General features: G+C 72.5%; 98 protein-coding genes and 2 tRNA genes (1 of these 100 cut by a window edge). 34 read left to right on the top strand and 66 right to left on the bottom strand.

The window, feature by feature from the left end; translation table 11 throughout:
• Positions 1-115 carry the 5' portion of an FAD-dependent monooxygenase gene (locus BKA18_RS31950; protein ID WP_366044556.1) on the bottom strand. 1,040 nt of this gene lie to the left of the window's left edge, so only the first 115 of its 1,155 coding nucleotides appear in the window; it begins with the start codon at positions 113-115; the stop codon falls past the left edge of the window.
• A gap of 130 nt (positions 116-245) precedes the next feature.
• Complete coding sequence (locus tag BKA18_RS31945) at positions 246-3,434, bottom strand: cytochrome P450 (protein ID WP_366044557.1); 3,189 nt, start codon at positions 3,432-3,434, stop codon at positions 246-248.
• A 105-nt stretch (positions 3,435-3,539) separates the two neighbouring features.
• On the opposite strand from BKA18_RS31945, the gene BKA18_RS31940 reads away from it, so the two are divergent.
• The 4 genes from BKA18_RS31940 to BKA18_RS31925 all read left to right on the top strand — a co-directional run bounded on the left by BKA18_RS31940 (position 3,540) and on the right by BKA18_RS31925 (position 6,696).
• Positions 3,540-4,241 (top strand): PAS domain-containing protein, encoded by a 702-nt coding sequence (locus BKA18_RS31940; protein WP_366044558.1) that lies wholly within the window; start codon positions 3,540-3,542, stop codon positions 4,239-4,241.
• An 81-nt stretch (positions 4,242-4,322) separates the two neighbouring features.
• Entirely contained in the window at positions 4,323-4,784 is a 462-nt protein-coding gene (locus tag BKA18_RS31935) for a universal stress protein (protein ID WP_366044559.1), read from the top strand.
• A gap of 109 nt (positions 4,785-4,893) precedes the next feature.
• Positions 4,894-5,109, top strand: coding sequence for a dodecin (locus tag BKA18_RS31930; RefSeq protein WP_358914710.1), 216 nt, complete (start codon positions 4,894-4,896; stop codon positions 5,107-5,109).
• A 135-nt stretch (positions 5,110-5,244) separates the two neighbouring features.
• Positions 5,245-6,696, top strand: a complete 1,452-nt coding sequence (locus tag BKA18_RS31925; RefSeq protein ID WP_366044560.1) for an amino acid permease — start codon at positions 5,245-5,247, stop codon at positions 6,694-6,696.
• 75 nt (positions 6,697-6,771) lie between these two features.
• On the opposite strand, the gene BKA18_RS31920 is transcribed toward BKA18_RS31925, so the two are convergent.
• Positions 6,772-7,248 carry a hypothetical protein gene (locus tag BKA18_RS31920; RefSeq protein ID WP_211823546.1) on the bottom strand — a complete coding sequence of 159 codons (477 nt, stop codon included), beginning with the start codon at positions 7,246-7,248 and terminating at the stop codon, positions 6,772-6,774.
• A gap of 460 nt (positions 7,249-7,708) precedes the next feature.
• Between BKA18_RS31920 and BKA18_RS31915 the strand changes: the two genes are divergently transcribed.
• A complete protein-coding gene (locus tag BKA18_RS31915; protein WP_366044561.1) occupies positions 7,709-10,093 on the top strand; it encodes a GH92 family glycosyl hydrolase in 2,385 nt (794 codons plus the stop codon).
• On the opposite strand, the gene BKA18_RS31910 is transcribed toward BKA18_RS31915, so the two are convergent.
• The gene (locus BKA18_RS31910; RefSeq protein WP_366044562.1) at positions 10,058-10,696 is read right to left on the bottom strand and encodes a LysE family transporter; all 639 of its coding nucleotides are present in this window, start codon (positions 10,694-10,696) and stop codon (positions 10,058-10,060) included. The genes BKA18_RS31915 and BKA18_RS31910 overlap by 36 nt on opposite strands.
• A gap of 99 nt (positions 10,697-10,795) precedes the next feature.
• Here BKA18_RS31910 and BKA18_RS31905 point away from each other — a divergent pair, with 99 nt between their 5' ends.
• Positions 10,796-11,719, top strand: coding sequence for a LysR family transcriptional regulator (locus tag BKA18_RS31905; RefSeq protein WP_366044563.1), 924 nt, complete (start codon positions 10,796-10,798; stop codon positions 11,717-11,719).
• Between the two features lie 18 nt (positions 11,720-11,737).
• Here BKA18_RS31905 and BKA18_RS31900 read toward each other — a convergent pair whose 3' ends face one another.
• The 10 genes from BKA18_RS31900 to BKA18_RS31855 form a co-directional block, all read right to left on the bottom strand.
• A complete protein-coding gene (locus BKA18_RS31900; protein ID WP_006601947.1) occupies positions 11,738-11,950 on the bottom strand; it encodes an EF-hand domain-containing protein in 213 nt (70 codons plus the stop codon).
• Between the two features lie 83 nt (positions 11,951-12,033).
• Positions 12,034-14,502 (bottom strand): excinuclease ABC subunit UvrA, encoded by a 2,469-nt coding sequence (gene uvrA / locus BKA18_RS31895; protein ID WP_366044564.1) that lies wholly within the window; start codon positions 14,500-14,502, stop codon positions 12,034-12,036.
• 20 nt (positions 14,503-14,522) lie between these two features.
• The gene (locus tag BKA18_RS31890) at positions 14,523-15,911 is read right to left on the bottom strand and encodes an NAD(P)/FAD-dependent oxidoreductase (protein WP_366044565.1); all 1,389 of its coding nucleotides are present in this window, start codon (positions 15,909-15,911) and stop codon (positions 14,523-14,525) included.
• Positions 15,908-16,099: a ferredoxin gene (locus BKA18_RS31885; protein WP_366044566.1), complete on the bottom strand. Its 192-nt coding sequence runs from the start codon at positions 16,097-16,099 to the stop codon at positions 15,908-15,910. Before BKA18_RS31885 ends, BKA18_RS31890 begins: the two co-directional genes overlap by 4 nt.
• 146 nt (positions 16,100-16,245) lie before the next feature.
• Positions 16,246-17,409: a CapA family protein gene (locus BKA18_RS31880; RefSeq protein ID WP_366044567.1), complete on the bottom strand. Its 1,164-nt coding sequence runs from the start codon at positions 17,407-17,409 to the stop codon at positions 16,246-16,248.
• Between the two features lie 479 nt (positions 17,410-17,888).
• The gene (locus BKA18_RS31875; RefSeq protein WP_429638724.1) at positions 17,889-19,973 is read right to left on the bottom strand and encodes a restriction endonuclease; all 2,085 of its coding nucleotides are present in this window, start codon (positions 19,971-19,973) and stop codon (positions 17,889-17,891) included.
• Between the two features lie 179 nt (positions 19,974-20,152).
• Positions 20,153-20,497, bottom strand: coding sequence for a DUF1330 domain-containing protein (locus BKA18_RS31870; protein WP_366044569.1), 345 nt, complete (start codon positions 20,495-20,497; stop codon positions 20,153-20,155).
• A gap of 242 nt (positions 20,498-20,739) precedes the next feature.
• Positions 20,740-22,455: a DUF6895 family protein gene (locus BKA18_RS31865; protein WP_366044570.1), complete on the bottom strand. Its 1,716-nt coding sequence runs from the start codon at positions 22,453-22,455 to the stop codon at positions 20,740-20,742.
• A 34-nt stretch (positions 22,456-22,489) separates the two neighbouring features.
• The gene (locus BKA18_RS31860; protein WP_006601955.1) at positions 22,490-22,699 is read right to left on the bottom strand and encodes a hypothetical protein; all 210 of its coding nucleotides are present in this window, start codon (positions 22,697-22,699) and stop codon (positions 22,490-22,492) included.
• A gap of 494 nt (positions 22,700-23,193) precedes the next feature.
• The gene (locus tag BKA18_RS31855) at positions 23,194-24,756 is read right to left on the bottom strand and encodes an AMP-binding protein (protein ID WP_366044571.1); all 1,563 of its coding nucleotides are present in this window, start codon (positions 24,754-24,756) and stop codon (positions 23,194-23,196) included.
• Between the two features lie 332 nt (positions 24,757-25,088).
• Here BKA18_RS31855 and BKA18_RS31850 point away from each other — a divergent pair, with 332 nt between their 5' ends.
• Positions 25,089-26,918 carry an alpha-L-fucosidase gene (locus BKA18_RS31850; protein WP_366044572.1) on the top strand — a complete coding sequence of 610 codons (1,830 nt, stop codon included), beginning with the start codon at positions 25,089-25,091 and terminating at the stop codon, positions 26,916-26,918.
• Between the two features lie 257 nt (positions 26,919-27,175).
• Here the strand turns inward: BKA18_RS31850 and BKA18_RS31845 are convergent, their stop codons facing one another.
• A complete protein-coding gene (locus BKA18_RS31845) occupies positions 27,176-27,346 on the bottom strand; it encodes a hypothetical protein (RefSeq protein ID WP_167551408.1) in 171 nt (56 codons plus the stop codon).
• A 412-nt stretch (positions 27,347-27,758) separates the two neighbouring features.
• Between BKA18_RS31845 and BKA18_RS31840 the strand changes: the two genes are divergently transcribed.
• A complete protein-coding gene (locus BKA18_RS31840; protein WP_366044573.1) occupies positions 27,759-29,183 on the top strand; it encodes a lipase maturation factor family protein in 1,425 nt (474 codons plus the stop codon).
• On the opposite strand, the gene BKA18_RS31835 is transcribed toward BKA18_RS31840, so the two are convergent.
• Positions 29,077-30,165 (bottom strand): tetratricopeptide repeat protein, encoded by a 1,089-nt coding sequence (locus BKA18_RS31835; RefSeq protein WP_366044574.1) that lies wholly within the window; start codon positions 30,163-30,165, stop codon positions 29,077-29,079. The two genes, BKA18_RS31840 and BKA18_RS31835, sit on opposite strands and share 107 nt — an antisense overlap.
• 291 nt (positions 30,166-30,456) lie before the next feature.
• On the opposite strand from BKA18_RS31835, the gene BKA18_RS31830 reads away from it, so the two are divergent.
• Entirely contained in the window at positions 30,457-31,665 is a 1,209-nt protein-coding gene (locus tag BKA18_RS31830) for a lactonase family protein (protein WP_366044575.1), read from the top strand.
• Between the two features lie 8 nt (positions 31,666-31,673).
• Here the strand turns inward: BKA18_RS31830 and BKA18_RS31825 are convergent, their stop codons facing one another.
• Genes BKA18_RS31825 through BKA18_RS31810 form a run of 4 tightly spaced genes read right to left on the bottom strand, consistent with a single transcriptional unit; the run spans position 31,674 to position 35,226 of the window.
• On the bottom strand, positions 31,674-32,615 hold the full coding sequence (locus BKA18_RS31825) for an ornithine cyclodeaminase family protein (protein WP_366044576.1): 942 nt from the start codon (positions 32,613-32,615) through the stop codon (positions 31,674-31,676).
• Positions 32,612-33,745 carry an aminotransferase class I/II-fold pyridoxal phosphate-dependent enzyme gene (locus tag BKA18_RS31820; protein WP_366044577.1) on the bottom strand — a complete coding sequence of 378 codons (1,134 nt, stop codon included), beginning with the start codon at positions 33,743-33,745 and terminating at the stop codon, positions 32,612-32,614. Before BKA18_RS31820 ends, BKA18_RS31825 begins: the two co-directional genes overlap by 4 nt.
• Complete coding sequence (locus BKA18_RS31815) at positions 33,742-34,395, bottom strand: helix-turn-helix transcriptional regulator (RefSeq protein WP_366044578.1); 654 nt, start codon at positions 34,393-34,395, stop codon at positions 33,742-33,744. Before BKA18_RS31815 ends, BKA18_RS31820 begins: the two co-directional genes overlap by 4 nt.
• 57 nt (positions 34,396-34,452) lie before the next feature.
• Positions 34,453-35,226 (bottom strand): PaaX family transcriptional regulator C-terminal domain-containing protein, encoded by a 774-nt coding sequence (locus BKA18_RS31810; RefSeq protein ID WP_366044579.1) that lies wholly within the window; start codon positions 35,224-35,226, stop codon positions 34,453-34,455.
• 74 nt (positions 35,227-35,300) lie between these two features.
• Between BKA18_RS31810 and BKA18_RS31805 the strand changes: the two genes are divergently transcribed.
• The 5 genes from BKA18_RS31805 to BKA18_RS31785 all read left to right on the top strand — a co-directional run bounded on the left by BKA18_RS31805 (position 35,301) and on the right by BKA18_RS31785 (position 42,192).
• Positions 35,301-36,953 (top strand): acyl-CoA dehydrogenase family protein, encoded by a 1,653-nt coding sequence (locus tag BKA18_RS31805; protein ID WP_366044580.1) that lies wholly within the window; start codon positions 35,301-35,303, stop codon positions 36,951-36,953.
• Positions 36,953-37,720 carry a crotonase/enoyl-CoA hydratase family protein gene (locus BKA18_RS31800; RefSeq protein ID WP_366044581.1) on the top strand — a complete coding sequence of 256 codons (768 nt, stop codon included), beginning with the start codon at positions 36,953-36,955 and terminating at the stop codon, positions 37,718-37,720. The genes BKA18_RS31805 and BKA18_RS31800 overlap by 1 nt, the downstream gene beginning before the upstream one ends.
• A gap of 152 nt (positions 37,721-37,872) precedes the next feature.
• The gene (locus BKA18_RS31795; RefSeq protein ID WP_366044582.1) at positions 37,873-38,382 is read left to right on the top strand and encodes a DUF1990 domain-containing protein; all 510 of its coding nucleotides are present in this window, start codon (positions 37,873-37,875) and stop codon (positions 38,380-38,382) included.
• A 177-nt stretch (positions 38,383-38,559) separates the two neighbouring features.
• A complete protein-coding gene (locus BKA18_RS31790) occupies positions 38,560-39,783 on the top strand; it encodes a metallophosphoesterase (RefSeq protein WP_366044583.1) in 1,224 nt (407 codons plus the stop codon).
• A gap of 273 nt (positions 39,784-40,056) precedes the next feature.
• Entirely contained in the window at positions 40,057-42,192 is a 2,136-nt protein-coding gene (locus BKA18_RS31785) for a SpoIIE family protein phosphatase (protein ID WP_366044584.1), read from the top strand.
• 240 nt (positions 42,193-42,432) lie between these two features.
• On the opposite strand, the gene BKA18_RS31780 is transcribed toward BKA18_RS31785, so the two are convergent.
• Positions 42,433-43,830 carry an NADP-dependent succinic semialdehyde dehydrogenase gene (locus BKA18_RS31780; RefSeq protein ID WP_366044585.1) on the bottom strand — a complete coding sequence of 466 codons (1,398 nt, stop codon included), beginning with the start codon at positions 43,828-43,830 and terminating at the stop codon, positions 42,433-42,435.
• Positions 43,831-44,313: 483 nt separating this feature from the next.
• Here BKA18_RS31780 and BKA18_RS31775 point away from each other — a divergent pair, with 483 nt between their 5' ends.
• Positions 44,314-45,120 (top strand): L,D-transpeptidase family protein, encoded by an 807-nt coding sequence (locus tag BKA18_RS31775; RefSeq protein ID WP_429638785.1) that lies wholly within the window; start codon positions 44,314-44,316, stop codon positions 45,118-45,120.
• Between the two features lie 146 nt (positions 45,121-45,266).
• On the opposite strand, the gene BKA18_RS31770 is transcribed toward BKA18_RS31775, so the two are convergent.
• The 4 genes from BKA18_RS31770 to BKA18_RS31755 form a co-directional block, all read right to left on the bottom strand.
• Positions 45,267-46,541, bottom strand: a complete 1,275-nt coding sequence (locus BKA18_RS31770; protein WP_366044587.1) for an MFS transporter — start codon at positions 46,539-46,541, stop codon at positions 45,267-45,269.
• A gap of 125 nt (positions 46,542-46,666) precedes the next feature.
• On the bottom strand, positions 46,667-46,918 hold the full coding sequence (locus BKA18_RS31765; RefSeq protein ID WP_366044588.1) for a hypothetical protein: 252 nt from the start codon (positions 46,916-46,918) through the stop codon (positions 46,667-46,669).
• A complete protein-coding gene (locus BKA18_RS31760) occupies positions 46,912-48,309 on the bottom strand; it encodes a glutamine synthetase family protein (RefSeq protein WP_366044589.1) in 1,398 nt (465 codons plus the stop codon). The genes BKA18_RS31765 and BKA18_RS31760 overlap by 7 nt, the downstream gene beginning before the upstream one ends.
• An 85-nt stretch (positions 48,310-48,394) precedes the next feature.
• Positions 48,395-50,458 carry a SpoIIE family protein phosphatase gene (locus BKA18_RS31755; protein ID WP_366044590.1) on the bottom strand — a complete coding sequence of 688 codons (2,064 nt, stop codon included), beginning with the start codon at positions 50,456-50,458 and terminating at the stop codon, positions 48,395-48,397.
• 207 nt (positions 50,459-50,665) lie between these two features.
• On the opposite strand from BKA18_RS31755, the gene BKA18_RS31750 reads away from it, so the two are divergent.
• The 6 genes from BKA18_RS31750 (at position 50,666) to BKA18_RS31725 (ending at position 55,258) form a co-directional block, all read left to right on the top strand.
• Positions 50,666-51,529: a TetR/AcrR family transcriptional regulator gene (locus BKA18_RS31750; protein ID WP_366044591.1), complete on the top strand. Its 864-nt coding sequence runs from the start codon at positions 50,666-50,668 to the stop codon at positions 51,527-51,529.
• Between the two features lie 49 nt (positions 51,530-51,578).
• Positions 51,579-52,466 carry a beta-keto acid cleavage family enzyme gene (locus BKA18_RS31745; RefSeq protein WP_366044592.1) on the top strand — a complete coding sequence of 296 codons (888 nt, stop codon included), beginning with the start codon at positions 51,579-51,581 and terminating at the stop codon, positions 52,464-52,466.
• A 46-nt stretch (positions 52,467-52,512) separates the two neighbouring features.
• Positions 52,513-53,484: a 3-hydroxyacyl-CoA dehydrogenase NAD-binding domain-containing protein gene (locus BKA18_RS31740; RefSeq protein ID WP_366044593.1), complete on the top strand. Its 972-nt coding sequence runs from the start codon at positions 52,513-52,515 to the stop codon at positions 53,482-53,484.
• Positions 53,481-53,951 (top strand): thioesterase family protein, encoded by a 471-nt coding sequence (locus BKA18_RS31735; protein ID WP_366044594.1) that lies wholly within the window; start codon positions 53,481-53,483, stop codon positions 53,949-53,951. The genes BKA18_RS31740 and BKA18_RS31735 overlap by 4 nt, the downstream gene beginning before the upstream one ends.
• Positions 53,952-54,092: 141 nt before the next feature.
• Complete coding sequence (locus BKA18_RS31730; protein ID WP_366044595.1) at positions 54,093-54,425, top strand: DUF427 domain-containing protein; 333 nt, start codon at positions 54,093-54,095, stop codon at positions 54,423-54,425.
• 32 nt (positions 54,426-54,457) lie between these two features.
• The gene (locus BKA18_RS31725) at positions 54,458-55,258 is read left to right on the top strand and encodes a DUF309 domain-containing protein (RefSeq protein WP_366044596.1); all 801 of its coding nucleotides are present in this window, start codon (positions 54,458-54,460) and stop codon (positions 55,256-55,258) included.
• Positions 55,259-55,392: 134 nt separating this feature from the next.
• Here BKA18_RS31725 and BKA18_RS31720 read toward each other — a convergent pair whose 3' ends face one another.
• The 6 genes from BKA18_RS31720 to BKA18_RS31695 all read right to left on the bottom strand — a co-directional run bounded on the left by BKA18_RS31720 (position 55,393) and on the right by BKA18_RS31695 (position 61,051).
• A complete protein-coding gene (locus tag BKA18_RS31720; RefSeq protein WP_366044597.1) occupies positions 55,393-56,562 on the bottom strand; it encodes a D-alanyl-D-alanine carboxypeptidase family protein in 1,170 nt (389 codons plus the stop codon).
• Positions 56,563-56,739: 177 nt separating this feature from the next.
• Positions 56,740-57,993, bottom strand: coding sequence for a cytochrome P450 family protein (locus tag BKA18_RS31715; protein ID WP_366044598.1), 1,254 nt, complete (start codon positions 57,991-57,993; stop codon positions 56,740-56,742).
• A 174-nt stretch (positions 57,994-58,167) separates the two neighbouring features.
• Complete coding sequence (locus BKA18_RS31710) at positions 58,168-59,388, bottom strand: MAB_1171c family putative transporter (protein ID WP_366044599.1); 1,221 nt, start codon at positions 59,386-59,388, stop codon at positions 58,168-58,170.
• Positions 59,381-59,986 carry a hypothetical protein gene (locus BKA18_RS31705; RefSeq protein ID WP_366044858.1) on the bottom strand — a complete coding sequence of 202 codons (606 nt, stop codon included), beginning with the start codon at positions 59,984-59,986 and terminating at the stop codon, positions 59,381-59,383. Before BKA18_RS31705 ends, BKA18_RS31710 begins: the two co-directional genes overlap by 8 nt.
• Before the next feature lie 79 nt (positions 59,987-60,065).
• Positions 60,066-60,554 carry a helix-turn-helix domain-containing protein gene (locus BKA18_RS31700; RefSeq protein ID WP_366044600.1) on the bottom strand — a complete coding sequence of 163 codons (489 nt, stop codon included), beginning with the start codon at positions 60,552-60,554 and terminating at the stop codon, positions 60,066-60,068.
• Between the two features lie 423 nt (positions 60,555-60,977).
• A tRNA-Pro gene (locus BKA18_RS31695) sits at positions 60,978-61,051 on the bottom strand.
• Between the two features lie 164 nt (positions 61,052-61,215).
• Here BKA18_RS31695 and BKA18_RS31690 point away from each other — a divergent pair.
• On the top strand, positions 61,216-61,509 hold the full coding sequence (locus tag BKA18_RS31690) for a YiaA/YiaB family inner membrane protein (RefSeq protein WP_208859140.1): 294 nt from the start codon (positions 61,216-61,218) through the stop codon (positions 61,507-61,509).
• 72 nt (positions 61,510-61,581) lie between these two features.
• Here the strand turns inward: BKA18_RS31690 and BKA18_RS31685 are convergent, their stop codons facing one another.
• Positions 61,582-62,505 carry an alpha/beta fold hydrolase gene (locus BKA18_RS31685; RefSeq protein ID WP_366044601.1) on the bottom strand — a complete coding sequence of 308 codons (924 nt, stop codon included), beginning with the start codon at positions 62,503-62,505 and terminating at the stop codon, positions 61,582-61,584.
• A gap of 182 nt (positions 62,506-62,687) precedes the next feature.
• Here BKA18_RS31685 and BKA18_RS31680 point away from each other — a divergent pair, with 182 nt between their 5' ends.
• Together BKA18_RS31680 and BKA18_RS31675 are read left to right on the top strand one after the other, a co-directional pair.
• Positions 62,688-65,891: an amidohydrolase family protein gene (locus tag BKA18_RS31680; protein ID WP_366044602.1), complete on the top strand. Its 3,204-nt coding sequence runs from the start codon at positions 62,688-62,690 to the stop codon at positions 65,889-65,891.
• 300 nt (positions 65,892-66,191) lie between these two features.
• Positions 66,192-67,511 carry an acyl-CoA dehydrogenase family protein gene (locus tag BKA18_RS31675; protein WP_006601988.1) on the top strand — a complete coding sequence of 440 codons (1,320 nt, stop codon included), beginning with the start codon at positions 66,192-66,194 and terminating at the stop codon, positions 67,509-67,511.
• 95 nt (positions 67,512-67,606) lie between these two features.
• On the opposite strand, the gene BKA18_RS31670 is transcribed toward BKA18_RS31675, so the two are convergent.
• The 5 genes from BKA18_RS31670 to BKA18_RS31650 are packed head-to-tail and all read right to left on the bottom strand — an operon-like array spanning position 67,607 to position 71,698.
• Positions 67,607-68,212 (bottom strand): GAF domain-containing protein, encoded by a 606-nt coding sequence (locus tag BKA18_RS31670; RefSeq protein ID WP_173909716.1) that lies wholly within the window; start codon positions 68,210-68,212, stop codon positions 67,607-67,609.
• Positions 68,209-68,829 carry a GTP-binding protein gene (locus BKA18_RS31665; RefSeq protein WP_006601990.1) on the bottom strand — a complete coding sequence of 207 codons (621 nt, stop codon included), beginning with the start codon at positions 68,827-68,829 and terminating at the stop codon, positions 68,209-68,211. The genes BKA18_RS31670 and BKA18_RS31665 overlap by 4 nt, the downstream gene beginning before the upstream one ends.
• On the bottom strand, positions 68,807-69,205 hold the full coding sequence (locus BKA18_RS31660) for a DUF742 domain-containing protein (protein ID WP_366044604.1): 399 nt from the start codon (positions 69,203-69,205) through the stop codon (positions 68,807-68,809). The genes BKA18_RS31665 and BKA18_RS31660 overlap by 23 nt, the downstream gene beginning before the upstream one ends.
• Positions 69,206-69,207: 2 nt before the next feature.
• A complete protein-coding gene (locus BKA18_RS31655) occupies positions 69,208-69,657 on the bottom strand; it encodes a roadblock/LC7 domain-containing protein (RefSeq protein ID WP_006601992.1) in 450 nt (149 codons plus the stop codon).
• Positions 69,647-71,698, bottom strand: a complete 2,052-nt coding sequence (locus BKA18_RS31650; RefSeq protein WP_429638784.1) for a sensor histidine kinase — start codon at positions 71,696-71,698, stop codon at positions 69,647-69,649. Before BKA18_RS31650 ends, BKA18_RS31655 begins: the two co-directional genes overlap by 11 nt.
• Positions 71,699-72,075: 377 nt before the next feature.
• Here BKA18_RS31650 and BKA18_RS31645 point away from each other — a divergent pair, with 377 nt between their 5' ends.
• Complete coding sequence (locus tag BKA18_RS31645; protein WP_366044606.1) at positions 72,076-72,720, top strand: LysE family translocator; 645 nt, start codon at positions 72,076-72,078, stop codon at positions 72,718-72,720.
• Positions 72,721-72,793: 73 nt separating this feature from the next.
• Here BKA18_RS31645 and BKA18_RS31640 read toward each other — a convergent pair whose 3' ends face one another.
• Positions 72,794-73,990 carry an FAD-dependent oxidoreductase gene (locus BKA18_RS31640; protein ID WP_366044607.1) on the bottom strand — a complete coding sequence of 399 codons (1,197 nt, stop codon included), beginning with the start codon at positions 73,988-73,990 and terminating at the stop codon, positions 72,794-72,796.
• Positions 73,991-74,162: 172 nt separating this feature from the next.
• Here BKA18_RS31640 and BKA18_RS31635 point away from each other — a divergent pair, with 172 nt between their 5' ends.
• A complete protein-coding gene (locus tag BKA18_RS31635) occupies positions 74,163-74,747 on the top strand; it encodes a TetR/AcrR family transcriptional regulator (RefSeq protein WP_366044859.1) in 585 nt (194 codons plus the stop codon).
• Between the two features lie 68 nt (positions 74,748-74,815).
• Here BKA18_RS31635 and BKA18_RS31630 read toward each other — a convergent pair whose 3' ends face one another.
• From BKA18_RS31630 to BKA18_RS31620, 3 genes are all read right to left on the bottom strand, one after another.
• On the bottom strand, positions 74,816-76,033 hold the full coding sequence (locus BKA18_RS31630; protein ID WP_366044608.1) for an MBL fold metallo-hydrolase: 1,218 nt from the start codon (positions 76,031-76,033) through the stop codon (positions 74,816-74,818).
• Between the two features lie 310 nt (positions 76,034-76,343).
• Positions 76,344-77,198: a GNAT family N-acetyltransferase gene (locus BKA18_RS31625; RefSeq protein ID WP_366044609.1), complete on the bottom strand. Its 855-nt coding sequence runs from the start codon at positions 77,196-77,198 to the stop codon at positions 76,344-76,346.
• A 3-nt stretch (positions 77,199-77,201) separates the two neighbouring features.
• Positions 77,202-78,644 (bottom strand): NAD(P)/FAD-dependent oxidoreductase, encoded by a 1,443-nt coding sequence (locus tag BKA18_RS31620; RefSeq protein WP_366044610.1) that lies wholly within the window; start codon positions 78,642-78,644, stop codon positions 77,202-77,204.
• A 407-nt stretch (positions 78,645-79,051) separates the two neighbouring features.
• Between BKA18_RS31620 and BKA18_RS31615 the strand changes: the two genes are divergently transcribed.
• Complete coding sequence (locus BKA18_RS31615; RefSeq protein WP_366044611.1) at positions 79,052-80,053, top strand: carbohydrate kinase family protein; 1,002 nt, start codon at positions 79,052-79,054, stop codon at positions 80,051-80,053.
• Here BKA18_RS31615 and BKA18_RS31610 read toward each other — a convergent pair.
• From BKA18_RS31610 to BKA18_RS31600, 3 genes are read right to left on the bottom strand one after another with little or no spacing between them, the layout of a single operon-like run.
• Positions 80,026-80,931 (bottom strand): SAM-dependent methyltransferase, encoded by a 906-nt coding sequence (locus tag BKA18_RS31610; protein ID WP_366044612.1) that lies wholly within the window; start codon positions 80,929-80,931, stop codon positions 80,026-80,028. The genes BKA18_RS31615 and BKA18_RS31610 overlap by 28 nt on opposite strands.
• Positions 80,928-81,206, bottom strand: coding sequence for a DUF397 domain-containing protein (locus BKA18_RS31605; RefSeq protein ID WP_006602002.1), 279 nt, complete (start codon positions 81,204-81,206; stop codon positions 80,928-80,930). Before BKA18_RS31605 ends, BKA18_RS31610 begins: the two co-directional genes overlap by 4 nt.
• Positions 81,207-81,209: 3 nt before the next feature.
• Positions 81,210-82,076 carry a helix-turn-helix domain-containing protein gene (locus BKA18_RS31600; protein ID WP_006602003.1) on the bottom strand — a complete coding sequence of 289 codons (867 nt, stop codon included), beginning with the start codon at positions 82,074-82,076 and terminating at the stop codon, positions 81,210-81,212.
• Between the two features lie 215 nt (positions 82,077-82,291).
• Between BKA18_RS31600 and BKA18_RS31595 the strand changes: the two genes are divergently transcribed.
• On the top strand, positions 82,292-82,678 hold the full coding sequence (locus BKA18_RS31595) for an ATP-binding protein (RefSeq protein ID WP_366044613.1): 387 nt from the start codon (positions 82,292-82,294) through the stop codon (positions 82,676-82,678).
• A 73-nt stretch (positions 82,679-82,751) separates the two neighbouring features.
• Here the strand turns inward: BKA18_RS31595 and BKA18_RS31590 are convergent, their stop codons facing one another.
• Positions 82,752-83,552, bottom strand: coding sequence for an SGNH/GDSL hydrolase family protein (locus tag BKA18_RS31590; protein ID WP_006602005.1), 801 nt, complete (start codon positions 83,550-83,552; stop codon positions 82,752-82,754).
• 254 nt (positions 83,553-83,806) lie between these two features.
• Here BKA18_RS31590 and BKA18_RS31585 point away from each other — a divergent pair, with 254 nt between their 5' ends.
• Both BKA18_RS31585 and BKA18_RS31580 read left to right on the top strand, forming a co-directional pair.
• Positions 83,807-84,613: a tyrosine-protein phosphatase gene (locus BKA18_RS31585; protein WP_006602006.1), complete on the top strand. Its 807-nt coding sequence runs from the start codon at positions 83,807-83,809 to the stop codon at positions 84,611-84,613.
• A gap of 35 nt (positions 84,614-84,648) precedes the next feature.
• Positions 84,649-85,068, top strand: coding sequence for a GNAT family N-acetyltransferase (locus BKA18_RS31580; protein ID WP_366044614.1), 420 nt, complete (start codon positions 84,649-84,651; stop codon positions 85,066-85,068).
• Positions 85,069-85,128: 60 nt separating this feature from the next.
• Here the strand turns inward: BKA18_RS31580 and BKA18_RS31575 are convergent, their stop codons facing one another.
• The 16 genes from BKA18_RS31575 to BKA18_RS31500 all read right to left on the bottom strand — a co-directional run bounded on the left by BKA18_RS31575 (position 85,129) and on the right by BKA18_RS31500 (position 104,446).
• The gene (locus BKA18_RS31575; protein WP_366044615.1) at positions 85,129-86,517 is read right to left on the bottom strand and encodes an aspartate aminotransferase family protein; all 1,389 of its coding nucleotides are present in this window, start codon (positions 86,515-86,517) and stop codon (positions 85,129-85,131) included.
• On the bottom strand, positions 86,514-88,409 hold the full coding sequence (dxs, locus tag BKA18_RS31570; RefSeq protein WP_366044617.1) for a 1-deoxy-D-xylulose-5-phosphate synthase: 1,896 nt from the start codon (positions 88,407-88,409) through the stop codon (positions 86,514-86,516). Before dxs ends, BKA18_RS31575 begins: the two co-directional genes overlap by 4 nt.
• Positions 88,410-88,532: 123 nt before the next feature.
• Entirely contained in the window at positions 88,533-89,558 is a 1,026-nt protein-coding gene (gene hpnH / locus BKA18_RS31565) for an adenosyl-hopene transferase HpnH (protein WP_366044618.1), read from the bottom strand.
• 5 nt (positions 89,559-89,563) lie between these two features.
• Entirely contained in the window at positions 89,564-90,232 is a 669-nt protein-coding gene (locus tag BKA18_RS31560; RefSeq protein ID WP_093486766.1) for a phosphorylase family protein, read from the bottom strand.
• Positions 90,232-92,250 carry a squalene--hopene cyclase gene (gene shc / locus BKA18_RS31555; RefSeq protein ID WP_366044619.1) on the bottom strand — a complete coding sequence of 673 codons (2,019 nt, stop codon included), beginning with the start codon at positions 92,248-92,250 and terminating at the stop codon, positions 90,232-90,234. The genes BKA18_RS31560 and shc overlap by 1 nt, the downstream gene beginning before the upstream one ends.
• Before the next feature lie 169 nt (positions 92,251-92,419).
• Positions 92,420-93,484: a polyprenyl synthetase family protein gene (locus tag BKA18_RS31550; protein ID WP_235447653.1), complete on the bottom strand. Its 1,065-nt coding sequence runs from the start codon at positions 93,482-93,484 to the stop codon at positions 92,420-92,422.
• A 53-nt stretch (positions 93,485-93,537) separates the two neighbouring features.
• On the bottom strand, positions 93,538-95,013 hold the full coding sequence (hpnE, locus tag BKA18_RS31545) for a hydroxysqualene dehydroxylase HpnE (RefSeq protein ID WP_366044620.1): 1,476 nt from the start codon (positions 95,011-95,013) through the stop codon (positions 93,538-93,540).
• Positions 95,014-95,110: 97 nt separating this feature from the next.
• Complete coding sequence (hpnD, locus tag BKA18_RS31540) at positions 95,111-96,064, bottom strand: presqualene diphosphate synthase HpnD (protein ID WP_366044621.1); 954 nt, start codon at positions 96,062-96,064, stop codon at positions 95,111-95,113.
• A complete protein-coding gene (gene hpnC, locus BKA18_RS31535) occupies positions 96,061-96,963 on the bottom strand; it encodes a squalene synthase HpnC (protein WP_366044860.1) in 903 nt (300 codons plus the stop codon). Before hpnC ends, hpnD begins: the two co-directional genes overlap by 4 nt.
• Positions 96,964-97,415: 452 nt before the next feature.
• Positions 97,416-98,219 carry an ABC transporter ATP-binding protein gene (locus BKA18_RS31530; RefSeq protein WP_211823543.1) on the bottom strand — a complete coding sequence of 268 codons (804 nt, stop codon included), beginning with the start codon at positions 98,217-98,219 and terminating at the stop codon, positions 97,416-97,418.
• Complete coding sequence (locus tag BKA18_RS31525) at positions 98,212-99,141, bottom strand: ABC transporter permease (RefSeq protein WP_093486756.1); 930 nt, start codon at positions 99,139-99,141, stop codon at positions 98,212-98,214. Before BKA18_RS31525 ends, BKA18_RS31530 begins: the two co-directional genes overlap by 8 nt.
• A gap of 78 nt (positions 99,142-99,219) precedes the next feature.
• Positions 99,220-100,104, bottom strand: coding sequence for a glycosyltransferase family 2 protein (locus BKA18_RS31520; RefSeq protein WP_366044622.1), 885 nt, complete (start codon positions 100,102-100,104; stop codon positions 99,220-99,222).
• Positions 100,101-100,880, bottom strand: a complete 780-nt coding sequence (locus BKA18_RS31515) for a CDP-alcohol phosphatidyltransferase family protein (RefSeq protein ID WP_366044623.1) — start codon at positions 100,878-100,880, stop codon at positions 100,101-100,103. The genes BKA18_RS31520 and BKA18_RS31515 overlap by 4 nt, the downstream gene beginning before the upstream one ends.
• The gene (locus BKA18_RS31510) at positions 100,858-101,919 is read right to left on the bottom strand and encodes an iron-containing alcohol dehydrogenase family protein (RefSeq protein WP_093486752.1); all 1,062 of its coding nucleotides are present in this window, start codon (positions 101,917-101,919) and stop codon (positions 100,858-100,860) included. Before BKA18_RS31510 ends, BKA18_RS31515 begins: the two co-directional genes overlap by 23 nt.
• A complete protein-coding gene (locus BKA18_RS31505) occupies positions 101,907-102,644 on the bottom strand; it encodes a phosphocholine cytidylyltransferase family protein (RefSeq protein ID WP_366044624.1) in 738 nt (245 codons plus the stop codon). Before BKA18_RS31505 ends, BKA18_RS31510 begins: the two co-directional genes overlap by 13 nt.
• On the bottom strand, positions 102,641-104,446 hold the full coding sequence (locus tag BKA18_RS31500) for a DUF5941 domain-containing protein (protein ID WP_366044861.1): 1,806 nt from the start codon (positions 104,444-104,446) through the stop codon (positions 102,641-102,643). The genes BKA18_RS31505 and BKA18_RS31500 overlap by 4 nt, the downstream gene beginning before the upstream one ends.
• Before the next feature lie 557 nt (positions 104,447-105,003).
• Here BKA18_RS31500 and idi point away from each other — a divergent pair.
• Positions 105,004-105,615 (top strand): isopentenyl-diphosphate Delta-isomerase, encoded by a 612-nt coding sequence (gene idi, locus BKA18_RS31495; protein WP_006602025.1) that lies wholly within the window; start codon positions 105,004-105,006, stop codon positions 105,613-105,615.
• Here idi and BKA18_RS31490 read toward each other — a convergent pair.
• The 3 genes from BKA18_RS31490 to BKA18_RS31480 all read right to left on the bottom strand — a co-directional run bounded on the left by BKA18_RS31490 (position 105,590) and on the right by BKA18_RS31480 (position 108,145).
• The gene (locus tag BKA18_RS31490; RefSeq protein WP_093486748.1) at positions 105,590-106,081 is read right to left on the bottom strand and encodes an ATP-binding protein; all 492 of its coding nucleotides are present in this window, start codon (positions 106,079-106,081) and stop codon (positions 105,590-105,592) included. The genes idi and BKA18_RS31490 overlap by 26 nt on opposite strands.
• A 247-nt stretch (positions 106,082-106,328) precedes the next feature.
• A tRNA-Met gene (locus BKA18_RS31485) sits at positions 106,329-106,402 on the bottom strand.
• A gap of 84 nt (positions 106,403-106,486) precedes the next feature.
• On the bottom strand, positions 106,487-108,145 hold the full coding sequence (locus BKA18_RS31480; protein ID WP_366044625.1) for an ABC-F family ATP-binding cassette domain-containing protein: 1,659 nt from the start codon (positions 108,143-108,145) through the stop codon (positions 106,487-106,489).
• 55 nt (positions 108,146-108,200) lie between these two features.
• On the opposite strand from BKA18_RS31480, the gene BKA18_RS31475 reads away from it, so the two are divergent.
• The gene (locus BKA18_RS31475; RefSeq protein WP_006602028.1) at positions 108,201-108,971 is read left to right on the top strand and encodes an enoyl-CoA hydratase/isomerase family protein; all 771 of its coding nucleotides are present in this window, start codon (positions 108,201-108,203) and stop codon (positions 108,969-108,971) included.
• 27 nt (positions 108,972-108,998) lie between these two features.
• Here BKA18_RS31475 and BKA18_RS31470 read toward each other — a convergent pair whose 3' ends face one another.
• Both BKA18_RS31470 and BKA18_RS31465 read right to left on the bottom strand, forming a co-directional pair.
• Entirely contained in the window at positions 108,999-109,643 is a 645-nt protein-coding gene (locus tag BKA18_RS31470; RefSeq protein WP_366044626.1) for a DJ-1/PfpI family protein, read from the bottom strand.
• Between the two features lie 58 nt (positions 109,644-109,701).
• Positions 109,702-110,673: a GlxA family transcriptional regulator gene (locus BKA18_RS31465; RefSeq protein WP_366044627.1), complete on the bottom strand. Its 972-nt coding sequence runs from the start codon at positions 110,671-110,673 to the stop codon at positions 109,702-109,704.
• Between the two features lie 160 nt (positions 110,674-110,833).
• Here BKA18_RS31465 and BKA18_RS31460 point away from each other — a divergent pair, with 160 nt between their 5' ends.
• Together BKA18_RS31460 and BKA18_RS31455 are read left to right on the top strand one after the other, a co-directional pair.
• On the top strand, positions 110,834-111,703 hold the full coding sequence (locus tag BKA18_RS31460; RefSeq protein WP_366044628.1) for an SCO6745 family protein: 870 nt from the start codon (positions 110,834-110,836) through the stop codon (positions 111,701-111,703).
• Between the two features lie 254 nt (positions 111,704-111,957).
• Positions 111,958-114,393: a Tex family protein gene (locus BKA18_RS31455; protein ID WP_366044630.1), complete on the top strand. Its 2,436-nt coding sequence runs from the start codon at positions 111,958-111,960 to the stop codon at positions 114,391-114,393.
• Positions 114,394-114,432: the final 39 nt, after the last annotated feature.

Here is a 114,432-nt window from a genome sequence, read left to right as displayed (position 1 = left end):
CGTCGGCGCCGGTCGGATAGGCCTCGAAGATCTCCGCGTCGATGCCTGCCTTCTGCAGTGCCATCGCGGTCACCGCCCCCGCGATGCCACCACCGATGATCAGGGCTTTGGTCATGTCGTCGTCATCCCCCCGTCGGGTCGCCGCCCCGGTCGCGGGCGGCGAGCGGTGCGGCCCGGGTTGGCCGCACCCACCCACCTTGGCCCCGGCGGGCCCGGAGATCCAGCCCGCCGGGCGGGACGCTGCGTCAGCCCGCCGCGTACACGTCCTCGATGTAGCGGCCGGAGGCGGTCAGTTCCCGCAGCCAGGCCTCGGATTCCCCTGCGGAGGCGCCCGTTTGCGCACCGTGCAGTTCCCGGAAGGCCGCCCGGACACCGGGCGCCATCCGGCTGCCGTCGCCGCAGACGTACACCCGCGCGCCGGCCTGCAGCAGTTCCCACACCTCGGCGGCCTCGGCGGCGATCCGGTGCTGGACGAACCGGTGGCCGTGCTCCGGGCGGGCGCTGAAGACGGGCCGTACGGAGATCACCCCGGCGGCTTCGGCGGCGGCGAACTCCGCGGCGTGCAGGAAGTCGCCGTCCGGGTCGTCACAGCCGAAGTAGAGCCGGGCGGGCCCGGTTTGACCGGCGGCGAGCCGGTCGGCGACGGCGCCGCGGAAGGGCGCGAGGCCGGTCCCCGCCGCCACCAGGATCACCGGGGTGTCCCCGGCCGGATCGAGGCGGAAAGCCTCGCGGCAGGGCTGGACGCGGGCCAGGACGGTGTCGCCGGGCCGCAGGGAGTGCAGGTGGGTCGAGCCGGTGCCGCCGGGCAGCAGCGACACCATCAGGTCGGCGTGCCGGGCGTCGGTGGCGGGCGAGGACGACAGCGAGTAGTGGCGGATGCGCAGCGGCGGCAGCAGCTCCAGAACCGTCGGCCAGGGCAGGGCACCACGCAGCGCGGGGTGCGCCTCGATCAGCTCGATCAGGGTGCGCGGGTCGTCCTCGGCGAGGTTCTCCAGGGCGAGCCGCTCGGGCGGGCACGGGTTGTGCGCGGCCAGCACGGCAACCTGCTCGGGGGTGGGCCGCAGACCCAGCTCCAGGTGGTGCGTGAGGAGTTGACGTACCGTCACGGGGCGGTCGACGGGCAGGGTGTCCCGGGCAGCGCGGCCCGCCGTGTGCAGTGCGAGAACGGTCTCCGGGTCGGCGCCGAGAGCCCGGGCGGCGCGCTCGACGGCGGCCGGGGCGTTGGCCGGCAGCACGGCGAGGTGGTCCGCGGTGCGATAGCCGACGCCGTCCGGCAGCGCGATCCGCAGAAAGCGCTTGGGCCGGGGCCAGTCCTCGGCGGTCAGGTCGTAGGCCTCGGTGACGGTCATCGGGACGAGGTCGTGGCGGGCGGCGAGCGCGTCCAGCGGGCCGCCGGTGAGCTCGGTGACGGTGTAGCCGGTGTCCTTCGCCGCCGGCCGGGCGGCGCCGACGGTGGCCGGGTCGCCGTAGCGGGCCAGCAGCTGGGTGCGCAGCGCCGCGGTGAACTCCTTGACGGTGCCGCCCAGGTCGCCGGAGGCGTCGGCCTCGGCGCGCGGCAGCAGCCGGTGTGCGCCGAGGGCGTCCAGCCGGTCGTCGATGAGGGTCGGTATGTGCTGGTAGGTGGCGGCCCAGTTGCGGTCGCCGACGCCGAGGACGGCGAACGGGACGGCGGCCGCGGCGCCATCCCGCGCGGTGTTCAGCCACCGCACGAAGGCCGCCGCGTCATCGGTGGGCCGGCCGTTGTAGGAGGCGGCCACGATGACGACGGGCCGGTCGGCGGGCAGCGCACCGGCGGCGGCGTCCAGCGGCGCCACGTCGGGGGCGAAGCCGAGTCCGGTGGCCTCGTCGGCGAGCCGCTCGGCGAATTCGCGGCAGGTGCCGTAGTTGCTGCCGTGCAGCACCAGCAGGCCGGTGCCCTGGGGGACGCGGGTCGGCAGCCCCTCGTCGGTCGCGGCGCCGTCCTCGCTGCCCGTGCCGCCGCCCGGGAGGACGGCCAGCGCGGTGCGGACCGCGGCCCGGTCGGCGGGCGTACGGGCGGCGAGGGTCAGCGTGAACCCGTCCGGCTTGAGGGTGAGCGTCTCCTTGATGCGCAGCTGGTAGCCGGCGTGGTCGAGCAGCCGGTAGCGGTGCGCGAGCAGGGCGAGCAGCATGGTCGCCTCGTGCAGCGCGAACTGCCGCCCGATGCAGGCGCGTTCGCCGGTGCCGAAGGGCTTGTACGCGTGTGGGGAGCGGGCCGCCTCGGCCTCCGGGCTGAAGCGGGAGGGGTCGAACAGCTCGGGGTTGTCGCCCCAGGCCGGGTCGCGGTGCAGCATCGGGGTGAGCACGGTGACCAGCTCCCCCGCCCGCACCGGGTAGCGGCCGCCGAGCAGGGTGTCCTCGCGCGCCTGGCGGGTGAAGGCGGCGGCGGTGGGCCACAGCCGCAGCGCCTCGTTGAGCACCTGCCGGGTGAACGGCAGCCGGCCGATGTCCTCGAACGACGGGTCGGGGTCGGCCTGGTCGCCCCACAGCTCATCGGCCTCGCGCTGGACCATGCGCAGCGCCAGCGGGTCCTTGAGCAGGTGGTAGAGGGCGAAGGAGAGCGCGCCCGAGGTGGTCTCGTGGCCCGCGATCAGGAAGGTGATGACCTGGTTGCGGATATTGGCGAGGTCGAGGGTGGGGCCGTCCGCCGCTGGGGCGTCCCCCTGGTCCCGGGCGCCGAGCATCAGGCCGAGCAGATCGTCGTCGCCGGACTCGCCGCCCGCCGTCCGGGCGGCGATGACCTCGTCGACCACGGACGCGAGGTAGTCCGCGTCGGCCCGGAACGCCGCATCCGCCGCACCGTGGTCGGCAGCGGGATCCCGGGAGAACTTCGACATGCTCCATTCCAGACAGCGCACCATCGCCTCGACGAACGGATGCGGAGTGTCGCCGCGGGAGAACGACTCGAAGTCGAAGCCGAAGCCGGCCAGCCCGATGGTGTCCAGCGTCATCCGGGTCATGTCCTCGGCGACCTGGACGGGCGTGCCGTCGGCCACCCGGCGGTCCCAGGACGCCATGACCCGGCGGGCCACCTTGAGCATCGCCGGGTGGTAGGTACGCATCGAGCCGAGCGCGAACGCCGGCATCAGGACCTCGTGCGCCTTGGCCCAGTTCGGCTCGTCGTTGTACGCGGTGAACAGACCGTCACCCGCGAACTCCCGGACGTTCTCCAGCACGGCCGACACCCCCTTGCGGAAGCGGGATTCGTCGGCGACCTCGGTGACCAGGTCGAGCGAGGAGACGATCAGCGTCCGGTGCTCGCCGAACTTGCGCGCGTAGGCCGCGCCGTGGATCCGGGCGAGGTCCATGGACCGCTGGATGGGCGTATGCGTGAGCCCGGCCTCGGTGAGGTCGGCCACCGGAATGCCGTCATCGGCGGCGCGTTCGGCACTGTGGAGCGCGAGGGTGTCGGTCATGACTCCAGCGTGCAGGCCCCCTCGCTCAGGACGAAGCCGGACCACTGCATGATTGTGCAGTGGTTTTTCCCCACCCGCTCTTGCGCACGGACCGGAAACGAGGCCATGGACGACGAGACCGCCGACGGGACGCCGGACGCCGGGGACACCGGCAATCCGCTCTGTGCGCGCGGCTATCCCGATCCGGCCGGTCCCTACGCGGGCGGCCCCTGGCGCAACTACTTCCTGATCCTGCTGGACCGCATCCCCACGCCGATCGCGGTGTGCAAGGCCGACGGTCAGGTGCTGATCGCCAATCCGGCCATGGCCACCGAGTGGGGCGCGGCCCCGGGACAGCTGCGCGGCCGCAATCTGCTGGACCTCTTCGAGCCCCGCGCGAAGGCACAGCTCGACCGGCTCACCGAGGCCCTGCGGCTGGGGCGCCGGTCACGCTATCCGATCGAGGTGCGCTGGTCCGTCGGCGCGGAGGGCACCGAGCGGGAAGGGGAGCTGACGATCGTTCCGGTCGGCGATCCCTCGGTGAAACCGCCCGCGCTGCTGGCGCTGCTGCGGGTGCGCGAGACCGCCCCGCCGCCCGCGCCGCGCGGCTCGGCCAGCCCCGTGGAGACGCAGATCCTGGCGCTGGCCGCGGGCGGCGCGACCACGGCGTCGATCGGGACGGCGCTGGGGCTGACCGTCGACGGGGTGAACTACCACCTCACCCGGCTGTCCCGGCGCTGGCGGGTCCAGGGCCGTAACGCGCTGGTCGCCAGGGCGTATGTGCTGGGCGTGCTGTCGCCGCACAGCTGGCCGCCGGCGCCCGCCTGACCGGCCGGGGCGGCGGGGCGCGGGGCGCGGCGGCCCGGCCCCCCGCCCCGGCAGCACACCTGTGCGGATAACCTCCATGGTGTGGAGCAGAATGCAGCCGCGCAGTTCGAGCGCGGAACGGACGGCCCGAAGGTCATCGTCGTGGGCATCGACGGCTCCGACTCGTCGTGGCGCGCCGCCGCCTATGCGGCGGGCCTGGCCCGGCGTCAGTCCTCGAAGCTCGCCCTGGTCTACGTCCAGCCGGTGCTGCCCGCCGGGGCGGCGTTGGGGGCGCCGGTCGCCGACGCCACGGACGAGGTGGCCGAGGAGCTGATGACCGAGATCCGCCGGGCGACCGAGCGGCTGGCGGGGCTGTACCACCTGCGCTGGGAGTTCCACACGCTGCGTGGCGACCCGTACAACGGCATGGTGCAGATGGCCGACGAGCTCACGGCCGACGCGGTGGTGGTCGGCGCCTCGGAGTCCGCGGGGCACCGCATCATGGGCTCCGTCGCGGTACGCCTGGTCAAGGCCGGCCGCTGGCCGGTCACCGTGGTCCCCTAGGGCAGGTCCGCAAGGTCCCCCTGGCCCCCGCTCCGCTGGTGAGGCCGGGCACCCTGAGGCACGGTGGAGGGTGGACGGGCGGAGCGCCGCCCCGGCGAGGGAGACCACCGTGACCGACCGCACGTATCGCGTGACCGAGATCGTCGGAACGTCCCAGCAGAGCATGGACGCCGCGGTCAAAAATGGCATCAAGCGCGCCTCGGAGACCCTGCGCAACCTCGACTGGTTCGAGATCACCCAGGTCCGCGGGCATATCGTCGACGGCGCGATCGATCACTACCAGGTCGGTCTGAAGGTCGGCTTCCGCCTGGAGGAGGCCGAATAACACTCCTCCCGTGTACGTCTCCCGGCGAGTCCCGCAGCACTGGGACGTGTCCGGTGGAGTCGCCTTCCTAAGACGCCCGCGAGGGTCCATGATGAGCCGCCGTCGGACCACAACGGAGCGACGGAGGGATGAGGCATGGGGCTGCGCGCGGGACAGGGCGTACTGCGCCGTAAACCGATCGAACACATTGAAGAGGCGGAAGGCAGCGCGAGTCAGCAGCTCACCCGGGCGCTCGGCCTGTGGCAGCTGACGGCCATCGGCGTCGGCGGCATCATCGGCGCGGGCATCTTCACCCTGGCCGGCACCGTCGCGAACGGCAAGGCCGGCCCCGCCGTGGTGATCTCCTTCCTGATCGCCGGTGTCGCGAGCGCCGCGGCGGCCTTCTCCTACGCCGAGTTCGCCGGGCTGATCCCGAAGGCGGGCTCGGCCTACACCTACGGCTATGCGGTCCTCGGCGAGGTGGCGGGGTGGTTCATCGGCTGGGACCTGCTGCTGGAGTACACCGCGATCGTGGCGGTGGTCGCGATCGGCATCTCCGGCTACTTCGGCTTTCTCCTCGGTGAGCTGGGCCTCGATCTGCCCTCTTGGATGCTGGGGGCGCCGGGCACCGGTCCGGGGCACCGGGTGGACCTCTTCGCGGCGGTGCTGTGTCTGCTGATCGCCTATCTGCTGACCCTGGGCATCAAGAACGCCGCGCGCTTCGAGACGATCGTGGTGGGCCTGAAGGTCCTGGTGGTCATCGTGGTGATCGTGGTCGGCTTCTTCCACATCAACACCGCGAACTACACACCGTTCTTCCCGTTCGGGGTGACCGGCGCCTTCACCGGCGCGGCCACCGTCTTCTTCGCGGTCTTCGGCTATGACGCGATGAGCACGGCCGCCGAGGAGTCCAAGGACGCCCAGCGCCACATGCCGAAGGCGATCATGTACTCGCTGGCCATCTCGATGGTGCTGTACGTCCTGGCCTGCCTGGTGCTGACGGGGATGCAGAACTACCAGCACATCGACCCGGAGAGCGGGTTCTCCTCGGCCTTCAAGTCGGTGGGCCTGAGCGGTCTGGCGGACATCATCGCGGTCGGCGCGATCATCGGCATTCTGACCGTCATGTTCACCTTCATGCTCGGGGTGACCCGGGTGTGGTTCTCGATGAGCCGGGACGGGCTGCTGCCGAAGTGGTTCGCCAAGACCAGCCCCAAGCACCATGTGCCGACCCGGGTGACCTGGATCGTCGGCTTCGCCTCCGCGGCCATCGCGGGCTTCCTGCCGATCGGTGAGGCCGCCGAGCTGACGAACATCGGCATCCTGCTCGCGTTCGTGGTGGTCTGCATCGCGGTCATCGTGCTCCGCTACAAGCACCCCGAACTGCCCCGGACGTTCCGTACCCCCGGGATGCCGGTGGTGCCGGCGATCGGGGTGTGCTTCTCGATCTGGCTGATCACGTTCCTGGCATGGCAGACCTGGGTCCGCTTCGCGGTGTGGTTCCTGGTCGGCATGGTCATCTACTTCTCGTACTCCTACCGCCGTTCCAACCTGGCGCGGGCCGAGGGGCAGACCGCCTCCGGTACGGACGAAGGCGGGACGCCGTAGTACGCCACGGCCGCTGACCGGGCGCCGGCACACGACGGGGACCGGCGGACACCTGCCGCCGGTCCCCGCGCGCGGTCAGAAGACGAACGGCCCCGGCGACTGCCGGGAGGTGGCCTTGCAGGTGGCCGTGATGCCCAGCACCACGACCTTCAGGGAGGTGGCCTCCAGGCTGTCCCCCGGGGCGACCGTGCCGGTGAGGGGGCCGGTGGAGACCTCGCTGCCGGCCGGAATCGCCGGGTTGGCACTGCCCTTGAACTCGGTGGTCCCCGAGCCGTTCTTGGTGAGCGTGAGGGTGGAGGTGACCGAGTTCGCACCGATGTTTATCGGTGAGCTGATCGCCTTGGTGGCCAGGCTGATGGTCGCGGCCGTGCCGTTCTGGGTCGCGGTGAGCGTCGCCGTACCGGAGCCGTACCAGCCGCAGTCGAACGAGAGGGTCGCGGTGCCGGGTGTCACCGCGGTGGCGGCGGGCGCCATGGCGAGCGTGCCCGCCGTGGCGAGCGCGACGCCGAGCGCCGTACCGAAGCCGAGTCTGCCGGGTCTGAGGTGTCTCATGGGGGTACCGCCTTCATGAGGGGGGTGCGGGTCCATGGCACCGGCCGTCGAGGGGTACGCGAGGGAACGGCAGGCAGCCACGCGGGGGCCTCGGCCGGACCCCGTGCCGACCCCGCGCCATGATCTGACGATGAGTCAGCAACCCGTATATCGCTGCCCATTGAGGCACGCACCCCCGAAGAGAGCAAGGCAGGCACCGCATGATTTTCGGCTGCGCGGCCTGCGCCTCGCGGCCGGCACACCGCTCCTCACCCGTCGCGCCGCACCGCCGCCGGGGCCGTACCGGCAGCCCGTCCGGGCCCTGGGCGCACCGGAGTTGCTCACCCCCGCCCTCTTGACGCGCACCTGACCGCCGCCAAGAATGAGCGCGCTCTGACAACGTTGTCGAACGCCGAGTGCGGATGTCCTCCCGCGTGCCCGGCGGCTGTGCGGCGACGACCCGACCCGGAGGTCCCGATCCATGCCATGGCTCAGTCGTACCCGGCTGCGTACCGCGGGCGCGGTGCTGGCGGCCGCGCTCCTCGGGGGTGCGCTCACGGCACCCGCCGCGCAGGCCGAGCCGGCCGCCGGCCCGCTCACCGACCTGGTCAACCCGTTCATCGGCACCCGGAACGACGGCAACACCTACCCGGGTGCCGCCGTCCCGTTCGGCATGGTGCAACTCTCCCCCGACACCGGCCACTACGCCGGCTACAGCTACGACGACGACCACATCCGCGGCTTCAGCGCGGTGCACCTCTCCGGTGTCGGCTGCGGGATCGGTGGTGATCTGCCGGTGCTGCCCACCACGGGCGACCTCACCGAGACCGACGATGCGAAGTACGCGGCCGCCTACGGACATGACGACGAGTCGGCCCGCCCCGGCTACTACCGTGTCGGCCTGAAGTCCTACGGCGGGATCACCGCCGAACTGACGGCCACCGCACACACCGGCAAGCAGCGCTACACCTTCCCGGCCACGGACAAGGCCAATGTGCTGCTCAATACGGGGCAGTCGCTGCACAAGACGGTCTCCACACGGGTCGAGGTGCTCGACTCCCGCACCATCCAGACCGCGATCACCGGCCGCGGCTTCTGCCAGGACAGCAAGCCGTACACCCTCTACACCCTCACCCGCTTCGACCGGCCCTTCGCGTCGTACGGGACCTGGGACGGCGACAAGGTGACGGCCGGCTCCACGGGGTCCACCGCCACCGGCCGGCACGGTGCCTACGCCCGCTTCGATACCCGCACCGACCGGACCGTCGAGGCGACCACCGCGATCAGCTATGTGGACGCGGCGGGCGCGGCCCGCAATCTGCGTGCCGAGGGCGGCCGTTCCTTCGACCGGACGAAGGCCGCGGCCGACTCCGCCTGGGAGCAGCGGCTGGCGCTGGTGCAGGCGCGGGGCGGCGGCACGGCGCTGCGCCGCACCTTCTACTCCTCGCTCTACCGGTCCTTCCTCGCACCGAACATCGGCAGTGACGTGGACGGCCGCTACACCGGCTGGGACCAGCACGTCCACCGGGCCGACGGCTTCACGTACTACCAGAACTGGTCGCTGTGGGACACCTATCGCACCCAGGCACAGCTGCTGGCGCTGCTGGCGCCGGGTGAGTCCCGCGATATGGCGCTGTCGGTGCTCCGGATCGACAAGGAGGGCGGCTGGCTGCCCAAGTGGGGCTACGGCACGGTCGAAACCAACGTCATGACCGGCGATCCGGTCACGCCGTTCCTCACCAACGCCTACCAGCAGGGCCTGTTGCGGGGCCATGAGGAGGAGGCGTACGCGGCGCTGAAGAAGAACGCCGACGGGGTGCCGCCGGCCGACTCCCCGGCCGTCGGTCGGGAGGCCAATGCGCAGTATCTGAAGAACGGCTTCGTGCCGTACCTCAAGGACCACTCCCCGCGTCCCAAGTCCGGCGACTCCGACTTCGCCCAGGGCGCCTCGGCGACCCTCGAATACGCCCTGTCGGACGCCATGCTCGCCCAGATGGCGCGCGATCTGGGACACGGCGGGGACGCCGACCGCTATGCGGCCCGCGCCCGCAACTACCGCAATCTCTTCGACCGTTCGACCGGCTTCTTCCGGGCCCGCGACGGGCAGGGCGCCTTCACCGGCCCCGCCGACCCGGCCAAGAGCGAGGGCTTCCACGAGGGCACGGCTTGGCAGTACCAGTGGCTGGTGCCGCAGGACCTGCCCGGGATGGTGGAACTCATCGGCGGCAAGGACAAGGCCGATGCGCGCCTCGACTCGTTCTTCGCCTACCCGAAGCTGCTGGCGGACCCGGAGAGGACGGCGCGCGAGGTATGGGTCAACGGCCCGTACGACTACTACAACGCGGACAAGTACAACCCGCAGAACGAGCCCGATCTGATCGCGCCGTACACCTATCTCGCCATCGGCCGCCCCTGGAAGACGACGGATGTGGTGCATGCGGCGCTGACCCTGTTCACCGACGCCCCCACCGGGATGACCGGGAACGACGACCTGGGGACGATGTCGTCGTGGATGGTGCTCTCCTCGATGGGGATCTTCCCGGTGCAGCCCGGCACCGACAGCTGGGGGCTGAGCACCCCGGTCTTCGACCGGGTGGATCTGACGCTGGACCGGCGCTACTACCCGTCCGGACACTTCACCGTCACGGCTCCCGGTACGTCCTTTGACAACCGCTACGTACAGTCGGTCCGGCTGGACGGCGCCGACCGCGACCGGACGTACCTCACCACCGGTGAGCTGCGCTCGGGCCGTGAACTGGCCTTCACCGTGGGGCCGAAGCCGTCCGGCTGGGGCACCGGCGACCACGCCGCGCCCCCGCCCGTGGGCGCCTCAGCCGCCCAGCAGCAGCACGGTCGCCAGCGCTGAGATCACCACGGCCGAGACCAGCGCGGTGACGAGCCGTCCCCGTGGGCCGGTCAGCGCCCTGCCGAGCACGGCGCCGCCGGCGGCCAGGAACAGCTGCCAGCTCGCGGAGGCGGTGAGCACGGCCGCCACGAAGGCGGCCGGTCCGGCGACACCGGTGCGCAGGGTGCCCGCGCCGCCCGCGAGCACCAGCGCGGAGAAGTAGACCACCGTCCACGGGTTGATCAACGTCAGCCCCAGGAAGGCGGCGTAGGCCCGGGCGGGGCGTCCCAGGACGTCCCGCTCCGGGCCGTCCGGCGTGCCGCGGTGCCGCAGCGCCCGCACGGCGGTCCGCACGGCCATGCCGAGCAGGAGAGCGGCGCCGAGCGACCGCAGCGGACCGGCGACGGGGGCGACGGCGCGGGAGAGGGCGGCGCCGCCGGCCACCGCGGCCAGCGCGTAGAGTCCGTCGGCGCTCGCCACCCCGAGCGCCGCCGCGGCGCCGGTCCGAAACGACGTCCGGGCGGTCAGGCTCACCAGCAGCACGGCCAGCGCGCCAACGGGGACGGCCAGGGCATAACCCGCCCAGAGCCCCGGCAGAAAGGCGTCGGTCAGTATCTCGGTCATGCCGTTCAGCGTCGGGCGGGACCACCGTGCGGGTCCATCGGAAATTTCCGCACGACACCGTGTGACAGCACCGCACAATGGACCGCCTATGCTCCGCGCATGATCGATCCCCGGCTGCAGACCCTGCGTGTCCTGCACGAACTGGGCACCGTCACCGCGACCGCCGAGGCCCTGCATCTGACCCCGTCGACGGTCTCCCAACAGCTGCGTCAGCTGTCGGCCCGGCTCGGGCTCGGACTCCTGGAGCCGGCCGGCCGCAACGTGCGCCTGACTCCGGCGGCGTTGGCGCTGGTCGAGCACGCCGATGCGTTGTTCCTGCGCTGGGAGCAGGCCCGCGCGGATCTCGCGGAGTACGCGGACGGGGTCGCGGGGCGGTTGCGGATCACGGGGGTGGCGACGGCGATCACGGCGGTGATCGCGCCGGCGGCCACGCAGCTGCGCGAGGAGCTGCCGCGGCTGGCGGTGGAGATCGGTGAGGATCCGGACGAGAACCGATTCGAGCTGCTGCTGTCCGGCCGGGCGGACCTCGCCGTGGTCATTCCGACGCCGGACGGGCCCCCGCACGACGATGCGCGCTTCGTCCAACGGCCGGTCCTGGCGGAGCCGCAGGACCTGCTGGTGCCGGCCGGGCACCGGTTCGCCCGGTGTGCGCGGCAGGGGGTGGGGCTGGCAGAAGCGGGCGGGGAGAGCTGGATCCGCGCCGGTGACCCGGCCGATCAGCATCAGCTGCTGCTGACCACCTGCGCCAGGGCGGGCTTCACCCCCCGGGTACGCCACCACGCGGTGGACTGGTACGCGGTCGCGGCCCTGGTCGCGCACGGCTTCGGGATCGCCATGGTGCCGCGGCCGGCGCCGGTGCCGGAGAAGTACCCGGTCGTTCGGGTGCCGCTGCGCGGGGAGCCGCTCCCCGTCAGGCGGTTCGTGGCGGCCGTCCGGCGCGGAACGGAAGAACAGCCCCCGATCGCCCGCGCGATGGCGGCGCTGTGCGCGGCCGCGGGCGACCGGGAGGTGCAGGGGGTGTGAGCGCGGGCGGGGCGGGCGTCAGCCCTGCAGGGCCTGCCAGAACTCGTCGAAGGACATCGTGCCGTCGTGGTCGGTGTCCTTGGCCTTGATGACGGCCTCGGCCATCGGGCCGGTGACGTACGGGTCGCCCATCTCGGCCATCGCGTGCTTGAACTCGTCCGGTGTGACCTGGCCGTCGCCGTCCGCGTCGAACCGGTCGAACGTCGCCCGGGCCTGCTCGATGTCTGCCATGAGAGGGTGCCCCCTTCGTGATGCTGCGCAGTGCTGCGCGGTGCTGTTGCCTGGTGATCTGACCTGCGTACATTAGCGGACCGTCAAGAGGCGTCCGGCCGCGCCCTCTGCCGGGCCAGATAGGGCGCGGTACGGCTGCCCGGCGCCGCCGCCACCTCGGCGGGCGTTCCGGTGGCCACGATCCGGCCGCCGTCCGCGCCGCCGCCGGGACCGAGGTCGATGACGTGGTCGGCGCCGACGACCACCCCCATGTCGTGCTCGACGACCACGACGGTGTGCCCGGCGTCGACCAGGCCGTGCAGCTGGCGCAGCAGCACCTCGGTGTCGGCGGGGTGCAGTCCGGTGGTGGGCTCGTCGAGCAGGTAGAGGGTGTGGCCGCGGCGGGTCCGCTGGAGTTCGGAGGCGAGCTTGATGCGCTGGGCCTCGCCGCCGGACAGTTCGGTCGCGGGCTGGCCGAGCCGCAGGTAGCCCAGGCCCACGTCCTGGAGGGTGCGCAGGCTGCGGGCGGCCGCGGGGACGTCGGCCAGGAAGCCGGCGGCGTCGTCCACGGTCATCTCCAGGACGTCGGCGATGGTGCGGTCGCGGTAGGTGATCTGGAGGGTCTCGGGGTGGTAGCGGGCGCCGTGGCAGGTGGTGCAGGGCGCGTAGGTGCCGGGCAGGAAGAGCAGTTCGACGGCGACGAAGCCCTCGCCCTGGCAGGTTCCGCAGCGGCCGGCGGCGACGTTGAAGGAGAACCGGCCGGCCGTGTAGCCGCGGGCGCGGGCCTCGTCGGTGGCGGCGAAGACCTTGCGGACCGCGTCGAACAGCCCGGTATAGGTGGCGAGGTTGGAGCGCGGCGTCCGGCCGATCGGCTTCTGGTCGACGCGCACCAGCCGGTCGATCGCCTCCAGGCCCTCAGCGCCGGTGAGTTCCGCGCGGGCCATCGGTCCGGCGCCGGTGGCCTCGGTGTCGTCCCCGCCGGCCGTGGTCTGCCGGTCGTCGCCGGTCCCGAGGTGGTCGCGTACGGCGTCCGCGAGAACACGGGTGACCAGCGTCGACTTGCCCGAACCGGAGACGCCGGTGACGGCGGTGAAGACGCCCAGCGGGAAGGTGGCGTCCAGCCCGCGCAGGTTGTGCAGGGTGATGCCGCGCAGCGCCAGTGCGCCCGAGGGGCGGCGCACCGTGCGCGCGGGGGGCGGTTCGGTGGCGAAGAGGAACCGGCGGGTGGCGGAGGCGGCGGCGTGGGCGAGCCCGGCGACCGGCCCGCTGTGCAGCACCTGTCCGCCGTGTTCCCCGGCGCGCGGGCCGACATCCACGATCCAGTCGGCGTGGCGCACCACCGCCATGTCGTGCTCGACGACGAACAGCGAGTTGCCCGCTTCCTTGAGCCGGCCCAGCACCGTGAGCAGCGACTCCGTATCAGCGGGGTGCAGTCCGGCGGACGGTTCGTCCAGGACGTAGACGACGCCGAAGAGGCCGGAACGCAGCTGGGTGGCCAGCCGCAGCCGCTGGAGTTCACCCGCGGACAGGGTGGGCGCGGGCCGGTCCATGCTGAGGTAGCCCAGGCCGAGTTCGGTGAGCACCTCGATCCGGGCCACCAGGTCGCGGGCCAGGGTCGGGGCCACCTCGTCGTCCGTCCGCCCGGCGGTGGGCCGCAGCAGTGCGGCCAGCGCGCTCAGCGGTCGCCCGGCGAGGGTGGCGATGTCGTGCCCCTCGAAGGTGACGGCCAGGGACTCGGGGCGCAGCCGCCGCCCGTGGCACACCGGGCAGGGCTCGGCGACCATGAACCCCTGGACGCGCCCGCGCAGCGTCTCGCTCTTGGAGTCGGCGAAGGTGTGCAGCACATAGCGTCGGGCGCTCATGTACTGGCCCTTGTAGGGGCGTTGGATCCGGCCGACGTCGCGGACCGGGTGCACGGTGACGACGGGCTGTTCGTCGGTGAACAGGATCCAGTCGCGGTCGGCCTGCGGCAGATCCCGCCAGGGCCGGTCGATGTCGTACCCGAGTGCGGCGAGGATGTCTCGGAGGTTCTTGCCCTGCCAGGCGCCCGGCCAGGCCGCGATGGCACCCTCGCGGACGGAGAGCGACGGGTCGGGGACCAGGGACTCCTCGGTGACACGGTGGACGGTGCCCAGGCCGTGGCACTCCGGGCAGGCGCCGGCCGCGGTGTTGGGCGAGAAGGCGTCGGAGTCCAGCCGTTGTGCGCCCTGCGGGTAGTCGCCGGCGCGGGAGAAGAGCATGCGCAGGGTGTTGGACAGGGTGGTGACGGTGCCGACCGAGGAGCGGGAGGTGGGCGCGGAGCGCCGCTGTTCCAGCGCGACGGCGGGCGGCAGTCCGGTGATGTCCTCGACCTTGGGCGCCCCGACCTGGTGGATCAGCCGCCGGGCGTAGGGGGCCACCGACTCGAAGTAGCGGCGCTGCGCCTCGGCGTAGAGGGTGCCGAACGCGAGGGAGGACTTGCCCGATCCGGACACCCCGGTGAACGCGACCAGCGCGTCCCTCGGGATGTCCACATCGACGCTGCGGAGGTTGTGCTCACGGGCGCCGCGCACCCGTACGTACGAGTCGGTCATCCCCCCATGATCGGGCACCGTCAGGGCGTGTCCCGGCCGGACGCGAGGGCGGCGCGGACCTGCTCGCGGGCCTCGTCCCAGGCGAGCGGGGTGGCGACGACCGCACGCAGGGCGCGGAGCCGGCGCGGCGGGAGCCCGGCGGCGAGCACGCCGACGGCGCTGCCGTCCCGGCCGTAGAGCGCGACGGCCCGTCGCTGCGCCCGGTCCAGGACGGTGGTTTCGATGCGGTCGGCGCCCGCGGTGAGACCGTACGCCTGGATCTTGAGGTCGTACTGGTCGGACCAGAAATACGGCACGGGGGCGAAGGGGCGGCGTTCCTGCGCCGGGGTGGCGTCCCCGTCCGCGGCGGCGGGGGCCTCGGCGGCGAGTTCGGCCAGGAGGTTGCGGGCGGCGGCCATGCCCTGTTCGGTGGCGTTCATCCGGTGCTCGAAGCGCAGCGGACGGCCGTGGTGCGGATGGTCCCAGCGCGCCACGTCCCCCGCCGCGTAGATGCCGGGGGCGGCGGCGCAGTACGCGTCGCAGCGCAGCCCGTCGGTGGTGTCCAGCGCCGGGTCGGCCAGCCACTCGACGGCGGGCCGGGAGCCGATCGCCAGCAGCACGAGGTCGGCGGGCAGCCGGCTGCCTCCCCCTCCCCCGGCGGCTGCGCCCTCACTGCCGGGGGGACCCCCATCGGCCAGCCGGACGGCGGTGACCTGCCCGCCGCCCGTTCCCGCCGGATCCGCGGGGGCCGTCTCGAACCCGTCCACCACCCCGGTGCGCAGCTGGACGCCGCGGGCGCGGTGCTCCTCGGCGAGCAGCGCGCCGACCTCCGCGCCGACGGCCGCGGCCATCGGTATCTCCGCGATGCCCACGAGAGTGACCTCGTGCCCCAACTCCCGTGCCACCGCGGCCGCTTCGCAGCCCAGTACGCCGTTTCCGACGATCACCAGGCGCCGCCCGCCTCCCCCGGCGGCTACGCCCCCACTGCCGGGGGCACCCCCATTGGCCAGCAGGCCGCGCAGGGTCAGCGCGTCGTCCAGGGTGCGCAGGGTGTGCACACCCGCGATGCCCTCGGCGCCGGGCAGCGAGCGGGCCGCGACACCGGTCGCGATGATCACGCCGGCACACCCGAGCCGTTCGCCGCCGTCGAGGGTGAGGGTGCGGGTGGCCACGTCGAGGCCGGTGGCCCGGGTGCCGAGCCGCAGATCCAGGTCGAGCGGGTCGAGCTGGTCCCTGGTCCGCAGCAGCAGCTTCTCCGGCTCCCAGGCGCCGTGCAGCAGCTGCTTGGACAACGGCGGCCGGTCGTACGGGAGGTGGGGTTCGTCGCCGATGAGGGTGAGCGGTCCGCGCCAGCCGAAGCGCCGCAGCGCCTCGGCCGCGGCGAGCCCGGCCGCCGAGGCGCCGACGACGGCGATCGGCCGGGCGGTCATGCGCGGACCTCGGTCACGGGGGCCGGGGAGCGGGGGGCGGCGCGGACTGCGTCCGGCCGCTGGGCGGGCGGTGCGGCGGTGGGCGAGTCCACTACCGCGTCCTCGTCGCGCCGGCCGAAGGCCGCGGGGGCGTTCGGCACGCGCGGGCCGTCGGCGCGGCCCGTGTCGGCAGCAAGGGTGATCTTCATGACGAAAGGCTCCATGGGGGCTGTGGGGGTGTGCAGGACCGGGCGGACCGGTCCACCACCACGATCACCCGGCGGCGGGGCCGGTGTCACCAGGTCATTTCCCACTCATCCGGCGCCAGGCCATTTCCGGCTCATCTGGCACCGGGTCATCTCCCACTCCTCAGCCCGTCGGCCGCCGCGCCCCGGCTCAGCACCGCCTTGGCGATCTCCTTGCGGGCCTGGCCATGGCCGCCGGTCCGGGCGAGATTGCGCACCCGCACCCGCGCCCCCTGCTCGGCGAGCTGGGGGATGTACTCGGCCCTGACGACCCGCCAGCGCCCGCCGGCCCGGTGCGGCGGGGCGAACCGGAAGCGGGCGATGCTGCCCCAGGTGCCGCGCGGCTTCCTCGTAGCGCCGGTGATCTGGTCGCCGAGCCCGTAGACGACCCAGGTGCCGTGGACCTTCTCGTACGGCTGCGGGGTGTGCGCCCGGGTGCCGACGATCAGGTCGATGTCGGGCCGCCCGTGGGTCGCCGAGGCGGTGAGCGCACGGGCGAGCGCGAGCTGCCGGCCGTCGGGGGCCGTTCGGTGCGCCGCGCCCCAGTACGGGCTGACGACCACGACGTCGGCGCCGGCCCGGCGGGCCGCCCGAGCGTCATCGATGACGCGTCCCTCGTCGAGCGGATCGACCGCCCAGGGTGCGGACGCCGGGCGGCGGCCGCCCCCGGTGCCGTCGGCGTACGACAGCTGGGCCACCCGAGCACCGCCAGGGGCCCGCAGCAGCGCCGGGCTGCCACGCTCGGCCGCGTCGCGCGCCGAGCCGGCGTGCCGCAGCCCGACGGTGTCCAGGGCCTGCAGGGTGCGCCGCACGCCCGGGACGCCGTGGTCGAGGGCGTGGCGGGAGGCGGTGGCGCAGGAGTCGTAGCCGGTCGCCTTCAGGGCGGTGGCGATCTGCGGGGGCGCCTGGAGGGCGGGGTACCCGGCGAAGGGCCCGCTCAGCGGCCCCAGCGGCGCGCCGAGCTGACACAGCGCCAGATCGGCGGAGGAGATGACCGGCTGCACGCCCTTGAGCATCGGCCGGTAGTCGTAGCCGTCGTACGCGGCGTCGCTCCGTGCCGTGCTGAGGACCTCGGGCTGGGAGGGGAGCACCGCTCCCGCGGCGACCAGCGTGAAGGGCCGCCGGCCGGCGGTGACGGGGGCGCCGGCGTGGGGGCGCTGCGAGGGTTCCGGGGTGGGCCGCGGCACCGGCCGCGGGACGGCGTGCGGGCCTGCGCAGCCCACGGCCAGCGCGGCAAGGGCGGCAAGGGCGGCAGACCGGGTGTACGCGCTCATCCTCGACTCATATCAGCAGATTTATGGCGTGAAATGGTCCCGCCCCTTGGAGCCCGGCGCTCTCCCCCGTACGGACCCACGGCGGCCCGCGGCCGGGCCTCCCGCCGGGGCGGCAGCTCCGGAGCGGATCCTGGCGGCGAAGGCCGGGAGGCCTGAAAGGGAGCTGAGCCCGCGACCGTGGGGCCCTCCGCGGCGGTCCACCGAGCCGGACTGCTTGCCGCTGCCGGAGCCTCTCCCTGCCTTACGGACGGAGGCTCCGGCGGGCTGCGGGCTGCGGGCTGCGGGCTGCGGGCTGCGGGCTGCGGGCTGCGGGCTGCGGGCTGCGGGCTGCGGGCTGCGGGCTGCGGGCTGCGGGCTGCGGGCTGCGGGCTGCGGGCTGCGGGCTGCGGGCTGCGGGCTGCGGGCTGCGGAGAGTACCCCGCCGAGGCGATCAGACGCCCGCCGCGCACCGGTGAGCGGCTCCGCGCACGCCCCGGTCCTCAGGCGACCTCGATGCCGTACTCCTGCACCAGCGCCTCCAGGCCTCCGGCGAAGCCCTTGCCGCCGATCACGAAGTCCCAGTCGCCGCCCGCCCGTTGCCGGAACGAGCCGAGTACCAGGGCGGTCTCCCCGGGCCGCCCGTCCGAGACCTCCAGTTGCCCCAGCTCCTCCCCCGAGGCGTCCAGCAGCCGGATCCGGGCATCGGTGAAACCGGAGAGATCGGCGTCGGGGTCGACCTGGGGGTCGATCGCGGCGACCAGGACCAGCCGGTCGGCGTCCGCCGGCAGCGCCTCGAACCGCACCTGCATCGCGGCCCGGTCGGGGGCGAAGCCGGGCAGCATCCGCACCGAACCATCCGGATTGCGCGGGTTGTTGTAGAAGACGAAGTGGTCGTCGCTGAGGACGCTGCTCCCCTTGCACACCAGGGCACAGACATCGAGGGCGACCTCGCCGGACCAGTTCATGCCGAGGATGTTGTGGTCCGGTGGCTCCTCGGCGGAGTCGGGGCCGGCCGGGGCGGCCGCGCCCAGCCGGCCGCGCAGCCCGTACCGCCCGAGCAGATCGACGAGTTCGGGGCCGGCGATGAGGCCGAGCGGTTTGCCGTTGGCGAAGGTGTGGGCGCCGGGACCGAACCGGGAGGTCGTCACCAGCACGCCCTTGTTGGCGCCCTCGGACTGGACGGTGCCGTAGAGATCGCGGACGGCGGTGGGCGGGACGGTGTGGCGGTAGCGCTTGACCTGCACCACGATCTTGCCGCCGCGGACCGGGTCGGGGTCCAGCGCATCCACATCGACGCCGCCGTCACCGGACCGCTGGGTGGTCACGGCCTGCATGCCCATGGCCCGGAACAGCTCGGCGATCAGATTCTCGAAGGCGATCGGGTCCATCTCGTACAGATCGGGCTCGCTGTCGGTGCCGTGCGTGACGACCGCTTCGCCGCCGCCGACATCGCTGGGCAGCCGTCCGGGGCGCACCGCGGTCCGCTGGTCGGGGCGGGCGGAGAGCTGGCCGCGCAGCCCCTCGGTCAGGCACTCCACCGCACTGACCTGTTCGAGGTGGAGCAGGTCGAAGGCGCTGCGGGGCGCCATGACGGTCGCCAGATACAGCTGGGCCGGGCGGCCGGTCGCCGGGTCCACATCGTCCACGAAGCCGTTGAGCGCCACCGAGTCCAGCGTCCCGTAGGTGTCGGCGGCGAAGAGGTCGCGCAGCACCAGCAGCATGCTCTGGGCCAGCACATCGCGGTAGAGCGCCCGGCACTGCGCGGCCGGCCGGGCGGTCTCCTTCTCCTGGTCGGCGGTGGGCATGTACCGGACGGACCTGGTCTGCGGAACGATGTCGTAGCCCGGGAGTTCCCAGTCCAGGACGAGCTGGCGGGCGGTCGGATCGTAGGCCGCGGCGACCTGCCGGGGAAATCCCTCCGGCCAGGCCGTGGAGGAGTACAGCGCGGCCGAGAAGTACTCGACGGCCGCATCCGCATCGCCACCGCGCAGGCCGGAGAGGAGTTCCTCGATGCCGGAGTTGTGCACCCGGATTTCCTGCAGCGCCCCGGCGGCCCACTGGTCGTACTGCCGGCGGTAGGCGGTGAGTTGGGCCTGCCGGCGGCTCTCCGCGGCCTGTGCGGCGTACCAGTCCTGTTCGTAGCGGGCGCGGGCCTCTTCCTGGGCGCGGTCGCGGCGGGAACCGAGCTGCCAGCCGCCGGTGGGCGTCCGATAGCGGGCCGGGTCGGGCATCGGCACCGGGGTGGCGAGGGCGCCGGGCGCGAACTCCTCGATGCGCTCGGGGCGCAACAGCGCGGCGGCCGTGAAGGCGGGGGCGCGGCAGCCGTCGGAGAGCAGGCCGGAGAGCGCGGCGACCCGGCTCTCCAGTTCCTCGGTGCGGCGGCGGGCGTCGGCCTCCCGCTGCTGCCGGTAGGCCGTCTGCCGCTCGCGGTGCATCCGCGCCATGGCGCGTTCGGCGTCCCGTGCCTGCCGCTCCTGGTCGCGCTGCTGCTGAGCCCGCGCGCGGCGCTGGGCTTCCTGCTGGCGCTGCTGCTGACGCTGCGCCTCGGCCCAGACAGCCATTAATCCATGGGAACGGCGGCTCATACTGGTCTTCGTCCTCCCCCCGGGGCCGCTGCCCCCGGAACTCTGCGGAAGCGGCTTCACCTGCGCTGTTCATACGACTTTAGCGGGGGAGCAAGAAGCCGGTCACGGCTTGTGGACAAGATTCGGCGCACTGTGCACGGCGCGCGCCGGCCGCCGCCGCGGCCGGCACGCACACGGCGTCATGTGGCCGCCGCGTCCCGCAGTTTCGCCGCCGTCCGGGCCGGGTCGTAGCCGTCCGGCACTCCCGGCACCAGCACCACATCGCCCTCGATGTGCCGGGTGCGCAACGGCAGGATCTCCTGGTACGCGGGCGATTCGTACCACCCGCGGGCCTGCGCCATGTCCGGGAAGGCGAGAACGACGACGGTTCCGGGCCAGCTGCCTTCCTCGACCTCCACCTCCGCGCCGTGGACGAGGAAGCGGCCACCGAAGGGGTCCAGCGTCGCCTGGATCTTCTCGATGTACGCGACGATCTCCGGATGCGGGTCGGTGGGGCGCAGGTGGGCAATGGCGTATGCGGTCATGGTGCGGCCTTTCCATTGAGCGGGTGGTGCGTCGAGGTCCACGGTTCCATGGACCGCCCACGGGTCGATGGCCTTCGGCGTCATTCGCGGCCGCACGGGCCGATTTCCTCCGGGGTCGTCTCCGCCGCCGTAACTCCCGTACGGGGCACGGCCCCACGCCCCTCGCGGAAGGGCGCCGGGCCACCCGGCTGCGATGCACCCTGGGGTGGCCCCCGCGGTCCGGGCGGTTCCCACCGGCCCGGTTACCGCACCGGCGCCCCGGCTCCGGACGACGCGGTCGCCCCACCGGGGGTCGCGGCCGGGCCCCGGGCCATATGCACGGCGGCCAAGGCTGTGACGGTGCTCTGCGTCCATGACAGCATTGCCCGCTCCCGGTCCTCCGGGTCGTCGCAGGCCGGGCGGCCGAAGGCGCCGCACGGGCTCTGCTGGGCGAGGAGGAACCCGACGGCGTCGCGGGTGAGGCGATGTGTCGCCGCTCCGCTGCGGGCCAGGTCGCGGACGATGCCGGCGACCTGCCCCAGGTGATAGTTCTTCCAGGCCTCGGGCAGGTCCCCTGCGGCCGGCTCCGGAGTGGCGGGCGGCGCCGCGGCGCCGCCGGTCAGCGCGGCGGCCCGCCGAGGGGACAGCAGCCCGAGCCCGGCGAGGCGCTGGACACTGGGCACCGCTTGGGGCGGGACGGTGTCCAGGAGCTCGACGGCGGCCGCGGTGGACTTCAGGAACCTGTCCAGCGAGACGCAGGTGATGCCGTGCTCCCGCAGCCCGGACACGAATGCGCCGACGACCTCCATCCCGTGCGCCTGCCACACGGCGTCGTCCGCGTCCGCGAGGCGCTCGGAGAAGTCGAGGAGCAGCGGCCGGGTGAGCTCGGGCTCGCCCAGGGCATCCGCCGCATGGGCGGCGGCCGCGGCGGCCGGCAGCCACCTGGCGGGGTCATGGCGCCGGACCGTACTAGCCAGCCACTCCACCGCCCGCCGCAGTGGTTGCCGCACCTCCTGGCGGCACTCCGGAGCGGCGGGCCGAGCCGTCCGCAGCACCTTGGGGCTGCGGTCCAGGAGCGCGGCCAGGGCGGCGACGATGGTGGTGTGGTAGCCGGTGGCCCAGTGCCGGTAGGCGTCGTCGCCGTCGGTCAGCCCGGGGTGCACCACACCCTGCGGGCCGTTCACCCGCCCCTCGGCCTCCTGCACCGAGAGGAGGAACTCCCATGCCCTGCCGGCCTCTTCGGAGTCCCGCACCCCCAGACACAGCAGACAGCACAGGAGCTCCCCCACCAGGTCGGCATTGCCCTGGCTCCGGGTGAGGACGAGGAGCGCCTCCAGCAACTCCACCGCCGCGCCCGGATCGAAGCTCCGCGGCCCGTGTGGCCGCCGCAGACCGAAGTCCGTGGCGTAGAAGATCGTGTGGGTGAGGGCGTAGATGTCGCGGTCGGCGAGCTTGAGGGCATTCGGACTGTTGTGGAGCAGGGTGAACGGCAGAACGTCGGCCATGGAGGGCAGGGTGTGCGGGATGCCGCACAGCTCCAGGGTGTGCAGCAGATCGAGCTGCCGGTAGGGGATCCGCTCGAAGACCGCCGCATAGCCGCCCGCCGCGGCCTGCTGGATGATGGTCCGGAACTCCGGGTCCTCCCGCCCGCAGAGCCGGAGTGCCGCATAGGTGCCCGCGTACAGCAGGAGGGCGGCCTCGTCCCGGGCGATCAGCTCGCGGTAGGAGGGCCGGGCCGCGATGTCCTCGATCGTGTCGAGGAGGGCCGCATAGTCGTCCTCCAGTGGTGCCGGGTCCAGACGCGCCCGCAGCCCCACGAGGAACGCGGTTTCGAGGAGGGCCTTACGGGCGAACAGCACCCGGTCCGGGGCCGCGTGGGCGGGGTCGAGCAGATCGCGGCGCGCAGCGAGCCAGGCGACTGCCCGTGACTCCACCGCGCGCCTCTGTGCCGATCCGTCACCGGGCTGCGTCGTGTCCATCGAATGCCTCCCGGCGATCGGTGCTGTCAATGCCTCAGTTGCCCGCGGTGCCGTCGTCGCACTCCGCGACCTGGTTGGCGACCACCAGGACGTAGCGCTCCCAGGCGAGCACATAGCCGGCCACGTCATCGAGTTGGCTGACCTGATCGACGACGCGCTCCAGCGGGACGCTGAGGTCGACGAGTCCGCTGGTCCTCAGGAAATCGAGGGCCTTACGGGCATCGACGGGGGGAGGGCAGGACATGGCTTGCTCCTTTTGGGTGGTTCGGACAGATATCGCGAGTATCACGGCGAATGACTGCGCCGTCACCGTATGAGCCCGAAACGGAAGCGCGAGCGGATCCATCGGGCCTGTTCGGAGCGGCAATGCCCCGCGCCAAACCACCCCAAGGGGCGAGTAATCGCAAGGGAGTTCGGGAAAGAAGGGCTCCGCTTGACCCCGCAGGCCCGTCATCGGAGTTGACGCGCCCGAGACCCACCACCCCTGCCTCGCCGAGGAGTTCACGGTAGGGCCGAACCGGCCCCCCCCCACCCCCGTCCGGCGTTGCCCAGGCACCTTTGTGGCATCAACCTTGCGCGACTTACAGGGGAACCCCCGCGGGGCCGCCGAATATCGCCGCTGCCTCGGCGGGTGCCGCGCTCAAGCCGTACACGACGGATTCCGGCGGGAACTCGGCCTGATCCGCAAGGAAATCGCCGCATCGGGTCCCGGCCTCGGCGCCCAGCGGCTCGCGGCGGTCAGATTGCGCCGTCGTGACCCACCCAATACGGATCCCGCAGTTGCCGTTTGAAGAGTTTTCCCGACTCGTCGCGCGGCAGCCGCTCCTCGAAGACCACGGCCCGGGGCACCTTGTACCCGGCGAGCCGCGCCGCGACATGGGTGCGGACCTCCTCGGCGCTGAGCACCACGCCGGGTTCGGTCTGCAGATGCGCGGCGAGGGTTTCGCCGAACTCCTCGTCGGGGATGCCGAAGACCGCCGCGTCACAGACCCCGTCGAGGGCCAGCAGACAGCCCTCGATCTCGGCGGGGTAGATGTTCACGCCGCCGGAGATGACCATGTCGTGGCGGCGGTCGCTGAGGTAGAGATAGCCGTCCGCGTCGAGTTGGCCGATGTCGCCGATGGTGACGTACCCGGGCAGGCCCGGCGCTTCCATGGCGGCGCGCCGGTCCGGGTCGCCGAGGTAGGTGAACTGCGGCCAGTCGTCGCCCGGTTTGAGATAGATGTCGCCGGTGGCGCCGGCCGGCAGCGGCTTTCCGTCGGGCCCGAGGACCGCGACGGCGCAGGTGCCGGTGGCCCGTCCGACGGTGCCGGGATGAGCCAGCCACTCCGCGCTGTCGCACCATGTCACGGCGCCGGTCTCGCTGCCGCCGTAGTACTCCCGAAGGACCGGTCCCAGCCAGTCGATCATGGCGTGTTTTACATGTGGGGGGCAGGGTGCCGCGGCGTGGACGACGGAGGTGAGCGAGGACAGGTCGTAGCGCTCGCGGACGTCCTTGGGCAGTCGCAGCAGCCGGACGAACATCGTGGGGACGACCTGCACCTGCTCGATGCGGTGGCGGGCGATCAGCCGCAGGAACTCCTCGGCGTCGAACCGCGGCATCAGGGTGATGTCCAGCCCGGCCGCGAGGGCGAGGACGGCATGCTGACTGGGCGAGGCGTGGTAGAGCGGGGCGGGGATGAGCGTGCGGCCGCCGGGAGCGACCGCGAAGTACTCCAGGAACCGCTGCACCGCTTCGGCGAGCCGGTCCTGGGCGACCGGTTCGCGCAGCACCCCTTTGGGGCGTCCGGTGGTTCCGGAGCTGTAGATGACGGTGGGCGGGTGCTCCCCGGCGGTCCGGTCGAGCGGTGGATATCCGGCCAGCCAGGGGTCGAGCAGCGGATGGTCCCCGGTGGGCGCGGGCGCCTCGATCCCGCAGGCGGCCGCGACGCCGGCAGGTACGGCGGCCTCGACGATCCGTACGCCCTCGGGGAGCACGGCTCGTACCCCGGCCAGCAGGTCGGTGTGTGCGAAGACGACCTTGCTGCCGCTGTCGGTGAGCACATGGCTCAGTTCGTGCTGCCGGAAGTGCCAGTTCACGGGCACCGCCGAGGCGCCGAGCAGGGCGGCCGCGGCGGTGATCTCCAGGTGGGCGGGCTCGTTGCGCATCACGACGGCGATCCGGTCGCCGGGCTCCACGCCCGCTTCCCGCAGGCCGGTGGCGATCCGCGCCGCACGGTCGAGGAAGGCCGGATAGTCGCGTTCGTGGCCGGCACAGCGGATGGCCGGGGTGCCGGCGGCGGACGGGACGACGGCTTCCATGGTGCCTCCAGTGAGTGCGACCCGGCCGCTTATTGAACCGTCACGTGCCTTTGTCCGCCAGGGTGTTGAGGTCGGGCCGACGGACCAAACGCCGACTTCCGGTCAGCTCTCCGGCCACCGGTCCCGCTTGTCCCGGCCACTCACGCCGACCTTCCTCTGAGATCCGAGGTATCACGGCACTTCCCCGAACAACTCCCCCAACTCCCGCCAGTTTCCCACAAGGTGCTCCGATGTTTGTCGCGTACGGGGTCTTCCGGTCGAGTGCCAGGGCCTGCACCATGCGGGATGGCACAGGAGGCACCTACGTGACCAACTGACCCGAGGAGCGAGCGATGCACAGCCGCACCAGACCGTTCCGGCTGCTGGGAATCGCGGGGGTGCTGGGCGCCCTGCTGCTGACCGCCGGCGGCACCGTGGCCGCGGCGCAGCCCCCGCCCCGGCCCGCCGCCGGCCCCGGCACCAACCACGCGACCGACGACCCCTTCACCGCACCGCGCACGGCGTGGTGGCGGCAGGGCCGCTTCGGGCTGTTCCTCCACTTCGGCGCGTACTCGAACCTGGAGGGCGAATACACCCGGCCCGACGGCACGGTGTGCCGCAACGCGGAATGGATCAAGCGGGAGTGCCGGATCCCCGACGAGGCGTACGAGCGGCAGGCCGCCACCTTCAACCCGTCCGCCTTCGACGCCGAGGCGATCGTCCGCGCGGCGAAGGATGCCGGGCAGCGCTATATCGTCATCACGGCCAAGCACCACGACGGCTATGCGATGTGGCCGACGAAGCAGAACACCTGGAATCTGCGGGACCACTCCGCCTTCGACCCCCGTCGCGACATCCTCGCCGAGCTGAAGAAAGCCGCCGACGCCGCCGGGATCAGACTGGGCTTCTACTACTCGATCTGGGACTGGCACGACCCGGACTTCGCCGCTCCCGAGACCTTCCCGCGCTACAAAAAGCGGATGTACGGCCAGCTCAAGGAGCTGATCGACCATTACGACCCGGCGCTGTTGTGGTTCGACGGCGAGTGGGACACGGACAACCCCGCCAACCACTGGTCACGCCGGGACGGTGCGGATCTCCAGGCGTATCTGCACGACCTGAACCCTCGTCTGGTCGTCAACAACCGCGTCGGAAAACGCGAGGTGGTCGACGGTGACTTCGGCACGCCGGAGCAGGAGATCCCCGCGGAGCCGGTCGACGGGCAGCTGTGGGAAAGCTGTATGACGCTCAACGACCACTGGGGCTTCGCCAGGTACGACAGCAACTGGAAGTCCCCGGCCACCGTGCTGCGCAATCTGCTGGCGGTGACGAGCCGCGGCGGCAACTACCTGCTCAACGTGGGACCGGACCGGCTCGGGCGCCTCCCGCAGCCGGCCGTCGACCGGCTGCGCGCGGCCGGCCGGTGGCTCGCCGCGGACGGCCAGGGCGCCGCGGTTCACGGGGCCGGGCACACCGGGCTGGTGGCGGCCCCGTCCTGGGGCGCGGTCTCCCGCCGGGGCAACGAGCTGTATGCCTCCGTCACCTCCTGGCCGGCCGCCGGCTCCGCTCTCCACCTCGCCGCCAGGAGCCCGTTCGCGATCACCGCGGCCCGGGTGCTGGGCAGTTCGCAGCAGGTGAAGGTCACCCCGTCCGGGGACGGCTTCGACCTCACCCCGTCCGGCGCCGCCCCCGATCCGCTCGCGAGCGTCATCCGGCTCACGATCCGGCCGCCGGCCGCCGCGCCGGCCGGCACCGGCACCGGACTGACGGCGCAGAGCTGGGCGAACGACTCCTTCACCGGCCCGCCCGCGGTGACCACCGTCGACCCGACGGTGAACAAGTCCTACCGCTTCGACGGCTCACCGGACCCGAAGATCCCCGCCGATCACTTCAGCACCCGCTGGACCGGCAGCATCCAGCCGCGCTTCGACGAGACCTACACCTTCACCACTGTCTCCGACGACACGGTGCGGTTGTGGATCGACGGCACCTTGGTGATCGACAACGTCACCCCGCACGGCCCGAAGGCCGACAAGGGGACGGTCACGCTGAAGGCCGGGCACCGGCACCGCATCCGGATCGACCACACGGAACAGGCCGGCGAGGCCTATCTGAAGCTGCTGTGGTCCAGCCCCAGCCAGTCCCAGCAGATCGTGCCGCAGCGTCAGCTGTACGCCGACTGACCGCGGCCGCACCGGGGCGTACGGGCCGATCACGACGGGCGACGAACGCGCTGTCCGGTGGGCGGGACCGCCTGCGCCCTCGGTTGGGCCGTTCGGGTCACGGCCACCGGGCGGCAGTGGGGCCCCGCTGGTACGGGACGGCGCCTCGGTCGCGGCGGTGGACGGGCATGAGGACGGCCGCTGTCGCGACCGAGGCGCCGGCCCCGCCCCCCGAACGAACGCGCCCGGGGGGCGGGGCCGGCGCAGGGATCAGCCGATCAGTCGATGCCGCGGAAGATATTGGGCTCGGCGGGGTCGTCCTCGCAGCCGGCCAGACGCACCGGGGCACAGCGATCCCAGGCTTCCAGGTTACGGACTTCCTTGATCCGGCCTGGCCGCTCGCCCTGCTTCAAACGGGGCTGCTTGTGTTGAGCCTTGTGCAAAGCCACCACGCACTCCTTCATCGAGGTATTGGTCTGACGCGGTGGCGCCGTGTTCACAAACCGGGAGGTCAGCCAAGGTTTGTGGCGTTCCCGCGACGGGCCAATGGTGTTGGCGTCTCCCAGAAAGGTCGTCCGTCGACCCTCAGAGTAACTACGCCGCACGCGGCGCGCTCGACGTTTTCCAGCGCGAAGGGAATGCGTGGGCAAGGCGGAAAAACCTCCCCCCATGGGCGGCGGGAAATCCGGCGGAATTTGTGATGCACCTCACTCACCCGAACGGCCCTCGCCGCACTCACCGCAACGGACCTCGGGTTGCTGCATTCGCCCCGCTCCCTACGCTGGAGAGTGAGCGGGGGATACCGTCCGCCGCCTGCGTGCCGTGCCGCAGAGCGCGCGGCTCAGTGCTACCCATGGGCGGGTGGCATGGTTCTCGGATTCCGGTTACTGGCTCGGGCGGCTCGTCTTCCAGAGGATGCTGGCCGCGCTCTACCTGTGCGCGTTCCTCGCGGCGGTGCGCCAGTTCCGCGCGCTCATCGGGGCACGCGGCCTGTTGCCGGTGCCCGATTTTGTGGCCCGGGTGCCGTTCCGTGCGGCGCCCTCGGTCTTCCACTGGCACTACTCGGACCGCTTCTTCGCCCTCTGGTCGTGGTGCGGGGTCGCGCTGTCCGCGGCCGTGGTGGCGGGGGCCGCGGACGCCGTCCCGCTGTGGGCGGCGATGCCGATGTGGGCCGCGCTGTGGGTGCTGTACCTGTCCATCGTGAACGTCGGGCAGACCTGGTACGGCTTCGGCTGGGAGTCGCTGCTGCTGGAGGCGGGCTCGCTCGCGGTGTTCCTCGGCAACGACGACACCGCTCCCCCGGTGCTGATCATGTGGCTGCTGCGCTGGGTGCTGTTCCGGGTGGAGTTCGGGGCCGGGCTGATCAAGATGCGCGGCGACCGCTGCTGGCGGGATCTGACCTGTCTGTACTACCACCACGAGACCCAGCCGATGCCCGGCCCGTTGAGCTGGTTCTTCCACCATCTGCCGCGACCCCTCCACCGGGTCGAGACGGCCGCCAACCACGTCGCCCAACTCGCCGTCCCGATCCTGCTGTTCACTCCGCAGCCGATTGCCGGATGGGCCGCGGCCGCGATGGTCATCACTCAGCTGTGGCTGGTGCTGTCCGGCAACTTCGCCTGGCTGAACTGGGTGACCATCGCGCTCGCCCTGTCGGCCGCCGCCCCGCTGTGGGGCGGGCCGGCCGCGCCGCTCGCCGCGCCCCCCGTGTGGTTCGAGGTACTGGTCCTGCTCGCCACCGCCGGTGTCCTCGTGCTCAGCTACCGGCCGGCGCGCAATCTGCTGACCCGGCAGCAGATGATGAACACGTCCTACGAGTCGCTGCATCTGGTCAATTCGTACGGCGCCTTCGGCACGATCACCCGGGTGCGCCGGGAGATCGTGGTGGAGGGGACGGCGGACGCGGTGACCGGGCCACAGACCACCTGGCGGGCGTATGAGTTCCACGGCAAGCCGGGCGAGGTGCGGCGGCTGCCGCGCCAGTTCGCGCCGTACCACCTGCGGCTGGACTGGCTGATGTGGTTCGCCGCGCTGTCGCCCGCCTATGCGCGGGCGTGGTTCGTGCCGTTCGTGGCGCGGCTGCTGGAGAACGACCGGGACACCCTGCGGCTGCTGCGCAGCAATCCGTTCCCCGATCTGCCGCCGGCCCGGATCCGGGCCCGGGTCTTCCGCTACCGCTTCACGACGTGGCGGGAACTGCGGGAGACCGGAGCGTGGTGGCACCGGACCGAGGAGCGGGAGTTTCTGGCGCCGGTCGGGCGGTCAGCTCTGCACGGAAGGCGATGACCATCTCGCGGGCGTGGCGCAGCCCGATCCTCGTGAAGTCCCGCTCCAGCATGTCGAGTTCGGCCAGCGACTCGTCCCGGTCGCGGCCCAGGCGGGCGCGGGACTTGACCAGGCCGAGGCGGGAGAGGGCCACCCCACGCGGCTCCTGCATGTCGCTGAACTCCCGCAGCGCGAGGGAGTAGGTCTCGCGCGCGGACGCGTACCGTCCGGCGCGGAAGAAGACGTTGGCGCGCATCTTGTGGTTGTAGGCGAGCGCGCTGGCCAGATCCATGGTGCGGCAGATGGCCTCCGCCTCGGACAGCAGGGTCAGCGCCCGGTCCGTCTCGCCCTGGACGGACAGCACATCGGCGACGCCGCGCAGCGACCAGGCGCGCCCGCGGAAGTCATCGGCGTCGGCGGCTATGCGGGCGGATTCCTCGAAGAGCTCCAGGGCCTTGTCGTAGTCGCCGGTGTTGCGGTGCATCTGGGCGATGCCCGACATCGCCCAGACCATGTGCCGGGCCTCGCCGTGTTTGCGGCCCTGTTCGAGCAGCTGCTCGTGGAGGTCGGCGACCGCGGCGTAGTCGCCCTGGATGCGGCCGGTCTCGGCCAGGCCGGCGAGCGCGTAGCCGTGGGCGAGACGGTCGCCGCTGCCCTCGGCCAGGGCGACGGCATGGGCGAGCAGCCGGCGGGCGAGCGGCAGGGTTCCGCACTGCCGGGCCAGGGTGCCGCCGCTCCACAGCGCCCAGGCCATGGCGCCGGGGTCACCCGCGGTGCGGGCGCTGCGGTAGCTCTCCCGCCAGGCCTGGCCCGCCTCGCTCACCCGGCCGAGCCGCCGGTTGGCCTCGGCGACCGCGAGCGCGGCCCGGGCCCGGTCCAGTGCGGTGCCCGCGTCGGCCTGTGCGCGACTCGCCGTGGCCAGCACCTCCTCGTAGGAGGAGTTCACGCCCAGTGCCGCGCCCAACTCACCCTGGTATTCCGGGGCGAATGCCTTGCCGTACATATATCTATGGCCTCCCGATCATTTCCGTGCCTTGATCACGAATCTATGAGCGAGGAGGGGTCCGGCGAGTCCGTCCCTGTATGGGTTGTGCCGTACGACTGGAGTGCTACGGGTGGGCTGATGGTCATCATGCGGATGTAGGGGCAGGTCAGGGTCAACCGGCGTGCACGGCCTCCGCCTTGGGGGCACACCGCGCCCCGCCCCTTCCCCGCTTGCCTCCGCAGGCGGGACGGGCCACCCTTGCCACGGCACCCGAGCACCGACCACCGCCGCCGAACACCGAGGTGTGGCATGAGCGCAGCACGTACGGGGACGAGGGCCGGGGCAGGGATCGGCCGCAGGCGGTTCCTGGGCGCCGCGGCCGGGCTGACCGCGACCGCCGGGACGGGGGCGGCGCTGCCGACGCGCGAGGACGCGCGGCCCGCACCCGTCTCCCGCCGCCCCGGCCGCGGGCCCGCCGGCACCCGGCCGCTCTTCCTGGGGACGTACACCTCCCACCCGGGCGGCGGGACCGGCGTCGGAGTCGGTGCGTACGACACCACGACCGGGCGGATCACCGCCACCGGGGTCGTGGCGGGGGTCGCCGATCCTTCCTATCTCGCCGTGGCACCGTCCGGTCGCACCCTCTACGCGGTCGATGAGCAGGAGCAGGGCGCGGTGACCGCCATGGCGCTGCGGCCGGACGGCCCGCCCGCCGTACTGGGGAGCCGGTCCACGGGCGGCGCCGGGCCCTGCCATCTGTCGGTGCATCCCGACGGGCGCCGGCTGCTCAGCGCCAACTACCTCTCCGGCAGCGTGGCCGTGCACCCGATCGACCCGGCCACGGGCGCGCTGGGCGAGCGCACGGACCTGGTCACCCACTCCAGCCCGCCGCCCGGTCCCGGCCAGGACGGGCCGCATGCCCACCAGATCATCACCAGCCCGGACGGCCGGTACGTGCTGGCGGTCGACCTCGGCAATGACACCGTCTACACCTACCGGCTGGACGAGCCGGCCGGACGGCTCGTCCAGGTGTCGGCGGCGGCGCTGCGGCCCGGCGCCGGCCCCCGGCATCTGACCTTTCATCCCTCGGGGGCCTTCGCCTATCTGGCGAACGAGGTCGACAACACGGTCGTGGTCTGCCGCTACGACCGCCGGACGGGTCAACTGACGCCCGGTGCACCGCAGTCCACGGGGACCGGCCCGGGGACCAGCTTTCCGGCGCAGTTCCTGGTCACCCGGGGCGGCCGCTTCGCCTATCTCGCCAATCGCGGTCACAACAGCCTCACCCGCTATGCCGTGGAGGCGGCCGGGGCACGGCTGCGGCTGCTGGACACCGTGCCGGTGGGCGGGGACTTCCCCCGGCAGATCGCCTTCTCGCCCGACCAGCGGTGGCTGTTCGCGGCGAACCAGAAGTCGGGGTCGGTGACGGTGTTCTCGGTGGACGCCCGGACCGGGGCGCTGTGCAGCGCCGGCGCGCCGTTCGTGGCACCGGTCCCGGTGTGTGTGCTGCCGCTGTGAGGCCGGGTCTACCGGGCCAGTTCCCGCAGGACGGCTGAGGCGACGGCTGCGTCGAGTGCGCCGACGCCGGTCAGGTCCGCGACCGTGACCGCCTCGTCCGGACGCGCGAAGGGCCCGTCGAGCAGGAGACCAGCGGGGAGGTCACTGGTGGCGGTGGTGGCTCCGGCACGGACCGCATGGCCGAAGTCGCCGTGGTCCAGGCACTGTTCGTGGTCATCGGTCGCGATCAGCGCCGCGCGGGCGAAGAGCTCCGGGGGGAGTTCGTTCTTGTGCGGCATGTCGGTGCCGATCCCGGTCACGTGCGTGCCCGGTGGGACATGGGCGGCCTGCAGGACCGGGGAGGTGGCCGGCGTCGTGGTGAGGACCATGTCGGCGGCGGTGGCTTCTTCGGCGGAGGCGGGCCGGGCACGGTGGCCCTGCGCCGTGAACGTCTCGCACAGCGCCCGGGTCCTGCCGGGATGGCGTCCATGGACGAGCACCGAACTGATCGGACGGAGTCCGGCCAGCCATTCGATCTGGAGGCGGGCCTGTTCTCCGGTGCCGAAGACGGCCAGCGTGGCAGCGTTCGGACGGGCCATCGCATGGGTGAGCAGTGCGCCCGCGGCCGCGGTACGCCACGAGGTCAGCAGACCGTTGTCGTCGAGGATCGCGCGCACCTGGCCCGTACGGGCGCTGACCACGCACACCAGGCCGTGCTGGGACGGCAGTCCGGCTGCGGGGTTGCGGTAGAAGCCGGTGGCGATCTTGACGGTGAAGTCGTGGGCGCCGGTGACCAGGCCCGCCTTGACGTGGCAGTCCCCGTCGGCGTCGGGGAACTGCAGGTGCAGCGGGGGCGGCACGGTGGTCTGCCCCTTGGCGTGGGCGATCAGCGCACCGCGGACGGCGTCGAGGACCAGGTCCGTGGTGGCGACCCGTTCGATGGCGGCGGCGTCGAAGACGGGCGGTGTCATCGCTGTGCCCGCATCCACTGCGCGAAGGCGGCCAGGCCCTGCTCCGGATCGCGGCGGCCGATGCCGATGCGGAACCGGTCGGCCGGCGTGGGGGTGAGTGCGGAGCGGTAGATGCTCGCGGGCAGCAGCAGGACGCCGGCTTCCGCCACCAGGCGGGTGCAGAACTCCTCCACGCCTTCCGGGCCGAGGTAGCGGGGGTAGGCGACGCAGCCGCCGTCCGGCGCCTGCCACTCGAAGACGTCCCCGAACTCGGCGAAGAACGCTTCGAAGAACGGCAGATTCCGCTCGATCAGGGCCCGGTTGCGGTCCAGGATCGTCTGCCGGGCCTTGAGCGCGATGCGGGCCAGCACCTCGCCGGGGGCGGAGTTGCAGATGGTGGTGTAGTGCTTGGCCCGCTCCAGCCGGGTGAGCAGGTCCCGGTCACGGCAGGTGATCCAGCCGATCCGCAGGCCGGGCAGGCCCAGCGACTTCGAGGTCACGTTCAGCGACAGCGCGCGCTCGGACAGCTCCGCGGCCTGCGGAAGGGTGCGGGCCGGATCGCGTTCCAGACCGCGGTAGACCTCGTCGCTGAACAGGTGGATGCCGCGCTCGTCGCACAGCCGCGCCAGTTCGGTGAAGTCCGCGGCGCTGATGACCTTGCCGGTGGGGTTGTTGGGGAAGTTCACCGACACCACCCGGGTGTGCGGCCGGATCGCCGCCCTCACCCGGTCGAGGTTCAGGGCCCAGTCCCGGTCCGGGTCGAGAGCGACGCCGGTGACCTCGCACAGGGCCAACGGCACGGTCTCGGCCGCCTGGTAGTTCGGGGTCACCACCACCGCGTGGTCCCCGGCGTCCAGCAGCACGTTCATCGCCAGATACAGGGCCTCCTCGGCGCCCGCGAAGCAGATGACGTCGGCAGCGGACGCCCGCTCGTACGTCTGGGCGATCACTTCGCGCAGCGCCGGATCACCGTAGGTCTCGGTGTAACCCAGGGACAGGTTCTCGAATGCGGCGCGGTCCTGGTCGTCGGCCAGCGCGAGCAGCTCGCCGAGCGTCATGGTCTGGACGTCGGAGGCGGTCAGATGGTGGCGCGCGGTGAACTCCCACTGGGAGAAGTAGGTTTCGAGGCGGAAGTCGGGCAGCCGGGTCATGACGTCTGGTCCTTTGCGCTGGATGCTCTCAGTTCGGCCAGCAGGCCGTAGAGGGTGGAGCGGGAGACCCGCAGGGTGCCGGCGACGACCGGAGCGGCGCGGCGGACGGCGAAGACCTTGGCCTCCTCCAGCCGGGCGAGGACGGCCAGGCGGTCCTGGCGGGTCAGCCGCTCCACCGGGCGGCCGCACTCGCGCACATACGCACCGACGATGTGCTGGACACGCTCGCTCCAGTCCGCTTCGAACAGCGGCTCCGGGCGGGGTGCGGACGGTGCGCCGAATGCGGACAGCACGGCCGCGGCCTGCTCCAGCGGCGTGCGGTCGAGGTTCACGCACAGCACCGCCGACGCCTTGTCGTCCGCGTCGCGCAGGACCGCGCTGACCGACGACAGCCGTCGGCCGTCCGCGAGCAGCTTCTCGTAGGGCCCGAACACGTCCCGGGCCGTCGGATCGAGCGTGTCCAGCTCGCCGAGCAGCGACGGATCCCCCGGCCCGCGGGAGGTCATCGGATTCCAGATGGCCAGGATCCGGTCGGTGTCCGGATCGTGCAGGACCACTTCGGCGTACGGGCCGAGCAGCAGGGCGACGGCCCGGCAGACCGGCGCCCACGTCCGTACCCGGGGGTCGGCGTTCTCCTCCATGCTCTCCATGCATGGACTATAAGTCCAGGTTGGACTAAACGTCCAGAGCCCGGAAAGAGGCGGACCCTAGTCGGCCACGTACTGCAGCAGCAGATCACTCAGCTCGCTCTCGAACTCAGCGTAATCCAGGCGGAGTTGGTCGCCGGGCCAGCCCTCGGGGAGCAGCCCGGCGGGCAGCAGCGGGTCGGCGAGGAGATGGCGGAGGGCGGCGGCCGCGACGGTGAAGCGGTCGGCGGGGGTCGCGGCACGGGCCAGTGCGGCGCTCAGGTCGCGGGCCCGTCGTGCCCAGCCGGGCAGGTCCCACAGCCGGCCGGCGAGCGCCACCGGGTCACCGTCCGGGGTGCCGGTGAGCCAGGTGCACTGTTCGGTGACGACGGCGGGGCGGGGCCGGTCGAGGTTGGCGGGGCGCAGCCAGCTGCCCTCGCGCAGCTCGGCCAGCCGCAGCGCCGCCATGGCCTGGCGCAGCGCGGTGCGCTCGGCGGCCGGCCGGCCCTCCGGGCTGGTGATCACGGCGATCTCCCAGTCCCCGCGCCAGGGGCGGGTCCGCGGGGAGCGGCTTTCGTCCTGCCGGGTCTGGCGGGCCAGCAGCCGGGGGGTGAGTGCGTACGAGCCGTCGCTCTGGTGCAGGTCACCGGCGGCCACCATGCGGGAGAGCGCGACCCGGACGGTGCCCTCGGCGATGCCGAAGAGCTCGCCGACGCGCACCAGGGCACGGGCCGGCAGCCGCGGCGGGTGATGCCCCAGCAGGGTGCTCAGCACGATGGAGCGGGCGGTGAGCGGGCGCAGGGCGAGCGCGTCGGCCGCTCGGTCGCCGCTGGTACCGGTGTCGTCGTCGTTCATATGTGCCCGAAACTCTAGCCAGCCGTTCTATTACAGTCTTCCCACAGGTGTTTGGCTTCTGTAACGTCAACGGTATGACCGTCACCCATGAAGTCGTGAATCAGGCTCCGCCGCTGACCGGGTTCAGTACGGCGGACGAGCCGGCCCTGCTGGAGGCGCTGCGCCGGGACGGTGCCGAGTGGGGCGTGCGGGAGGTCTCCGAGCTCGGTGCGCTGGCCGGTTCGGCGGCGGTCCAGGACCAGGCCCGCTGGGCGGAGGAGCAGCCGCCGCGGCTGCACACCCACGACCGGTTCGGCCACCGCATCGACGAGGTCGAGTTCCACCCGGCCTGGCATCAGCTGATGACCGTCGCCGTGGAGCACGGTCTGCACGCCGCGCCCTGGGCCGACGACCGCCCCGGCGCGCATCTGGTGCGCGCCGCGAAGTTCTACGTCTGGTCGCAGGCCGAGCCGGGACACGGCTGCCCGGTCTCGATGACGTACGCCGCGGTCCCCGCGCTGCGCGCCGCACCGGAGCTCGCCGCGCAGTACGAGCCGCTGCTGGCCGCCCGCAGCTACGACTTCGGGCTGCGGGCGCCGCTGACCAAGTCGGGCCTGATCGCGGGCATGTCGATGACGGAGAAGCAGGGCGGCTCCGACGTACGGGCCAACACCACCCACGCGGTGCCGGCCGGCGACGGCACCTACCGCATCACCGGCCACAAGTGGTTCACCTCCGCGCCGATGAGCGATGTCTTCCTGACGCTGGCGCAGACCGCGGAGGGGCTCGGCTGCTTCCTGCTGCCGCGGGTGCTGCCGGACGGCACACGTAACGGCATGCGGCTGATGCGGCTCAAGGACAAGCTGGGCAACCGCTCCAACGCGTCCAGTGAGATCGAGTACGACCAGGCGGTGGCCTGGCCGGTCGGCGAACCGGGCCGTGGGGTGCGGACCATCGTCGAGATGGTGAACATGACCCGGCTGGACTGTGTGCTGGGCTCGGCGGCCGGGATGCGGGCCGGGCTCCGGCTGGCGCTGCACCACACCGCGCACCGGCGGGCGTTCGGGCGGGAGCTGGACCGGCAGCCGCTGATGCGCTCGGTGCTCGCGGATCTGGCGATCGAGTCGGAGGCGGCGACGCTGCTGGGGATGCGGCTCGCGACGGCGGTGGACCGCTCGCAGGCCGGGGACGCCGGAGAGGCGGCGCTGCGCCGACTGGCGCTGGCGGCCGGCAAATACTGGGTGTGCAAGCGGGGCAGCGCCCATGCGGCGGAGGCGCTGGAGTGCCTGGGCGGCAACGGCTACGTCGAGGAGTCGGGCATGCCGCGGCTCTACCGGGAGGCGCCGCTGCTGTCCATCTGGGAGGGCTCGGGGAATGTCGCGGCGCTCGATGTGCTGCGGGCGCTGGGCAAGGAACCGGCCGCGCTGGACGCGTTCTTCGCCGAGGTGGAGACCGCGACGGGCGCGGACCGCCGGCTGGACGCGGCGGTGGCCGGGCTCCGCAAGATGCTCGGCTCGGCGGCCGGTCCGGAGCGGGCGCAGCTGATGGCCCGGTCGCTGGCGGAGCGGATGGCGCTGGTCCTCCAGGGGTCGCTGCTGGTGCGGTACAGCCACCCGGCCCTCGCCGACGCGTTCTGCGCCTCACGGCTCGACGGGGAGTGGGGCAATGCCTTCGGCACGCTGCCGGCCGGCGTCGATCTGACGGCGGTCCTGGAGCACGTCCGGCCGCAGACCGCGAGCGCGGCCTGATGTCCGTACGGGTGGAGCACGCCGGTCCGGTGACGACGGTGGTGCTCTCCCGGCCGGCGTCCCGCAACGCCGTGGACGGCGCGACGGCCGCTCAACTGGCCGATGCCTTCCGGGAGTTCGATGCCGATGACGGGTCGCGGGTCGCGGTGCTGTGGGGCGAGGGCCAGACGTTCTGCTCCGGCGCCGACCTCAAGGCGATCGGCACCGAGCGCGGCAACCGGGTGGCGGCGGACGGGGACGGGCCGATGGGGCCGACCCGGATGCGGCTCGGCAAACCGGTGATCGCGGCGATCGCCGGGCATGCGGTGGCCGGCGGTCTGGAGCTGGCGCTGTGGTGCGATCTCCGGGTGGCGGAGGAGGACGCGGTCCTGGGCGTGTTCTGCCGGCGCTGGGGCGTGCCGTTGATCGACGGCGGCACGGTGCGGCTGCCGCGGCTGATCGGCGCGAGCCGGGCGATGGACCTGGTGCTGACGGGGCGGCCGGTCCCGGCCGCGGAGGCGCTGGACATCGGACTGGTCCACCGCGTGGTGCCGGCCGGTTCGGCACGCGCGGAGGCGGAGCTCCTGGCGGCGGAGATCGCCCGCTTCCCGCAGGCGTGTCTGCGCAGCGACCGCGCTTCCCTGCTGGATCAGGAGGGCCGGGACGAGGAGTCGGCGATGGCCGGGGAACTCGTCTACGGGCAGGCCGTCCTGGCCGAGGCGTGGGAGGGCGCGGCGCGATTCGCCGCGGGGGCGGGGCGACACGGGGCGGCGGACGCGCACGGGTGAGCCGGAGCCCGGTCCGGGTCCCCGGGCTCCGGTAGCGGCCACTCCGTGCCTCCGCCCTGCCCACCAGCAGGGCGGACGTCGTTGCGGCCGGACGGTTCGCCGCGTACGGTCACGCCGTCCCCGCCCCACCGCCCGCCGCCAGGAGCACCCCCATGAGCGAACTGACCTACCCCGAGGAGGGCGGCACCCGGCGCACCCCGCTGCCGCCCGGCTACCACCACCTCCACGAGGAGCTGCCGATCGGCCACGGACGGGCGGCACTGACCGCGGCGGGCGAGGCGATCACCACCTTCCGGATGCACCGTGCGGCGGGCGCCGGCATCCGGGCCGACGCCCCGCGGGCCGCGCCGGGCGTACGGGTCGAGGTCGCACTGGGCATCGGCCCGCTGCGGCTGCGGGCGCCGTGCACCGTGGTGTGGACGGTGGCCGAGGAGCACCGCATCGGCTTCGGATACGGGACCCGGCCGGGGCATCCCGAGTGCGGTGAGGAGGCGTTCGTCGCCGAACTGCGCGCCGACGGCTCGGTGTGGTTCACGGTGACCGCCTTCAGCCGCCCCGCCGGGACGTTCACCCGCCTCGCCGGCCCGCTGGTCCCCGTCTTCCAGCGCCGGTACGTACGCCATCTCGGCCGCACCCTGCGCCGCCTGACGAGTCATCGATAACGGCCGTCCCGGGCCGTTGCACCGGGTCCGTCCAGGGGGCTTCCCTCACGCCCTGACACCCCCCGGAACACGCTTTGTTACCGATCCGTAGATTCACGGCTCCCGGCCTCCGTACGTCCACTTCCCCTTCATCGATCCGTCACCACGGCCTCGGCCGGCCGTGAAAGAAATCCCTCCATGTGTGAGGACGAACTGATCCCGCCGCAGGCGGACATGACCGAGCAGGAGTGGCTGAACACCGGCTCGGCGACGACGGCCGGGGAGCCGTCCATGCCCACGACGGGGCGCACGGTGCCCTTCGTGAACCGGCGGACGCTGCTGGGCGGCGCGATGGCCGGTGCGGCGCTCGCGGTGCTGCCGTCGCCAGCGCAGTCGCCCGCTTCCGCCGCCGCCCGCCGCGGGGCTCCGGGAGCCTTCCCCTTTCCCGAACACCCCAATGGCAAGGGCGAGTTCGCGATTCTGGTCACCGGGGACGCGGGGACGGGCGACGAGGCGCAGTATGCGGTGGCGGCCGCCGCGCGCGAGGTCTGCCAGGCCGAGCGGGTCGGCCTGGCGGTGGGCCTCGGCGACAACATTTACGAGAACGGGCCGGAATCCGATGACGACTCGGAATTCCAGGACAAATTCGAGAAGCCGAACAGCGGTATCGATGTGCCGTGGTTGATGGTGCTGGGCAATCACGACTGCTCCGGGCTCATTCCGGGCAGCGGCGGCGACCCGTCCCGCGGTGACCGTGAGGTCGCCTACGCCGCCACCTCGCGGCGCTGGTACATGCCGAGCCGCTATTACAGCGTGCCGCTGCCGGCCGCCGATCCGCTGGTGGAGTTCTTCGCGATCGACACGATTCCGTGGTCGTCGTACGTCGCCCAGATCGACCCGCGCTACCGGTGGGACGGGCCGTACATGCGCGAGCAGCGGAGCTGGCTGGACGGCGCGCTGCGCGCCTCGCGGGCCCGCTGGAAGGTGGTGATCGGTCACCACCCGTACCTCAACAACGGCAAGCACGGCAGCGCCGGTTCCTACGACGGGTTCGAGATCGGGAACTACACCAGCGGCGTCCACCTCAAGGACATGTACGACAGCGTGGTGGCCGGCCGGGCCGATCTGATCCTGTCCGGTCACGACCACACCCTGCAGATCCTGGAGCCGACGGCCCGTACGGGCGGCACCCGGCAGGTGGTGTGCGGGGCGTCGGCCAAGACGGAGGACGGGAAGGCGCACTTCGGGCACCCGGCGGCCTGGCAGAACTTCTCCGACCACGGGTTCATGCTGCTGAAGGTGTCCGGCGCGCGGCTGACCATCGAGGCGTACACCGTGGACGTGGCGACCCGGAAGGCCACCCTGGCGCACCGGACGCGGCAGACCCGGCCGGTGTCCGCGCCGGCGGGGGCGCACGCCTGACGCGGGCCGAGTCGTTCCCGGAACGGCGGCTCCCCTTGGCCCGGCCTGCAGCTGCTGGGTCAAGGGGAGCCGCGGCGCCGGAAATGCGGGTTTTCCGACCCGCGCCTAGGGTGTTCGCATGGCCGCGTTCCGGTGGATATCGGCCCCGGTCAACGGCCCGCGACCGAGGGCACGTGACGTGCTCGGCGCGGCGCGGCCTGCCCTGATGCCCGGCTGCCCGGCAGGGGTCGGACGGCCCGCCGCGGACCGCCGGGCCGCGAGACGTGGCGCGCCATGACCGGCCGGATCGTGGAACCGTCCGGCGAGGACTACGACCCCCTGGCCGACCGGGACTGGCGCCCGGTCACCGAGACCGCGCCGGGGGTGTCGCACCATGAGCCCGTCGGCCTGCGCGAGCGGCTTTCACTCAACCGGATGGGCACCTTCGACTGGGATCTGGACCGCGGGTCCATGGATCTGGACCCCGGCGCCATGGGCGTCTTCGATCTGCGCCCGGACGAATACGACGGGGCGCCGATGTCCCTGATCAGCCGGGTGCCTCCGGAGGAGGGCCGGCGGCTGGACGAGGCGCTCGCCCAGGCCCTGCGGGACGGCCACTCGTCCTACGGCGCGTACTTCCGGGTCCAGTGCCGCGACGGGACCCAGCGCTGGACCCACGCCCAGGGACGGATCCTGCACAACGCGGACGGAATGCCGTACCGGATCATCGGCATCGTCCGGGAGGCGACCAGCGAACTGGCGGACTCCGCGCTGCTGCGCTCGCTCCAGCAGGAGCGGCAGCGGCAGACCGTGATGGTGCAGCAGACCACCGCGGCGCTGGCCCGCGCGCTGTCCGTCAAGGATGTGACCCGGGTGCTCACCGACAGCGGCGGTGCCCGGCGGTTCGGCGCGGACGGGCTGCTGCTGGGTCTGGTCACCGACAACCGGTTCGAGGTGATCGCCGCGGCCGGGCTGGAGGGCGAGGTGCCCGACGACATGAGGACCTCGCGGCTGGACGACGCCCTGCCGCTGGCCGACACGGCGCGCTCGCGGCGCCCGCTCTTCCTCAGCAGCCGGAGCGAGATGATCGCCCGCTTTCCGCGGCTGCACCCGTACACCGAGGTGCTGCCGACGGGCAGCGCGGCGTTCCTGCCGCTGGTCGCGCAGGACGCCGTCATCGGGGCGCTGGGGCTGTTCCACGCGGAGCCTGCGGTGCCGTCGCCGGAGGCCAGGAATCTGGCGCTGGCACTGGCCGGTGTGGTCGCCCAGTCCGTACAGCGGGCGACCCTCTTCGACCAGGAGCGGGAGTTCGCGACCGGGCTCCAGGCGACGATGCTGCCGCGCCGGCTGCCGCCCATCGCGGGCGGCGCGGTCACCGTCCGCTACCACCCGGCGAGCGTCGGACGGGACGTCGGCGGCGACTGGTACGACGTGATCGCACTGCCCCAGGGGCGGACCGGGCTGGTGGTCGGCGACGTCCAGGGCCATGACACCCATGCGGCCGCCGTGATGGGCCAGCTGCGGATCGCACTGCGGGCCTACGCCAGCGAGGGGCACTCGCCGGAGACCGTGCTGGTGCGGGCCTCCCGCTTTCTGTCCGAGCTGGACACCGAACGCTTCGCCACCTGCACCTACATCCAGGCCGATCTGGAATCCGGGGCGCTGCACCTCGCCCGGGCCGGCCATCTCGGCCCGCTGATCAGCAACACCTCCCGGCACATCGACTGGCCCGAGGTCCGCGGCGGCCTGCCGCTGGGGCTGGCCACCGCCTTCGGGCACGACCACTTCCCGGAGACCCAGCTGTTCCTGGAGCCCGGCTCGACGCTGCTGCTGTGCACCGACGGACTGGTCGAGCAGCCCGGTCACGACATCTCCGCCGGCATCGACGCACTGTCCCGGGCCGTCCGCGAGGGCCCCACGGAGCTGGAGGCGCTGGCCGACCGGCTCTCGGACCAGCTGTGGGCCACCCCGGGGTCCGAGGACGACATGGCTCTCCTGCTGCTGCACCGGCTCCCCGGCCCCGGGCCCGCGACCACACCCCGGCTGCGGCTGCATGTCCATCAGGCCGACCCGTCGGGCACCGCGGAGGTCCGCGCGGCGCTGCGCCGCACGCTGGACCAGTGGCGGGCGGGCTCGGTCAGCCACCACATCGAGGTCGCCGCCTCCGAGCTGATCGCCAATGCGCTGACCCACACCGAGAGCGGCGCCCTGGTCTCCATGGAGTTGCTGCCCGGCACCCCCCGGCGGATCCGGCTGGAGGTCGAGGACCGCTCCAGCCGGTGGCCGCGGCGGCGCAGCCCCGGGGAGACCGCGACCTCCGGCCGGGGGCTGCTGCTGGTCGAGGCCTTCGCGGACCGCTGGGGGGCGGAGCCACGCGGTGCGGGCAAGGCACTGTGGTGTGAGTTCGCGGTGCCGGCGGAGCCGGCCTGATCGTGCGCACCTAGTGCCAGGTGCTCGTGACGCTTCATGAGGCGGACGCGCGTCGTCCGCTGCCCTGTCACAGAGGGGCGGCCGAGCCGGCCGACCTGGCCGTGGGCCGACTCGGCCTGACGGGAACGTACACCCTGAACTCCACGACGAAAACCGCTTCGGGGCAGGCGCGTTGGGGCGAAGCGACCGGGCGTCCGCCGCGGCCTGCCGAGCGCCCCGTCGGGCCCCGCCCCCTGCTGCTCAGTCCTCCGGCCCGTACCACAGCGTCGTCATGTTGCAGAACTCCCGGATGCCGTGCCCGGACAGCTCCCGTCCGTAGCCCGAGCGCTTGGCGCCGCCGAAGGGGAGGCCCGGATGCGAGGCGGTCATCCCGTTGAAGAAGACACCGCCGGCCTGCACATCGCGGGCGAGCCGGGCCTGTTCGTCGGGGTCCCGGGTCCAGGCGTTGGAACTGAGGCCGAACGGCGTGTCGTTGGCGATCCGCACCGCCTCGTCCACGTCGGCGACGCGGTAGAGCGTGGCCACCGGCCCGAACGCCTCCTCGTAGTGGATACGCATGCCGGGGGTGATGCCGGACAGCACCGTCGGCTCGTAGAACCAGCCCGTGCGGTGCTGTGGCGGCCGCCGTCCGCCGCACAGCGCCGCGGCACCCTTGTGGACCGCGTCGTCGACGAGCTCCTCCAGGTCGGAGCGGCCCTGTTCGCTGACGAGCGGCCCGACCTCGGTCTTCTCGTCCATCGGATCGCCGACCGTCAGCGCCGCCATCCGGTCGGTGAACCGCTCGGTGAAGGCGTCGTAGATGTCGTCGTGCACGAGGAACCGCTTGGCCGCGATGCACGACTGACCGTTGTTCTGGACGCGCGCCGTGACCGCGACGCGGACCGCCTTGTCGAGGTCGGCGGAGGGCAGCACGATGAACGGGTCGCTGCCGCCGAGTTCGAGGACGGTCTTCTTGACCTCGTCACCGGCGACCGAGGCGACCGCGCGGCCGGCCGGCTCGCTGCCGGTCAGCGTCGCGGCGGCGATCCGCGGGTCGCGCAGGATGTCCTCGACGGCGCCGGACCCGATCAGCAGGGTCTGGAAACAGCCCTCGGGGTAGCCCGCGCGGCGGAAGAGCTCCTCGATGTACAGCGCGGTCTGCGGGACGTTCGAGGCGTGCTTGAGCAGCCCGGTGTTGCCCGCCATCAGGGCGGGCGCGGCGAACCGGACGACCTGCCAGAGCGGGAAGTTCCAGGGCATCACCGCGAGGACGGTGCCGAGGGGGCGGTAGCGCACCACGGCGCGGGCCGCGCCGGAGTCGCGGACGTCGGCGGGGTCGGGGTGCTCGTCGGCCAGCAGCTCCTCGGCGCGGTCGGCGTACCAGCGCATGGTCTTGGCGCACTTCGCGGCCTCCGCGCGCGCCTGGGCCAGCGGTTTGCCCATCTCCGTGGTCATCGTGCGGGCGATGCCGTCCTGGTCGGCGTCGAGCAGCTCGGCGGCCTTGCGGAGCAGCTCCCTGCGGCGGGCGAAGCTGGTGCGGCGGTGCTCCTGGAAGGCCTGGTCCGCCCGGACCAGATGGTCTTCGATCTCGCCGGCGTTGAGCGCGTCGAAGGTCTTCAGGGTCTCGCCGGTGGCCGGGTTGACCGTGGCGATGGCCATGATCAGCACCTCCTTGATGGTGCGGGCGGGGCACCCGCGGAGTACGGGGCGTCGGTCCGGGCGGCTCCTAGGAGAGCGGTGAGGGGGCCGGGGACGGCTCCGGGACCGGGTCGGGATCGGGTCCCGGCGGCCGCGGGATCGGCGACGGTTCCGGCGGGATGGGGTCCGGCTGGCCGGGCGGGCTCGGCGGGCCGGGCAGCGGGTCCGGGACGGGGTTCGGGGGCGGCCCTCCCGGATCCGGGGTGGGCTGCGGCTCGCGGTCGAGCGTGCGATCGCTGCGCGTATGGGGTTGCCGCTGCACGGTGGGCCTCCAGCATGAGATGTCTAGTGGCACATGGGCCCCGTACCCGAGTTTCGCCCGTCCATGACCCCGGCGCACGGTGGATTGCGGCGGACGGACTGCGCCGGGGCCGGGGGCGGCGTATGTGACCTGATCGGACGGCGCCCGGCGGGCCCGTCGCGCTCTACCGTGCGGTCATGCCCATGACGCGTACGCGTACCAGGACGATGCACCCGGCCGCGGCCGGGACCAGGACCTCGGCCGGAGGCGCGGGCCGGGCGGCCGGGGTCAGGGCCGCGGTGCTGCTGCCGGCGGCTGCCGCGCTGATCCTCGCGCTCTGCGCGCCCGCCCCGGCGGCCGCCTCGCCGCCCGCAGGCTCCCGCGTCCCCCTGCCCTCCCGTATGGCGGACACCGGGGGCGGCGACCAGCTCATCACCGCCCAGGCGCGCACCCCGCGTGCCACCACCGGGACGGTGACGTGGTGGCAGCGCCACAACGGCCGCTGGCGGCGGGCCGGTTGGGCAACGGCCCGGTTCGGCGCCCACGGGCTGACCGAGGGCCGCACCCGAGTGCAGGGCACCTCGACCACCCCGACCGGCCTGTACGACCTGCCGTTCGCCTTCGGCATCGCCCCGGCGCCGCCCGGCACCACCGTCCCCTACCGCCGGGTCGACGCGGACTCCTGGTGGTGCGAGGACAACGCCTCGGCCTCCTACAACCGCTGGGTGGCGCCCCTGCCACCGGACTGCGCGGCCGCCGAGTCCGAACGACTGGCGGACCACCCCACGCAATACAGCCGGGCCCTGGTCACCGGCTTCAACTACCACCGCCCGGTCCACGGCCGCGGCGCCGGGATCTTCCTCCACGTCCACGGGAAGGGCGCCACGGCCGGCTGTGTATCCGTACCGGCCGGGGCGATGGCGCGGATCCTGTCCTGGGTACGGCCGTCCCGGCATCCGCACATCGCCATCGGCACGGCGTATGGGCGTACGGCGCTGACGCGGTACTGACGGGACGGGGGTGAGCATCGGGAGTCGGGGGCTCGAAGCCCCCAGCGAGGCCCCGCGAGCTCTCCCCCGCCCCCTCCCCCTCCTCCCCCTTCGGGGGAGGGGGCGGGGGGTGGGTTCGGGGGTGGGGGGGGAGCAGCACCCGCTCCTCACGCCCGTGGCGCCCGAGCGTCATAGCGGGCGAACCCGCGGCGGGCGAGGCCCAATCCGGTGACCACCACGACACAGGCCGCCCCGCCGCCGATCACCGCGGTCGCCGGGGAGGTCAGATCGGCCACCGACCCGGCGAGGAAGTCGCCCAGCCGCGGCCCGCCCGCGACCACGACGATGAAGACGCCCTGGAGGCGGCCGCGCATGGCGTCCGGTGTCGCCGCCTGGAGCATGGTGCTGCGGAACACCATCGAGACGGTGTCCGCGCAGCCGGCCACCGCCAGGAAGAACAGGCCGAGCCACAGCTGACGGGAGAGTCCGAAGCAGGCCACGGCCGCGCCCCAGGAGGCCACCGCGAGCAGGATGGCCAGACCGTGCCGGCGGATCCCGCCGAGCCAGCCGGAGAACAGCCCGCCCAGTACGGCGCCCACCGCGGGCGCGGCGACCAGCAGACCGACGGTCTTGGCGTCCCCGGCGAACCACAGCACCGCGACCGCCGGGAACAGCGCCCGCGGCTGGGCGAGCACCATCGCCGCCAGATCGGAGAAGAACGTCATCCGCAGATTCGGCCGGGTGGCGAGAAACCGCAGCCCGTCCAGTACGGAGGCCCGGCGCCGCGGCCCCTCCCCCTGGTCGGGCCGCATGGACGGCAGCCGCCACATCGCATACAGCGAACCGCTGAAGGCCACCACATCGATCAGGTACGCGGTCTGGTAACCCCACAGGCCGACGATGACGCCGCCCAGCATCGGCCCGCACATCAGACCGAGGTTACTGGTCAGCGAGTTGAGGGCATTGGCGGCCGGCAGCTGCTCGGCGGGCAGCAGCCGCGGGATCATCGACGAGCGGGCCGGGGAGTTCATCGCGAAGCAGACGGCCTGGACGGCGACGACCCCGTACAGCAGCCAGACCCGGTGGAATCCGGCCAGGGCGGCGACGGCCAGCGTGAGGGACATCGCGGTGGCGCCCGCGGCGCTGTAGAGGCCCAGGGTGCGGCGGTCGACGGTATCGGCGATGGCGCCGCCGTACAGCCCGAAGACCACCAGCGGGACCAGTGCGCACAGGCCCACCAGACCGACCGAGAAGGTGGAGTGGGTGAGGGCGTAGACCTGTAGCGAGACCGCGAGCGCGGTCATCTGCTGGCCCATCCAGGAGATGGTGTTGCCGCACCACAGACGGCGGTAGTCCGGCGAGGTGCGCAGCGGGGTCAGATCGGCGAATATCCGGGAGCGCAGGGGTATTTCGCCCTTTTCAGAGGTTGTTGTAGGGGCCACGCGGCGCAGTAAAGCACGCCGCCGGGACGGACCGTGCGACAGGGCGGGAAGAGGCTCTCGGCGCACTCACCCCTTACGCGCCACCTCCGCGGCCGCCCGGTACGCCAGTGAACCCACCGGCCCGCTCAGCCGCCCGTTCGCCAGTGGTCCGCGGGCCCGTTCAGCCGCCCGGTACGCCGGCGGCCCGCAGGCCCGTTCAGCCACCACGTACGCCAGCGGCCCGTCGCGGGCGGCCGGTCCGATTCGGTGAGGTACCCGGCGAACGTCCCGAGGTCGGGCTCGTACCGGAGCACGCCGTGGCAGTGGTGGTCCACCAGCGGCGGCAGGCCGTCGGCCGCGCCGGGGCCGACTCCCGCGACATCCGCGGGCATCACCACCGCCAGCGGGTGGCGGCGGCGATCTCCTCGGCCTCGCTCTCGGCGAAGTGGGCCTCCTCCGCGCGCCGCACGGCCAGCACCGCGCCGTGCAGCACCTCCCCCATCGCCTCGTGCAGCGGGGCCGACTTCTCCAGCCGGTCGGCGGCCTCGGTGAGGGTGGCGGGCAGCCGTACGATGCCGCGCCGGGCCCGCTCGCGGACGCCGAGTACGCCCGGGTCGCCGGTCTGCGGGTCGGGCAACTGCGCCGCCGATTCGATGCCGTGCAGTCCGGCCGCGATGACCGTGCCGACGGCGAGATACGGATTGGCGGCGGCGTCGAACGTCTTGACCTCGGCGTGGCCGCCGTCCGGGTCGTCGGGGGCGCCGGTGATCAGCCGCAGCGCTGCCTCCCGGTTCTCCACGCCCCAGCACTGGTAGACGCCGGCCCAGTGGGAGGGCTGCAGCCGCAGATAGCTGGCGGGCGACGGGCAGCCGATGGCGAGCAGGGCGGGCAGGGCGTCGACGAGGCCGCCGAGGAAGGCCACCGCGTCCGGCGCCAGGCCCCATTCGGCGCCGGGGGTCCGGTGCAGGCTCGCCCCGTCGCGGTAGAGACCGAGGTGGAGGTGGCAGCCGTTGCCGACCTGGCCGGCGACGACCGACGGGGCGAAGGAGGCGCGCAGCCCGTGCCGGGCGGAGACGGCGCGGACGGTCTCCCGGACCAGCACCACGTCGTCGGCGGCGCGGACCGGATCGGCGGGGGCGGTGGTGACCTCGAACTGGCCCGGGGCGTACTCGGGGTGGAGCTGGAGGACGTCCAGGCCCTGGACGCCGAGCGCCTCGGTGACGTCCCGGAGGTAGTCGGAGAGTTCGACGACGCGCGTCATGCCGTAGGCGGGGCCCGCGCAGGGGTAGTCGAGCACCTCGTCCGCGCCCTCGGCGGACGGGCCGTGCCCCGCCGGGGCGCGGGTGACCACCCACTCCGTTTCGAAGCCCATCCGCAGTGCCAGACCGGCCGCGCCGGCCCGCTCCACCATCCGCCGGGCGAACTGCCGCTGGCAGGCGGGGTGCGGCCGGCCGAGCTGGTCGTAGCGGTCCACCGGCGCCCAGGCCCAGCCGGGCTGTGCCGCGAGGACGACGACGCGGTCCAGGTCGGGGAAGAGCCGCAGGTCCCCGTCGGGCCCGCCGATGTGCTCGGATTCGGTGATGTCGTCGTCGGAGGTGAAGACGTCGAAGACGGGCGACATCCCCACGCCGCGCTCCGCGGCCGCCGCGAACCGCTGCACCGGAACGGTCTTGACGCGAGTGATGCCCGCATTGTCCACCCAGGTCAGCGCCACGTTCAGGACGCCCTCCGAGGTCAGTTGCGCCGCCAGCCGGCGGGCTTCCTCGCGCTGTTCCGCCCGCGATCCCATAGAACCGTCCTCACTCGACCGTGCCGACCCCTCGGCGCCCGCTGTGCTGACTGCCCGTGGCCGACGCGGCCCGATGCCTGGCCGGTCAGGAGCAGTTGAACTCGCACCATACGCACTTTCCGCTACCGCGCGGTTCCACACCCCAGACATCGGCCAAGCGGTCCACGAGGAGCAGACCGCGGCCGGAGACACCGGCCTCACCCGGTTCCCGGCGCCGCGGCAGGCTGCTGGAGTGGTCCTCGACCTCCAGCCGCAGCAGCCGCCCGACGCTGTGCGGCATACGGATGTTGACCACGGCCTCGCCGTCGGTGTGCAGCAGCGCGTTGGTGATCAGCTCATCGGCGACCAGCTCGATCTCCTCGGCCCGCTCGGCCGCGCCCCAGGCGCGTACCGCGGCCCGGATCATGTGCCGCGCGGCCGACAGCCCGTCGGGGTCGGCGGGTGCGATGTGCTGACGGAACCGCCCCACGATGTCGTGCTCCGGGGCGCCCAGGCGGCGCAGCAGAAGCAGCGCCATATCGTCCTCGCCGGTCCGGGCGCCCGCCGATTCGCAGAGCCGGTCGGCGAGTTGCTGGACGTCCTGGGGGCCGTCGCGGACCTCGCGGGCCAACTGCCGCATCCCCTCGTCGAGGTCGGTGCCGGGCTGTTCGACGATGCCGTCGGTGCACAGCAGCAGGGTGTCGCCCGGGGCGAGCTGGACGGTGGTGACCGGATAGTCGAGCCGGCGGAATTCGGAGGCGATGCCGAGCGGCAGCCCGCCGGCCACCGGCAGTCTGCGGCAGATGCCCTCGGCGTGCCGCAGCAGCGGGTCGATATGGCCGGCCCGGACGATCCGGGCCGCGCCGGTGCTCAGGTCCGCATCGACATAGGTGCAGGTGGCGAAGCGGTCGGTGTCGAGCTCGTTGAGGAAGGCGGAGGCGCGGGCCATGACGGTGGCCGGGGCGTGCCCTTCGGCCGCGTAGGCGCGCAGCACGATCCGCAGCTGGCCCATCAGCGCCGCGGCCTGGGTGTCATGGCCCTGGACGTCGCCGATGACGGCGGCGACCCGGCCGTCGGGCAGCGGAATGACGTCGTACCAGTCGCCGCCGATGTCCCGGCCCATCCGGGCGGAGCGGTAGCGGACGGCGATCTGCGCGTTGGCGACGCCGGGGATCCGGCGGGGCAGCATGGCCTGCTGGAGGCCCGCGGCGAGATCGTGTTCCTGGTCGTAGAGCATGGCGCGGGCCAGGCTCTGCGCGATGCTGCTGCCGAGCGCGAGCAGGACGCTGCGCTCCTGGTCGCGGAAGTCGCTCTCGCGCTCGAAGAACAGGCCGATCACACCGATCGGGCGGCCCTGGGCGATCAGCGGCAGATAGGCGGCGGAGTTGACGTTCAGCGGCTCTATGGCAGGCCACAGCCGCGGCCAGCCACGCCGGAACTCCGCGCGGCTGGACACATACCGCGGGGTGAGGGTGCGGACCACCTCGCTCATCGGGAATTCGTCCCCCACCCGCGTGTATTCGAGGTCCGGTACGAAGCTGCCCGCCTTGCCCTCGGAGATCAGCCGGATACGGCCCGCCTCGACGAGGCCGAGGATCACGTTCTCCGCACCGAGCCGGCTCAGCCCCTGCTCGTCGGCGAGCACGGCGATCACGTCACCCACTGTTCTGGCGTGTGCCAGGGCGGCGGTGGTGCGCTCGACGACGCTGGTGTGCCGGCGGCGTTCCTCATCGACGGCGAGCCGCTCCGCCGCGTGGGTGTACTCCTGGCTGGCGTCGCGGACCACCCCGATGATGCGGCGGGGCCGGCCTCTGCCGTCCCGCCGGATGCTGCCCTGGCTGTGGGTCCAGCGCAGCTCGCCGTCGCGCAGCCGCACCCGGAAGTACGCGCCGTAGGAGTCGCTGCCGTCCTTGAGCGCCCGGGCGACCAGGGCGTCCAGACGGGCCGCTTCATGGGACGGGAGGCGACACCTGAGGGTCTCCGGACGGTCGTCGTAGTCCGCCGGGAGCATGTCGAACACCTCGAGGGCGGGCGCATCCATGTGCATCAGCCCGCTGTCGAGGTCCCAGTCGAAGCCACCCATGCCGTTGAGGGCCAGGGTCAGGTCCGGGTGGGCGGGCCAGTCGTCCGGCACCGACACGGCGGGCAGCTTCGCTCCCCGGTCAGCCATGACGTCACTTTGCCACATTCACCCGGATTGCGGCGCCTCCAGTCGACTCCCTCCACAGAGCTCCGGAGCCACCACCTCGGCAAACTGACTCATGCATCAGCTACCTCCACACCCCACCGCCCGCTCCCGTGCGAATAAGGCGATTGAGCTCCTCCCCCTCCCCCACACCATTGCGATGTTCTCAACACGCTGTTACGGTCCCGGACCATGGACGACGCCCCCGGAGACCGGGTCACCGACGACACCGGCGATGTCACGGACCGTGTCCGGCAGGTGATCGGCCGGCTCGGCTGCAGCCATCGCGAGTTCGCCCGCCGGATCGTGATGGACCCCTCGAAGCTGTCCCGGTCGCTGGGCGGCACCCGGCGGTTCACCCTCGCCGAGATCGTGCGGATCGCCGATATCGGGGCGGTCGACACCGGCTGGCTGCTCGGCGCCCCGGCCCGGCCCGCCGCGTCGCCCGACCGCGAACCGGCGGCCGTCCCCGAGGGCGGCCGGCCGCTGCAGATCGTGCGGGAGACCGTCCGGCTGATCGCCGTACACGGCTTCCACGGCGTACGCGTCGCCGATATCGCGGCCGCCTGCGGCACCAGCCCGGCCGCCGTCCACTACCACTTCCCCGGCCGCGACGAGCTGCTGGAGGCCGCGGTGCGCTGGTGCATGGACGAGGACACCGAACGCCGCGCCGCCGGCCTGGCCGAGGCCCCCGACGCCGGTGCCGAGCTGCGGCATCTGATCGCGCTGCAGACCCCGCGCACCGATCAGCAGCGCCGCCAGTGGCTGGTCTGGCTCGACCTGTGGGCCCAGGCGGCCCGCTCCACCGCCGTCGGCCGGCTCCACGAGCACTACTACCGGCAGTGGCGCAGCACCGTCGCCGACGTCGTACGGCGCGGCATCGACCAGGGCGTCTTCCGCGCCGTCGATCCGGAGTTCACCGCGCTGCGGCTGACCGCACTGATCGACGGCCTGGCCACACAGGTGCTGGCCACGGCACCCGACAGCACCGGCCCCGACACCATGCACGCCGCCCTGCTGGCCTTCGTGGAGAGCGAACTGACCCCCGCCGGCTGAACCGCCCCTCCCCGCACCCCGGGGCAGCACACCCACCGAAGGGACTCCCGTGAACAACGAGGTCATCATCACCTGCGCGCTCACCGGCGCCGGCGACACCGTCCGCCGCTCCCCGCACGTCCCGGTGACGCCCGAGCAGATCGCCGCGTCGGCCGTCGAGGCGGCATCCGCGGGCGCCGCCGTGGTGCACATCCATGTACGGGACCCCGGGACCGGCGACCCCTCCCGCGATCCGCGGCTGTACGCGGAGGTGGTCGAGCGGATCAAGGAGACCGGCACCGACGTCGTCATCAACCTCACCGCCGGTATGGGCGGCGACCTGGTCATCGACCCCGACCGCCCGCTCCGGCAGCTGCCCGGTACGGACCTGGTGAGCGGCCTGGAGCGGCTCCCGCACGTCGAGGAACTGCTGCCCGACATCTGCACCCTGGACTGCGGCTCGCTCAATTTCGGCGACGGATCCACCCTCTATGTCTCCACCCCCGACATGCTGCGGGCCGGCGCCCGGCGCATCCAGGATCTCGGCGTACGGCCCGAGTTGGAGATCTTCGACACCGGTCAGCTGTGGTTCGCCAAGCAGCTGCTGACCGAGGGGCTGCTGGACGACCCGACGGTCTTCCAGCTGTGCATGGGCATCCCCTGGGGCGCCCCGGCCGACCCGGGTGTGCTCCAGTCCATGGTCCACATGCTGCCCGAGGGCGCCCAGTGGGCGAGTTTCGCGCTCGGCCGGATGCAGCTGCCGTGGGCCGCCCAGTCGATCCTCCTCGGCGGCAACGTCCGGGTCGGCCTGGAGGACAACCTCTACCTCAGCAAGGGTGTCAAGGCCACCAACGGGCAGCTGGTCGAACGTGCCGTACGGCTCACCGAGTTGCTCGGCGCCACGGTCGCCACGCCCGACCAGGCACGTGCCCGGCTGGGGCTGAAGCCGCGCACCTGACCCCGCACCCCTTCCCTCCCGCCCTCTCCGCCTGGAGCCGCTCACCATGCCTGAAACCCTCCCCGCCCCCTGCGCCCCCGAGGACGCACGCCGTGTCGCCTGTATCGGCGCCGGAGTGATCGGCGGCGGCTGGGCCGCCCACTTCCTCGCCCGCGGCTACGACGTCACCGCCTGGGATCCGGCCCCCGACGCCGAGGAGAAGCTCCGCCGTCTGGTGGCCGCCGCCTGGCCCGCGCTGGAACAGATAGGCCTGGCCGAGGGCGCCGCACCGCACCGTCTCACCGTCGTCGGCACGCTCGCCGAGGCGGTCGCCGACGCGGACTTCGTCCAGGAAAGCGCCCCCGAGAAGCTGGAGTTGAAGCGCTCGCTGCTCGCCGAGCTGACCGCCGCGACCCGGCCGGGGGTGGTCATCGCCTCCTCCACCTCCGGTTACCCGATGACCGATATGCAGACGGCGACGGGGGACGCCGGCCGCCTGGTCGTCGGCCACCCCTTCAACCCGCCGTACCTCATCCCGCTGGTCGAGGTCGTCGGCGGCGAACGGACCGACCGCGCGGCCGTCACCTGGGCGTCCCGCTTCTACGAGGTGGCGGGCAAGTCCGTCCTCACCATGGACCGCGAACTGCCGGGCTTCATCGCCAACCGCCTCCAGGAGGCCCTGTGGCGCGAGGCGCTGCACATGGTCGCGAACGGCGAGGCCTCGGTCGCGGACATCGACGCCTCGATCACCGAAGGCCCCGGCCTGCGCTGGGCGTTCATGGGCCCCTGCCTGACCTTCGCGCTGGCCGGCGGCGAGGGCGGCATGGCGCACATGCTCGACCATTTCGGCCCGTCCCTGAAGTCGCCGTGGACCCGTCTGGAGGCGCCCGAGCTGGACCGTGCGCTGCGCGACGCCATGGTCGAGGGCTGCGCGGAGGCGGCGGGCGACCGCAGCTATGCGGACCTGGTCGCCGCGCGCGACCAGGGCGTCATCGATGTCCTGCGCGCCACCGGCCGGCTGGGAGGCACCACCCGATGAGCACGCACCCGCCGGGAGACCTCCCGCTCTTCCGCCGACGGGTCCAGGACGACTGGATCGACTACAACGGCCACCTCAGCGAGGCCTACTACGTCCTGGTCTTCGGCTTCGCGACCGATGCCCTGATGGCGGCGGCCGGGCTCGGCCCCTCCTACCGCGAGCGCTCCGGCTGCTCCCTCTACACGGTCGAGGCGCATGTCCGCTACCTCCACGAGGTGGCCCGCGACACCGAACTCACCGTCCGTACCGCCGTGTTGGGTGTGCACGGCAAGAAGCTCCGCCTCCTCCACGAGATGTTCGCCGGTGAGCCGGCGGGCGACCCGGTGGCCACCGAGGAGCTGTTCACCCTGCATATCGACCGGACCGCGGGCCGGGCGGCGCCGCTGCCGGAGGCCACCCGTGCCTTCCTCACCGGCCTGGTCGCTCCCGCGCCGCCGTGGGCGGGGCACGGTATCCGGGAGGTGTGAGGAGCGGGGCGGCCGTCGGGCCCTGTCGGCGGAAGGAGACTCCGGCGCCGCGGAACGGCGCCGGCCGCCCTCGGCCGCGTCCCGGTGACATCCTGGGAGACGGTCCCGCCACCGATCCGGCAAGGAGAAGGAGACACGACCATGAGCACGACGCAAGGCCACCACATCGAGGTCACTCAGGGCAGCGAGCACGTCCGCGTCGAGATCGACGGCAGGCTGATCGCCGAGAGCAACCGCCCGCTCCTGCTCGCGGAGACCGGCTACCCGGTGCGGTACTACTTCCCGCCGGAGGACGTACGGACCGAGCTGCTGGTCCCCTCCGACACGCACACCGTGTGCCCCTTCAAGGGCACGGCCTCCTACTGGTCGCTGCCCGGCGGCCCGGAGGACCTCGTGTGGGCCTACCCCGAGCCGCATGACCAGGTCGCCCCGATCAAAGATCATTTCTGCTTCTACGAGGTCGAGCGGGACTGACACCGGCCGGCCCGACACCGCACAATCGAAGGGTGAACGACGCGGACAAGACACCCGACACCCCCGGCCCGCCCCCGTCCCGGACGTCCGGTCCCCCGCGGCCGGGCGCCGAGGGCGGCGATCCGGCCTGCTGGCTGGACCAGGTGTGTGCGGCCTGCGGCCGGATCCGCGAACGGCCCGGCGGTGAGGTCTGCGAGCACTGCGGCGCCGCGACGGCGGACGGCACGGCGGCGGACGGCACGGCGGCGGACGGCGCGGGCGGGGACGAGGACGACGCGGCCCAGGGCGGCGGGACCGGGACCCGCGGCACTCCCCAGCGACCAGCACCACTCCGCCGGGACCGCGACGCGGAGGGGCGGGCCCGCAGCGCCCGCCCCCGCGACGGGCTCGGCCGCCCGCTCCCCTACGGGTCCCCGGGGGTGGCGCGCCAGCCCGAGGGGGTGGCGCGCACACCCGCGCAGTCGCTGACCGAGGCACAGCGGCTGCTCGACGACGGGATGCCGTTCCATGCCCATGAGGTGCTGGAGGACGCCTGGAAGGCGGCGCCGGAGGCGGAGCGCGAGCTGTGGCGGGGACTCGCCCAGCTCGCGGTGGGACTCACCCATGCGGCACGCGGCAATGCCGTGGGCGGCACGGCGCTGCTCGACCGGGGGACGTCGGCCCTCGCCCCGTATGCGGACGCGGCCCCCTACGGGATCGACATCGCGGGACTCCTCGCCTGGTCCCGGGAGCTGACCGGACGTCTGACCGACTCCGGGGCCGTACCGGCGGCGGAGACCGCACCCCGGCTCCGGACCACCGGCGACACGACCGAAGACCGCCCCACCGCCTAGGGTCTGTCCGATGGGTCAGGGTCGGACAGGCCCTAGGGGTGAGGCAGGGCTCCGCGGGGACACACGGAGCCCTGCTGTCGGCCGTCCGGCCCAGCCACCGCCGCTCGCCGGCCGTACACCCACCGGCCGCCGTCCTACGCCGTGCCGCGCCCCGCTCCGCCGCGGCCGCGTGCCTGCCGCCAGCGGGTGAGCAGGGCGCCCAGCCCGATCGCCGCGACGCCGGCGCCGCCCGCCCCCAGGACGAGGGTGGAGCGCCAGGGGGAACCGCCGCGGGCCGCGGCACCGGTCATCCGGTCTGCCACCGGACCCGGCCGGGCGCCTCCGTCGTAGGAGGCGTTCACGGCGTGCAGGGTGCCCACCGGCTGGGCCTTGCCCTCGGCGTCGAAGCCCCAGTCCAGCAGCGAACCGGCCTCCTTGTAGACACCGTTGGCCTGCGTCGACTGCGGGTTCATGACGGTGACCAGCAGGGTGCGGCCGTTCCGGCGGGCGGCGGCGATCAGGGTGTTGCCGGCCTTGGAGGTGTAGCCGTTCTTCACGCCGATGATGCCGGGATAGCGGGCCAGCCCGTGCGAGCCGACCAGCATGCGGTTGGTGTTCTCGATCCGGGTGGTGCCGCCGGCGCCGGGGAACTGGGCACTGGGGGTGGCGCAGTAGCGGGCGAAGTCGGCGTTGGCGAGCCCGGCGCGGGCGAAGATGGTCAGGTCGTACGCGGAGGACACCTGACCGGGCGCGTCATAACCGTCCGGGGACTTGACGGTGGTGTCGCGCGCGCCGAGCCTGCGGGCGGTCTGCTGCATCTCCCGCGCGGTGGCCCGCCAGCCGCCGTTCATCGACGCCAGCACGTGCACCGCGTCGTTGCCGGAGCGGAGGAAGACCCCGCGCCACAGGTCGGCGACGGTGTAGCGGCGGCCCTGCCGGACGCCGACGACGCTGCTGCCGGTCCCGACGCCGTCGAGGTCCGCGGAGCTGACCTGGCGTACGGTGCCCGCCGGGAACTTCGGCAGGACGGTGACCGCGAACAGCGTCTTGAGGGTGCTGGCCGGGGCGAGCTTGCGGTGCGCGCTCTTCGCGGCCAGCACATTGCCGGTGTCCGCGTCGGCCACCATCCAGGACAGTGCGGACAGCCCGCCGGGCAGCCGCGGTATGCCGGGGGCGGTGACCGCCTGTACCCCGGCGTCGGCCACGCCGGCCTGACGGCCGCTCGCCCCGTCCGCCGCGGCCGGTATGCACGTCAGTGAGACCCCGGCGAGGGCGATCGCTGCCGTCGCCGCTGCCATCTTGGACATCCGCACGTGAGTTGCCATGCCGTCACGCTATGGAGTGGGACGGCAACCCGCAGCACAGTTGAGCCAGACGGGCCATCGTGCCGCCACCCGCCCGGCATATAGCAACTGCAACGGGTGCAAAGAGAGGCCCGCCCGGTGCGACGGGGGATGCACACCGGGCGGGCTCAGACACCTTTCTACCGCATGAGCGAACGGTTATGCCTCAAAAACTTGTTCGCTCGCCGTTTCCCAGGCGACGGGCAGCGAAATCAGGCCACGCGACCGGAGGGTCCTGCGATGCCGCAATTCACCACGCGGGACGTCCAGTCGCAGCTCCGGGAAGCGCCCGAGGAGCGCTTCGAGCGCGGTCACCGCCTCCATCCGGGCGAGCGGCGCGCCGAGGCAGTAGTGGATGCCGTGGCCCATCGCGAGGTGCCCGGAGAGGTCCCGGCCGCGGTCCAGCGTGTCCGGCGCGGGGAAGCGCGCGGGGTCGCGGTTCGCGGACGCGATCGACAGCAGCACGCTCTCCCCGGCCGGGATCCGTACGCCGCCGATCTCCACGTCCTGGGTGGGGAAGCGGCGGATCGCCAGCGGACCGGGGCCGTCGTAGCGGAGGAACTCCTCCACGGCCGCCGGCAGTTCGGCTGGATTCTGCTGCAACTGACGGAGTATGTCCGGGTGGTCGAGCAGGGCCAGCACGGCGTTGCCGATGAGGTGGACGGTGTTCTCGTATCCGGCGAAGAGAATGAGGAAGGCGAGCGAGGTCAGTTCGTCCTCGGTGAGCCGGTCGCTCCCGTCGGCGGCGGGCGCGTCATCGCGGACCGCGATCAGGTCCGAGAGCAGATCGTCGCCCGGCTCGGCGCGCTTGGCCGCGATCAGACCGGTGTAGAACTCCAGCATCGCCCCGATCGCCTGCTTCATCCCCTCCGGCCGGCTCGGGTCGGGCGTGATCAGCGCGTCCGACCAGGCCAGGAAGTCCCGCCGGTCGTGCTGCGGGATCCCGAGCAGATCGCAGATCACGGTGATCGGCAACGGCCCCGCATAGTCGGCGATCAGGTCCGCGCGGCCGCGCTCGGCCATCGCGTCCAGCAGTTCCTCGGCGACCCGCCGTACGGGCGCCCGCAGCGTCTCGACCCGGCCCGGGGTGAAGGCCTTGACCACCAGGCGGCGGACGCGCGTGTGGTCCGGCGGGTCCATGTTCAGCAGATTGGCGTCCAGCGCGGGCGGCAGCGCGAAGCCGCGGTAACCGCCGGGCCCGGCATGACGTCGGTCCAGGGAGAGCCGGGGATCGGCGAGCGCGCTGCGGACGTCGTCATAGCGGGTGACCAGCCAGGCGGGACTTCCGTCGGCGCCGGTGATCCGGTGCACCGGTCCGGCCTCGCGCAGTGCGGCGTAGGCGGCGTACGGATCGTCGAGGAGGGGCGTCACGTCGATGGGGGCGTCGGGGCCGGTCTCGGCGGTGTTCTGCATGGGCCCGACTCTAGGGCGTGGCCGCGACGTACCCCTGCGTAGTCCGCCGCACGGCAACACTGGCGATACCGGCAACACCGGCGAGGGCGGCACCGGTTCAGGAACCGGTGCCGCCTCGGTGGTTCGGGCGGCCCGGACCCCCGTCCCGGGCCACCCCGTCTCAGGGGGTGTTCCTCAGTTGCGCGCCACCGCGCTGCGCTGACGCAGTTCGGTGAGCACGGTGTCGATCAGCGGCGAGTGGTAGACATCCGCTACCAGGGCCAAGTGCTCGTACTCCGCGGTGAGTTCGGCCGGTTCGCTGCCGCTGGAGACCACCACGCTGTCCGCGCCGTGGTCGGGAACATGACCGACCGCACGGTTCTCCAGACCGCGGCGGAGCGCGGCGGCCTCCGCGACCGCCGCCAGCTGCCGGTCGTCCAGCGCGACCGCGCGGGCCCGCTCCCGGGCGATGTCCACGGCGTCGGACTCGACATGGCGCCGGATACCGCGCTGGACGTCCCGGATCTCGGCCATCTGCCGGTTGGCCCGCCACTCCAGATCGGCGAACGGCCAGCGCACGGACCACGCCGAGGTTTCCATCGTCACCTCCGGGGTCTGTGCGGTGACGGTCCGCCAGAGCGGGGAGAGGCGGCGCAGCCGGCGCCAGGCAGCGACCCGCGGGCCGGCCGCCGGCAGCGCGAACCCGGCGAGGACCATGAGCGCCGCGACCGAGGCGCCCAGCGGGGCCACGCCGTTGGAGAGCCACAGCGCCGGGTGGCCCGCCCAGGACAGGGCGAACCCGATGACCTTGCACGCGCAGTAGACGAGGCCCAGCCAGCAGCCCGCGGCCAGCACGCGCAGACCGCGCGCCAGGTACGTGCCGCCGAGCCGGGCGGCGTAACGCGGACACAGCGTCCCCAAGGCCGCACAACTGAAGCCGAAGATGGCCAGATACAGCACCAGGAACAGCATGACGCCGGGAGAGTCGGTGTACGCGGTGCTGAAGTCGCGGGGGTGCTCGACGGCGTCCGGCCGGCCGATCGCGAACCCGGCGATCGCCACCGCCCAGAGCGCGGCCACACCCCCGACGGCGACGCGCGCCCCGATCCGCGCACGGGCCCTCCCGGCCGCCCCCTCTCCCACCGTCCAGCGCAGCAGCAACACCAGTGCCCCCGCGGCGAACACCACGACGGAGGAGTAGAGGAACACCATCGCGAGGTTCGCCACACCGGCCAGCCGGTCGAAGGCGCGGTAGAGGCTGGGCGCGGAGAAGAGGAAGACCGTCGCCACCCCGCCGGTCATCACGCAGGCCAGCCCCAGGTCCGCATTGCTGCGGTCACGGAACCAAGCGACGGATTTGTAGCCGACGATCACCCAGGCGGCCAGGCCGAACGACAGATAGATGACATCAAACACGCGAGCCCCCGTCCGCGTCCGCACGGGCGCCACCGGACCCCGCGCCGCCGGCCGGTGCCCCTTGCTGACGCCGGATGTGCTGCAGGGCGGGCCCGAGCGCCGCCGCCAGCTCGGCCGCCTGCCCCTCCAGGGGGAGTTCCCGCTCGGCCGCGGACGGCGCGACCCGCTCCATCAGCAGCGTCCCGAGCACCTCGGTCTCCCGCTCGGCGAGGTTGTCGTAGCCGTGGTGCCGGGCGAAACCCATGGTCAGGCCCATCCGCCGCATGGCGGTGGCGACATCGACGGACGGCGTCCACAGTTTCAGGGCGTCCTCGGTGACGGCGGGATCCTGGGCGTGCCCCAGCAGGAGGTGGCTCAGTTCGTGCAGCACGATGTGCGCCTGGTGCCACGGTGACGTCTTGAGCTCGTAGAAGACCCAGTAGCCGTCGTCGGTGACGGCCGTCATGCCGGAGACCACCCCGCCCAGGCTCATCGGCACGAGATGGACGGGCCGCGCCACACGCGCGGCGACGATGTCACACATCCCGCGCAGATCGATCGCGGCGGGCAGCGCCAGCTCCTTGATCAGCTGCTTGCACCGCCTGCGTATCTGCCCCACTCGCATGCTCGTCCCGTCCTCGTGTCCGGCCCGCTGCCAGGTAGCGAAGATCTGGCCGCGCTCAGCGGTCCGTGTCGATTCACTCACCGTGCCGGTCACCGCCCTGCTCCGGCGGATCGGCCGGCAGATTCATCTGCTCCCGGAACTGGCAGATGATCGTCGTCAGGCTGTCCTGCACCTCCGGCGGCAGTCCCACGGAGCGCAGCGCGATGGCGCGCACCCGCTGGTCGCGCATCGCGGCGAGGAAGCGCACCTCCTCCTCCACCCGCGCGGCCTGCGGCTGCGAGAGGTCCCCGAGCAGATACCCCACCGGCACCGCAAAGAACTTGGCCAGCGCGCGCAGCAGTTCCGGACTCGGGTTCGTACGCCGGCTGTTGCGCAGCATCGACAGATACTGCTCGGTGACCTTGACCCCGCCGTACTCCTCCGCTCCCCCGCTGATCTCCTCGGCCACAAAGGAGTTGGTGTACGGCGCCCCGGGCGGATGCATGTTCGCGAAGAGATGGTTGAGCCGCTCCGCGAGCGCACTGCCCGCCTCCTTGGACCGGCCGTCGCCCCCCACGCTCATGCCCACCGTCCCCCCATCGATCGAGCCCAACGAACAGTTAAGGCGCTGGATTTACGCCTCTCATCCTGTCATGCCGGGAACGGGGCGCACCAGTCCACTTACGGACAGTAGGGACCGGCCGACTTAACCGGGAGTTGAGTGGCGGCGCGGTCACACAGAGCGTGAGCAACGGCTGCCAGGCGGGCCGCCAGCGCCTCCCCCTCACAAGGCCGCACGTCCAAGGGCGTTGTCGCGGGTACGGACACCGAGTAGCGGATCCAGGAGCGCAGCGGTCGACAGCTCGCCACTTACGGGCGAACCGGGCAGGGGGTACGCCGCGGGAGCGCACGCAGGCCCGGCGCCCCTTCCCGCAAGACAGCGGGCACACATGCAGAAGAGGCCGTTCCCCTTAAGGAAACGACCTCCGACCTGCACAAAAGCAAGTCGGGACGACAGGATTTGAACCTGCGACCCCTTGACCCCCAGTCAAGTGCGCTACCAAGCTGCGCCACGTCCCGATGCCCGTTCTGGCCAGGTTGTCCCGGCTGACCGCGCACGAGAACAATACCGCATGTCAGAGGGTGGGTGCTGCCATTTCGCAGCGCACGGCCCCACCTGCCGGGTCGGCGAGATGAGTACCCGTACTCATGCGCCACTGTCACCGCGCCGCCACGCTACGCGCATGACTACTCCATCGATTCAGCGGCCGACGACCACGGCCTTCTTCGTGCAGTCCGCGATCTCGTTCGGACTGTCGCTGGCGGCGCTGATGATCGGGATCACCAGGCTGCCCGTGGGCCCCTGGGAACGCGGGTTCCTCGCCCTCGGGCTGGTCTTCGTGGTGTCCTCGGCGTTCACGCTGGCCAAGTGCGTACGCGACCGCCAGGAGGTCGCGGAGGTGACGAACCGGGTGGACAAGGCCCGGATCGACAAGATCCTCATCGAGCAGGACGTCTTCCATCCGGGGAAGGTCTGACCCCGGCCGCGCCGGGCCACGGATCTCCGGATCAGCGGCCCGGCGCTTGACCTGAAGCGCGCTTGAGGCAGCTCAGATGCGCTTGTCGAGCCAGGCCAGGAGATCGGCCTGGACCTCGTCGCGGTTGGTCTCGTTGAGGATCTCGTGGCGGGCGTCCGGATAGGCCTGCCAGGTCAGATCGCGGGTGCCCAGATAACGGAAGTCCTCCAGGAGTTCATGGACCAGGGTCATCCCCTGATGACAGGGGTCCAGCTCTCCGACGGCGACATGGACGGGCAGTCCGCGCGGGATACGGGCCAGATTGTCCGGGTCGTTGATCTTGCGGATGGCGCGTACCCAGTCGAGGGCGAGCCCGGTGCAGAACGGGAAGCCGCAGTCCTCGTCGGCGACGTAGGCGTCCACCTCGGCGGCGTCGCGGGAGAGCCATTCGAAGCCGGTGCGGCGGGCGAAGGCGTCGTTGAAGGAGCGGAAGGTGCGCGGGATGAAGGCCGACAGCGCGCCGCGGCCGTGCGCGGCGGCCTCCGCCTCCAGTTCGGCGACGGCGCCCTCGATGTCCAGGCCGGGCAGGGTCCGGAAGGTGCCGGTGAGGATCAGTCCGGCGAGGTCGGCCCCGTACTCCTGGGCGTAGTCGCGGGCCAGCAGTGAGCCCATGCTGTGGCCGAGCAGCACCAGCGGGACACCGGGGTGGGCGGCGGCCGCGTGGTCGCCGATGCCCTTGAGGTCGCTGACGATCGCCCGCCAGGCGTCCTCGCCGACCACACCGCGGCCGCCGGTGGAAGCCGCGGTGGCGCCGTGGCCCCGGTGGTCGGAGGCGAGGACGCCATAGCCGTGACCGGTCAGGAAGCGGGCGAAGCGGTCGTAGCGCCTGCCGTGTTCGGCGGCGCCGTGGGCGATCTGGACGAGGGCGCGCGGGTGGCCGTGTTCCGGGAGCCAGGTGTAGGTGGCGATCCGGGCGCCGTCCGGGGCCTGGTGGACATCTGGCTGCATGGCCTGCATGGCGTCGTCTCCTGAGTGCCGGGGCGGTGGCTGACGAGTCGTCGGCGCCCACTCTTCCGCGCGGGGCCGTGGTACGCCACGGGGCGCGCGTGGCGGAGTTGACCCGTCCGCGGCGGTGCGTGAAACGATCAGCCGGCTGTTTCCCGGCGCCTGCGCCTCAACCCCCTTTCACAGGAGGATCGTTGGACATCGCAGACTCTTCCGAGAACTTCCCCCGTCCCCCCTCGCCGCTGTCTCGCCGCAGATTTCTGCAGGGCACCGCCGCCTCGGCCGCCGCGGTGGCGGGACTGGCCGGGGTCCACGCCCCCGGAGCAGCCGCGCAGGACGCCGGAGCGTCCGGCGCCGCACTGTCCTTCACGGCCGCCACGAATGGCGCGGCCTCCCTCGCCCCGGCCGGTGACCGGTTGATCGCCGAGGTCCAGAACGTCCTGTGGTCGGTGCCGCGGGCCGGCGGCGAGGCGGTGGCGCTGACCCCGCCCGACCTGGAGCCCACCCGTCCGGTGCACTCGCCCGACGGCCGCACGCTCGCCCTCTGCGCCTACCGCGGCGGCAGCTTCCATCTGTGGACGCTCGGCACCGACGGCTCCGGCCTGCGGCAGCTGACCGACGGCCCGTGGGACGACCGCGGCCCCGCCTGGTCCCCCGACGGGACCCGGCTCGCCTTCGCCTCGGAACGGGGCGGCGATGCGGTGGCCGGCAGCCCGTACCGTTTATGGGTGCTGGAGGTGCGCACCGGACGGCTGACCCGGGTCACCGGGCTTCCCGGCCAGGACGGACCCCATCAGGACGGTGCCTGGGAGGACTTCGACCCCTGCTGGTCCCCGGACGGCTCGCGGCTGGTGTTCGTGCGCGGGCGGGTGGCGGGCGCGGCGCTGGTGTCCCGTACGGTCGCCTCGGTGCCGGCCGACGGACGGGGCGCGGTGCGCACCGAGTACACCGAGACCGCGGCCGCCCAGGTGCTGGCGCCGGCCCTGTCCCCGGCGGGGCGGCTGGCCCACCTGCGGACCACGGACTATCCGGCGCCGACCTGCACCCTGGTGGTGGACGGCGTGCCGGTCGCGGTCGACGGCGATGTGGCGCCGGTGCCGCCGCGCTGGGTCTCGCGCGAGGAGCTGCTGCTGACGGTCGGCGGACAGTTCCGGATCGTCCGGGCCGACGCTCCCCGGCACAGCGAGCACATCCCGTTCACCGCACGGCTGCCGCTGGACCGCCCCGGCCACCGCGTCAAGGACTACGGCTTCGAACGGACGACGCCGGGCCCGGTGCGCGGGGTGCATCTGCCGGCCCTCTCCCCCGACGGCCGCCGGGTCGCCTTCGGCGCGCTCAACTCCCTGTGGATCGCGCCCACTTCGGGCTCCGGCGCGCCGCGCAGGGTGGTCCGGGCCGATGCCACCCGGTACGTCTCGGCGCCGAGCTGGTCCCGCGACGGGCGGGCGCTGCTCTACACGGACGACCGGGACGGGCTGTTCGCGGTCCGCCGCCGGGATCTCGCCTCCGGCACGGAGACGGTGCTGGCCACCGGCGGCCGGGTACTGCCCGCGCTGTCGCCGGACGGCGGGCGGCTGGCCGCGCTGGACATGTCGGGCAACCTCGTCGTACGGACCCTGCCCGACGGCACGGAGAAGGTGCTGGCCGCACCGCTGGGCGCCGGCGGGCTGCCGGGCCGCCCCAGCTGGTCCCCCGACGGGCGCTATCTGGCGTACTGCGACCGCAACCGCCTCAACCGCCGATTCCGCGAGGGCTACAACATCATCCGGGTCCTCGACGCCGAGACCGGGAAGGAGCGGCGGTATGCGGTCGCCGAGCACGTCTCGATCGCCGACCGCCATGACTCCGGGCCCGTGTGGTCACCCGACGGGCGCTGGATGGCGGTGATCGCCGAGTCCGCGCTGTGGGTGCTGCCGGTGCGCCCGGACGGGACGCCGGACGGGGCGCCGCGGCGGCTGACCGACGAGAGCGCCGACCATCCGTCGTGGTCCGGCGACTCGGGCACCCTCCTCTATCTCTCGGCCGGGAAACTGCGGCTGACCGGCGTGTCCGGCGGTGCGGCGCGGACCGTTCCGCTGTCCCTCACCCGGCGTCCCGCGCGCGCCCGGGACACCGTCGTGCACGCGGGCCGGTTCTGGGACGGCACCGGGGACGAGGTGCACTCCGATGTCGATGTGGTGGTGCGGGACGGGCGGATCACCGCCGTGGAACCGCACCGTCCGGGCCGGGCCGGGGCGGCCCGGCGGGTGGACGCCTCCGGGCAGACCGTGCTCCCCGGCCTGTGGGACGCACACACCCATCCGTGGCAGACGACGTACGGCGGACGGCAGACCGCGCTGCAGCTCGCGTACGGCATCACCACCGCGGTCTCCTGCGGCGGCTTCTCCTATGAACAGGCCCGTATCAGGGAGGCCGTGGCGGACGGTGCGCTCGCCGGGCCGCGGCTGCTGACCTGCGGAGAGCTGCTGGACGGCGGCCGAGTCGCCTACAGCATGGGCCGCGCACACCGCACCCGCGCGGGGCTGCGCCGCTCGCTGGAGCGCGGCGCGGCGCTGGAGTGGGATTTCGTCAAGACGTACGTCCGGGCGCCGGGCTGGGTGATGGCGGAGGCCGCGCGCTTCGCCCATCAGCGGCTCCACGTCCGCTGCGGGAGCCATCTGCTCACCCCGGGCGTACAGCTCGGACAGGACCTGACGACCCATCTGCAGGCCACCCAGCGGCTGGAGTTCGGGCATGCCGTATCCGGCTCCGGGCGCGCGTACCAGGACGTCGAGGAGATCTACACCGGCACCGATTTCCACCTGCTGGCCACGCCGTTCTCGGCGGGCGCACTGCTCGGTGACGATCCGGCGCTGGCCGACGATGCGCGGGTGGGCAGGCTGATGCCGCCCTGGGACACCGCGGTCGTACGGGACCACGCCGGGCAGCGCCCCACCCCCGGGCAGCTGGCCGACATCGGGACGGAAGTCTCCTTCTACCGAAGGGTGCTGGACGGCGGCGGACTGGTCGCGCTGGGGACCGATCAGCCGCTGGTGCCGGTGGGCCTGGGCCTGCATCTGTGCCTGCGGGCGCTGCATCGCGGCGGCCTCGGCGTGGCCCGGACGCTGCGCACCGCGACGGCCCTGCCCGCCCGGGTGTTCGGCGCGGAGCGGGATCTGGGGACGCTGGAGGTCGGCAAGCTCGGCGACATGACGGTGGTGGACGGCGATCCGTTCGAGGACTTCGACTCGCTGGTGCGGACCTCGGCGGTGCTGCGCGGCGGACGGCTCGTCGAGCAGCGAGAGCTGATCGACTCCTTCCCGGCGCCCGCCGGCCGGTCGCTGCGGGCGGGCGGCGCCGACTGGCTGGAGGTGGGCCGGCAGCAGCGCCGCGAGTCCTGCTGCGACCCCTCGCACTGAGCCACTCCACCCCACCGCGAGGGGCTGGGGAGGCGAGGGGTGGCGCGGTTCCAAAGCCCCCGGAACCGCGCCACGGACCCCGTCGAACAAGGGGTGGTGCGCATCTTCTTCGCGCTTCAACTCTTCGTCCAAATGCCACCAGTTGATGTTTTATGCGGCCCGGAGTAGGTATGCCAACGGGTATTGCACGGGGTAAGCGATAGCTCACGTTCCGGAACGTTCACTGCAGACGGCGCCGCCGGTGCCGTCCCGAGGCGGGGTGCGACCAGCACGGAGAAGATCGCGGAGGAGGGGCTCGTCTTGCATGGCTATTTCACGAACCAGAGACATGAGGCACTCCGCAAACGGGTGCGGGACTTCGCCGAAAGGGAGGTCCGCCCCCGGATTGCGGAGATGGAGGAGAACCGTTCCGTTTGCCGTGATCTCTCCCGCCTGATCGCCCGTCAGGGGTGGATAGGCGCCACCGTGCACCGCGCCTACGGCGGAATGGGCGCCGGCCACGTCGCCAAGACCCTCATCATCGAGGAGCTCTCCCGGGTGAGCGCCGCGATGGGCGCCATGGTGCAGGCGTCGCAGCTGGGCGTGGCGAAGATCGTCCACTTCGGCAGCGAGGAGCAGAAGAAGACCTGGCTGCCCGCCATAGCCTCCGGCGACTGCCTGCCGACCATTGCCGTCACCGAACCGCAGTCGGGCAGCCATGTGCTGGGCATGGCCTCCACCGCGGTCCGCGACGGCGACGACTACCTCCTCAACGGCCGGAAGATCTACGTCGGCAACAGCCACGTCGGCGATCTGCACGGCGTGGTCGTCCGCACCGGCGAGGGCTCCAGGGGCCTGTCGGCCTTTCTCGTCGAGTCCGACAGCCCCGGCTTCCGGGTCGGGGAGCAGCAGCCCGCGATGGGGCTGCACGGCTTCAGCTTCGGTGAGCTGTTCTTCGACAACTGCCGGGTCCCGGCCGCGAATCTGCTGGGCCGGGAGGGCGACGGCCTGTCGGTCGCCTACTCCTCCAGCGTGCTCTACGGACGCCCGAATCTCACCGCCGTGTCCCTGGGGATCCATCAGGCGGTGCTGGACGAGACCACGGCGTTCTGCGCCCAGCGGCAGCGTTACGGCAAGGCGCTGGCCGATCTGAGCACCATCAAGCTCAAGCTCGGACGGATCCAGTCGCGGCTGCTGCTGGCCCGCCTGTCGGCCTATCACGCGGTGCATCTGCTGGACCAAGGGCAGCCCTGCGACGCGGAGTTGATGAACGCCAAGCTGGTCAATGTGGAGTCGGCACTGGAGTCGGCGCGCGACGCGATGGACGTCCATGCCGCGTGCGGGCTGTTCACCGACCGGCCGATCGAGCGCTTTCTGCGGGACGCCCATCACATCTTCGCGCCGGCCGGCACCTCCGACATCCAGCTGCTGCGCCTGGGTGAGCTGGCCCTGGGCCGGGCGCAGGGCGAGTGGTCCAGCCGGCTGGCGGATCTGCTGCGGCTGGAGCCCTCGGAGTGGCCGGAGGACGACTCCGCCGCCCGCACCCCGGCCCCGGTGCCGGGTGAGGACGCCGCGGCCACGGTGCCGGGTCAGCGCACCGGAGGGTCGCGCCGGCGCCCCTGGTGCACCGGGCTGAAGTGAGCGGCCGTCATCCCGGGGCCCGCCCATGCGGCGGCCCCGGGCCGGCCGTCCGGCCAAGGGCCGTACGCCGGGCTCCGGGGCCGGGGCCGCTCGCGTCAGGGCACGTCGCTGTGCTGCTTCTCCATGCTGTGGATCTGCTCGACGAGTTCGGCCGCCATCGACTTGATGGTCTCCAGCCCCTCCCGCCCCCAGGGGCGTGGTTCGAGGTCCACGACACAGACGGTGCCCAGCGCCATCCCCGTACGGTCGATCAGCGGCGCGCCGAGGTAGGAACGGATGCCGATCTCGTCGACGACGGGGTTGCCGGCGAACCGCGGATAGTCACAGACGTCCTCCAGCACCAGGGCCTTGCGTCGGACGATGACATGCGGGCAGTAGCCGTGGTCCCGGTCCATCACCCGGCCCGGCTGGGCACTGGCGGGCGCCGGCCCGAGCTCCACGGCCCGGTCCTGGTCGGGCGTGTAGAGACCGGCGAAGTACTGCCGTCGCTCGTCGATGAAGTTGACCATCGAGTACGGCGCCCGGGTGGTCCGGGCGAGCTTGCGGGCGAACTCGTCGAACGCGGGCAGCGGGGATTCGCCGATCCCCAGGGCGCGCAGCCGGGCGACCCGAGCGGGGGCCTCGTCGTCCTGCGGGGTGAGCAGCAGATGCCGCGTCGGGTCGTAGGAGATGTACGGGACGCGGGAGGCAGGGTGGTTCATGGCAGCTCCGGGGTCGCGGCGAGGGCGGGGGTGAGCAGATGCTGGACGAGCGCTACCAGGACGCGGGTCGCCGAGCTGCTCTGTCGGGCGTCGCAGAGCACGACGGGGATGTCCGGGGAGAGGTCTATCGCGCTGCGGACCTCGTCCGGTGCGTAGTGGTAGGAGCCGTCGAACTCGTTGACGGCGACGATGAAGCGGATGCCGCGCCGTTCGAAGAAGTCGACGGCGCCGAAGCACTGGTCCAGCCGCCGGGTGTCGGCGAGGATCACCGCGCCGAGCGCGCCGTTGGACAGCTCGTCCCACATGAACCAGAAGCGCTGCTGCCCCGGCGTCCCGAAGAGGTAGAGCAGATGCGCGGGGCTGAGGGTGATCCGGCCGAAGTCCATGGCGACGGTGGTGGTGCTCTTGTCCTCGACGCCCGCCAGATCGTCCGTGCCGACGCTGATCTGGGTGAGGAGCTCTTCCGTACTGAGCGGCTCGATCTCGCTCACCGCTCCGACGAAGGTCGTCTTGCCGACGCCGAAGCCGCCCGCGACCAGGATCTTGAGCGCGGTGGGGAAGGCATCGGTGGCCAGATCCCCCAGGGCAGGGGGGTCACAGTCGTTTGCGAAGTCCATTCAACACCGCCTCCAGCAGGGCACGGTCGGTACGGGACGCGGCCCCTGCCGAAACGGCTGCGGGAGCCCGCGCGGTGAGTGCCCCGCAGTCGACGAGGTCGGCGAGGAGCACCTTGGTGACCACGGCGGGCAGCCGTATGTGGGCGGCGATCTCGGCCACGGAGACCGGGCCGCCGCACAGACCCAACACCTGGGCGTAGTCGGGTCCCTGGCAGGAGACGGGCCGCCGGCCGGTGGCCATCACCATCGTCAGCAGGTCGAAGTGCGCCGTCGGACGGGTCCGGCCGTTGCTGATGGTGTACGGGCGGACCAGCCGGCCCGCGGCGTCGTCGAACCACGGTTCCCCGCCCTGCCGCCGTCGGCGACGCACGGCCATGGTCATCGACCACCCGCGGGGGCCTGTTGGCGAGCGGGCGTGGACAGGTACGGGCGGACGCTCTTGACCAGCATCGACATCTCGTAACCCAGCACCGCCACGTCGGCTTCACGGCCGGCGAGGACGGCCAGACAGGCGCCCGAACCGGCGGTGGAGACGAACAGAAAGGTCGACTCCAGCTCGACGACGACCTGGAGGACATCGTCGCCGTCCCCGAAGCGCACCCCCGCGCTGCGGGCGAGGGAGTAGAGGCCGGAGGACAGGGCGGCCATGTGGTCGGCGCTGTCCGGGTCGAAGCCGTGGGCGGCCTTGACCAGGCCGTCCGAGGTCAGCAGGAGCGCGCTCCGGGCGTGCGGCACCCGTTGTACGAGCCCGGTCAGCAGCCAGGACAGGTCGGTGTGCTGGCTTCCCGGCAATTGCGAGTGCGCCTGCGCATGCACATCACTCACCATGGTTGCGGTCGTCTCCTCGGGGGCGGGCCATCGGGGCGTCGTGGTCACGGTCGTAGAGAAGGTCGTTGCCGGCCGGGCTGCCGGTGTCGCCGCCCGGGGCCGGGGGGATGACGTGCTCGCCGGTGTCGCCTGCGTAGCAGTCGTCGGCGAGGCTGAATCCGCGCCGGAAGGCGGCCATCAGGCCGGGGTCGTGCTCGGGTTCCGGGCCCGTGCGGCGGGCGGCGGACGGCAGGATCGGGTCGCCGCGCAGCTCCGGGACGAGATGGGTCTGCTTGCGCCGCCGGGGCAGCCGCGGGCGGGCGCTGTCGTCCACGGCCGGCGGGGCGGGCGGCAGCATGACCGGGCCGGGGTCGGCCGGGCGGCCGGCGGGGGCGAGCTCGCGGGGGTGCGGCTCGGGCGTGCGGGTGTCGGCCATGGGGACTTCAGGGGTGCGGGCGCCCGAGGCGTGGACGAGCCGGCGGCGGGCGGCGCCGGAGTCGGGACCGGGGTCCGGGGGAACGGGGGCCGGGAACTCGGCCGTACGCTCGTCATAGCCGCGTGACGACAGGTCGAGCGCGGGGTCGGGGGCCGGGGCGGGGCGGGGGATGGCCACGGTCGGGAAGCCGTCGGCGCCCGGGTCCTGGCGGTCATGGCGGTCATGACGCGCGTGCGGCGCCGGGCCGGCGTCAGGGTCGTCGGCGTAGCCGATGCCGTAGCCGCCGTCGTACCCGCCGTCGTGGTCGTGCGCCGGGACGGTGTCCGGCGATCCCGTGGGCGCGGCATCCGCCCCGCCCCGCTCCCCGTCGGCCGGTTCCGCGCCGAGCAGCCCCTGGGGCACGATCAGGACGGCCTGGACGCCGCCGTAGATATTGCTCTGCAGCCGGACAACGATGCCATGCCGCCGGGCCAGCGAGGAGACCACGAACAGCCCGATGCGGCCGTCGCTCAACAGCTCTGCGACATCGATGTGTTCGGGGTCGGCCAGCAGGGCGTTCATCCGGTTCTGCTCGTCCGCCGACATGCCCAGGCCGCGGTCCTCGACCTCGACGGCGAGACCGGCGGTGACGAGCTGGGCGCGCAGCAGGACCGGGGTCTGCGGGGCGGAGTAGATCGAGGCGTTCTCGACGAGTTCGGCGAGCAGGTGGATGACGTCGGCGACGGCGTGTCCGCGCAGGGTGCCCTCGATCGGCGGCACCAGCTTGATCCTCGGGTACTGCTCGACCTCGGCGATCGAGGAGCGCAGTACCTCGGTCATGGACACCGGGCGGCTCCACTGGCGGCGCGAGATGGCGCCGCCGAGGACGGCGAGGTTCTCGGCGTGCCGGCGGATGCGGGTGGCGAGATGGTCGACGTGGAACAGGCCCTTGAGCAGGTCCGGGTCCTCGACCTGGTTCTCCAGCTCGTCCAGCAGCTCGATCTCGCGGTGGACCAGGGACTGCAGCCGGCGGGCGAGGTTCACGAAGACCTCGACCTTCTGCTCGCTGCCGCTGGCGTTGCTGCGGGCGATGGCGACCGCGTCGATGACGGCGGACTCGGCGGCCCGGCCGGCGGCGGCCACCTCATGGGCGAGCAGGTCGAGGGTGTCGCCGGTGGGCGCGAGCGCCGTGACCGGCTCGCGGCGCTGGAGCCATTCGCCCTGCCGTACCCGGTCCAGCAGGTCGTAGAGGTCGGACTGGCTGCGGGCGCAGACCTGGCGGAGCCGGGCGTAACGGGCCACGGTGGCGCGGGCCTCGGCGTTGGCGGCGGCGCCCGCGGTCAGCACGATGACGCAGACCAGGGCGAGCCCGCCGGCCAGGATCACCCACTCCCGCCCGGACAGCCGGGCGCCGCCGGCCTGCACGACGAACGCGGCGACGGCGGTGCAGACGACGGCGACGAGGAGACAGGGGACGGCGGCGAGCCTGACCAGCCGGGACCGTATCGCCGAATCGGCGGCGGACTCGGGGAACGAGGCCCGGCCGTGTCGTCCGCCGTCACGCTCCCGCCGCCGGGCGGAGGTGGGGACAGGAGCGACCCCCGGGGAGCTCTGGGGTCCCGGGGACCTCTGAGCCTCCTGGGACATCTGGGTCCCCTGGGGGAATGCGGTAGGCATCGGCGCCCTCCGGATCGGCCGTTGGCAGTTCGCGGAGCACGCACGCTAGTTGTTACAGGGGTAGTGTCCGGAGCTACTTCGGGCTTTCGCTACCCCTCGCCACCTCCTTGAGTGGGCGCGTGCCGCACATCAGTGCGACATAATCCGAACTGCCGTTCAGCGAGGCGGAGTTGCTGCCTCCGGAAGCGCACCTCCGAGGGCTCACGGGCGGCATCCGCGGCCGCGCGGCACGGCGGGCCCGGCCCGGCCGGCGGCGGACCGGGCCGCACGGCATCCGTTGCCGCACGCCGCTGACCACTGACGAAACCCCGCGTCCGGCTGATTCAATGGCCGCCGAGGTGAGAGACATGGTGACTACCGACCGGATACTGGCTTTCGCAGCGATGTCGCTGCTGGTGATCGTGATCCCGGGACCGAGCGTGCTGTTCGTGATCGGCCGGGCGCTGGCCCACGGCCGGCGGACGGCCCTGGCGACGGTCCTGGGCAATGTGCTGGGCTCCTACCTCCTGGTGGTCGCGGTGGCGCTGGGCCTCGGTTCGCTGGTCGAGCGGTCCGTCACGGTCTTCCTGGCCGTGAAGCTGGCCGGTGCGGCCTACCTGGTCTTTCTCGGCGTGCAGGCCTTCCGGCACCGCAAGGACATGAAGCTGGGGGCCGGGGACGCGCCCGGGCCGGCGGCCCGCGGTGATCTGCGGACGATTGCCGACGGTCTCCTGGTCGGCGTCACCAACCCGAAGGGGATCGTCTTCTTCGCCGCCGTACTCCCCCAGTTCGTGGACCCGTCGGCGGGCGGGCTGCCTACCCAGATGATGATCCTGGGCCTGGTACCGATCTGCATCGGTCTGATCACCGACACCGTGTGGGGGCTGACGGCCTCGGCGGCCCGCGGCTGGTTCGCCCGCTCCGAGCGCCGGCTGTCGATGGTCGGCGGGGCCGGCGGCTTCGCCATGATCGGCCTGGGTGTGACGGTGGCGGTCACCGGCCGCGCGGACTGACCGCGGCGGCGCCCGGCGCCCGGCGCCCGTACGGCCCACGCCGCCGGGTGCGGCAGCCGGCACTGCGGCGGGCTCAGCGGCTGCGGTACGCGGCGGCGCCGCGCCGGTACTCCTCCTTCTCCCGGCCGAAGTCGGGCACCTCGGTGGCCTCGCGGTCTCCGGGGCCGAAGACCCGGTCGAGGGCGTCCGCGCCGTCACCGGCCTCGGCCGCCCGCGGCAGCATGGTCCCCTCGTAGGCGGTGATTGCCGCGTCGACGCTGTCGTGGCGGGCAAGGGCCAGCGCGAGTTCACATCCGTCCAGCATGGCGAGATTGGCGCCGTTGCCGCCGAAGGGGGCCATCAGATGGGCGGCGTCGCCGAGCAGGGTGACGCCGGGGGTGTGGGGCCAGGTGTGCGGGGCGGGGAGGACGAACAGCGGGCGGTGGACATAGGGGCCGTCGTTGTCGGTGATCAGGATGCGGAGCCGCTCGTCCCAGCCGGTGAACTTCTCCAGCAGCGCGGCGCGTACGGCCTCGGTGTCGCCGAGGTCGGCGCCGGCCAGGCTCTCCCCGTCCACGTCCTCGCGGAGGGCGATGTAGGCGCGCACATGCTGGTTGCTGTTGCGCTGCGCGAGCAGCCCCTTGTGGTCGCCGGTGGCGAAGGTCTGCCCGTCGCCGACGAGTTCGGCGACGGCAGGGTGATCGGTGTCGACGTGGTCGAAGTGGGCCTCGATGAAGGTCACTCCGGTGTGGACCGGCGTGGCGTCGCTGACCAGCGGCCGCACCCGTGACCAGGCGCCGTCCGCGCCGATGAGGAGGTCGGCGTCGGTGGTCGTGCCGTTCTCGAAGGTGAGGCGGTGGGTGCCGTCCGGGCGGGCGGCTGCGGAGCGGAGGGTGTGGCCCCAGCGGACGGTGCCGGGGGCGAGGGAGCCCGCCAGGAGCGTGCGCAGCTGGCCGCGGTCGATCTCGGGCGCGGCATTCTCGTCGGCCGGGGGCCGGTAGTCGGCGAGGACCTCGCCATGACGGCTGAGGACGCGCATGGCCTGCCCCTCCGGCCGGGCCAGGGCGAAGAACTCGTCCAGGAGACCGGCTTCTTGGAGGGCGATCTGCCCGGAGTCGGCATGCAGGTCGAGGGTGCCGCCCTGGTTGCGGGCGTCGGCGGAGGCGTCGCGGTCGTAGACGGTGACCGCGATGCCGTGCCGCTCCAGGACGCGGGCGCAGGTGAGGCCGCCGGGACCGGCCCCGATGACGGCGATGCGGGGTGCGGGTCCGGGTATGGACGTCGAGTTCATGAGGGCTCCGTTCGGTCGGGAAGGAGCGGGGGCGGGGCGTACTGCCGGTCGGCCGCGGCCCCGCCACCGGCCCACACAGAAGAGCACACTCACTAAAAAAGTGCAACGAGTCAACTTTTCAATCGAGGCAACAAGTGGGTACAGTGCAGCGGTGAGCGATACACCGAAGCCCGTGGGGCGCCGCGAGCGCAAGAAAGCCGCCACCCGTCAGGCACTGGCCGACGCGGCCCTGCACCTGTTCCTGGAACACGGCTATGACCAGGTCAGCGTCAAGGACGTGGCGGAAGCCGCCGATGTGTCCACCACGACGCTGTTCAAGCACTTCCCCAGCAAGGAAGCCCTGGTCTTCGACGAGGACGCCGACCAGCAGGCCGCCCTCGTCGCCGCCGTACGCGAACGGCCCGCCGGCCGCTCTCTCCCCGCCGCCCTGCTCGACCACGTCCTGCGCACGCTTCTCCCCACGGCGACCGACCCCGGATTCGCCCGCTACAAGCAACTCGTCCTCGGCACACCGGCGTTGCGCGAGTACGGCCACCGCATGTGGATGCGCCACGAGGCCGCCCTCGCGGAGGCGATCGCCGACGAGACCGGAGCACCCGAGGGCGACCCCGCCTGCGCCGCCCTCGCCCACTACGCCCTGGATTCGGTCGCCCTCGCCCACGGCCGGGACGATCCCCGCGCGGCCCTCGAAGCCGCCTTCGCCCTCCTCGAACACGGCTGGGCCGGCGCCACCCGGGGCCCGGGCAAGGAGGCCTGAGCAGCAGGAAGGCGGAGGAGGCCCGCGGACGGCATGGCCCGGGCCGCTGCCGGCTGTCGGGACCGGCCTCAGCGATCCGCGGCGAGGTCCACATCGGTGGGGGAAACCACCGGGAGCCAGGCGGGCCAGCCATGGGCGGGCGGCACCGCGATCGCCCGCCACCACGGGTAGACGGCCGGCGGATCGGCGGGCTCGAAGGGCTCTCCCGGCCGGGGGTGTGCGGTGGCGACCCCGGCCTTGCGGGCAGCGGTCATCGTCCAGTCGGCGGGCTCCGCCCAGGGGTGCAGCGCCAGGTTGAACGTGCCCCAGTGGATCGGCAGCAGCACCCCGCCGGGCGCTTGGCCCTGGAGGTCGAGGTGGGAGCGCACGCCCTGTTCAGGATTCATGTGGATGTCCGGCCACATGCCGGGGTGCCGGGTGTCCGAGGTGGGGTTCTTGGGCCAGAAATCGCTGTACGCGCCGATCTGGATCATCGTCGCGTCGAACGGGCCGTGCGCCGCGCCGATCTCCGCGAAGCCGGAGAAGTAGCCGGTGTCGCCGCTGTGAAAGATCCGGTGGTCGGGCCCGGCGACCACCCAGGAGGCCCACAGGGTGTGCTGCGGGCCGCGCAGCCCGCGGCCGCAGAAGTGCTGCGCGGGGGTGGCCGTGAGGGTCAGTCCGCCGACGCGGGTGGACTCGTGCCAGTCGAGCTCGGTGATGCGCTCCGCCGGCACCCCCCAGAACTCCAGGTCGGCGCCGATGCCGAGCGGTACCACGAAAGCCGCGCCGGTGCCGGTCAGGCGCTCGACGGTCGGCATGTCCAGATGGTCGTAGTGGTCGTGCGAGATCACCACGACGTCGACCGGCTCCAGCTCGTCCAGCCCGATGGGTACCGGGTGCAGCCGCTTGGGGCCGGCCCAGTCGAACGGCGAGCAGCGCTCCCCCCAGACCGGGTCGAAGAGCACCCGCTGACCGTCGATCTCGGCCAGCACGCTCGAATGCCCCATCCAGGTGAGCCGCAGCCCGGAAGCGGGCGGCTGTCCCAAGTCCCCGGCGGTCGGGCGGTACACCGGAATCGGGCCGATCGGCGCCCGGCGCAGCCGTCCCTCCCGGCTCAGCTGCGCCCGCGCCATCTCCAGCGCGGCGCCCTTGGGCGGCCGTCCGGTCGGCACCGGATTACGGAACTGACCGTCCACGAACTGCGGCGATCTGCGCATCCTGGCCAGCCGCTCTCCCGTGGGTTCGACGCCGAAGCTCGCGGGACGCAGCGCGGAAAGGCCAGTGCGGCGGGGGCGGGAACCGGTCACGGCACCTCCATGGTCAGGGCGAACGCGAAGTGATACGGGCCGCGTGGGCGGCAGGCTCCGGCACACCGCGCCACTCGGCGCCGTCGTACGGCTTCCGCACCACGACACCCGGACTCAACACCATCACCCTCTGAGGCAAACCGCGCGACCGGCCGTGACATTCCGGGAATCGGGTGTGACCTTGTCCGAGGGGGATGCGGCGGTCCCGGCGCCGCCCTTTTCGGCACGTCGGACGCGTCCATTGAGGTGAGCTGCGCCCGGCACCCGAGGGTGGCGCCGGCCGCCTTCCGCCCACGCCATGTCCAGCGCCCTACTCCCGCCCGAATTCCAGGACGAGATGGTCCTCGACCGGGCGGTAGCCGAGCCGCTGGTAGAGGGCGTTGCTGGTGGGGTTGGCGAGGTCGGCGAAGAGCAGCAGCTCCTGCGTACCCAGGGCCCGTACGGCGTGGGAGACGGCGGCCGTCACCGCTCCCGCGTAGCCGCGTCCGCGTAGCTCGGGCGGGGTGTAGACGGGGGCGACGCGGGCCGCGCCACAGAGCGGAGGGGTGTGGCCGGCCATCGAGACGGGACGGCCGTCGGTCTCCCACAGCAGGCAGCGGCCGCCGGCGATCCGGGCGTCGACCGCCCGGCCGTCGCGGGGCGGCGGGTCACCGATCTCCGTGGCGAAGGCGGTGAACCAGTCGCGCAGCAGGTCCCGGTCGGCGGGCCGGGCGCGCCGGGCCGTGCCCGGTGGTGCGGGGGACGGCTCGATCAGCTCGTCCAGCCGGTAGAGCCGCAGGCGTTCGCCGGTGGTCACGGTGCCGCCGTGCCGCCGCTGCCAGGCGCCGGCGACCGCCTCGGCCACCGCCCGGCCGGCGTTCACCCCCGGGACGTCGAGCCGCCGGGCGGCCAGCGTCTCCACCAGCTCGCCCGCGGCCTCCTCCGGCATCGGCGAGAGCAGCGCGGTCCGCGGCGGTGTCCACACGAACGCGGCCCCGACCGGGTCTTGTCCGCTACGCCGCCACCAGCCGAACGCGGGCGCGTCCGCCCCGTACGCATCCGCACCGAGCGACCGCAGGGACGACGTCACGGACAGCAGCACAGAGTGCGCGGCGGGCCGGCTGCGCAGGAACGCCCCCGCGGCCGCCTCGAAGTCCGCGAGATTCCGGGTCGTTGTCCACGTCATGCCTCATCCTCCCGTGAGCCGGCGCGCGGCCGCAGCCGCTTTTCGGGGGCCGGCGGGCGCCCCCTCGACGGCTGTGGGCGGGCTGGGGAGACCGGGGCGGCGCGGCAGGAAGACCGTGCGCAGGAAGACGCGCGGGGCGACGAGCCGGGTGGGCGGCGCGGTGAGGCAGAAGACGTCCCGGAAGGCCGCGCCGACGACGGGGTCGATCGCGGCGCGGGCGACGAGCCGGTCGAGGTACCACGTGGTCAGCCGCTCGCCGGCACCGGCCGTGCTGTCCTCGGGGCCGGCATACGGGCGGTCCGCGCCGACCGCGGCGAGCCAGGCGGGCTCCACGGCACGGGCCACCGCCCGCTGCGCCTCGGCGGTGCTCCCGCCGCCCGCGAGCGTGCCGCGGACGGCCAGCGCGCCGAGGGCGGCCACCGACATGCCCTGCCCGTACACGGGGTTGAAGGTGCAGCAGGCGTCCCCCAGGACGAGGAACCCTTCGGGCAGCGCACCGGACCGTTCGAAGTGCCGGCGGCGGTTGCAGGTGTCGCGGAACCCGTACACGGGCGAGCGCGGCTCGGCCCGGGCGAGCAGTTCATGGACGTACGGGTCGCCGATCGTCGCGCTGAACGCGGTGAACTCCGCCGCGTCCGTGGGCGGGTGGTGCCCGCGCACCCCGGACAACGTGAGCAGCCAGTTGCCGTCCTCGACCGGCACATACGCCCCGCCGCGCGGGCACTCCGGCCAGCCGGGGACGTTGACGGCCACGTCGGGCGCGCCGGCCGGATCCTTGGGGCGGTACATCCGGGTGGCGTAGGCGATCCCCGCGTCCACGGTCTCCTCGTGCGGGGCGGTCCGGCCGAGGTCGCCGTACCACTGCGGAGTGCGGGAGGCCCGGCCCGAGGCGTCCACGACGAGCGCGGCCGTCAGCTCGCGCACGGACCGTCCGGCCGGCGCACCGTCCCGCGACCGCACCCGTACGCCGGTCACCCGGTGAGCGTCCCCGGTCAGTCCGACGGCCTCGGTCGCTTCGAGGATCTCGACGCGGGTGGCCGAGCCGGCGGCCGCCCGCAGCACCCGCTCGCGGACCACCGCGTCCAGCACCGGCCGGGTGACGCTCAGGGTGCGGTGCCGGCGCTCGTCGAAGCGGCGCTGCCAGCCGGTGGAGGTACGGGTGAGCAGATCGCGCGGCAGATCCAGGCTGCGGGCGCCCGCTTCGCCGAGGGCGTCGACCGTGCCGGGCAGCAGTTCCTCCAGTGCCCGCTGGCCGCCGCTGAGGAGGATGTGCAGGTGGCGGGCCTGCGGAACGCCCTTGCGGAAGGCGGGCCCCTCCGGATAGCGGTCGCGTTCGACGACCGTGATCGCGTCGACCTGCCCGATCAGGGCGGTGACGGCCAGCATCCCGGCGAGCCCGCCGCCGATGACGAGCGCGGTGCGTCCCCCGTTGGAGTGCTCTGCCATGCCTTCCTCGCTCCCCCGCCGGCCCGTCCGGCGGCCGTACGCCCCGCTCGTCCCTGTCCCCCGGCCGGCTCACCGTACGGGGGATCCGCTCGCCGCTTCCGGAAGCCGATCACCGAGGCTCCGCAGACTTCAGTGCCTTCGGCGATCGTGTCAACGGCCCCTGCGGACCGCCGGTTTGAGGTCTGCACGGCGCCTTCCGCCGGCTGCCTGCCCTCACTCACTCCCCACTGGCCGCAGAACACAATCCTGGCCCCTGACGGCTCGTTTTTTCCTCGTGTCACCAGATTCCCTGACATCCCGTCATGCGGCGCGCCTGCGTCTAGACTCCCGGCAGCGGACGCACCGCGTCCGCAAACGGTCTCACCAGCAAGGGATTCGTCTCACCAGCAAGGGATCCAGGGACGCTTGTGACATTCCAGCAGGTTTCTGAGCCGTATGACGCCTATGACGTCCTCGTCGTCGGCGGGTCGGGCGTGGACACCGTCGTGCCGGTCGGCGCGCTGCCCATACCGCTCACCGATTCCTCCGCGGTGCCCCCCATTCGCGAATGGGTGGGACACACCGGTACCGGCGTCGCGCTGGGCTGCGCGGCGCTCGGGCTCACCACCGGTTTCGTGGACTTCATCGGCGACGACCACCACGGCAACCTGGTCCGCGAACGGATGGCCGCCACCGGCGTCGACTTCCGGCCGCTGATCTCGCCGCACGGCACCCGGCGGGCGGTCAATCTCGTCGCCCCCGACGGCCGCCGGATGTCCTTCTACGATGCCCGGGACCCGCTCGACCTGCGGATGCCGCCGGAGCACTACCTCCCCGCGCTGCGCCGCGCCCGGCACGTCCATCTGTCGATCACGCACTTCTCCCGCTTTCTGTACGACGACATCGAGGCGCTGGGCCTCCCCGTCTCCACGGATCTGCACGACTGGGACGGGCTGACGGAACATCACCGCGAGTTCGCGCTCCGCTCGGACCTGGTGTTCCTCAGCACCGCCGGGGCGGGTGAACGGATCGCGTCCGTCATGCGGGAGATCCTGCACGAGGGGCGTGCCGAGGCCGTGATCGCGACGGCGGGGGCGGGCGGCGCCTACGTCCTGGGCAGCGACGACCGCTCCCCCCGTCCGGTGCCGGCCGTGGTGCCGCCCGGCCCGGTCGTGGACACCAACGGCGCGGGCGACGCCTTCACCTGCGGTTTCCTCTACGGCCGGCACTTGGGCCGGAGCCTTGAGGACTGCGCGCGGCTGGGCGCCGTCGCCGGGGCACATGCCTGTACCTCGCCCGGCACCCACACCACCCTCGTCGGCCCGGACGTGCTGCGCGCGGTCCCCACCACGGCGCCGGCCCCCGCTGCTCCGCCGCACCCCACCGCGCCGCCCGGCGCCGATCAGCCCTTGCGGCCCACGCCGCCGTAGAAAATGGTGTTGTTGAGCTCCTCGGCACCGGGCACCGCTTCGTCCGGCCGCCACAGCGGGGCCCGTACGACACCCGGTTCCAGCAGGGTGAACGGTCCGAAGAGCGGCTCGATCCCGGCCTTCGTGCGCAGATTGAGGCTGGCGGTGGAGCTCTGGTAGACGCTCACCACACCGTCGCGCGCCCGCTCGTCCGTGCGGCCCTGGGCGTAGGCCTCGTAGGGTTCACCGGTGGCGTGCGACAGCACGAGACAACTGCCCGCGGGGAGCGCCTCGGCGAGAGTGGCGACGAGCGCGGCGGGATCCTCGTCGTCCCGGATGAAGTGCAGTACGGCCACCAGCAGCAGCGCCACCGGTCGGTCGAAGTCGATCAGTTCGCGGACGGCCGGGTGGTTCAGCACCGCCTGGGGGTCGCGGACGTCGCCGAGCACGAAGGCGGTGCCCTCGGTGGTGGTCAGCCGGGCCCCGGCGTGGGTGGCGACGATCGGGTCGTTGTCGACGTAGACGACGCGGGTGTCGGGCGCGGTCTCCCGGGCGACCTCGTGGGTGTTGGGCGAGGTGGGGATGCCGGTGCCGATGTCGATGATCTGGCGGATGCCGCCGGCGACCAGTTCGCGCACCGCCCGCCGCAGAAAGGCCCGGTTGGCGCGGGCGCTGAGCCGCACCTGCGGGTGGACCTCGATGACGCGCTCCGCGGCCACCCGGTCGACCTCGTAGTTGTCCCAGCCGCCGAGGTAGTAGTCGTACATCCGGGCCGGATGCGGCCGGCTGGTGTCGATCTCCTCGGCCGCGAACCCCGAGTGCTCGGGGCCCTGGACGTACGGTCCGAGGTCCGTGACCCCGTCGTCCGGTCCGTGCGGGGATATGCCCTGCTCGCTCATGCCGTCCTCCGGTCGGTGCACCGGGCCGGCGCCACCGCGAGCAGGAAGTCGGCGTGGCCCGCCTTCGCCCCCTCGATGAAGCTCACCATTTCGCGGTGCGTGTAGATCAGGGCCGGGCCGTCCGGGTCGGTCGACTGGCGCAGCGCGATCCGGCCGTCCCCCAGCCGCATCGCCTCGACGCACTCACCGCCGTTTCCGCCGCTCCACGGCTTGTGCCAGCCCTCTGTGCCCAGCTCTTTGGCGGGCATGCCGTTGTAGATGCGTATGCGATCCATGGTTCAGATCTCCTTGCGAAAGCCACCCAGAATGGCCTCGGTGTGGTGTGCTGGCGCGGCCTGCGCACACATCCTGTCGAGGGCCTCCAGGAACTGCGAGACGTCGTTGCGCTGGTCGAAGTACACGGCTCCGACGAGGCTTTCCGCGTATGCGATGTCCGGGAGTTCCGGGATCGGGAAGCGGAAGAGGTGGAAGGGGCCGTACATGGCCGGGTGCGGGCCGGCGGCGAAGGGCATGACCTGAAGCCGGACGTTCGGCAGCGCGGTGGCTTCCCTCAGCCGGGAGATCTGCTCCCGCATCACCGAGGAGCCGCCGATCGGCCGCCGCAGCACGGTCTCGTCCATGACGACCCACAACATCGGTGCGTTGTCGCGGGTCAGCAGGGACTGCCGGGCCATCCGCAGGGCGACGATCCGGTCGATGTCCGCCGGGGAGGCGTGCGGCATGCCCGCCCGCAGCACGGCGGCGGCGTAGTCCTCGGTCTGCAACAGCCCGGGGACGTAGTGCGGTTGGTAGGCCCGGATGAGGTTGGCCTCGCTCTCCAGGCTGACGAATGCGCTGAACCACTCGGGAAGGACGTCCCGGAAACGGTGCCACCAGCCGGGCTTGTTGGCCTCGCGGGCGAGGGAGAGGAAGCCCTCGATCTCGTCCTCGTCGATGACGCCGTAGGTCGCCAGCAGCTTCTCGACGTAGGGGAGTTTGAGGCCGACCTCGGCCTTCTCCATGCGCCGTATCGTGGCGTGGGTCACGTCGAGGGCCGCGGCGGCCTGTTCGTAGGAGAGCCCCGCTTTCTCGCGCAGGTCCTGCAGTCGCTTACCGAGCACCACCCGCAGGACGGTCGGTGCACCTGCCGACCGTGGGTCCGCCACGTCCGATCGCCTCCAACTGATTTCAGTGTGCAGCAGTGTGTCATGCCGTCAGTATCGCGAACAGACTGGTTCTTACGATTCTGCAAATTGCAGAGTGATCCTTGCCATCGGTCACCGACATCGCACATAGTTGCGGAGTGGCTTCCTCCAACAACGCTCCTTCGTTAGGGCGCTGTGGCAGCTTTGTCGCCCAGTACCCGCAGGACGCGTTCCACTTGCCGGCGCGACGCACGTCCGTGCCCGAGGCACGCCGGCGCGTCAGCGCGCTGCTGAGCGAGTGGGGCGCGGATCAACAAGTCCGCGACGACGTGGAGTTGGTGGTTTCCGAGCTGTTCACCAACGCTCTGCGGCACACCGACAGCGAGAAGGTCGGGTGCGAACTCGCCCTGTTCGGCGGGCACATACGCATAGAGATCACGGACCAGGGCGGCCCGGAGAATTCGGCGCCGCACGTCCAGCCCGGCAGCGTGGACAAGGAGTGCGGGCGGGGCCTGTTCCTCGTCGGCGCGCTGTCCGACAGCTGGGGGTCCCGGCCTGTCGAGGGCGGACCGGGCCGGGTCGTCTGGGCGGACCTGCCCTACACCGGCACCGCACCGCACTGAGGCCCCGCTCCGCCGTCGGCGGAATCGGGGCCTTCGTCATGCCCGGGCCGTTGCCGGCCGGGGCGGACGGACGCTACAGCGGCAGCAGATCGGGCCGCTTCGGCTCGATGTGATCGCCGGAGGACTCACCGCGCAGCCGGCGGCCGATCCACGGGACGAGGTGCTCCCGTGCCCAGTGGATGTGGTCCCGCCGCGTGTCGGCGGCCGACCGCTCCGCCTCCGGCGGCCACGGCTGGTCCGGGTCGGCCGGCACCCGCATGCCGAGTACCTGGGCCGCGCGCAGCGCCACCCGGGTGTGCCCGTCGGCCGACAGATGCAGCCGGTCCTCGCTCCAGGCCCGCCGGTCCTGCACCGACTTCAGCGACCACAGGTCCAGGACCGGGCAGTCGTGCCGGTCCGCGATCGCCCGGACGTGCGCCGTATACGTCGCGATCTTGCCGCGCAGATGCTTGAGCACGGGGACGCCACGGGTGTCGAAACCCGTGCAGACCAGGACCGTCCCGACCGACCGGCTCAGATCGCGGACCGCCGCCTCGTAGCGCTCGGCGACCGCGTCCGGGTCCGAGCCCGGCCGCAGGATGTCGTTGCCGCCGGCGCAGAACGTCACCAGGGCGGGGGCGAGCTCCTTCGCCCGCGGCACCTGTTCCTCGACGATCTGGTCCAGAAGCCGTCCCCTGACGGCGAGATTCGCATAGCGGAAATCCCCCTCCGCCTGCTGGTCCGAGAGCAGGACCGCGAGCCGGTCCGCCCAACCGATGTACACCCCGTCAGGGCCGGGATCCCCGACCCCCTCCGTGAAGCTGTCCCCGACGGCTGCGTACGACCCGATGGCGCCATGGGCGCCGCTGCTGATGTTCTTCGAATCGTCTGCCACGTCAGGACATACTTCACCTTGAGAAGTGACCTACGCCACCGTAACCAGGGGTTGACGGCGGGTGATTAATGCCACCAAGTCAAATTCTGTCCAAACGGGAATAGAGATCGGCCGCACCTTGCTTCCCGAGCGCTTTGCCGCACTCCTACACGCCCGCATTGCGGCCTGATTGCCCCTTGCATCAATGTCGTATCGTCGGATGATGACCCGCCTCGTCGACGAGCAGCGTCGGCGGCCGACACCAAGGAGCGCCCGTGACGCAGACGCCGCAGGTCCCACCGGCCCAGACCGAGCTCGCGGAGGTCCGCAATTTCCGCGATGTGGGCGGGCTGCCGACCGTGGACGGGCGTCGCGTACGGGAGGGCAGGCTGTTCCGCAGCGGGCATCTCGCCCATGCGACCGCGGACGACGCGGCATTTCTGGCCGGCCTCGGACTGCACACCGTCTTTGATTTCCGTAATGCCTCGGACATCAAACTGGAAGGGCCGGATGTCGCGCTGCCCGGTGTGCGCAATGTGAACATTCCGCTCACCGACCCGGCCGACGGTGCGGAGTTCTGGACGATGGTGCGCGACGGTGAGCTGGACGAGCTGCGCAGCGCGCTCGGCGACGGGAAGGCCGCGGCCCGAATGGCCGCCACCTACCGCCACATCATCACCACCCGTACCGAGGACCACAGCCGGGTGCTGCATGCGCTCGCCGAGGACAGCGTGCCGGCGCTGATGCACTGCGCGGCCGGCAAGGACCGTGCGGGCCTGTCCGTGGCCGTGACCCTGCTGGCGGTCGGCGTGGAGCGGGACGCCATCGAGGCGGACTACCTCAAGTCCAACGACCCGCACCGCCGCTACAAGATCCGCCGCTCGGACAACTCGGCGGTGGGGATGTCGCCGGAGATCTTGGAGCTGCTCTCGCCCCTGTTCGGGGCGCACACCGACTACCTCACGGCCGCCTACGACGCGATCGAGCGGACCTGGGGCTCGACGGAGGCGTACCTCACCGACGGCCTGAAGCTGACCCCCGCCGTCCGGGAGCGGCTGCGGTCCCAGCTCCTGACGGACTGACACCCGCGCGCGGTCCCTGTGGCAGGCTGCCCGGCATGATCGACAACTATGAGTTCTCCAGCGATCCGGCCCGGCTGGACCCCGCTCTGGTGCACCACTGGCTGTCCACCGACACGTACTGGGCGGCGGGCCGTTCACGGGACAAGCAGGACCGGGCGATCGCCGGCTCGCTGAACTTCGGCGCCTACGACACCCGCTCGGGCGCCCAGGTCGCCTATGCGCGGGTGGTCACCGACCAGGTCACCTTCGCCTGGCTCTGCGATGTCTACGTCGCCCCGGCGGCGCGCGGCAACGGGATAGGCACGGCGCTGGTCACCGCGGTCCGCGACCATCTGGCGCCCTACGAGGTACGCCGCATTCTGCTCGCCACCGCCGACGCCCACGAGGTCTACGGGAAGGTGGGGTTCCGCCCGCTGACGGAACCCGCGAAGTGGATGGCGTACGGGCGCCAGTAGGGAGCGTGACGGCGGCCGAGCGGGCCGAGGGCCGCGGTCGCCTTCCGCCCATCGAACAGGTCAGCCCCTGCCCACCTGCAAGGACTGCTTCACCAGCGTCCGCCCGAAGTCCCACATCAGGCCGCCGCCGCTGTGGGCGTCGTCCATGACGGCCGTGAACGCCTCGACGAAACGGTCGACCTCCCGCTCGCCGATGATCAGCGGGGGGATCAGCTTGATGACCTCCAGATGGTCGCCGGAGACCTGGGTCAGGATGCGGTGCCGCTGCAGCAGCGGCACCACGACCATCTGCGCGAACAGCCCCTTGCGGGCGACCTGCAGCATCCTCCAGCGGCCACGCAGGCTGAGGGACTTGGGGCGGCCGAACTCGATGCCGATCATCAGGCCGCGGCCCCGTACGTCATGCAGCAGCTCGTAGCGGTCGATGAGGGCGGCGAGCCGGGAGCGCAGCAGGTCACCGGTGTGCCGGGCGTGGGCGACGAGCTGCTCGTCCTCCATCACCGCGAGCACCGCGAGCCCGGCCGCCATCGCCTGGGCGTTGGAGCCGAAGCTGGCGGAGTGCACCAGGACCCGGTCCATGGACGAGTAGACCTTCTTGAAGATCCAGTCCTTGCCGAGGGTCGCCCCGACCGGGACGTAGCCGCCCGAGAGCGCCTTGGCCACACACACCAGGTCCGGTTCGACGCCGTCCTCGTGCTGATAGGCGAAGAAGTCGCCGGTGCGGCCGAGGCCGGTCTGCACCTCGTCGGCGATCAGCAGCGCTTTGTGGCGGTGCAGCAGCTCCTGGGCGGCGCGCAGGAATCCGGGCGGGGCGGGGTGGACGCCCTTGCCCTGGACGGGTTCGACCACGAATCCGGCCACGTCGCCGCGCTTCAGCTCCCGCTCCAGTGCAGCCAGATCGCCCAGCTCGACGGCGGTGTCCGGCAGCAGCGGCGCGAAGCCGTCCCGGAAGCCGTCCTCGCCGTTGACGGAGAGCGAGCCGGTGGTCAGGCCGTGGAAGGCGTGGGTGCAGTAGAGGATGCGCGGTTTTCCGGTGGCGTAGCGGGCGAACTTCAGGGCGGTCTCGACGGCTTCGGTGCCGCTGTTGCCGAAGAAGACCCGGTCGAGGTGGGGCGCATGGCTCAGCAGCTTCTCGGCGAGCAGACCGGGCAGCGGCTGGCAGTCGAAGCGGGTGAGGTCGGCCAGGCCGGCGTCCAGCACGTCGTGCAGCGCCTGCCGGACGACGGGGTGGTGCCGGCCGAGGCCCATCACGCCGAAGCCGGCGAGCATGTCGAGGTAGTCCTGACCCTCGGTGTCCCAGAAGTAGGCGCCCTCGGCCCGCTCGTAGACCTTGTCGAAGCCGATGGTGTGCAGCATCCGCGGGAGCTGGTGGTTGAGATGGCGGGCGTGCAGCTCATAGCCCTCGGTGCCGCGCTCGGCGAGGAGGCCGGTCAGATCGAATCCGGTCACGGTGTGCTCTCCTTACGGCCCTGCGCGGCACGGCCCAGCGCGGCGCTGATCTGTCCGGCGATCTCGGCGGGGGTGAGTCCGAGGTCGGCCAGCAGCTCACCGCGCCGGGCGTGCGGCAGGAACTGCTCGGGGATCCCGAAGGTACGCAGCACCACGTCCACCTGCGCGTCCCGCAGGGCCTGGCCGACCGCCCAGCCGATGCCGCCGGTCCGGCTGTTGTCCTCCACTACGGCCACCATCGCGTGCTGCGCGGCGAGCTGCCCGATGGCCTCGTCGACCGGCTTGACCCAGCGCGGGTCGATGACGGTGGCGTCGACGCCGCGCGCCGCGAGGAGTTCGGCGACCCGCAGGCACACCGGGGCCATCACCCCGACGGCGACCAGCAGGACGTCCGGGTGTGGTGCCCGGTGGAGGACGTCGACGCCGCCGATCCGGTCGACGGCCGGGATCGGGTCGTCCACCGCCTCCTTGGGGAAGCGCACGACGGTCGGTGCGTCGGCCACGTCCAGCGCTTCGCGCAGCTGGGCCCGGAGCTGGTCGGCGTCGCGCGGCGCGGCGATCCGCAGCCCCGGTACGACGCCGAGCACCGACAGGTCCCACATGCCGTTGTGCGAGGCGCCGTCGGTCCCGGTGACGCCGGCCCGGTCCAGGACGAAGGTAACCCCGCACTTGTGCAGCGCCACGTCCATCAGCACCTGGTCGAAGGCGCGGTTGAGGAAGGTGGCGTAGACCGCGACGACCGGGTGCAGACCGCCGGTCGCCAGGCCCGCGGCCGACACCACCGCATGCTGCTCGGCGATGCCCACGTCCCACACCCGGTCCGGGTAGGCCCGCGCGAACTTCTCCAGACCGACCGGCTGCAGCATCGCCGCCGTCAGGGCGACCACGTCCTCGCGTTCGGCGCCGATGCGCAGCATTTCGTCGCCGAAGACGGACGTCCAGGAGGGGGCGCCGGGCGGGGCGACCGGTGCGCAGGTCAGGGGGTCCATCACGCCGACGGTGTGGAAGTGGTCCGCCTCGTCCTCCAGGGCGGGCGGGTAGCCGCGGCCCTTCTCGGTCAGGCAGTGCACCAGCACCGGCCCGTGGAAGCCGGCCGCCCGGCGCAGCGCCGATTCGACGGCCGCGATGTCATGGCCGTCGATCGGCCCGACGTACTTCAGGCCCAGGTCCTCGAACATGCCCTGGGGGGCGATGAAGTCCTTGAAGCCCTTCTTGGCGCCGTGCAGCGAGTCGTAGAGGGGTGCGCCGACGACCGGGGTGCGCTGGAGGACGTCCTTGCCCCAGGCCAGGAATTTCTCGTAGCCGTCGGTGGTGCGCAGGGTGGCGAGGTGGTCGGCCAGGCCGCCGATGGTCGGCGCGTAGGAGCGGGCGTTGTCGTTGACGACGATGATCAGCGGGCGGTCCTTGGCGGCCGCGATGTTGTTCAGCGCTTCCCAGGCCATGCCGCCGGTCAGCGCTCCGTCGCCGATCACGGCCACCACATGGTCGCTGCTGCCGCGGAGCCGGTGGGCCTTGGCGAGGCCGTCGGCCCAGCCCAGCACCGTCGAGGCATGGCTGTTCTCGATGACGTCGTGCACCGACTCGGCGCGCGAGGGATACCCGGACAGCCCGCCCTTGGCCCGGAGCTTGGAGAAGTCCTGCCGTCCCGTCAGCAGCTTGTGGACGTAGGACTGGTGTCCGGTGTCCCACAGGATGCGGTCGGCGGGCGAGTCGAAGACCCGGTGCAGGGCGATGGTCAGCTCGACCACGCCGAGGTTGGGGCCCAGATGGCCGCCGGTGCGGGCGACGGCCTGGACTAGGAAGTGCCGGATCTCCTCGGCGAGTTCGGGAAGCCGAGCCGCGGGGAGCGCCTTGAGCGCGCGCGGTTCCCGGAGGTGTTCCAGCATCGTCATGTGCGGTCCCCCTCTTCCTGGTTCGGCCGGCCGTGCCGGTCCGGTCGCCGTCGCGCGGGGCCGACGGCGGACCGGACCAGGACGCGGGGAGCCCGGGCGCGCGGGCTCCCCTTGTTCTGCGGGTCAGCCGCGGTTTCCGGCGATGGTCTCTCTGGCCGCCCGCAGGGACTCCTTCAGGGAGCCCATGGTGGCGAGGACGGCGGTCGGCTCATAGCCGCAGTGCGCCATGCAGTTGGCGCACCGCGGGTCCTTGCCGCGGCCGTACTTGTCCCAGTCGGTGTCCTCGATGAGCTCCTGGTACGTCGGGACGTAGCCGTCGCTCATCAGGTAGCAGGGGCGCTGCCAGCCGAAGAGCGAGTAGTTGGGGATCGCCCAGGCCGTGCAGGGGAAGTCCGCCTTGCCCTCCAGGAAGTCCAGGAAGAGCGGGCTGTGGTTGAGCCGCCAGCGCCGCCGGTTACCGCCGGCGAAGGCCTTCTTGAACAGCTCGCGGGTCTGCTCGACGCCCAGGAAGTGCTCCTGGTCGGGCGCCTTCTCGTAGGCGTAGGCGGGCGAGAGCATCATTTCGTCGACCTGCAGGTCGTCATTGAGGAAATTGAGGACCTCGATGATGGTCTGCGGGGTGTCGGTGTTGAAGAAGGTGGAGTTGGTGGTGACCCGGAAGCCGCGCCGCTTGGCTTCCTTGATGGCCGCAACCGCCTCGTCGAAAACGCCTTCCTTGGCGACCGATTCGTCGTGCCGCTCGCGCATACCGTCGATATGCACCGCGAACGCGAAATACGGGGAGGGTCGGAAATCGTCCATCTTCTTGCGCAGCAACATGGCATTGGTGCACAGGAAGACATACTTCCGCTTGGCCACCAACTGCCGCACGATCTCGTCGATCTGCGGGTGCATCAGGGGTTCGCCACCGGCGATGGAGACCATCGGGGCACCCGACTCCAGCACCGCGCCGACCGCCTGCGCCACCGGCATGCGCTGCTTGAGCACGCCCGCCGGATGCTGGATCTTCCCGCAGCCCTCGCATTTCAGATTGCACGCGAAGAGCGGTTCCAGCTCGACAATGAGCGGGAACTTCTCACGCCGCCGGATCAGCTTCTGCTCAAAAAGATAGGTACCGACCCGGATGGACTGACGAAGCGGCATGGCCATCTGACTCACCTCCAGGGGAGCAGCAAAGAACGGTGCCATTCGTAAAAAACAGGCAGGACGGAGCGCAGGACTCGGAAGGCTGATATTCCACCCCGCACGGTGCCGATACGCACGAGTTCATGTTCTGGAGCGTCCACGACCACCCGGACGGCCGCAACCGGACGGGGACCGGCCCGCCGGGCCGCACGGAGCGTGGCAGCGGACTCCATGTCCACCGCGACCGCACCGGCGGCATGCAGCGCGGCCCGCTCCGCGCCGCGCACCACATGGTCGGAGCCGCACAGCAGCCCGCTGTGCACCCTCAGACCGCGCTCCCGCAGGGCGCGCAGCAGCGGGCCGTTGTCCCGGCAGGGCGTCTCCGGGGCGTCGGCGTGGTGGCCGCGGGTGGCCGAGGCGACGATCACGTCCCCGGGCCGCATACCGGGGGCGAGACCGGCACAGAAGCCGCTGGCGACCACCGGCGAACGCTCGGTGACCGCCCCCTCGCTCAGCGCCTTGGCGAGGGTGCGCTCGGCTGCCTGCGGGCCCATGCCCGTACGGAGCACGACCGGCCGCGGTAAGGCCCGCTCGGCCGCTCCCCCGCGGTCGCCGCCGCGCAGTGCGAACCGCTCGATGCCGAGCGCACAGGCGACCAGCAGCGGTGGATCCGCGTCCGTCGGGGGCCGGCCGGGCATCAGGCCCCCACCGGTGCGACGGCCGGGCCCCCGTTGAGATAGCGCCCCAGGGCCGTCAGGGGGAAGACCTGGCGGTAGAGGTGGTAGTTGATGGAGAAGTCCCAGGGGAAGCCCGTGCCGGTGAAGTACGGCTCGTCCCAGGAGCCGTCCTCGCGCTGGGTCGCGGCCAGCCAGCGCACTCCGCGCCGCACCGCCTCGCCGTCGCGTTCGCCGGCCGCGAGCAGCGCCATCAGCGCCCAGGCGGTCTGGGAGGCGGTCGAGGCGCCGCGCCCGGCCCACTGCTCCTTGTCCTGATAGGACCGCTGGTCCTCGCCCCAGCCGCCGTCGTCGTTCTGCACGCCCTCCAGCCAGCGGACCGCCCGGCGGACCGCGGGGTGCGAACGCGGGATGCCGACCGCGGCCAGCGCCGGGAGCACCGAGCCGGTGCCGTAGACGTAGTTGGTGCCCCAGCGGCCGAACCAGGCGCCGCAGGGGTCCTGTTCGGCCAGCAGCCAGGCGATACCGCGGCGGGTGCGCGGGTCGTGGGTACGGCCGACGTCCGCGAGCATCTCGACGACATGGGCGGTGACATCGGCCGACGGCGGGTCGATGACCTCCCCGAAGTCACAGAACGGCAGCCGGTTGGGGAACGGGCTGGTGTTGTCGACGTCGAAGGCGCCCCAGCCGCCGCCCTTGGACTGCATGCCGAAGTTCCAGCGCACCGCGCGGCGTACCGCGGCCTCGACCCGCTGCGGATCGGGGTGCTTGACCCGGCGCAGCGCGAGCACCACCTCGGCGGTGTCGTCGATGTCCGGGTAGTTGTCGTTCTCGAACTCGAACGCCCAGCCGCCGGAGGGGAGTTGGGGTCGCTTCACGCTCCAGTCGCCGGGCCGGTCGATCTGCTCGGCCAGCATCCACTCGGCGGCCTGGACCAGCTGGGGGTGGTCGGCGGGTACTCCGGCGTCGGCGAGCGCGATGGTGGCCAGGCAGGTGTCCCAGACCGGGGACTGGCAGGCCTCGATCATCCGGGCCCCGTCCGCGCGCCGTACGGCGAACCGGTCGAGGGACGCCAGGCCGGTACGCAGCACGGGGTGGTCGAGGTCGTAGCCGAGGAGGTGCAGCGCGATGACGGAGTAGACGGCGGGCGGCTGGATGCCGCCCCAGCAGCCGTCGTTCTCCTGGCGCTCGATGATCCAGCGGGCGGCGGAGCGCATCGCGGCCCGGCGCAGCCTGCGGAAGGCGACCTTGTGGTAGAGGTGCAGCGCCTTGTCGAGGCGCTGGAAGACCCCGTCCCAGCTGGCGGCGGGGGCGAGCGGCCGCGGCGGGTTGGGGCGGCGCGGATCGGTGTGCAGCTCGTCGAGGGCGAACGGCGCCGGACGCACCGGGCGTTTCGCCGAGACGATGGTCAGCGGCACGATCGTCTGCCGCGCCCAGCATCCGAAGTCATAGATGTTGAGCGGGAACCACTTCGGGAAGTAGAGGAGTTCCGGCGGCAGTTGGGGCAGGTCGTCCCACTTCCACCAGCCGAACAGGGCCAGCCAGATGCGGGTGAAGACCCGGGCCGCGGCGATGCCGCCCTGCTCGCGGACCCATGCGGAGGCCTTGGCCATGTGCGGGGCGTCCGGGGCGTCCCCGGCGAGCCGCAGGGCCACATAGGCCTCGATGGTGGTGGAGAGTTCACCGGGCCCGCCGTAGAAGGTGGCCCAGGTGCCGTCCGGGCACTGCTCGCCGCGGATGTAGCGGGCCGCGGCCTCGGTGAGTTCGGGGTCCTGGAGCCCCAGGAACTGACGGAGCAGCAGATCTTCGGCGTCCATCGTGACGTTGGTCTCGAGGTCGCCCTTCCACCATCCGGCGGGGTCCTGGACGGACAGCAGATGCTCGGTGGCGCGGGCGCTCGCGCGGCGGGCGGCGTCCGCCGTGTCATCTCGTAAGGCGTTGCGTGTACGGGCGGATGCTGCCTTTTTCTCAGCGGTGGCATCGCTGGCCGAAGGGGCCCGGGGCGGCAGCGCCCCGGTGCTTCCGTCGGTCGTCGCTGTCATGGCTTCCCCTTCTGCAGTGAACTGTGAAAAGCGTGCTCAGGGATTCCGTCGGCCGGCGCCCGTGCCCCACTGCCCAAAAGGCGTGGGTGGGGGCACCGCCCAGCGGTAGCTGGGGGAGTGCCCCCAAGGCACCGGCCGGCGACTGCGATCTATTCGGTGTCGATGGTGATCATCTCTTTCGTACGACGACGAAGTCCGCGAGCGCGACGAGCTCGGCACGGACCTGCTGCGGCATCTCGATCTCGTCGAGCGCGGCGATGGCGGTGGTGTGCTGACGGCGGGCCTCCTGCGACGTCCACTCACGGCCGCCGGCCTCCTCGATGAGGGCCGCGCGGGAGGCGAACTCCTCCTCGGTGAAGTCGGCGATCTCGCTCTCGCTCTTCTTGGCGTCGGCCGCCAGGATGCGGGCGAGCCGCTCGGAGGCCTCACCGCCGGCGGCCAGCGCCGCGACGACCGGCAGCGACTTCTTGCGCTGCCGCAGATCGCTCCAGGTCTGCTTGCCGGTGGCGTCCGGGTCGCCCCAGATGCCGAGCAGGTCGTCGACGGCCTGGAAGGCGAGGCCGAGGTGGTAGCCGTACTTCTCGAGGGTGTCCGCCGTGCGGTCGTCGGCGCCACCGAGCACCGCGCCGATGGAGACGGCACAGGCCAGCAGCGCGCCGGTCTTGTTGCCCTCCATCTCCAGGCACTCCTCGACGGTGACCCGCTCGCGGTGCTCGTAGGAGATGTCCTGCGCCTGGCCGTCGATCAGCTTGCGGGAGGCCTGGGTGAGCCGGCGGGTGGCGCGGCCGGCGTCGACCGTGCCGAGCTCCAGCAGTATTTCGTTGGCCAGCGCGAACAGCGCATCGCCGACCAGGATGGCCTGTGCGGGGCCGTGCACCTTCCAGACGGTGTCGCGGTGCCGGCGCTGCTCGTCGCCGTCCATGAGGTCGTCGTGCAGCAGCGAGAAGTTGTGCACCAGCTCGACGGCGACCGCGCCGGGGATCCCGACCTCCGGGGCCGCCCCGGCGGCCTCGGCCGACAGCAGGGCGAGCGCGGGCCGTACCGCCTTGCCGCTGTCCCCCGTGGTGGGGTGGCCCTCGGCGTCGATCCAGCCGAAGTGGTAGGCGGCGACGGTGTCCATGGGAGGAGCGAGCCGGCCCACGGCAGCACGCAGCACGGGAGTGGCGAGTGTCCGCCCGCGCTCCAGCAGCGCGGTGACGCCCTCGGTGTCGATAGCTGGGGAAGCCGGATTCACGGTTTCTCCTCTGTTTCCGATGCTCGTGCTCGTGCGAGCGCTCGTACTCGTAGTCATGCCGCCTCCTGAGGCAACTGGCCCTGGGGGAAGCCGAGTTCGGTGAGTGCCTCGCGAGCGGCGGCAGTGCCGCTGCGAACAGCGCTTTCCATGGTCGCGGGCCACCCGGTGGCGGTCCACGCACCGGCCAGATACAGGCCGGGAGCTTGGGTGCGGGCGGCGGGGCGGAGCCTGCCGACGCCCGGTGCGGGCGCGAAGGTCGCGGTGCGCTCGCGGGTGACGAAGAAGTCGTGGATCCGGGCGCCCCGGGCGGCGGGCAGCAGCCGCTCCAGCTCCGGAAGATAGCGGGCGCGGAGCTTGGCGACCGGCTCGTCGATCTCTTCCTGCGCGGCGGACTGCGAGACCGCCAGATACTGGCAGCGCTCGTTGCCGGGGACGCGCGTCAGCCCCGAGGCGTCCGTGCGGTCGAAGACCCACTGGACCGGGGAGCCGACCGCGGCGAAGAAGGGGCGGCGCAGCACCGTGCGGTCGTAGACGACATGGAGGTTGAGGATCGGGGCGGTGCCGATCTCCAGCAGCCGGTCCTTGCCGTCCAGCGCACCGTCGGGCAGCAGGGCGTGCGCCTCGCGCTGCGGTACGGCGAGCACGACGGTGTCCGCGGCGAGCTGCTCGGTGCCGTGCGGGCCGTTCTCCACCGTGACCCGCCAGCCGTCATCGCCGCGCGTGAGCGCCCCGGCGCGGGTGCGCAGGGCGATGCGGACGCCGGCCTGCTCCAGAGCCGTGCGGGCCCGGTCGTCGTGGACGTCGCCGAGCGGGACGCGGGACCAGCCGATGTCGGCGGCGCCCGGCGCGGACAGCAGCCCGGTCTTGAAGACCTTGGCGGCCAGGCCCAGCGAGGCGTCCTCGGCGCGGGCGTTGAGGGTCGCGACGCCGACCAGGTCCCACAGCGCCTCGACGGCCCGGGCCGACTGGCCGTACCGGCGCAGCCAGCTGCCGAAGTCCACCCCGTCCAGCGCGGGGTCGGCCGGGTCGAGGCCCTTGAGCGCGAGGGTGGCGCGGACGACACCGGCCCGCTCGGCGGGTGAGAGGTGCGGGTAGCCGGCCAGGCTGCGGGCGAGGTGCAGCGGGACGGGCAGGGCGCTGCGGCGCAGCCGGCCCAGCCGCATCCGGCCCCGTCCGGAGCTGCCACCGGGGTCCAGGACCGGTACGTCCAGGCGCTTCTGAAGGGGCACCAGCTCCATGGCGCCGATCCGCTCCAGCAGCGAGCGGTAGGCGGTGCAGCAGCGCAGATAGACGTGCTGGCCGTTGTCGACACTCAGCTCGCCGGCGGCGGACTCGCGACGGAAGGAGAAGACCAGCCCGCCGAGCCGCGGCCGGCCCTCGATCAGGGTCACCCGCAGCCCCGCGTCGGCCAGCGCGAGCGCCGCGGTCGTGCCCGCGAGGCCGCCCCCGACGACCACCGCGGTCCGCCCCTGGGGAGCGCCGGACGGCAGGTCAGGGTGGCGGCCGAGCCGCGTGGCAGGCGATGTCATGTGCTCTCCCCCCGTACTGCTGTGAGGGACGCAGCCACCCCGGAGAGGGTTGCCCGCCGCGCTGACGCGGGGTCACCACCGTTGGCCGTCCGGCGCATCATCCACGCCTCCGGACGGACTGCCGTCGGCCGATCGCCCGCGCGTCGAGCCCGGAGAGCCCGCGCACCGCGACGAACGCCTTCTCCCGGCCGGGCAGCGAGACCCGGCCGCGCAGCACCGCCTCGGGGTCGGCCTCGATCCGGGTCAGCAGGCGGTGGTAGATGCCCGCCATCGCGGCCACGCAGGCGCCGCTGCGCCGGTCGAGCATCGGCAGCAGCCGGAAGCCCTCGGCGAACAGTGCGCGGGCGCGGGCGACCTCGAAGTGCACCAGGCCGGCGAAGTCGGAGCCGGGCGGCGGCACGGGGCGGTCGAAGCCGTCCGCACAGCCGAACTTGGCGAGGTCCTCGGCGGGGAGGTACGTCCGGCCGTTTCCCGCGTCCTCGCGAACGTCCCTGAGGATGTTGGTCAGTTGCAGGGCGAGGCCGAGGGTGTCGGCGTACTCCGGAGCATGCTCGGCATCCTGCGCGCCGGGGACCGTGCCGAACACGCCCAGCGAGAGCCGGCCGATCGCACCGGCCACACAACGGCAGTAGACCTTCAGCTCGTCCCAGGTCTCATACGTCTCACCGCGCACATCCATCAGCACGCCGTCGATCAGCTCGTCGAGCCCCTCCAGCGGCAGCGGGAAGCGGCGGGCGGCATCGGAGAGCGCGACGGCCACCGGGTCGGTGTCGTCGTCGTCGATCCGGCCGTCCTTGATACGGGCCAGCAGCGCCCGGGTGTCCTCCAGGCGCCGTTGTTTGGCGGTGGGCTCCAGGGTGCCGTCACCGATGTCGTCGATCCGGCGGGAGAAGGCGTAGAGCGCCGACATGGCCTGTCGCTTGTCGGTCGGCAGCAGCCGGATGCCATAGGCGAAGTTCCGTGCCTGCTGCCCGGTGATGGCCTCGCAGTAGCGGTACGCAGCGAGCACCGGCGCGGACGCGTGTGCAGTGTCCTCCACGGTCCGACTCACCCCTCTCTTCGCAATGTCGCCGCTACCTCGCGCAGCAGGCTGAGCTTGGTCGGCTTGGGCGGTCCAGGGAGTACGTCATGATCGGCGGCCGCGACCGCCTGGAGTGCAGCGCGTCCGCCGGCCACGAAGCCGGCCAGCAGCAGCTTGAGTCTGCCGTGGACGCTACCCACCAGCGGGGTGCCTTCATTCAGCAGGTCACGGGCGCGTTCCGCCTCGTAGGCGATCAGCGCGCGCACCGATGCGCCCCCGCTGGGCGCGGCCAGATCGGCCTCGGTGACGCCGAAGCGTTTCATGTCCTCGGCGGGGAGGTAGATGCGGTCGCGCCCGAGGTCCTCGGCCACGTCCTGGAGGTGTTCGACGATCTGGAGGGCGGTGCAGACGGCATCCGAGCGGCGGATGCGCTCGGGGCTCGCGGTGCCGGTGATGCCGAGGACGAGCCGACCGACGGGGTTGGCGGACAGCTCGCAGTAGGCGGCCAGATCGTCGTAGGTGCCGTAGCGGCTGACCCGCTGGTCCTGCCGGTTGGCCGCGATCAGATCGAGGAACGGCTCGGGGGTCAGCCCACAGCGGCGGACGGTCGGGCCGAGCCGGCGCATGAGCGGATGCCGGGGTCCGGGGGCCCGGTCGCTGAAGACGCGGTGCAGATCCGCCTCCAGGGCGTCCAGCAGCGCGGCACGGTCTCCCCCACTCTCGGCTGCGCTCGAGCGGGAGGTGCCCCCATCCTGAGCGCGGTCCAGTCCGAGGAGCACGGCATCGCCGCCGCCGGGGGCGAGATCACCGTCACCGATGTCGTCGACGAGCCGGGCGAAGCCGTAAACGGCCATCAGATCGGCCCGCCAGACCCGGGGCAGGAAGAACGGCGCCACCGGGAAGTTCTCGTGTGCGGCCTGATCGAGCACGGTGCGCGTCTGCTCCCGTCCGTCGCCCGCCGCCCCCGTCCGGGGGAAGGCGCGACGCGCCTGCTCGTTGTCTCGGCTCACCGGGGGCTGCCCGGCGCATTTCGGTGCCGGAGCGAACCAGTAGCCATTGCCGTCACGTCTCCCGTTCTACACCGCCAAGCTAAAACATCCTATTTCGGACACGCCGCAGCAGACGGCGCGCCCGATCGAGTCCATATCGCCCGCTCGGGTGAGCATTGCCCGACATGTACCACTTGATGCTGTTCAGTACCCGTACAGCTTACGCCGTACGTCTCGCCCGCGTCCGAGGGGGTACCGCGGCCCCGGGCACCATTCCGGCCACCCTCCACGACGTCCGAACTGCTCCCGACGTCCGCGGAGTTGGTGATTCCGTCACACCCGAAGGCCCCCGCGAGGCGGACTCGCGGAGGCCTTCGGGTGCGGGACGGGGACTACTTGCCCGTCTCCTTTTCGTACGCCTTGATGACCTCGTCGGTGGGGCCGTCCATCAGCAGCTCACCGCGTTCCAGCCACAGCACCCGGTCGCAGGTGTCCCGGATGGACTTGTTGTTGTGGCTGACCAGGAAGACCGTGCCGGCCTCCTTGCGCAGCTCGCGGATGCGGGCCTCGGAGCGCTTCTGGAAGCTGCGGTCGCCGGTGGCCAGCGCCTCGTCGATCATCAGCACGTCGTGGTCCTTGGCCGCGGCGATGGAGAACCGCAGCCGGGCCGCCATACCGGACGAATAGGTGCGCATCGGCAGCGAGATGAAGTCGCCCTTCTCGTTGATGCCGGAGAAGTCGACGATGCCGTCGTAGCGCTCGCGGACCTGCTCGCGGGACATGCCCATCGCCAGGCCGCCGAGGACGACGTTCTTCTCGCCGGTCAGGTCGTTCATCAGCGCCGCGTTCACGCCCAGCAGGGAGGGCTGGCCGTGCGTGTAGACCTTGCCGCGCTCCGCCGGCAGCAGGCCGGCGACCGCCTTGAGCAGCGTCGACTTGCCCGAACCGTTCGAACCGATCAGGCCGATCGACTCACCGCGGTAGGCGGTGAAGGACACGCCCTTGACCGCATGCACCTCACGCACGCCCGTGGAGGGCTTACGGCGGACGATGCGGTTCAGCGCCGCGGTGGCGCTGCCCCTGCCGGCTCCCGTGCCGTAGACGCGGTAGACGATGTGCAGATCGTCCGCGATCACGGTCGGGATGCGCTCGCGCGCCGCCTCGGTCGGCTGGACGCCGTTGGTCTGCTCAGCCACGTCCGTACCGCTCCTCGGCCTTCCAGAAGTACACAAAACCCACGACGCCCATCAGCAGCGCCCAGCCGCCGGCGAACGCCCACACATGATGCGGCAGCTGGCTCGCCTTGAAGCTGTCGATCAGCGCGAACCGCATCAGGTCGATGTAGACCGCGGCCGGATTGGCGTTGAGCAGGATCTCCACGAACTTCGGGACGGCCTTGCCCTTGAGGATCAGATCGATGCTGAACATCACGCCGGACGCATACATCCACGTCCGCATGATGAACGGCATCAGCTGCGCCAGGTCCGGGGTCTTCGACCCCAGCCGCGCCATGACCATCGCCAGACCGGTGTTGAAGATGAACTGCAGCGCCAGCGCCGGGAACACCAGCAGCCAGGACCACGTCGGCACCTGCCCGAAGCCGAGCAGGATGATCACCAGCACGCCCATGGAGAACAGCAGCTGCTGCAGCTGCATCAGGCAGAACGAGATCGGCAGACAGGCCCGCGGGAAGTGCAGCGCCCGCACCAGGCCGAGGCTGCCGGAGATCGCCCGGGTGCCGGCCATCACCGAGCTCTGGGTGAAGGTGAAGATGAAGACGCCGGTGACCAGGAACGGAACGAAGTCGGGGACACCCTTCCGGGTGCCGATCAGCAGGCCGAAGATCAAGTAGTACACGAGCGCGTTCAGCAGCGGCGTCGCCACCTGCCAGACCTGTCCCAGCTTGGCCTGGCTGTACTGCGCGGTCAGCTTGGCGCTGGCAAAGGCGGAGATGAAATGCCGGCGGTGCCACAGCTGCCGGATGTACTCCGGGAGGCCGGGACGGGCGCCGCTCTGCGAGAGCCCGTACTTCTGGGCCCGCTGGGCAGGAGTGAGCCCCTCATCGGAAGATGGCGGGGCACTCATGGCGACCGCACTGTCGTGCGTGGTCTCGCTCACAGTTGACACTTTCGTCCTCAAGGTGCGCTGCCGGGGCCACGCCCCGGTTCGCGCCTGATGCTCTCAGATACGAGCTTGTCAGATGACGGGAGGGCGGCCCAGTCGGGTCAGTCGCCAAACGGTAGCCCACTTCATGGGGCGCCTGGGACCGCACGGCGAGACCCAGCCCTCCTTGAAGCCGCCCAGCCAGGCCCGCAGCGCCGGGCGCGACGGCCGGCGGACGAGGGTGAGCAGAAACCAGACACCGAGGTAGACCGGAACCAGCGGGGCGGGAAGGTTGCGCCGGGCCAGCCAGACGCGGTTCCGGGCCACCATGCGGTGGTAGACCGCATGCCGGGCCGGGGCCGTCGTCGGGTGGAAGAGGACCATGTCCGCGCGGTAGTCGATCAGCCACCCCGCGTCCAGCGCCCGCCAGGCCAGGTCCGTCTCCTCATGGGCGTAGAAGAAGTCGTCGGGCAGCCCGCCGACCTCCTCGAAGACCGCCGTACGGACCGCGTTCGCGCCGCCCAGGAAGGTGGTCACCCGCGACGAGCGCATCGGGTCGGCGGCGCGCAGCCGCGGGACGTGCCGGCGCTGGGTCTCGCCGGTGTCCGGGTCGGCGATCCGGAAGCTGATGATGCCGAGCCGAGGGTCCGCGGCGAAGGCCTGCCGGCACAGCTCGGCGGTGTCCTCGGTGGCCAGCAGTCCGTCGTCGTCGAGGAAGAGCAGCACGTCGACGTCGCGGCCGCCGGGCCCGAACGCCTCGATTCCGGCATTGCGGCCGGCCGGGATGCCGACGTTCTCCGGCAGCTCGACGGTCCGGACGCCCTCGGGGAGCTCGGGCAGCGGCGAACCGTTGCCGACCACGGCGATCTCGATCGGATCGCCGTCCTGCTTGGCGACCGAGTCCAGGAGTGCGCGCAGCTCCTCGGGGCGGTTGCCCATGGTGATGATGACCGCGCCGACCTTCATCGCGCCCCTCACTTCAGCCTGCTCGACGCCAGGATGGACACGAGGTGCAGCAGCGTCTGCAGGAGCGCGATGCCGGCCAGCACGGCGACGCCGAGCCGCGAGAAGAACAGGTCGCCCCGGACCGTGTCCAAGGCCGCCAGGACCAGGATCAGCAGGGAGGCCTCGACCCCGAGGACGAGGCGGTGGAACTTCAGCGCCGCGGCGGCCTTGCGGGCCAGCGCCATGCCGGACGAGCGCGGCTCGGACGCCGTCTCCTTGACCGGCGGCAGCCCGCCCTGGTGACGGGCGACGCCGACCAGGTCGGTCTCGGCCTTGATCAGGATGGCGCCGAGCGCGGCGAGCGTACCGAGGAAGGCCCACAGCCAGTCGATCCGCCCGGAGCCCCACAGGTCCGCGGCGCGCAGGCCGAAGCCGACGAGCACCGCGGCGTCGCACAGGTAGGCGCCGACCCGGTCCAGGTAGACCCCGCCGAGCGAGAACTGCTTCTTCCAGCGGGCGACCTCGCCGTCGACGCAGTCGAGCAGCAGGTAGAGCTGGACCATCAGCACGCCGAGCAGAGCCCCCGCGATCCCCGGCACCAGCAGGGCGGGGGCGGCGAGGACGCCGGCGACGGTCATCACGTAGGTCAGCTGGTTGGGCGTGATCCGCGTGTTCACCAGGTGCCGGTCGATGCGCAGCGAGATCTCGCGCATGTAGAGCCGGCCGGCCCAGTGCTCGCCGCTCCGCCGGTCCTTCACCCCCGGAGGGTGAACGACCGGGCGGAGCTCAGCTACCGATGGCTTCTGCATAGTCGGCGTAAGCGTCCCTGATCTGGTCGGTGGACAGGTCGAGGTGCTCCAGGATCGTGTAGCGCCCGGGGCGGGTCTTGGGGGCGTACGCGACGACCTGGACGAATTCCTCGTCGGTGAAGCCGATCTCCCCCGGCGTGACCGGCAGACCGTGCCGGCGCAGCACCTCGACCATCAGGTCACGGGTCTCCGTGTCCCCGCGCAGATGCGTGGCGAACGCGGCGCCGAGGCCGCACTGCTCGCCGTGGCTCGCCGCGCGCTTGGGGAAGAGGAGATCGAAGGCGTGGTTGATCTCGTGGCAGGCGCCGGAGGCCGGACGGCTGTCGCCCGCGACCGACATCGAGATACCGGTGAGGACCAGGCCCTCGGCCAGCACCTGGAGGAACTTGTCGTCGCCGACGCCGCCGGGGTGGCGCAGCACGGCCTCGCCGGCCTGGCGGGCCATGGCGGCGGCCAGCCCGTCGAGGTCCTCGCCGGTCTCGCGGTGGGCGAGCTCCCAGTCCGCGACCGCGGAGATGTTGGAGATCGCGTCGCCGATGCCGGAGCGGACGAACCGGACCGGGGCCTCGCGGATGATGTCGAGGTCGATCACCACGGCGATCGGGTTCGGCACACCGTAGGAGCCGCGGCCGGCGTCGTTGTCGAGGGTGGCGACCGGCGAGCACAGGCCGTCGTGCGACAGGTTCGTCGCGACGGCGACCAGCGGCAGACCGATGCGCGCGGCGGCGAACTTGGCACAGTCGATGATCTTGCCGCCGCCCAGGCCCACGACCGCGTCGTAGTGCCCCTTCTTCATGGCGTCGGCAAGCTTGATCGCGTCGTCCAGGGTGCCGCCGTCGACCTCGTACCAGTCGGCGCCCGGCAGCGCGGGCGACAGCCGCTCCCGCAGCCGGGCCCCCGAGCCGCCGCTGATCGCGATGGCGAGCTTGCCGGACGCGGAGATGCGCTGATCGGCCAGCAGGCCCGCCAGGTCGTCCAGGGCGCCGGCGTTGATGTCAACGACGACCGGGGACGGAATGAGGCGGGTCAGTACTGGCATGCGATGTCACGGCCCTTCGCCAGGTCGTCGTGGTTGTCGATCTCGACCCACTTGACGTCGCCGATCGGCGCCACGTCCACCTTGAAGCCGCGGTTGACCAGCTCCTGGTAGCCGTCCTCGTAGTAGAGGTCGGGGTCCCGCTCGAAGGTGGTCTTCAGTGCGTCGGCCAGCTCCTCGGCGGCCTCGCCCTCGATGAGGGTGACACCGATGTACTCACCGGTGGCCTCGGCCGGGTCCATCAGCTTGGTGATCTTCTGGACGCCCTTGGCGGGGTCCACGACGACCTTCATCTCCTCGTCGGCGAGCTGCTTGACGGTGTCCAGCGCGAGGATGATCTTCTGGCCGTTGCCGCGGGCGGCGAGCAGGGTCTTCTCGACGGAGACCGGGTGCACGGTGTCGCCGTTGGCGAGGATCACGGTGTGCTTGAGGGAGTCACGCCCGCACCACAGGGAGTAGGCGTTGTTCCACTCCTCGGCCTTGTCGTTGTCGATGAGGGTGAGCTTGAGGCCGTACTTCTGCTCCAGGGCGTCCTTGCGCTCGTAGACGGCTTCCTTGCGGTAGCCGACGATGATCGCAACCTCGGTCAGGCCGATCTCGGCGAAGTTGCCGAGGGTCAGGTCGAGGATGGTGGTGTCACCGTCCACCGGCACCAGAGCCTTGGGCAGAGTGTCGGTGTAGGGACGCAGACGCCGTCCGGCGCCGGCAGCCAGCACGAGGCCGATCATGCGGGTTCTCCTTCATCGTGTACGGCGGGTGCTTGCGAGGACACCCAGAAGCGGATGCTCTCGACGAGCACCAGCAGCGCCAGGACCACGGCAAGGGCCGTGAGCGCGATTGTGAAACCTTCGGGGGGCAGCGCGGCGGCGAGGACGGTGACCACAAGGACGCGTCCTTCGTGCCCGCCGGTTGCCCGGACCAGCCACCGCGGCGGGGCCCCGGTGCCACCGCGGATGCGGTAGACGGTGTCGTAGTGATGGTAGGCGACCGCCGCGACCAGCCCGAACGCCGCGGGCAGCGCTCCGGGGACGTCGGCGCGGGCGGCCAGCACCAGGATCGTGACGTATTCACCGGCCCGGAAGAAGGGCGGCACCAGCCAGTCCAGGGCGCCCTTGAGCGGGCGGGACACGGCCGCGCCGGACAGCAGCGCGGAGCAGAGCGCGACGCCGACGGTGAGCCAGGAGCTGGGGTCGTCCTGGAAGATCACCCAGACCAGCAGCACGGCGGCTGAGAGAAATGCCATGACGGGCGCCAGGAAGGAACCGGTGCGGCCGCGGCCGCGGGCGCCGCCGGCGATCAGCTCGGCCAGCGGCCCGGAGTCGGCGAGGTCGGCCAGCGCCCGGGCGGCGCGGTCGGTGCGCCGGGCCCGCCGGGTCAGCGAGCGCAGCACCCGCCCCGCGGTGGTGTAGCAGGCGGCCAGCGCACAGCCGATGAGCAGGGCGGAGAAGACGATGCGCGGGGTGGTGAACGCGGTGAGCACGGCGATCATGGCCCAGCGCTCACCGATCGGCAGCACGATCATGCGCCGCACCCAGACCGTCCAGCCGACGCTGTCGAGCTTGCCGGAGAGCGCGGCGGTGGGGCTGGTGTTGGCCGTGGCGTCGTGGTTCGCCTCGTTGAAGGAGAAGTCGACGACATGGCGGCAGGTCATCAGGACCATCGCGCCGAGCGCCAGCGCCCAGACGTCATCCCCGCCGCGCGCGGCACCCAGCGCCAGGCCGGCGTAGTACGCGTACTCCTTGGCACGGTCGAAGGTGGCGTCCAGCCAGGCGCCCATCGTCGAGTACTGCAGGGAGTAGCGGGCGAGCTGCCCGTCGGTGCAGTCCAGGACGAAGGAGAAGAGCAGCAGCAGGCCGGCGGCGACGAAGCCGCCGCGGGTTCCGGTGGCCGCGCAGCCGGCCGCGATCAGCGCGGTGACCAGGGACGCGGTGGTGACCTGGTTGGGGGTGAGCCCACGCCGTGCACACCAGCGGGCCAGGTAGCGGGAGTACGGGCTGATGCAGAAGGTCGTGAAGAACCCGTCGCGGGACTTCACGGCGGTGCGCAGCCGTACCGCCTCGTCGTCGACGGCGGCGACGGACTCCCGTGCCCCCTCGCGCTGGGCGGGGGTGAGCGCGACGGTGGCGACCAGGGTGCCCAGCTCGACGTGGTGCAGGCCGATCTCGTCGCGGTCCAGGGACGCGGTGAGGGTGTCGGTGAGGACATCCGTGAGGTGGGCGGTGCCGGCGCCGACCGGGATCCTGCCGAGCGCGCGAGCCAGCGCGCCGCGGGCCTCGGGCTGCACGGTGAGCGCGCCCGGGACGGCCGCGGCCGGGAAGCGGGGGTCGGTCAGCGCCAGCCGCAGGGCGTGCAGATGCCCGACGAAGCGGGGGTCGACGACGGCCACCCGCTCCTGCGCGGGCACCGCGTCGATCAGCTCGGCGGCGGCCGCGGCATCGTTCGCCGTACGGACGTCAAAGCCCAGCGTGCGCAGGTCGGCTTCGAGCGGCGACCCGGCGACCGGCGAACCGGTGAGGATGGCGGTCGACAGACGAACTCACTCCTTGGAAGCTGACAAGGCAGCCAGGCCGGTCCGAAGTCGATCCGCATTCGACACGAACTACCCGGGCAGCGGGCGTGGCACACCTCACCCCCGGAGGGGCTGGGTGGCACGTCGGCAGAGGTTATCGGATCGCCGGATGCGGCCGTTCACCGCGCATTCACCGCACGATCGAGTGACCGACGGCTGCGCCTGCCGCGATCATCATGGTGGATCGGGCGGCGCATGAACAACTGCGGTGCGCCCCCGGCGGCCGATCCGGTGCCCCTTATGAGAGGGCTGGTCACGGGGCGGGCGGGTTGTGCCGGGGCAGGTGTGGTGTGTGCCATCCCGCGTCCGGCGGACGGTCGCCGTGCGCCGGTGCCACGACCCGGCCGCCCTCGTCCGTCGCGCCGGGGACACCGCACCCGGCGGCGGATGTGGCCCCTCTCACCACGGGCGCACGCCCCGTCCGGCACGCTGGCATGTGGCGCCGCGCACCCGCTGTGCCGCTGATGGGGGCCTGGCTAGGGCAGACTTGGCGTCGAAGACCGACGACAAGGATGGGCATGCCGATCACACCTGCCAACGGACAGACCGCCGGGGACCCGGCGGTGAGCACACCGGGCGGCGCCGCCGAACCGATCATGCTGGAGCTGGTCGACGAGGACGGCACGACGATCGGCACCGCGGAGAAGCTCGCCGCCCACCAGCCTCCCGGGCAGCTGCACCGTGCCTTCTCGGTCTTCCTCTTCGACGAGAAGGGCCGCCTGCTGCTCCAGCGCCGGGCCCTGGGGAAGTACCACTCCCCCGGTGTGTGGTCCAACACCTGCTGCGGTCACCCGTATCCCGGTGAGGCGCCGTTCGCGGCCGCGGCGCGCCGCACGGCCGAGGAGCTGGGCCTGGCCCCGTCCCTGCTGGCCGAGGCCGGCACGGTGCGCTACAACCATCCCGATCCGGCCTCCGGCCTCGTGGAGCAGGAGTACAACCACCTGTTCGTCGGGCTGGTGCGGGCCGAGCCGGCGCCCGACCCGGAGGAGATCGGCGAGATCGCGTTCGTGACGCCCGAGGAGCTGGCCGAGCGGCACGCCGAGGCGCCGTTCTCCGCGTGGTTCATGACCGTGCTGGATGCGGCGCGCCCCGCGGTGCGCGAACTCACCGGACGGTCGGCGGGCTGGTAGCGAGCGGGGTGAGCGGAAGCTCGGCCCAGATGGCCTTGCCGCCGTTCGCCGTGAGCTCCACACCGCACTTGCCGCCGGCCTCCGCGGTGAACGTCTTGACCAGCCACAGGCCGCGTCCGCCGACATCACCCTGATCCGCCTCCAGTGCCTTGGGGCGGTAGGGGTGGCTGTCCTCGACCGCGACCATCAGCCAGTTCGCGCCGATGGTGAGCTGTACGGCGATCTGGGGCGAGAGCAGGGCGGCGTGCCGGACGGCGTTGGTGACGAGTTCGGAGACGATGAGCAGCAGGCCGTCCATGATGTCGGCGGCCACGGGCACACGCTGTTCGGCGAGCAGATCCCGGACCGCGTGCCGGGCCAGCGGCACCGAGGCCTCCAGTGCCGGGGCGGTGAACCGCCAGACACCTTCGTACGCGAGCGGGGAGGTCAGCTCTTCAGGGGGCTCTGCGGGGGGTCCAGAAGGCATCCTCACAGGAAGAGTGTTGAGAATGCGCTGGTCCGGACCGGGCTGCTGACCACAAGTCAGCGTCTATCGACGCCTTTTGGCCGGTTCCGAGTGATTCGATGGGCCCGGCGACCGGTCCTGTCCCTCTCGGGCCTCGCTCGCGGACTGCCGCGGAGCGGGCGCCCTGCGCTCCCCGCCCTCGGGACCGTCCGGACCAACAGCACAGCCGGCCCGGCGCCTGAGCACCGGACCGGCTGTACCTCTGCAGTAGCGGGGACAGGATTTGAACCTGCGACCTCTGGGTTATGAGCCCAGCGAGCTACCGAGCTGCTCCACCCCGCGTCGGTGCACACCACACTACGGGGCGGTGGCCGGTGGGCCAAATCGATAATCCGCACGGATGTCGCGGGCGGCCGGTCCCGGCGCTCACACCGTCCGGTCGGTGATCCGCCCGGCGTCGACCTCGATCCGGCGGGTGGTGTGCACCGCGTCGAGCATCCGGCGGTCGTGGGTGACCAGCAGCAGGGTGCCAGGGTACGAGGCGAGGGCCGACTCCAGCTGCTCGATGGCCGGCAGGTCGAGGTGGTTGGTCGGCTCGTCGAGGACGAGGAGGTTGACCCCGCGGCCCTGGAGCAGCGCGAGCGCGGCGCGGGTCCGCTCGCCCGGCGAGAGGGTGCGCGCCGGGCGGAGCACATGCGCCGCCTTCAGCCCGAACTTCGCGAGCAGGGTGCGGACATCGGCGGGCGACAGCTCGGGGACATGGGCCCGGAAGGAGTCCATCAGCGGCTCCTCGCCCCCGCCGTGGCCGCCGAAGAGCTGGCCGCGCGCCTGGTCGACCTCGCCGACCACCACCCCGGGGCCCAGCGCGGCATGCCCCTCGTCCAGCGGCAGCCGGCCGAGGAGGGCGGCGAGCAGGGTGGACTTGCCGGCGCCGTTGGGGCCGGTGATGGCGACCCGGTCCGCCCAGTCGATCTGGAGGTCCACCGGGCCGAAGCGGAATGCGCCGCGCTGTACCCGGGCGCCGCGGAGGGTGGCCACCACCGCGCCGGCCCGCGGGGCGGCGGCGATCTCCATCCGCAGCTCCCACTCCTTGCGCGGCTCCTCGACGACCTCCAGCCGCTCGATCAGGCGCTGGGTCTGCTTGGCCTTCGCGGCCTGCTTCTCGGTCGCCTCGACCCGGGCGTTGCGGCCGACCTTGTCGTTGTCGGGGGCCTTGCGGCGGGCGTTCTTGACGCCCTTCTCCATCCAGTTGCGCTGGGTGTGCGCCCGGGTCACCAGGGCGGCCCGGGTGTCGGCGTACTCCTCGTACTGCTCGCGGGCATGGCGCCGGGCCCGCTCGCGCTCCTCCAGGTAGGAGGCGTAGCCACCGCCGTAGGTGTTGACCTGCTGCTGGGCGAGGTCGAGTTCGACGACGCGGCTGACCGTACGGGTCAGGAACTCGCGGTCGTGGCTGACCAGGACGGTGCCGGCGCGCAGCCCGCCGACGAAGGACTCCAGCCGGTGCAGACCGTCCAGATCGAGGTCGTTGGTGGGCTCGTCCAGCAGGAAGATGTCGTACCGGGAGAGCAGGAGCGAGGCCAGCGAGGCGCGGGCGGCCTGGCCGCCGGAGAGCGTCGTCATCGGCTGGTCGAGGCCGATGGAGAGGCCGAGCTGGGCGGCGGTCTCCTCGGCCCGCTCGTCGAGGTCGGCGGCGCCCAGCGCGAGCCAGCGCTCCAGCGCCGTCGCATAGGCGTCGTCCGCCCCCGGCCGCTCCTCGACCAGCGCCTCGGTGGCGGTGTCCAGGGCGAGCTGGGCGGCGGCCACACCGGTGCGGCGGGCGAGGAAGGCGCGGACGGTCTCCCCCGGGCGGCGGTCGGGCTCCTGCGGGAGGTGGCCGACGGTGGCGGTGGGCGGGCTGAGCGCGAGCTTGCCGTTCTCCGGGGTGTCCAGGCCGGCCAGCAGGCGCAGCAGAGTGGACTTGCCCGCGCCGTTGGCGCCGACGAGGCCGACCACGTCGCCGGGGGCGACGACCAGGTCCAGGCCGGAGAACAGGACGCGCTCGCCGTGGCCGGCGGCGAGGTCTTTGGCGACGAGAGTGGCTGACATCAGGCGGCCGATGGTATCCGGCCCGGCCCGCAGCGGTCGCTCTAATATCCGGGGCATGGAACCCGCTCTGAAGACACATGTCAGCGACGGCACCGCGACCGTCACGATCAGCAACACCGGCAAGCGGAACGCGATGACGGTGCAGATGTGGCGGGATCTGCCGCCGCTGCTGGAGCGGCTGGCGGCCGACGGGTCGGTGCGGTCGCTGGTGCTGACCGGGGAGGGCGGGACGTTCTGCGCGGGGGCGGACATCGGCGCGCTGCGGGAGGCGGCCGGTGAGTCGCAGGGCCTGGCGGTGGCGGCGGAGGAGGCGCTGGCGGCGTTCCCCGGGCCGACGCTGGCGGCGATACGCGGCTACTGCGTGGGCGGCGGCGCCCAGTTGGCGGCCGCCTGCGATCTGCGGTTCGCGGAGGAGGGCGCGCTGTTCGGGGTGACGCCGGCCAAGCTGGCGGTGGTCTATCCGGCGTCCGCCACCCGGCGGCTGGTCCGGCTGGTCGGCCTCTCCACCGCCAAGTACCTGCTGTTCTCCGGGGAGCTGATCGGCTGTGCGCGGGCGCTGCGCACGGGTCTGGTGGACGAGGTACTGGCGGAGGGCGGGCTGGACAAGCGGGTGGCGGAGTTCTCGGCCGTACTGGCGAGCCGGTCGCTGCTGACGCAGACCGCGGCGAAGGAACTGGCCAACGGGACCTGGGACGTACCGCCGGCCGAGGCCGAGGAGCGGGGCGCCCACTGGGCCGCGCAGGCCCGCGCGAGCGGCGACACCGCGGAGGGTGCCGCCGCCTTCCTGGAGCGCAGGGCGCCGCGTTTCACCTGGCCGGCGGGCTGAGCGGGCCGGTCGCCGGGGCGCGGTTGCTCACCGCTGCTGCGTCAGCAGGAACCGGCTCCGCTCCCGCAGCGCCGCGGTGACCTCGGCGGGGGCCTTGTCCGGGGAGCCCGCGTCGTACGGCGGCTGCGGGTCGTATTCGATGCCGAGCTGGATCGTCTGGGCCACGGTGTCCCCGGCGATCCGGCCGGCCAGCGTCAGCCCCATGTCGATGCCGGAGGAGACGCCGGCCGCCGTGACGTACTTGCCGTCGAAGACCACCCGCTCCCCGGTCGGCTCGGCGCCCAGCGCCGGCAGCTGGTCCAGCGCGAGCCAGTGCGAGGTGGCCCGCCGGCCCTTGAGGAGGCCCGCGGCGCCGAGGATCAGCGAGCCGGTGCACACCGAGGTGGTCCAGGTGGTGCCGGCGTCCACGGCACGGATCCACTCGTGCAGCGGGCCGTCCGCCATCTGCGCCGCCTGGCCCGGGCCGCCGGGCACGACGAGGATGTCCGGCGCGGTGACCTCCGCCAGCGTGGCGTCGGCGACCAGGCCCAGCGAGCCGAGTTCGTTGCGGTAGGGGCCGGTGCGTTCGCCGACGAAGACCGCTTCGGCGCCGGGCAGCCGGCTGAGGGTTTCGTAGGGGCCGACGGCGTCCAGGGTGGTGAAGCGGTCGAAGAGAAGGATCGCGAGCTGCATGGCAGGTTCCTGTTCGGTAGGGGTGGTGCCGGCCGGTGGGTCCTGGCGGCCGGCGCGTTCAGGCCGCGGGCACGGGCGGCCGGGCCGGCTGGAAGCGGCGGCGGTACTCGGCCGGGGAGGTGCCCAGGACGCGGAGGAAGGCGCGGCGCATCGCCTCGGGGGTGCCGTAGCCGCAGTGGCGGGAGACCTGCGCGATGCCGTCGGCGGTGTCCTCCAGGCGCCGGCGGGCGGCCTCCAGCCGGACCCGGTCGACATAGCGCCCCGGCGGCATGCCGACCTCGTCGCGGAACGCCCGGGCGAAGTGGCGCGGGGACAGGCCCGCGCGGTCCGCGAGCGCATCGACGGACAGATCCGCCGCGGGGTGCTCGGTGATCCACTGCTGGAGGTCGCGCAGCGGCCGCCGCTCGGCGGTCTGGGCGGCGAGCTGGACGCTGAACTGGGTCTGGTTGCCGGGCCGGCGCAGGAAGACGACCAGGTGCCGGGCGACGGCCAGCGCGATGTCCCGGCCGAGATCCTCCTCGACCAGCGCCAGTGCGAGGTCGATACCGGCGGTCACGCCGGCGGAGGTGGCCACGTCGCCGTCCCGTACGTAGATCGGCTCCGGGTCGACGCGCAGCGCCGGGAACCGCCGGGCGAGGGTCTCGCAGAGCATCCAGTGGGTGGTCACGCGGCGGCCGTCCAGCAGCCCGGCCTCGGCCAGCAGCAGCGCTCCGCTGCACACCGAGACCTTCCGCCGGGCCCGGTGGGCGTTGCCGCGCAGCCAGTCGATCAGCCGGGGGTCGGGGGCGCGGGTGCCCTGGCCGCCGGGCACCAGCAGGGTGTGCGGCACCCCGGCCTCGGCGAGCGTGAGGTCGGGGACGAGCGTCAGCCCGCTGGTGGTACGGACCGGTGTGCCGTCGAGGCCGGCGGTACGGATCCGGTAGGCGCCCGGCTCCCCCTGGGACGCCCCGTGGAAGACCTCGACCGGTCCGCTGACGTCGAGCGCCTGCACGCCGTCGAAGAGGACCACGAGTACCTCGCGCTGTTCCATGTCTCCATCCTCGGCAGCGCGACGGCCGGCAGCAATGACGGGTTTCCCACCTTTCCTGCCATGACCAGGGCGGGGAGGGGCGTGCGGGGGTCCCCCGGCGTGCGGCCGGTTCCGGTCCCCCGGCGCCGGCTCCATACCCACCGGTCGGTACCCTCCCCTCATGACCACTTCCAGCGCACTGCCCGAGCAGGCCGGCCGTACCTGCCACGCCGTCATCAACCCGTTCCACTCCACGCACTACTTCGCGCCGGAGCTCGCCGAGGAGATGGCGAAGGCCGGCATCGAGAACCGCAGCGCCGGTTACTTCGCCTGCCGGGGCGCGGCCATGGGCGCGGTGGGTCCGGGCACCATCACGGCCACCTTCTACAACTTCAAGCACGAGCTCGTCGCCCGGCACGTCCCGCAGGTCTGGACACACGCCACGCCCCAGGCCGTGCTGGAGGCCCGGCTGCGCGCCGCGGACGCCACGCTGCGCCGGCTGCTCGGCCCGGAGGCCGTCGCCTCCCCGGAGATGGCCGAGGCGGCCGAGCTGGCGCTGCGCGCCACCGAGGGCTGTTCCCGCCGGGCCCGGCCGCTGTACGCCGCGCACGCCGACCTGCCGGTGCCCGACGCCCCGCACCTCGCCTACTGGCACGCCGCCACGCTGCTGCGCGAACACCGCGGCGACGGCCATCTGTCCGCGCTGCTGGACGCCGGGCTCGACGGCCTGGAGGCGCTGGTCACGCACACCGCCAGCGGCCGCGGGATGAGCTACCAGGGCGTCATGGCGACCCGTGGCTGGTCGGAGGAGGACTGGAGCGCCGCACAGGAGCGGCTGCGCGGCCGCGGGCTGCTGAACGCCGAGGGCGAGTTGACCGAGGCCGGGGTCCAGCTGCGCAAGGACCTGGAGCGGGCGACGGACCGGCTGGACCGGGCGCCGTACGAGCACCTGGGCGCCGACGGCGTGGCCCGGCTCACCGAGCTGGCGACCGGCTTCACCACCGCCGTCATGGAGGCCGGGGCGTTCCCGGCCACGCTGTTCGGCAAGTAGTCCGGCCGGCGGTCCGGGAACCTGCCCCGGAGGCAAAGCCCCCTGAGCGGTGGCGAATCCGGCGTTCCGGCGGGGGTGTGCGCGGCCGTCCGCGCACCCCCGGCGCCGGGCAGCGGGCACGACGTCCCTCCCCGCCTCCGGGCGGCCGGGGAGCCGCGCGGACACTCCCCACCGGCTGGGCGGCACGACAGTGCGGCCCGCCACCCGGCACAATGCAGGCTCATGCAAGCGCTGGAAGGCAGGTCAGGATCAACGTGACGGCATCCACTGAGCCCATCGGGGCCCTCGGGTCCATCGAAGCGAGGATCGCCGGGGAGCTCGGCGTCAAGGAGCGGCAGGTGAAGGCCGCGGTCGAACTGCTCGACGGCGGCTCGACCGTCCCGTTCATCGCGCGCTACCGCAAGGAAGCCACCGAGACGCTCGACGACGCGCAGCTGCGCGCGTTGGAGGAGCGGCTGCGCTATCTGCGGGAGCTGGAGGAGCGGCGGGCCGCGATCCTGGAGTCCGTACGGTCCCAGGGCAAGCTGGACGCCGCCTTGGAGGCGCAGATCCGCGGCGCCGATTCCAAGGCGCGCCTGGAGGACATCTACCTCCCGTTCAAGCCCAAGCGGCGCACCAAGGCGCAGATCGCCCGGGAGGCGGGCCTGGAGCCGCTCGCCGACGGGCTGCTCGCCGATCCGTCGGCGGAGCCGGCCGCGGCCGCCGCGGCGTTCGTGGACGCGGACAAGGGCATCGCCGATGCGGCCGCCGCCCTGGAGGGCGCGCGGGCCATCCTGACCGAGCGGTTCGGCGAGGACGCGGATCTGATCGGTGAGCTGCGCGAGCGGATGTGGTCGCGCGGGCAGGTCGCGGCGAAGGTGCGCGCGGGCAAGGAGGAGGCCGGCGCGAAGTTCGCCGACTACTTCGACTTCGCCGAGCCGTTCACCGCACTGCCCTCGCACCGGGTGCTGGCGATGTTCCGCGGCGAGAAGGAGGAGATCCTCGATCTCGCCCTGGAGCCGGAGGACCCGTCGGCGGTCACCGAGGGCCCCAGCGCCTACGAGCAGGCCATCGCGCACCGCTTCGGCATCACCGACCGCGGCCGCCCGGGAGACAAGTGGCTCAAGGACACCGTGCGTTGGGCCTGGCGCACCCGCATCCAGGTCCACCTCGGGATCGATCTGCGGCTGCGGCTGCGGCAGGCCGCCGAGGACGAGGCGGTCCGGGTCTTCGCGTCGAACCTGCGCGATCTGCTGCTGGCGGCGCCCGCCGGGACGCGCGCCACGATGGGCCTGGACCCCGGCTTCCGTACGGGCGTGAAGGTGGCCGTCGTGGACGCGACCGGCAAGGTGGCCGCCACGGAGACCATCTACCCCCATGTACCGCAGCAGAAGTGGGACGCCTCGCTGGCCACGCTCGCGAAGCTGGCCCGCGCGCACGACGTCGAGCTGATCGCGATCGGCAACGGCACCGCCTCCCGCGAGACCGACAAGCTGGCGGCCGATCTGATCGCCGCGCAGCCGGAGCTGAAGCTGACGAAGGTGATGGTGTCCGAGGCCGGCGCCTCGGTGTACTCCGCCTCGGCGTTCGCCTCGCAGGAGCTGCCCGAGCTGGACGTCTCGCTGCGGGGCGCGGTGTCCATCGCCCGGCGCCTCCAGGACCCGCTGGCCGAGCTCGTCAAGATCGACCCGAAGTCGATCGGGGTGGGCCAGTACCAGCACGACCTGTCCGAGGTGAAGCTGTCGCGCTCGCTCGACGCGGTCGTCGAGGACTGTGTGAACGGCGTCGGGGTGGACGTCAACACCGCGTCCGCGCCGCTGCTTTCGCGGGTGTCGGGCATCGGTTCCGGCCTGGCCGAGAACATCGTCGCGCACCGGGACAGCAACGGCCCGTTCCGCTCCCGCAAGGCCCTCAAGGACGTGGCGCGGCTCGGCCCGAAGGCGTACGAGCAGTGCGCGGGCTTCCTGCGGATCCGGGGCGGCGACGACCCGCTGGACGCCTCCAGCGTGCACCCGGAGGCGTACCCGGTGGTGCGGCGGATGGTGAAGTCGGCGCACACCGAGGTCGGTTCGCTGATCGGCAACACGACGGTGCTGCGCACCCTGAAGGCCGCCGATTTCGTCGACGACTCCTTCGGGCTGCCGACGGTGAGCGACATCCTGCAGGAGCTGGAGAAGCCGGGCCGCGACCCGCGTCCGGTCTTCAAGACGGCGACCTTCAAGGAGGGCGTGGAGAAGATCGGCGATCTCCAGCCGGGGATGCTCCTGGAGGGCGTGGTGACCAATGTCGCCGCCTTCGGGGCGTTCGTGGACGTGGGCGTCCACCAGGACGGTCTGGTCCATGTCTCGGCGATGTCGAAGACCTTCGTCAAGGACCCGCGGGACGTGGTGAAGCCGGGCGACATCGTGCGGGTCAAGGTGCTCGATGTCGACATCCCGCGCAAGCGGATCTCGCTGACCCTGCGGCTGGAGGACGAGCCCGGCACGGGCGGCCAGGCGGCGGGCGGCGGCGAGCGCCGCGCCGGCGCGGGCGGCGGCCGGGGGCCGCGGGACGGCGGCAGCCGAGGCGGCGCCCCGCGGCAGCGGCAGGGCGGCGGCGACCGGCGCGGCGGCGACCGCCGGGGCGGCCGGGACGCCGGGCCGGCCAACGACGCGATGGCGGACGCTCTGCGGCGGGCCGGGCTCCTGGGCAAGGAGCGGGGCGGCCGCTGACGCCCGCCGGCGGCAACGGCGGCAGCGGGACGGGCTCCC

This window comes from Streptomyces auratus, assembly GCF_050433025.1.
Classification (GTDB): domain Bacteria; phylum Actinomycetota; class Actinomycetes; order Streptomycetales; family Streptomycetaceae; genus Streptomyces; species Streptomyces sioyaensis.
The sequence above is the reverse complement of the archived record's forward strand: the minus strand, read 5'-3'. Positions and strand labels throughout refer to the sequence as shown.

Bases quoted from the DNA above. Each gene is read 5' to 3' on its own strand.
- BKA18_RS31660 (WP_366044604.1), bottom strand. From the start codon at position 69,205: ATGGCCGTGCGTCGCCGACGGCGGCAGGGCGGGGAACCGTGGTTCGAC.
- BKA18_RS31620 (WP_366044610.1), bottom strand. From the start codon at position 78,644: ATGGCAGAGCACTCCAACGGGGGACGCACCGCGCTCGTCATCGGCGGC.
- BKA18_RS31760 (WP_366044589.1), bottom strand. From the start codon at position 48,309: ATGGGATCGCGGGCGGAACAGCGCGAGGAAGCCCGCCGGCTGGCGGCG.
- BKA18_RS31810 (WP_366044579.1), bottom strand. From the start codon at position 35,226: ATGAACGACGACGACACCGGTACCAGCGGCGACCGAGCGGCCGACGCG.
- BKA18_RS31655 (WP_006601992.1), bottom strand. From the start codon at position 69,657: ATGGTGAGTGATGTGCATGCGCAGGCGCACTCGCAATTGCCGGGAAGC.
- BKA18_RS31650 (WP_429638784.1), bottom strand. From the start codon at position 71,698: ATGTCCCAGGAGGCTCAGAGGTCCCCGGGACCCCAGAGCTCCCCGGGG.
- BKA18_RS31475 (WP_006602028.1), top strand. From the start codon at position 108,201: ATGGAACCCGCTCTGAAGACACATGTCAGCGACGGCACCGCGACCGTC.
- BKA18_RS31865 (WP_366044570.1), bottom strand. From the start codon at position 22,455: ATGGACACGACGCAGCCCGGTGACGGATCGGCACAGAGGCGCGCGGTG.
- BKA18_RS31730 (WP_366044595.1), top strand. From the start codon at position 54,093: ATGAGCACGACGCAAGGCCACCACATCGAGGTCACTCAGGGCAGCGAG.
- BKA18_RS31850 (WP_366044572.1), top strand. From the start codon at position 25,089: ATGCACAGCCGCACCAGACCGTTCCGGCTGCTGGGAATCGCGGGGGTG.
- BKA18_RS31835 (WP_366044574.1), bottom strand. From the start codon at position 30,165: ATGTACGGCAAGGCATTCGCCCCGGAATACCAGGGTGAGTTGGGCGCG.
- BKA18_RS31885 (WP_366044566.1), bottom strand. From the start codon at position 16,099: ATGAAGATCACCCTTGCTGCCGACACGGGCCGCGCCGACGGCCCGCGC.
- shc (WP_366044619.1), bottom strand. From the start codon at position 92,250: ATGACAGCGACGACCGACGGAAGCACCGGGGCGCTGCCGCCCCGGGCC.
- BKA18_RS31640 (WP_366044607.1), bottom strand. From the start codon at position 73,990: ATGAACTCGACGTCCATACCCGGACCCGCACCCCGCATCGCCGTCATC.
- BKA18_RS31750 (WP_366044591.1), top strand. From the start codon at position 50,666: ATGGACGACGCCCCCGGAGACCGGGTCACCGACGACACCGGCGATGTC.
- BKA18_RS31805 (WP_366044580.1), top strand. From the start codon at position 35,301: ATGACCGTCACCCATGAAGTCGTGAATCAGGCTCCGCCGCTGACCGGG.
- BKA18_RS31465 (WP_366044627.1), bottom strand. From the start codon at position 110,673: ATGGAACAGCGCGAGGTACTCGTGGTCCTCTTCGACGGCGTGCAGGCG.
- BKA18_RS31740 (WP_366044593.1), top strand. From the start codon at position 52,513: ATGCCTGAAACCCTCCCCGCCCCCTGCGCCCCCGAGGACGCACGCCGT.
- hpnE (WP_366044620.1), bottom strand. From the start codon at position 95,013: ATGACATCGCCTGCCACGCGGCTCGGCCGCCACCCTGACCTGCCGTCC.
- BKA18_RS31665 (WP_006601990.1), bottom strand. From the start codon at position 68,829: ATGGACTTCGCAAACGACTGTGACCCCCCTGCCCTGGGGGATCTGGCC.
- BKA18_RS31860 (WP_006601955.1), bottom strand. From the start codon at position 22,699: ATGTCCTGCCCTCCCCCCGTCGATGCCCGTAAGGCCCTCGATTTCCTG.
- BKA18_RS31515 (WP_366044623.1), bottom strand. From the start codon at position 100,880: ATGCAGAAGCCATCGGTAGCTGAGCTCCGCCCGGTCGTTCACCCTCCG.
- BKA18_RS31560 (WP_093486766.1), bottom strand. From the start codon at position 90,232: ATGCCCGGCCGGCCCCCGACGGACGCGGATCCACCGCTGCTGGTCGCC.
- BKA18_RS31685 (WP_366044601.1), bottom strand. From the start codon at position 62,505: ATGCAGGCCATGCAGCCAGATGTCCACCAGGCCCCGGACGGCGCCCGG.
- BKA18_RS31470 (WP_366044626.1), bottom strand. From the start codon at position 109,643: ATGCAGCTCGCGATCCTTCTCTTCGACCGCTTCACCACCCTGGACGCC.
- BKA18_RS31940 (WP_366044558.1), top strand. From the start codon at position 3,540: ATGGACGACGAGACCGCCGACGGGACGCCGGACGCCGGGGACACCGGC.
- BKA18_RS31900 (WP_006601947.1), bottom strand. From the start codon at position 11,950: ATGGCAGACATCGAGCAGGCCCGGGCGACGTTCGACCGGTTCGACGCG.
- BKA18_RS31690 (WP_208859140.1), top strand. From the start codon at position 61,216: ATGACTACTCCATCGATTCAGCGGCCGACGACCACGGCCTTCTTCGTG.
- uvrA (WP_366044564.1), bottom strand. From the start codon at position 14,502: ATGACCGACTCGTACGTACGGGTGCGCGGCGCCCGTGAGCACAACCTC.
- BKA18_RS31490 (WP_093486748.1), bottom strand. From the start codon at position 106,081: ATGCCTTCTGGACCCCCCGCAGAGCCCCCTGAAGAGCTGACCTCCCCG.
- BKA18_RS31800 (WP_366044581.1), top strand. From the start codon at position 36,953: ATGTCCGTACGGGTGGAGCACGCCGGTCCGGTGACGACGGTGGTGCTC.
- BKA18_RS31755 (WP_366044590.1), bottom strand. From the start codon at position 50,458: ATGGCTGACCGGGGAGCGAAGCTGCCCGCCGTGTCGGTGCCGGACGAC.
- BKA18_RS31505 (WP_366044624.1), bottom strand. From the start codon at position 102,644: ATGATCGGCCTCGTGCTGGCTGCCGGCGCCGGACGGCGTCTGCGTCCC.
- hpnH (WP_366044618.1), bottom strand. From the start codon at position 89,558: ATGGCCATGCCGCTTCGTCAGTCCATCCGGGTCGGTACCTATCTTTTT.
- BKA18_RS31580 (WP_366044614.1), top strand. From the start codon at position 84,649: ATGATCGACAACTATGAGTTCTCCAGCGATCCGGCCCGGCTGGACCCC.
- BKA18_RS31480 (WP_366044625.1), bottom strand. From the start codon at position 108,145: ATGTCAGCCACTCTCGTCGCCAAAGACCTCGCCGCCGGCCACGGCGAG.
- BKA18_RS31875 (WP_429638724.1), bottom strand. From the start codon at position 19,973: ATGAGCCGCCGTTCCCATGGATTAATGGCTGTCTGGGCCGAGGCGCAG.
- BKA18_RS31510 (WP_093486752.1), bottom strand. From the start codon at position 101,919: ATGCCAGTACTGACCCGCCTCATTCCGTCCCCGGTCGTCGTTGACATC.
- BKA18_RS31775 (WP_429638785.1), top strand. From the start codon at position 44,314: ATGACGCGTACGCGTACCAGGACGATGCACCCGGCCGCGGCCGGGACC.
- BKA18_RS31795 (WP_366044582.1), top strand. From the start codon at position 37,873: ATGAGCGAACTGACCTACCCCGAGGAGGGCGGCACCCGGCGCACCCCG.
- BKA18_RS31460 (WP_366044628.1), top strand. From the start codon at position 110,834: ATGACCACTTCCAGCGCACTGCCCGAGCAGGCCGGCCGTACCTGCCAC.
- BKA18_RS31880 (WP_366044567.1), bottom strand. From the start codon at position 17,409: ATGAGCGCGTACACCCGGTCTGCCGCCCTTGCCGCCCTTGCCGCGCTG.
- BKA18_RS31905 (WP_366044563.1), top strand. From the start codon at position 10,796: ATGATCGATCCCCGGCTGCAGACCCTGCGTGTCCTGCACGAACTGGGC.
- BKA18_RS31605 (WP_006602002.1), bottom strand. From the start codon at position 81,206: ATGGATCGCATACGCATCTACAACGGCATGCCCGCCAAAGAGCTGGGC.
- BKA18_RS31830 (WP_366044575.1), top strand. From the start codon at position 30,457: ATGAGCGCAGCACGTACGGGGACGAGGGCCGGGGCAGGGATCGGCCGC.
- BKA18_RS31820 (WP_366044577.1), bottom strand. From the start codon at position 33,745: ATGACCCGGCTGCCCGACTTCCGCCTCGAAACCTACTTCTCCCAGTGG.
- BKA18_RS31715 (WP_366044598.1), bottom strand. From the start codon at position 57,993: ATGCAGAACACCGCCGAGACCGGCCCCGACGCCCCCATCGACGTGACG.
- BKA18_RS31855 (WP_366044571.1), bottom strand. From the start codon at position 24,756: ATGGAAGCCGTCGTCCCGTCCGCCGCCGGCACCCCGGCCATCCGCTGT.
- dxs (WP_366044617.1), bottom strand. From the start codon at position 88,409: ATGACGATGCTGGAACACCTCCGGGAACCGCGCGCGCTCAAGGCGCTC.
- BKA18_RS31920 (WP_211823546.1), bottom strand. From the start codon at position 7,248: ATGAGACACCTCAGACCCGGCAGACTCGGCTTCGGTACGGCGCTCGGC.
- BKA18_RS31945 (WP_366044557.1), bottom strand. From the start codon at position 3,434: ATGACCGACACCCTCGCGCTCCACAGTGCCGAACGCGCCGCCGATGAC.
- idi (WP_006602025.1), top strand. From the start codon at position 105,004: ATGCCGATCACACCTGCCAACGGACAGACCGCCGGGGACCCGGCGGTG.
- BKA18_RS31925 (WP_366044560.1), top strand. From the start codon at position 5,245: ATGGGGCTGCGCGCGGGACAGGGCGTACTGCGCCGTAAACCGATCGAA.
- BKA18_RS31815 (WP_366044578.1), bottom strand. From the start codon at position 34,395: ATGGAGAGCATGGAGGAGAACGCCGACCCCCGGGTACGGACGTGGGCG.
- BKA18_RS31910 (WP_366044562.1), bottom strand. From the start codon at position 10,696: ATGACCGAGATACTGACCGACGCCTTTCTGCCGGGGCTCTGGGCGGGT.
- BKA18_RS31670 (WP_173909716.1), bottom strand. From the start codon at position 68,212: ATGAACCACCCTGCCTCCCGCGTCCCGTACATCTCCTACGACCCGACG.
- BKA18_RS31825 (WP_366044576.1), bottom strand. From the start codon at position 32,615: ATGACACCGCCCGTCTTCGACGCCGCCGCCATCGAACGGGTCGCCACC.
- BKA18_RS31780 (WP_366044585.1), bottom strand. From the start codon at position 43,830: ATGGCCATCGCCACGGTCAACCCGGCCACCGGCGAGACCCTGAAGACC.
- BKA18_RS31790 (WP_366044583.1), top strand. From the start codon at position 38,560: ATGTGTGAGGACGAACTGATCCCGCCGCAGGCGGACATGACCGAGCAG.
- BKA18_RS31735 (WP_366044594.1), top strand. From the start codon at position 53,481: ATGAGCACGCACCCGCCGGGAGACCTCCCGCTCTTCCGCCGACGGGTC.
- BKA18_RS31785 (WP_366044584.1), top strand. From the start codon at position 40,057: ATGACCGGCCGGATCGTGGAACCGTCCGGCGAGGACTACGACCCCCTG.
- BKA18_RS31720 (WP_366044597.1), bottom strand. From the start codon at position 56,562: ATGGCAACTCACGTGCGGATGTCCAAGATGGCAGCGGCGACGGCAGCG.
- BKA18_RS31915 (WP_366044561.1), top strand. From the start codon at position 7,709: ATGCCATGGCTCAGTCGTACCCGGCTGCGTACCGCGGGCGCGGTGCTG.
- BKA18_RS31625 (WP_366044609.1), bottom strand. From the start codon at position 77,198: ATGACGTGGACAACGACCCGGAATCTCGCGGACTTCGAGGCGGCCGCG.
- BKA18_RS31890 (WP_366044565.1), bottom strand. From the start codon at position 15,911: ATGACCGCCCGGCCGATCGCCGTCGTCGGCGCCTCGGCGGCCGGGCTC.
- BKA18_RS31645 (WP_366044606.1), top strand. From the start codon at position 72,076: ATGGTGACTACCGACCGGATACTGGCTTTCGCAGCGATGTCGCTGCTG.
- BKA18_RS31610 (WP_366044612.1), bottom strand. From the start codon at position 80,931: ATGAGCGAGCAGGGCATATCCCCGCACGGACCGGACGACGGGGTCACG.
- BKA18_RS31870 (WP_366044569.1), bottom strand. From the start codon at position 20,497: ATGACCGCATACGCCATTGCCCACCTGCGCCCCACCGACCCGCATCCG.
- BKA18_RS31700 (WP_366044600.1), bottom strand. From the start codon at position 60,554: ATGAGCGTGGGGGGCGACGGCCGGTCCAAGGAGGCGGGCAGTGCGCTC.